This is a genomic window from Moraxella haemolytica (assembly GCF_030177935.1).
In the GTDB taxonomy this organism is placed as follows: domain Bacteria; phylum Pseudomonadota; class Gammaproteobacteria; order Pseudomonadales; family Moraxellaceae; genus Moraxella; species Moraxella haemolytica.
Window position 1 is genome coordinate 1,557,128 of sequence record NZ_CP089974.1, and the last position, 115,343, is coordinate 1,672,470.

Genomic DNA, 115,343 nt, shown 5'->3' on the forward strand with positions numbered 1-115,343 from the left:
CGCCTGCGACTAGCGTTGCTGTGCGATGACATTGTTCAGCGTACGGATCGCCTTTATCAACATAAGGTTTTGGAATGCCATGAAAACTCATTAAAAGACGCTCAGCACGCCCATGCACCGCCCAGAATCTACGAATACTGCCTGCCAAAGCCTGTATATACAGTGGATGATCATGATAATCACCCACAAACTGAATGGCCGGCATATGACGCTGTGCCTTGCAGTAGTCTGCCACTTTATCAAAGACAGCGGCGGTCGTGGTCGCTGAATACTGTGGATATAATGAAAGGACAATAATGTCATCATACCCCTTAGCTTGTAGCTCTTGTAGTACCTGCTTGATGTTTGGATTGCCGTAAGTGGTGGCAGGAAATACAGAAATACATTTGCCCATCTCAAAGAGTTTGTGCTCAAGCTGACTTGCCTGTGCCTTTAAAATCGCAAGCAGTGGCGACCCCTCATCCGTCCATACACTTTCATAGGCATGAGCCACACGCTTAGGGCGAGTGGTCAATACAAATAGATTTAGGATAATCTGCCAAATAAACGATGGCATCTCAATCACTCGGGTATCGGACAAAAACTCACGCAAGTAGCGACGCACTGCCTGCGGTGTTGGCTCATCTGGTGTGCCTAGATTGACAAGGATAATGGCTGTTTTCATGTGCTTATTTTAACTTATTTTAGCAACTGTCTTATTAAAACTTTTTGATTGATGTACATTGTTACAATGCGACTTAGTGTACCATTTTTTTATCAAAAATAGCAGTCTATTTGTATCAATAATTTAATTTGGTTAAATCAAAAAACCGCCAAGTCGCCATCAGCCAAGCAAACCTTGCCAAAATTCTTTATCAAGCTGACCAAGTCATTGATTAAAAGCCAAACAAAATGCTACAATAACCCCTTTTAATTCACTACAAAAACAAACAAAAAATGGATAATTTTCGTGCAATCTCACAACCAAGCACCTTATCTTGACCCAACTTCTGTTGGAATAGTTACACCCCAAACCCTGCATTTTAACCAGCCATTACGCCTAGAATGCGAACAAGTACTGCCAAGTTTTGACCTTGTTATTGAAACTTATGGCACACTAAATCCTGACAAAACCAACGCCATCTTAATCTGCCATGCTCTATCAGGCTCGCACCACGCCGCAGGCTATCATTCGCCTGACGATACCAAAGCAGGCTGGTGGGACAATCTGATTGGCAATGGCAAGACGATAGACACGAGCCGATTTTTTGTGGTGTGTCTCAACAACATCGGATCATGTCATGGTTCAACAGGTCCAACATCGATTAACCCTGCCACAGGTGAGATTTGGGGGGCGGATTTTCCCCTTATCACCATTAAAGATTGGGTGAGAACCCAAGTCATGCTCTCTGACCGCTTAGGCATTGCCAAATGGCACGCCATCATCGGTGGCTCAATGGGTGGCATGCAAGCCCTGCAATGGTCGGTCGATTACCCAAGCCGTTTAGAGCGAGCGGTCATCATCGCAAGTACTCCTAAGCTATCCGCCCAAAATATTGCCTTTAATGAAGTGGCACGCCAGTCTATCTTATCCGACCCTGACTTTCATGATGGTTGGTATCTAAAGCACGGTACTTATCCTAAACGGGGGCTGATATTGGCTCGCATGGTTGGGCATATTACTTACATCACCGAAGAGGCCATGAGAGCTAAGTTTGGGCGTGATTTAAAGTCGGGCAAATTCATGTATGGCTTTGATGTGGAATTTGAGGTGGAGAGTTATTTGCGTTATCAAGGTGAGCGGTTTAGCAAAAATTTTGATGCCAACACTTACCTACTGATGACCAAAGCCCTTGACTACTTTGACCCAACACGGGATTATACGGCCGATCACTTAGATGAAAAAGAAGCACTCAAGCAGACCCTTGCTCGTACCGAATGCAAGTTTCTGATCGTCTCGTTCACGACTGACTGGCGGTTTAGCCCAGAGCGTTCGGTGGAAATTGTTGATGCACTCATGGCAAATGATAAGCCTGTTAGCTTTGTTAATGTAGATGCACCTCATGGGCATGATTCGTTCTTATTTGACATTGACCGCTACACCAGTGCCGTTCGAGGGTTTTTAAATGCTCCTGCCATCAATTTCACTCACAAACAGCATGACAAAAACCATCTTAGCTGACAAGGCTATAAACCAAGCAAAGACTCAAGCCTTATTTATCGACCTACTTTTAACCACCAAGAAAAACCATGAATATAGACCATCAATTAGCCGAAAACTGGATAACACAAGGTGCTAAAGTCCTAGATTTAGGCTGTGGCGATGGCACGCTACTGGCTCACTTGCATGAGCGTCTGGGCGTGTCAGGTTATGGCATTGAAATTGATTCCAATAAAATCAATCAAGCCATCGCCAAAGGGCTAAACATCATAGAGCAAGACCTAAACGATGGCTTGGCTCGCTTCGCTGATAACAGCTTTGATACAGTCGTCATGACTCGTGCCTTGCAAGCAGTCAAAAACCCCCAAGATTTATTAAACGACATGCTTCGTGTTGCTAAGTTTGGCATTGTAACTTTTCCCAACTTTGCCTACTGGCAAAACCGAATATATCTAGGCATTAAAGGCATCATGCCCATCAGTGAGACCCTGCCCCATCAGTGGTATGACACGCCAAACATACACCTATGCACTTTCAAGGATTTTGAGAAACTCTGCCACGATAACGACATTCGTATTCTTGAAACAGTCGCTCTATGGGACAACCCAAACCAAAAAATCCCAGCGTTTATCCGCAATAAAATCGTCAAAGTCGCTCCCAATCTATTGGCAGATGTGGCGGTGTATCGCATTACAAAACTACGCTAACACCCACCTTAGGCTTGATTTATCCATTGAGTTTTTTAGCATAAAATGCTAAGATAGTATATTGATTTATTTTGGAGTTGTTATGAAAATCCTAAAAATCGTTCTATTTTCTGCTACGCTCAGTACTGCGGTGGTAAGCCATGCTCAGTCATCTGGCGTCCAGTTTGAAAACATGGACATCAGCAACTTGACCGACCAAGCAGCCCAAGGCAATCATCACGCTCAATTTTTCCTAGCAAAACGCCTACAAAAAGGCGAAGGAACACCCAAAGATGCCAGTCGTGCCGCCTACTGGTACACTCGTGCTGCTGAACAAAATATCCCACCCGCTCAGCTAAACTTAGGTCTGATGTACCTACGAGGTGAAGGTGTTGGGGCTGACATGGATGAAGCACGCAAATGGCTAGAAAAAGCTGCTCATCTAGGCGACAATCGAGCCAGCTATGCTCTTGCCATACTAGATGAACGAGAAAAACGCCTTGTAGATGCTTACAAATGGTATGACCTATCCACACGAGATGGCATGTTAGATCAAAATATCAAAAATAAAGCCCAGACCAAGATTGGTCAGCTTGCTCTAAATCTATCATCTGAAGATATCGAGAATGCAAAGAACAATGCCAATAGTTGGTTTCAAAACCAATAACCATTAAGCATACCCCATCAAACATCACTAAGAACAACGAAACCAAAACCGCCCTAGCCAAGGCGGTTTTTATCATACCCCGCCCATCAAAAAAGCACACCTTGCCCACTTGGTTTTGGCGTCTTGACCAAAAAACCCAGTGCTGATAATTTCTCTTTTAACGTCATGATATTATAAAAAGAATGGGCATTGGTGGTGTTTTGAAAATAAATAAACAACTCATCAAACTGCTCTCGACTGCCAAAAATTTCATCAGCAATCCTACCAAGTTCATCATCGGTATAGCGATAATCATGGCGTTCTTTGGCGGTTGCTTCGTCCCACCAATGTTGATTATTGCCATGCAAGCGATAATAAGCAGTGCGAGTATTTACCCAAAAAGGCGTGTTAGGCAGTCCAATATTTTTAGGGTAGTCTGCATTAACCCAGATGAGATTTGCCGATTTGCTAAAATACTCAAAAACAGGGGCAAGGTGCCAACTGGGGTGGCGAAACTCTATGGCAAGCAAATACCCATCAAACCACTTGACCAACTCGCCTAGATACTGACGATTGACAGGCGTTCGCTCAAAACTGTAAGAAAACTGCAACAATAACGGGGCAAGAAAGGAGTGAATGGGCGTAAGAATATTTAAAAAACTTTTGGCAGTTTTGATGGTGGCGGTACGAGTATGGCTAAAATCTTGGTGTAGTTTAAATGAAAACTGAAGCTGTTCGCCTGCCTTATCTAGTATGCCAAACACGGTTTTTTGCCCAATCGGTACATGAAAACTACTGTTAATTTCCACGCAATCATAGTGATTGGCATAGTGGTGCAAAAACTCGCTTGGGCGTGCACCATGTGGATACAGCGTACCAATTAAATCGGTGTCGCTATATCCACCTGTACCAATGTAAATGTTTGACTTCATCAATCACAATCAAGCAATCGGCGGTGTATAAGTCCCATTTTTGATATCATCTTTGATTCGTTCTGCCTCTGCCAAGACCTGTGATAACAAGGCTTTGACATTATCAAGAGTGGCAACAGGACTAAGCGTTGTCATTTTTAATGATTGCACATCACGCTTGCCGTCAATGACACGAGTTACGCCAATATTAGCATCACCTTTGGCAAACAGTTCATCTGCCACATTTTGGTTGAGATTATCAATAAATTGGCTCGGATAATCTTTTGGCATAACACGGAACAATACGCTAGCAAATTGTGGCTCTACCAATAGCTCCAAGTCATCGGTCGCTTTGATGTAATCTGCCACTTGACGAGTTAATTGCACACCATGATCAATCATTGAACCATAAAGCCTCTCACCCAAAGCCTCAATGGTCAACCACAACTTCAACGCATCAAAACGGCGAGTGGTTTGTAGTGATTTTGATACCAGATTTGGCACGCCATGCTCTTCATCGTAGGCTGAATTTAAATACTCGGCTTCATAGTGCATAAAGCGATAATTTTTTTCATCTTTTAGTAGGAACGCACCGCACGAGATGCTTTGGAAAAAGTGCTTATGAAAATCCAGCGTTACCGAATCAGACAGCTCAATACCGCTCAACATATCACGATGGTTGTTAGACAACAGCAACGCCCCGCCCCATGCCGCATCAATGTGTAGCCATGCCCCAACTTCATCACACAGTTTGCGGATTGTCCGAATGTCATCAATCGCCCCTGCGTCTGTTGTGCCAGCGGTTGCCACCACACACGCTATGATTTTGCCGTCATTTTTGAGCGTTTGTATTGTTTTGGCAAGAGCATCCGTATCCATTTGAGCATTGTTATTGACAGGCACAGCAACAACTGAAGCAAAACCCATGCCCATCATCGCCATATTTTTTTGGACACTAAAATGGGCGTTTTGTGAACAAATCACTTTTACCTTCGCCAATGCGTCAGGTGGAATACCATCTTGTTGCACCGACCATTCTTTGCCATTATTTTGCCAGTTTTTGGCAATCGCCCAATCACGAGCAAGCAACACCCCCATCAAGTTAGACTGTGTCCCACCTGATGTGAATACCCCTGCTGTGCCTGTGCCATAGCCTGTTTTTTGGCGCAGGTAGTCAATCAGTTGCACCTCCATCAACGAGCCTGCAGGCGACTGGTCCCAAGAGTCCATAGATTGATTGGTGGCATTAATCAGCACTTCAGCAATCTGTGAGCTTACCATCGTTGGGCAATGCAAATGGGCAAGCGAATGCGGATGATGCACTTTTAGGCTCTTATTTAAAAATAAATTGATGGCACGATTTAACGCCTCATCAAGTCCCAAACCCTCTTGGCTTGGCTGAAAGTTAATCGCTTGGCGTAGTTCGTTAATACTACCGCCTGTGTACATTTTATCTTCTTGCAACCAGTCAGCTACGGCTTTTACTGCCGTATTCATTGCATTTTGATAATCATTGACGGACTGTTCGTCATTACAAAACAGAGCTTTACGGTGTTGGGTAAGATTGGTCATTGTCTTCCTAATTCATGTTGATGGAAAATGACTTATTATAACACGGTTTTAAAATCAATCCATTTATTCGCCCTGCAACATCAAAAAAATAATAACAAGGTTATCCATCCTTAGCAACTCAAACACCAAAAGCCAGACTGGTCAAACCCAATGACCATCAAACATCACCACCCACCCCTTTAAATTTTTCCACAAACGCTACAATTTTCTGAAAAATACTTTGTTTGGCAGTTAAATAATTGGGATTAAGCGGACTCATTTTTGGCAATACCGCATTTAAATCTGTACCGTTTTCGCTGGCATATTCTCGTTTTAGTGAAGTTATCAGGTAGCGTTTAGTAGCCTCCGTATTTAAATTATTTTCGCTAATGAGTTCATCGGCTTCGCGTTTTTGTTCGCTTTGGGCAAATTCATAAAACTCACCAATAATACTTGGCTTATCAGGAATGCTATCCAAATCCGCTTGATTAATAAAATCCACCACCAAACCCTCTTTGGCACGATTACTGATACTTGCCCGAATGGTACGGCGAATTTCTTCTACCAATGCCGTCTTATCTTTGATTTTTTTGTGATGGTCAAAAACAAGTTCCAAAATATAATCCAAATTAATCTCTTGTGATTTTAGCAAATCCACTTCAAAAACCACATCATCCCAATCAATTTGGCTTTGATTTTGGTTTTCTGCCCCTTTTTGCTGACGAAGCCAATCACGAATGTCATTATAAGTAGAACGATAATCTTGCACCACTCGCTCAGATGGCATTGGTATGGTTTGCATTGTAGCAAAATCATCATCGCTTAATTGAAATTTGGTTTTAAAATCCATTACCGCAGTTTCATCATTCAAATCAACTGTTTGTATTTCTTTGAGTGCGGTAAATTCATCATAATTTTGCAAAATATTTTCGGCACGCAAATATTCACCAAATAATTTGGCAAATTCTTTTTTGTCTTTTTCGGTTTCTATTTTTTCAGGGTCGGGGAATCGTTCATTTAATTCCTTGACAACTTCCAAATAACCCCGCCGAGCCTCGCCTGTTTGGCTATCGGTATAGCCGTCCATATATTCTTGATAGCTTTTTTCCAATACCACATTTTTGGTATTTTTATCCCCAAATAAAGTAATGGCATCAATGGTGGCTTGTTCCAAATCACGAAAGGTAACGATATTGCCAAAAGATTTGGTGGCATCATAAATACGATTGGTGCGTGAATAGGCTTGCATCAAACCGTGATAACGCAAATTCTTATCCACAAACAAAGTATTTAATGTCGGTGCATCAAATCCTGTTAAAAACATACCAACCACAATCAATAAATCAATGTCTTGATTTTTTACGCGTTTGGCTAAATCACGATAATAGTTTTGAAATTCTCGGCTTTCTACGCTGTAATTGCTTTGAAATAGAGCGTTATAATCATTAATGGCGGACTGCAAAAACTCTTTGGCACTGCTATTCATTGCCGTTAATTCAAAGCCCTCATCTTCAATATCACCAACCGCATCTTGGGCTTCATTGGCAGAAAATGAAAAAATGGTCGCTATTTTTAAAGGTTTTTCTTGGTCTTTTTGCAATTCTTTAAAAGCCTCATAATAGGCTTTGGCGGCATCAACTGAACTTACCGCAAACATTGCATTAAACCCCTTACCACCTGCATTTAAACGATGGGTTTTATGTTTAAAATTATCCAAAATATATTGGCTGATTTTGGTAATTCGCTCGGGGTGTAAAAGTGCTTGCTTGGTTTCAAATGCCGGCAATTTATTTAAATCTTGTTCGCTCTCTAAGGATTTGAATTGTGGGCGAACATCATTATAATCCACTTTAAATTTTAAAACTTTTTCATCACGAATCGCATCAGTAATCACATAAGAATGTAACTGGCGACCAAAAACGCTGGCAGTAGTTTCTGCACCCAAAGCATTTTGTGGAAAAATAGGCGTGCCTGTAAAACCAAATTGACAAAACTTTTTGAATTTTTTATTTAAATTCTTTTGTGCTTCGCCAAATTGTGAGCGGTGACATTCATCAAAAATAAACACCACTTGTTTTTGATAAATCGGTAGATTATCTTCCGATTTCATCAGATTGTTGAGTTTTTGAATGGTGGTTACGATGATTTTGTTATCATCTTTTTGCAAATTGCGTTTTAGCCCTGCGGTACTTTCTGAACCATTGACACTATCAGGACTAAACCTTTGATATTCTTTCATCGTTTGATAATCCAAATCTTTTCTGTCCACCACAAAAAAGACCTTATCAATAAAATTCAGCTCTGTTGCCAAACGGGCTGCCTTAAAACTGGTCAGCGTCTTGCCTGAACCTGTGGTATGCCAAATATAACCGCCACTTTCTAAACTTCCCCAGTTTTTGGTTAAATGCGTATTTTTAATTTTCCACAAAATTCGCTCCACCGCTGCAATTTGGTAAGGTCGCATAATCAATAGCGTATCACTACTATCAAATACCGAATACTGCAATAACACACGCAATAAGGTATCTTTTTGAAAGAATGTGGCAGTAAAATCCTTTAAATCTTTGATTGGGTGATTATCAGACCTTGCCCAATTCATTGTAAAATCAAAGCTGTGTTTGTTTCGCTTGGTGGTATTGGCAAAATAACGCGTATCTGTGCCATTACTAATCACAAAAATTTGTAAAAATTTAAATAAAGAATTATCTGAATTAAAACTCTCTTTGCTATAACGATGGATTTGATTGAAAGCCTCACGAATGGCAACGCCTCGTTTTTTGAGTTCAATTTGAATCAAAGGCAAACCATTGACCAAAATCGTAACATCGTAGCGGTTTTTGTGATTGCCTGTTTGTTCAAATTGATTGATGACTTGCACAAAATTGCGGGCAATGTTCTTTTTGTCCAGCAAATAAATGTTTTGGATACGCCCATCATCAAAGACAAAATCACAAATATAATCATCGTGAATTTTACGGGTTTTTTGGATAATATTTTCGGACGGCACATCCAAATATTCTGCGACAAAACGCTCCCATTCTTTATCCAAAAACACAACATTATTGAGTTTTTGTAATTGCTCACGCACATTTGCCAAGAGTCTAGCTTGGCTAGTTAAATCACGGCGATATTCATAACCTTGATTGATTAAATCTTCAATCAATTCTTTTTCCAAAGCACTTTCACTTTGATAACTGGCACCCGATTGGTCAATTTTTTCGTATTTGTCCAAAACAATAAAATGATTGGTTTCGGCGATGGGGGTGGTTTGGGTGGTCATCTTTATTCCTATTTATGGCGATTACATTATATGGCGACATATAGCGACATTTTTGCTTGACAATCTAAGGATACTTAGATACAATATTGTCCAACAACTCCCCTAGTTTTGCCAACCTAAGTGGTTGGGGTTCAAGGCTAGGGGCTTTCTTTTGCTTATTATTTGGATTTGTGCCAGAGCTTCCAAGCTGTTGGCTCAATATCTACGCCCATTTGGTGCAAGCTCACAGCACCATTTTTTACTTGCGGAAACTCGTTCAATAGAGCCAAAAATCGCTCACCCCAAGTAGAATTTGGGCAAATCACATCAAGCATTCTTTTCATCAAACAAAAATACACAAACATATTTTTACTATTTAATTGCCGAAATTCAGGCTCTAGACCTTTTAAATTTGCACTAAATACCATATTTCTATTCCATAATCTGCCATGATGAGCAGAAATATTGCGAATAAGGTTAAAAGCGTGTAAATGGGTTTGTAAATGTGTGCCACTTTTTAGATGATAAAGCTTGGCAATTTTGTCTTTATCTTCTGATTTCATTCCTTTATACAACTTGGACATTGTACCAAAATCCCAAATTTCACTGACCACCCAAATAGGCATATCGTCATAATATTGATGATGATGCTTAACAAAACTGTTGTGCTTTTCTCTTTCTAATAATTTTTCGTGAGTGTCTAGCCATTCTGCGTGATTAAATTTATCATTAAAATATTGGCTATCTTTATAGGCTGTTGCACCATATTCCCCAAGCACATAACTGATATTGGTTCTTAGGGCAATCTCTATACGCTCCAAAGCGTCTAAGGCAAGATGTCGCAACTTTTTATCAAAAATATAAAGTTTTCTAACATCATCAAACTCACTATCAGCAATAAAATCATCCAAACGAGATTTTGGCTGCCTCAAATCTTTTTGGCGAAATGAATAAAAGTACCCACTAAGCCGATAATAACCGATATTCTTTAAATATTTCTTTGCATTATTCTCATCAATAATAATCAATCCACGAGATTTTAATAAAGCAAGTTGCTCATCAAAGTTTTTCCAAGTTTTTGGTGCTCTTTTTTGGGTCATTTTATGATTCCATATCAAAATTCAAAAGCAACTCCCGATAATATTCATATTGCTTTTGACGCAGTTCAATTTCACGGGGCAGACCTTCGCTAATGGAGTGGGTCAATGTTTCAAATTTATCCAATATCTCTACAATTTGGGTTTGGATTTCTAGGGGTGGGATTGGGATTTTGTAATCTAAAATCATCTCCTTGCTCCCTCGTGGCATTTTTGCCCCTTTGGCGTGTTGCATATTGTAAGCAAAAAATTTATCATCGGATAAAACTTGATATAAATATCTTGAATTAACAGAATTATCCGTCAAATGAATGACCAAAACATCTCCACTTGCTCCACCATCATTATTGGCTTGCCATATCTTTTTTAAATATGGACGAATATTACCAATCAAAATATCATCTTTAAAATAAGCTGCAACATTACCCTTTTCTGGAATATGATTGGATAGTGTTTTGCCTTGTTTATTTTGCAACAAATTATCCACGCCCACATAGTTTTGGTCATTAAGGCTATTTGCTTTAATTCTGGTTTTTGAATAATAAGCAATCTCCCCCAGAGTTTTCCAAACTATTGTTCCCAGAGAGAGAGAGACGACTCTAATTGCGATGAATTATCAAATGACAATAATGTATCACGATAATAAGTATATTGCTTTCGCCTTAATTCCAGTTCTTTTTGCAATTCTCTTTCTAATTCACTTTCCAAAGCGGTAAATGCGTCCAAAATTTGGACGATTTTTTGTTGGACTGGTAGGGGCGGGATTGGGATTTTGATTTTTGCCAATTCTTTCATAGGAACACTCTTAACAGTTCCTCCTGCCGATTTGGATAAAAAATCATTGCGAATATTCTCACTTTCAAATAAATAAAGTAAAAATTTTGATAAAATTTTATCTGGAATTGGCTTGATTGAATAAACCCCCTCTTTGATATTCCAATTCTTTGGCTCTTCTGTAATAATTGCCACAGTTCCTATTGTTCCAGTTCCAGAAAATAAAATATCACCAACTTCTAAATTAGAGCGATTATTGCACAATCTTAATGCTTCATCGTTTAATTTATCAGTTTTTTCTGTAAAAACAATATCGTGATTTTGCAATTCTCTAATTGTTACATAATAATTTGTTGCATCACCTGTATTTAATTGAAAAAATTGTCTTGGGTTTAATCCTGTTTTGATTGAAAAACAAACCTCTCCCAAAGTTTTCCATTCCACTGATTGCCCATTTAAGAGATTTTTAATCAAGGTGTGCATTATTTTTTACTCGCTTTTTTGGCTTGTCGTTCTAGGGATTTTAGTTGATTTAATTCATCATCAGCTAAGCCCACGCTTTCTAGATATGCCATCTCCACAGATGATAAGGTTTTGGCTTGATATGCCCGATATTCTGCCAATGCTTTTTTATTAGCCATCTCACGACTAACCACGCCAGTACCTTGCAATACCCCTTTGCCATAAGTGGTGGCAAACTTATCTAATTCATCAATCCAATCTTGCATATACATTGGCACTCGTTCACTGGCTTTGATTTCTGCCAAATCAAAAAAAGCTGAGACCAAGCGATTAAGGCGAAACAGTTCATCTTCTGTTAAATAATTTTTGGCGATTTTGATTTCATTTAAAGTTGGTATTGCCCCTTTAAAAGTTGTTAATCCCATAAAATCTTTTGAACTATCCGCTCGCTCAAAAATAATCTCTGGTGCTGTATGTTCGTGAACCGCATAATGTAATTTATTTTGGACGGTTTTAAAAAATAATGAACTTTTTTCGCTTTTTGGGTCATAATCTTGACTGGTTGCATACAAATCCAAAACTTGCCGATACAATGCCTTTTCACTAGAACGAATGTCTCGAATGCGGTTTAATAATTCTAGCCAATAATCTCCTCCGCCTGCTCCTTTTAGGCGTTCATCGTCCATTGTAAAGCCTTTAACAAGGTATTCGCTCAATCGTTCAGTTGCCCACTTACGAAACTCTGTACCTCGTGTGGAACGCACACGATAACCAATGGCAATAATCACAGGCAGGGCATAGAACTTCTTTTGCCGACTGACTTGCCGACTGCCTTCGGTTTGAACTTGTAAGTATTGCTTACAAGTTGAAATTTCATCAAGCTCGCTCTCTTGGTAAATTGCCTTAATATGCTGTGTAATTGCTTGTGGTGTGGTTTGGTAAAGCTTAGCAATTTGGGCTTGTGTTAGCCATATTTGTTCATCAAAGCGTTGCAGAGAAAATTGTGATTTGCCATCATCGGTTGTATATAAAACAATGTCCATCTTACATCTCAATCTTTTTGATAATCTCATCAATACTTTGGCGTAAAGTGGTAATTTTGCTCACCGTTTGGCGGATATCTTCGTTTAAGACGGTAATATCAATCACTTCTCTGGTATCTTCGGCCTCTACATAGCTGGATACAGAAAGATTATAATCATTGCTCGCAATTTGATTGTTTTCAATATTGGCACTAAAATGGGCGATTTGGCTTTTGTCGGCAAAGATTTGTAGAATTTGGGCGATATTCTCATCGGTCAAAACATTATTATTGGTTTCTTTTTTAAATAATTTACTGGCATCAATAAATTGAATTTGGTTGCTTGTTTTGTGTTTGGACAACACCAAAATATTGACCGCAATGCTTGTACCAAAAAACAGATTGGGAGCAAGTGCAATCACCGTTTCTACAAAATTATTATCAACTAAGTATTTGCGGATTTTGGCTTCTGCTCCGCCACGATAAAAAATCCCTGGAAAAGTAACAATCGCCGCCCGCCCTTTGGCAGACAGATAATTTAAAGCGTGCATAATAAAAGCAAAATCGGCTTTTGACTTTGGAGCGAGTACGCCAGCAGGGGCAAAACGGTCATCATTGATTAAGGTGGGGTCGTCCGAGCCAATCCAATTAATCGAATAAGGCGGATTGGACACAATGGCATCAAAAGGCTTGCCATCACCAAACTCTGGTGTTAGTAGAGTATCACCCAAAGCAATTTCAAACTTGTCATAATTGATGTTATGCAAAAACATATTCATTCGGGCAAGGTTATAAGTGGTGTGGTTAATCTCTTGCCCAAAAAAGCCATCTTGAATGATGTGTTCATCAAATTGTTTTTTAGCTTGTAATAACAGCGAACCTGACCCACAAGCAGGGTCATAGATTTTATTAATGCTGGTTTGACCGTGTAAAGCCAATTGGGCAATTAATTTAGAAACATTTTGTGGGGTAAAAAATTCACCGCCCGATTTGCCTGCATTGGCAGCATAATTGGAAATCAAAAATTCATAAGCATCGCCAAACAAATCAATCTGATTGTCCTTAAAATCACCAAAATTCAAGCCTTCCACGCCTTTTAGAACAGCCGCCAACTGTCTGTTTTTGTCGGCAACGGTGTTACCTAGTCGGCTAGATGTGGTATCAAAATCAGCAAACAAACCTTTGATATCTCGTTCAGATTCAAAGCCATTGGCGGACGATTCAATGGCATCAAAAATGGCTTTTAAATCGGTGTTAAGGTTAGGGTTGTCGTTGGCATTTTTGGCGACATTTTCAAATAATTGGCTAGGATAAATAAAATAGCCTTTGGTTTTTATGGTATCTTCTTTGATTTGTGCCAAAATCGAGCTATCATCAGGAAAACTGGCATAATCTACGCTATCATCTCCTGCTTCAATATAAGCAGAAAAATTCTCACTGATGAAGCGGTAAAAGAGCGTGCCTAATACATATTGTTTAAAATCCCAACCATCTACCGCCCCACGCACCTCGTTGGCAATTTGCCAGATGCGGCGTTGTAATTCGGCTCGTTGCTGTTGTGCCGTCATGACTCATATCCCTTAACAATAAAAATCAAAGTATTTAATTTACCATACATCTTATGATAGATCTTATAAAAACTATCTGCATTGCCAATAATCATGTTGAGCTTGTTGTTTTGGCTCTCATAAAGCATAGATGGTATCTATCTTTATGTCTTTAGCCAAACCACCCAAAATCACCCATGTTGATTTAGGCACACTTAATCTAAAAATTATACCACAAAAAAACAAGGCACTCCAAAGAATGCCTTGTTGAATCTAAAACCAAATAAAGAGCTTACCCACGCACCGCTTTTAGTGCTTCGCCCACCGACTTCTTAAAGCGTTTTACGACTTCTTCGCACTCTTCACGAGTGATGGTAATTGGGCATAAAATACGCACCACCGTACCGCCACGACCGCCACGCTCCAAGAGCAGTTTATTGTTAAAGCACGCTTTTTGAATGGCTGCTGCAAGCTCGCCATCGGCAGGATATGAGCCAATTTGGTCAGCAGGCTGACGCTCATCTACTATCTCAATACCGTTCATTAGCCCACGACCACGCACATTACCAATACAAGGATATTCTTGGGCAAGCTGATTGATCTCAGCACGCAAAAACTCACCTTGAATGCGTGAATTTTCGGTCAGATTATTGTTGCTAATCTCTTCTAGCACATTATAACCTGCCGCCATTGCCAGCTGATTGCCACGGAAAGTACCTGTATGACCAGCAGGAGACCAAGCATCAAACTTCTTATTGATGGCAAGCACACAAAGTGGCAAGCCACCGCCAACCGCCTTACTCATCACCACCACATCAGGGATAATACCAGCGTGTTCAAAGGCAAACATCTTGCCAGAACGAGCAAAACCAGCTTGCACTTCGTCCAAAATCAGCACAATATCATGTTTGGCAGTTACTTCACGAATTTTTTGTAGCCATTTGGTGGGAGCAACAACCACACCACCTTCACCTTGAATCGCCTCTAGAATAACTGCAGCAGGTTTGACCACCCCACTTTCTACATCTTCAATGAAATTTTCAAAATAATAAGTCAAGGCATCAACACCCGCTTCGCCACCAAGCCCCAAAGGACAACGATACTCATGCGGATAAGGCATAAACTGCACGCCTGCCATCAGATTGCCTACTTTTTCTTTGGCGGATAGGTTGCCTGTCATCGCCAAAGAGCCATGCGTCATGCCATGATAGCCGCCAGAAAAGGCAATCACATTATCACGCCCTGTATAAGTCTTAGCAAGTTTAATGGCAGCTTCTGTACCATCCGCCCCAGTCGGTCCACAAAATTGCAGTATAAAATCTTGCGGAAAGAAAGAGAGTAGCTTTTCGGTAAAAGCGTCCTTAATCGGTGTGGTAATATCCAGCGTATGTAGTGGCAATCCACTATCTAGCACATCTTTGATGGCACTGATGGTGGCAGGGTGATTATGCCCAAGAGCCAAAGTACCAGCACCTGCTAGGCAGTCAAGGTATTCGTTGCCTTCAACATCAGTTACCCAGCAACCTTGTGCTTTGGCAATGGCTAGGGGGAGTTTACGAGGATAACTTCTAACATTTGACTCCATTTGGTCTTGACGAGTCAGGTAGTAGTCGTTAGTTGCACCGTCTTTAGGGGTTACGGGGGCATGATTTACAGAATGAACGCTCATATCGGATTACCATCTCAGATAAGGGTTAAAAGAAAAACCTATGAATACAGCATCAAGCTCATCTAACATGGACAAAACTTCATGACCGCATTCCTAAACCCAAACCCAATTTATTAATAATAAAATTTGGGTTTAACAAGGTTTGGCGATGTTCGGCATGCATCTTCATGGCTTAACAAATCAAAAGTTGCACGCCAATTTTGCAAGAGTAATCGCTCCAGTTTCTCCATGGGGGCAAATCAAAGCGATTCAACCGCTTGCACGGCAATATTTTAAAAATGTGATGAATTTATCAAAATAAACCACTGTAAACTCATTAAATTTTAAAAAGTGGCAAATTATAACATACAGGGCAAATTTAACAAGTAAATTTTGTACGATTCTAATGCCAACTTAGCACCATCTTAAGGTAATTAAAAAACACCGCCAATCTTGACGGTGTTTTTCTTTTAATCAGTCATCAGGTTAGGCAAGTTGTGCCACGCTGATTTTGTCTGATTTTTCGGTATACTCATTCATCTGGTCAAAGTTTAGATAGTTATAAACTTCTGCTTCCATAGATTCTAGCTTACCTGCGTACGCCATGTATTCTTCAACGGTTGGCAATTTGCCTAGTACCGATGCCACAGAAGCAAGTTCAGCAGATGCTAGATATACATTCGCCCCTTGACCCAGACGGTTCGGGAAGTTACGAGTAGAAGTTGAAACAGCGGTGCAATTTGGTGCAATGCGAGCTTGGTTACCCATGCACAAAGAACAACCTGGCATTTCGGTTCTTGCCCCTGCTTGGGCGTAGGTATTATAGTAACCTTCGTCCATCAGTTGTTTCTCGTCCATCTTGGTTGGTGGTGCAATCCACAGACGAGTGGTTAGGCTGCCTGCTGGCACTTCTGACAACAACTTACCTGCAGCACGGAAATGTCCGATGTTAGTCATACACGAACCGATAAACACCTCATCAATCTTATCGCCAGCAACTTCTGATAGTAGCTTAGCATCATCAGGGTCGTTTGGACAGCATAAGATTGGCTCTTTGATGTCAGCTAGGTCAATCTCGTACACTTTGGTGTATTCAGCATCTGGATCAGCTTTTAATAGCGAAGGGTTATCTAGCCATTTTTGCATATTCTCAGCACGGCGAGCCAAAGTACGAGCATCACCATAACCTTCGCTAATCATCCATTTTAGCATGACGATATTAGAACGCAGATATTCAGCGACTTTTTCTTCAGATACCGTGATGGCACAGCCTGCTGCCGAACGCTCAGCAGATGCATCAGACAGTTCAAATGCCTGCTCAACAGTCAAATCATTTTCCATCTCAGTTAGGTCAATCTCTAGGATACGACCAGAGAAAATGTTTTTCTTGCCTTTTTTCTCAACGGTCAAATCACCCTCTTGAATGGCATAGTAAGGAATGGCGTGTACCAAATCACGCAAGGTAATGCCAGGTTGCATTTTGCCTTTGAATTTCACCAGTACAGACTCAGGCATATCAAGTGGCATCACACCTGTGGCAGCAGCGAACGCCACCAAGCCAGAACCTGCTGGGAATGAAATACCAATCGGGAAACGAGTATGACTGTCACCACCAGTACCTACAGTATCAGGTAGTAGCATGCGGTTTAGCCACGAGTGAATCACGCCATCGCCTGGGCGTAAACTTACACCACCACGGTTCATGATAAAGTCAGGTAAGGTATGATGCGTAACAACATCAATCGGCTTCGGATAAGCAGCGGTATGGCAGAATGACTGCATGACTAGGTCGGACGAGAAGCCCAAACACGCCAAATCTTTTAGCTCATCACGAGTCATCGGTCCTGTGGTATCTTGTGAACCAACGGTTGTCATCTTAGGTTCGCAGTAAGTGCCTGGACGGATGCCTTGACCTTCTGGCAGACCGCACGCACGACCGACCATTTTTTGAGCCAAAGTAAAGCCTTTGCCTGTATCAGCAGGTTGCTCTGGAATACGGAACAAGGTTGAAGACTCAAGACCTAACGCTTCACGAGCCTTACTTGTCAAGTTACGACCGATGATTAGGTTAATACGACCACCTGCACGCACTTCATCTAGTAGCACAGGAGTTTTTAGCTTAGATTCAGCAATCTGTGTGCCGTTTTTAAAGGCGGTCACAGTTGCAGTTGCATGATCAATCTTTAAGGTAACTTCATCACCCATGTTCATATCAGCAACATCAATCTCAACAGGCAACGCTCCAGCATCTTCCATGGTATTAAAGAAAATCGGTGCGATTTTACCACCTAAGCATACACCGCCGTCTTTTTTGTTAGGAATATAAGGAATCTCATCACCAAAGAACCATAATACAGAGTTAGTTGCTGATTTACGGCTAGAGCCAGTACCCACAACATCGCCCACATAGGCAATAGGATTACCACGAGCAATCAGCTCTTTGATTTGGCTTAGCGGTCCTACTTCACCATTTTTTTCTGGGTTGATACCATCTCTGGCATTTTTTAGCATGGCGTTAGCGTGTAGTGGAATGTCAGGGCGACTCCACGCATCTTGGGCAGGAGATAGGTCGTCTGTGTTGGTTTCGCCAGTTACTTTAAATACAGTAATGGTCATCTCGCTAGGCACATCAGGACGACTAGTGAACCACTCAGCCTCCGCCCATGATTGTAGTACAGCTTTAGCATTAGCATTACCTGCTTTGGCTTTTTCTTCTACATCGTGGAACGCATCAAATACCAACAGCGTCTTTTTAAGTGCTTCTGCTGCCAGCCCGCCAAGCTCAGCATGATCAAGTAGCTCAACAAGTGGTGCAACATTATAACCACCAAGCATCGTACCTAGCAGATATACCGCACGCTCTTTGCTGACAAGTGGAGAAGTTGCTTCGCCTTTAACAATGGCATTTAAAAAAGCAGCTTTCACATAGGCAGCTTGGTCAACCCCTGCTGGCACACGGTTTTCAAGTAAATTCACCAAGTAGTCTTCTTCACCCGCTGGCGGATTTTTTAGAAGTTCTACCAAATCAGCAGTTTGGGCATCGGTCAATGGCTGTGGTGGTACGCCTAAGGCTTCACGCTCAGCAACGTGGGCTCTGTATTCGGCTAACATATTGGACATAACAAGTTCCTTAGGTTATTGTTGTAAAAACGGTGCGTTGAGTGCTTTGTGTCGCCACAAAAGTGCCTACACCAAAGAAAAAAGAAACTAAGCTATCATACCGCAAATTTATCAAAGTTTCAAAAGGTTATAGTAAGATAGTCAATATTTATTTTAAAAATACCAAAAAATCCGCCCAGTAAATTGAGCGGATTTGTCAATGATTTGGTTAAGATTTCCACACCGTCTCATCTAGTGTTTTTTCTTGTTTGGCAACAACGGCTGTACCTGCGATATCGCCCACCACATTCATTGAAGTACGCCCCATATCCAAGATGGCATCAATACCCAAAATCATGCCGTAAGCAATCGCCACTACAGAGTCAGCTTCAACAGGTAGTCCAATAGACTCAAGCACCATCAACAGCATAATCGCTCCGGCTCCAGGCACGCCTGCCGTACCTATAGCACCCAATACCGTCGTTAAGGTTACAGTAATCATCTGATCGACAGTCAAAGGCATGCCCACTGCGTTGGCGATAAAAATCGCACACACGCCAAGATATACAGTTGTGCCGTCCATATTCATCGTTGAGCCGACTGGCAAAGCAAAGCTATACACTGACTTTGGCACGCCCATGGATTGAGCAGTCTGGATAGAGACAGGCAAAGTCGCTCCAGATGAACGAGTAACAAAAGCGGTAATCAAGGCAGGGCGAACCTTGTTTAAAAAAATCATTGGCGATAATTTAAACATCGCACAAATCACGCAGTACACCAACACGACTTGTAGCAAAAGCCCTAAATAAACCGAAACAGTAACACTTGCTAAAGAACCAAAAGCCACCGCGCCATTTTTGGCAAATACCCCAAAAATCAAAGCGAACACACCAATTGGTGCATATTGCATTACCCAGCCGACAATCTTAAACATCGCTTGGCTAACACCATCTACAAAATAATACACCGTATCCGAACTTTTTTTGATTTGTTCATCATGGCTATCACGCCCAAAGGCAAGAGCAATACCAAACGCCAAGCAAAAAAAGATCATCGGTAGCACTTGACCGCCAGAAATTGCACCAATAGGGTTAGTGGGAATGATGTCAAGTAGGATTTGAATGACAGTTGGGGCTTGAGCCGCTTTACCTTCAGCGGCAGCATCAGCAATTAAATTAAGTCCACTACCTGGTTTGATTAAAGCACCAATGCCAAGTCCGATGATGATGGCAAAAATAGAAGTGATGGTATAATAAATCAAAGTTTTAGCACCAATGCGTCCAAGCTGAGCTGGGGTGATGGAGCTTGCACCAACAATGAGCGTGCTAGCAATGACAGGCACAACAATCATTTTTAGTAGTCGCACAAAAATCTCGCCAAGCGGGGCAAGCACCGCCATCACACTCGGCGAATTACCGATAATCAATCCGCCTACTGCCCCTAGAATAAGTGCCAATAAAATGCGAATCAGCAGATTGGATTTAAAATATAATTTTAAAATAGACATCGCACACCCTTGCTATTTTGTCATGAGAAAAATAAAACAAGCCACCGTGTTTATATCACAAACAATGGCTTAAAATTGATTTACTGACCTATTAAGTAAGGCTGTTCACAAAAACAAACTTCCATTTGATGGCAAAAAGCCCCATCACAACATTTTAAGAAAGCTTATTAATTAAGTCAATAGGCATATCAATATTTTTAATAATTAACCGTTCGCTTGAGCAATCGCCTCACGATACCAAGCAATCGCCCTATCCACCAATACCTGCGTGGCATCAATATAGGCATTAGGATTGGCTTTTGCGTCATTGGCTAAAATAAGTGGCACTTCGGTACAACCCATAATCAACGCACTCGCCCCTTTATCAAACAGTTTGTCCTGCTCAGATTGCATCAAGGTAGTCGCCTCATCAATTCGCCCTGCCTTATAATCATAAATGCTTTGCATGACAAGCGTGTTGTCTTCTGGGGCGATGTAGTTAAGATTAGCTTCTTGTATTTTGTGTTTATATAGATTGGTTGCCAAAGTGGCGTTGGTTGCCAAAATACCAATATTCGTATGTCCACTTTGTTTGGCGTACGCCACCGCTACATCAATCATAGACAGCATGGTGATGTGCGAAAAATCAGCCTGAAGTCGATCAAACCAATAATGAGCAGTGTTGCACGCAATGACCATGCAGTCCGCCCCCGCCTTGACGAGATTATGCGTATATTCATACAAATAAGGATAAGGGTCAGCCCCATCACTAAGGAGATAGGCGGATCGGTCAGGTATATCAGGTATGGATGAGATGATGAGCGGAATGTGCGTTTGGTCGCTTGTGGCGTGAGCAGACTTAATGAATTTTAAAAACATATCGGCACTTGCCATCGGTCCCATGCCACCCAAGATACCGATAGTGGGTTTTTTGTTTGACACTGAATTTTCCTTCTAATTTAAAAAGAATTATTTTAGCAAATTTTAGCAACCAGTTTAAAAGTTTTTCATTTATCTACTGCTTGTTTTTTAGTACAATACGGGCAACTTTTTTGGCATTCATACATCAGCATATGGAACTAACCTTTGAGCTTTTAGGCATTTTATTTTTTGTGGCGATACTTGCAGGTTTTGTGGACGCTGTGGCAGGCGGAGGCGGACTGTTGACCATTCCTGCCCTACTGCTAACAGGCATGAACCCTGTCGCCGCTCTTGCCACCAACAAATTGCAAGGCTCGGCAGGCTCATTGTCAGCAAGCCTAGCAATGATAAAAAAGGGAGTTACCCACCCCAAATACATCAAAACCGCTCTCATTCTTGCTTTTGTTGGCTCAGCGATTGGAGCGGTTTTGGTACAGCTATCGCCACCAGAATTTTTAAAAATCGCCATTCCTGTGGTCGTTGGGATAATGGGACTTTACACACTATTTTCACCCAATTTGGGTGCCATAAAACAAAAAGCCAAAATCTCACACAATGCTTGGCAAAAAGGGATTGTGCCTATCGTTGGGTTTTATGATGGCTATTTTGGACCAGGTACAGGAACATTTTTTTCACTCTCTGGCGTGGTTGGTCGAGGCATGGACTTGGTAACAGCAACAGGCAATGCCAAACTGCTCAACTTTGCCACCAATATTGCAAGTCTCATCTTTTTTATCATTGGCGGTCAGGTGGTCTGGCTGGTTGGTACAGTGATGATTGTCGGACAAGTCATTGGTGCAGTATTGGGAGCTAATATGGTCGTCAAAGGCGGAGCAAAATACATTCGCCCAATGATTGTGCTAATGTGTTTTTGTATGGTCGCAAGATATGTGTTTTGGTAAAGATTTTAATCACAAATTACCTTTAATGGGCAACCCATCAGAACCAAGCTCACTTAACGCTTAGTTTTTATGTTATTATTTTTAAAGTTTCACTGTTATGGCATTTACTTTTGTGTTGATACATTCTAGCAATTACCACCACCATAAAAACTCAAAATAGCTTAAATCATGCTTTTTATCCAATCAACAGTCAATCTGTTATGGTAATCATGGCACATTTACTCATCGGACTATCTAGTCTAGCCACAAGATGTTTTTGATTAAAATTCTAAGCATGGCAGTTTTTTTATCAAGATGATCGCTTTTTATATAAAAATAGCGTAAAATTGGTCTAATTTTTTCTTTCTTTTATTTAATTTTTAAAGTATCACTTATGTCTGTCCAAACCCACACCCCAAGCCCTAAGCCTGCTCCAAAAAAAGCCGTTCAAGGCGAAAAATTGCGTGGCTATGACAAAGTGGCTCGTATCCCCATTAAGGTTATTCCAAACTTAGAAACCCCAAAAAAGCCTGATTGGATTCGTGTCAAATTATCTAGCCCTGCCGAAGTTGAACGCATTAAAAGCACACTCCGCCAGCAAAAACTCTATACAGTCTGTGAAGAAGCTGCCTGCCCCAACCTACCCCAATGTTTTGGCGATGGCACAGCCACCTTTATGATTATGGGCGATATTTGCACCCGCCGTTGTCCGTTTTGCGAAGTGGCACATGGCAGACCCAATCCGCTTGACACAGACGAGCCACGCCATACTGCCGAGACCATTTTGGGGCTTGGGCTAAAATATGCCGTCATCACTAGCGTGGATAGAGACGACCTAAAAGACGGTGGTGCAGGACACTTTGCTGAGGTTATCAACGAAAGCCGTGCTTTATCGCCCAGCTGCTTGATTGAAATTTTGGTACCTGATTTTCGTGGACGAGAGCAACTGGCATTGGATATTTTAAGCCAAACCGCTCCTGATGTTTTCAACCACAACATTGAAACCGTGCCACGCCTATACAAGGCGTTTCGACCAGGTTCAGATTATGAGCATTCGTTAAAGCTATTAAAAGAATACAAAGCACGCCGTCCAGACATTGCTACCAAATGCGGATTTATGGTAGGGCTTGGCGAGAGTGAAGAAGAAGTTTATCGCTTGCTTGACGACCTAAAAGCACACGATGTGGACATCATCACCATTGGGCAATATCTTGCTCCAAGTAAAAATCACGCCCCTGTGGATAGATATGTACACCCTGATGAATTTGCTAGATATACCGAATATGGCAAAAAGTTAGGCTTTTTTAACATTTGGGCGAACCCAATGGTGCGTTCAAGTTATTTTGCTGACCGCCAATATTATGGCGAGCCTTGCCCACCACCTGTGCGTTCAGCCAAAGCACTTGCCGAAGAGAAACTGGCAAAAGCCGAAAAAGGCGAAAAAACTGGGTGTTTTTAACACAACACAAACATTTAGGGCGAGTTTATCGTCCTATTTTGTCAGTTGATTTTCCAAAAACTGTCAGTCTTGTATTGTGCCAAAGCGATGGCTGGTTGATGCACTATTTTAAACCATTGATTCTCAAAACTGGCGAACTGCCATATCTTAGCCAAGTTATACCGACTTACTTTTGGCGGATTGACACAAACCACCTTAAAGATAGTAACAACTTTTTGGCGACAATACTGATCATATCGCACGACAGGCAGTATATAGTTAAATACAGAACAGATATCATGACTCAAACCATTCTCTCATCAAACGGCATTCACCGCCTACACCACACTTTTTTTATGCCAAAAGGCGACATCAAGGCAAGCCTACTTATTGTACACGGCATGAGTGAACATAGCGGACGCTATGCCGATTTTGCTAGGTTTCTTGCCAATCATGGTATCTTGGTTGCCACTTATGATCAGCTTGGGCATGGACGGACGGTCAAAGACAAGTACGAACTTGGCTTTATCGATGAAAAACACCCCGTCCAAGCCCTATGTAAAGATGTTGTTATTATGGCGGATAAATTAAAAGATAAAGCCTGCACCCTAACTGACCGCCCCATTCCTCACTACATCATGGGGCATTCAATGGGGTCGTTCATTGTACGAACGGTACTAACCCATCACGCCACAAGTTTTCATGGAGCGATACTCATGGGGACAGGCAATAGTTTTGGGCTGATGAACCGCCTTGCTCTAACCACGCTTGGGGTAATCCACTACCTAAACCCCAAAAAAACCAATAGGTATTTTGCCATGCTTTTAAATGACTACCTGCTATCACAAATCCGCTATCCGATATCTGTCTCACCCTTTGCATGGCTATCTGAAAATACCGATAACATCAAAGCCTTTGAAGTCGATCCTTTGTGCGGTTTTGCGTTTAGCAACAATGGTTTTATCGCTCTACAAACTCTCATCAAAAAAGCCACATCACCCACATGGTACGCCCACACCCCCAAAAACTTTCGCATTTTGCTCGTCAGTGGCAAAGATGACCCTGTGGGGCGTATGGGGCAAGACATCGATGAAATTTTTGATGAATTGGTGCGTTCAGATAAGAATACGCAAGCTCGACTATATCCTAACATGAGACATGAACCACTGCACGAAACCGCCAAAAATAAAGTGTATCAAGACATTTTGCACTGGTTAATATAACACGATAAACAAAAGCCATGATTGATAAAACTTATTGAAAACTTATGATAATGAGTAAGAAGTTGTGGTAAAATAATCTAACATCATTTGATTAACTCTTTTTTTATAGGAATTTTTATGAGTCTTGAACAAATCATCGAAACAGCCTTTGAAAACCGCAACAGCTTTGGTGCTACCGACTGCCCTGCTGACATTCGCTCTGCTGTTGAAGAAGTACTTAGCCGTCTTGATAATGGCTCACTGCGTGTTGCCGAAAAAATCAATGATGAATGGGTGGTTTATCAGTGGGTCAAAAAAGCCGTGCTACTTTCTTTTAAAATCAATGACAACAAGCCTATGAATACAGGCGAACTTGGTTTTTATGACAAAGTAGATACCAAGTTCAACGGCTGGACAGAAGAAGACTATAAAAACGCAGGCGTGCGTGTCGTTCCCCCTGCGGTTGCTCGCAAAGGCTCGTACATTGCCAAAAATGTCATCTTAATGCCATCTTATACCAATATTGGTGCTTATGTAGATGAAGGGACAATGGTTGATACTTGGGCAACGGTGGGTAGCTGTGCCCAAATTGGTAAAAATGTTCACTTATCAGGCGGTGTGGGCATTGGTGGTGTTTTAGAGCCACTTCAAGCCAATCCAACCATCATTGAAGACAATTGCTTTATCGGTGCAAGAAGTGAAATCGTTGAAGGCGTGATTGTTGAAGAAGGTTCGGTCATTTCAATGGGCGTTTATATCGGTCAATCAACCAAAATTTATGACCGTGAAACAGGCGAGATTCACTACGGACGAGTGCCGGCAGGTTCGGTTGTTGTTCCTGGCAACCTACCAAGCCCTTGTGGTAAATACAGCCTATATGCCGCCATTATCGTCAAAAAAGTAGACGCCCAAACTCGTGCCAAAACGTCCATCAACGATTTGCTAAGAGCGGACTAAAATCATCATTGCCCAAAGGCAATGTCATATCTAGCCTTAGATGACTAGAGATGATGTTTTCAAACACATCAAGAGATATAATGAATAAATCCAACAAATCATTCGCCATTACCGTACTGCTTTGCTTTTTCTTGGGTACATTTGGCATCCATCGCTTTTATGTCGGCAAAATTGGTACAGGACTACTACAGCTCATCACGCTAGGTGGTTTGGGGATTTGGGTGATTTATGACTTAATCATTCTAATCTTTGGTAAATTTACCGATGCTGACGGCAATGTAGTAAAAAACTAGATTGTTGTTTAAGATAAATAAAAGAGACACAGCATTCGCCCAGTCTCTTTTATTGCTTCTAAATCCGCCCAGTATCACATTTTAACAAAACCACCAGATTGACCATAGATTAAGCTGATAGACAGCCCTTTACTACCGATGACGATTGCGATAGTTTAACCATTTTTAATCCAATCATGTCTATGGGTGCTGACACACTTATAATTTTAATGATTTCACTGATAATTTTTCCAAAAAATCGTTCAAATCTGTTAAAATAAACGGTTTTCACTGCTTTATTAACCTATGCCCACCGCCCTAAGAAACACCCAAATCCCCACCACCGACCCATTGGCAGGACTTCGCTTGACCGAAATTTTTTATTCCTTGCAAGGTGAGGCTCTGGCTGCTGGTCTACCGACCATTTTTATTCGCTTGACAGGCTGTCCACTTCGTTGCACTTATTGCGATACGACCTATTCCTTTACAGGCGGTGCACGATGGGGGCTTGATGAGATTTTGACTCACATCGCCAGTTTTCCTTGCAAGCGAGTATGTATCACAGGCGGAGAGCCGCTCGCCCAGCCCAATGTCATTGCCCTGATGAAATTACTCTTAGAACATGGCTATGATATATCACTAGAAACCGCAGGAGCTTTGTCAGTCAAAGATGTCCCGCCTGCCGTATCCAAAGTCATGGATCTAAAAACGCCAAGCTCCGGCGAGAACAAGCGGAATTTATGGGGGAACTTTAGTCATCTGACCAACCACGACCAAATTAAAATCGTGATTGCTGATCGCACCGATTATGAATGGGCGGTGGAAAAATTATGGCAATATGAGCTACATAAAAAATGTGCCGTAGTGTGGTTTTCGCCAATGTTTGAGATTGATGAACGAAGATCCGATGTGCCAAACATTGCTGTACAATTAGCCGAATGGATTTTGGCGGATGGTCTGCCCGTACGCTTGCAATTACAGTTACACAAAATCATCTGGGCGGATGCACGAGGTAAATAAAAAATGCTTTTAAAGATGAATGTAATTTGCTAAAATAAGCGATTATTCATGAATTTAGCAAAGAGAGAGCCATGGCACGAGTTACTATTGAAGACTGTCTTGACAATGTCGATAACCGTTTTGAGCTGATTTTGGTCGCAAGCAAGCGTGCACGCCAACTGGCTAAAGGCAGTGCTGAACCGACTGTAACCGTTGAAAATGATAAGCCTACCGTTTTGGCACTTCGTGAGATTGCCTCTGGCAACATTACTCGCACCATTTTGGATGAGCCAGATGAAGAGATTGTCATCAAAACACCAGAATTTGTTGATTTCTCAAAATTAACACCTGATGATTTTTAAGCACTTGCTTAAAAGCCACTTTTATTAATCAAAGACCGCCCACAAAGTGCGGTCTTTTTATGACATTTAACAATCTGGCAATCACAACCAACCCATCACAAGCAGACCCCTACGCATTTATCCATCAACACCCAATCTATCCGATATCACTGGCAAGCCAAAATGTCAGTTTAAGTCATTTTTATGACATCTTTATAACATTGCCATAAATGAGATAAAACCCAATTTAAAAATTCGCTTCTTATTGGATTAAATCACGGTTTGTTATGCCATTATTCGTATAAAAGTGATAAAATGATAGAACAATCTATTGACAATGTTGCAGATAATTGATATTTATAATCAATGTTGATTGATACAACTTATTTGTACAACCACACGGCTTTCTTAGTGAGCCCATTTATCATTTACCAACCAAGAGTACCTATGCTAGCCAACTACCATCCGCATGACATTCCTACCCATCTTAGCCACCCGCTAGTCGATGAATCTCGTGATAGCTTAATGCGTGCGGTCAGCTACCTAGAGCAACAAGAGCATGAAGACATTCTGCGTGCGTGTCATTTTGGCGATGTGGCACACATTAAGGACAAACGCAAATCGGGCGAGCCGTACATCACCCACCCCATTGCAGTGGCGGAAATTTTGGCAGGGTTTCGTCTGAATAAAGATACTATCATCTCAGCGATTTTACATGATACAGTAGAAGACACCGAAGTAACAAAAGAAATGCTCACAACAGAGTTTGGCGAGACGGTTGCACGGCTTGTTGATGGCGTAACCAAACTTAGGTCGTCAAGCATGAATAAGCAACAAAGCCAAGCGGCCACCTTTCATAAGATACTCACTGCCACCTTGACCGACCCTCGTGTTCTCATCATCAAGCTCTCCGACCGCTTGCATAATATGTCCACTTTAGATGCGGTCAGTCCCGAGAAACAAAAACGCACCGCCAACGAAACGCTAGACTTCTACATTCCTTTTGCTCGCATCATGGGGTTAAATGACATTGCCGATTATATTGAGCTTTTGTGCTATCGCAATCTCAACCCTGAGATGTATAACAAATTTACTGACAAGCTACTTCAACACGGATTGGGTCGTAACTTCCAAAAGATTGAAATCAGCACTTATCTACAAAATTTATTAAGCCATCTAAACCTAAGCGGTCATGTACAAGTTCTTGACAACCGCACCTCCATGTACCGCCAATTTTTTAAAAATCGTGGGCAAATCAACCGACTGATTCGCCAATATGACTTTGACGTTGTGCTTGATGACATTGAGTCTTGTGATAAACTGGCGTGCTATTTGGTGCAAAAATACGAAATCAGTGATGAGATGATTCGTGATAACATTAGAAAGCCCCAAGCAGGTGGCAACCAATCGCTCACGCTCATTTACGAACAAGATTATAACCACATCAAAATCACCTTGCTAACCAAAAGAATGCAAGAAGCGGCTCGCCTAGGTGTGATTAGTAAAGATAAAGGGGATATCAGCCATTCTGTCGTCCAAGCCAGCCTTCGCAATATGCAAGCCCTTGCTAATAGCGAATCTGGACAAGACTTCCAAGAAAACAATGAATACTCTGTTGCCATTATCGATGAACTACTAAACTACCTGCACGAACGAAAAATCGTCTGTTATAGTCCGCAGGGTCGTGCTTATGAACTGCCTCGTGGTTCAACCGCTTTAGACTTTGCTTATGCGGTCGGTCCTGCCATTGGCAATATCGCTGTCGGTGCTGACATCAATGGCGAGCATGGCAAGCTAGGCTTGGTACTGGCAGATGGTGATTCAGTGAGTATTGACACCGACAAAAATGCCACACCAAAGGCTGATTGGTTAGGTTTTGTGGCGACCAATAAAGCACGCAGTGAGATTCTAAAGTTTCTAAAACACCTACCAGATGACCAAAAAGAATATGCAGGTAAAGAAGCTCTCATGCGAGCCCTTAAAGCCTATGACAAGGTCATTGAAGACATTACCGATAGCAAATGGGCTGATATCTTAGCATGGCGTGGTGTGGACAGCCAGCGTGATATATTCCTACAAATCGCCACAGGTTCACTATTGGCACAGTTAGTGGTCTCACGATTATTTAGTGAGGAAGTAGATATCGCCGATGGTAATGAAATCACCCAATCCAAGCATCTCATTGCAGGGGTAAAAGGCGTTGAGGTTACCTTTGCTAAATGTTGCAACCCTATTTATGGCGACCACATTGTCGGTCATCTCTCCGCTCGTCATGGACTGGTCATTCATCGCCACAAATGCTATTCACTAAACACCATTCGTGCCGCCAACCCCTACCAGATTATTCAAGTGCATTGGAAAGATGACATCAAAATCAATCATGACAGTCACCAACTGCATTTCTCAGCGTCACTGCGTATCTTTGCCATGCTAAACGAAGAACAAATCAGCCAAGCCATCTATGAGCTTCGTGCCTTAAATATCGGCGTTGAACACACCTCTGTTAAGGCTGATATCAAAGATAAAAATAGTAAGGTAGGCACAACCACGCTCAATGTGGTCGTTCGCTCTCGAGAACATCTTGAAGAGGGCATTCATGTTTTACGCCAAATTTTAGGCTATCCAAATATCATGCGACTATACCACCATCATAACCACGCTTAACTTAGGATAGATGCATCAATCAAAAAATGCTTGAATTTATAGCAGGCTTTGTTTTATCATAAATATCACCAAACAAAGCTCGCTGATGAAGATGGCATTGTAGAGACGATTGAAGCTCACAGATGCAAGTAGCACATTTTGGTAAACCAATAACCAAAAACTACTGACAATATCTTAAAAACCCATCTAAGCCAATAAGTCAGAGATGAGTTTATGGGGTCATCAAGATTTAATATCATACCCCAAAAGATAGCCGGTGTTATTGTATCAAATTACCCCTCAATCTATGATGGACACCCAACCCATTGTAAGCACAAACACAAAGGAATACCCATGACCAGACAAGTCATTCACACCGACAAAGCCCCTGCCGCTGTTGGCACTTATTCCCAAGCCATCAAAGTTGGCAATATTGTCTATATTTCAGGTCAGCTCGGATTAGACCCTGCGACCATGACTCTAAAAGAAGGTTTTAAAGCCCAAGCCGAACAAGCCTTTGACAACTTATCTGCCATCGCTAAAGCAGCAGGTGGTACGCTCAGCGATACCGTAAAATTCAATGTTTCTTTGACCGATCTAAATGATTTTGCTGTATTAAATAAAATCTTTGATGCACGCCTAAACGCACCTTACCCTGCTCGTGCTGCCGTACAAGTTGCAGCATTACCAAAAGGTGGTGTGGTTGAGATTGAAGCAATCTTACATCTTGATGCTTGATTTTATGATTTCGTTGCTCTAAGGGCTTGCCAGACAAGCCTTTATCATCATGCACACTACCTTATTACGCATCGCCCTGCCCACACCCCTGTATCAGCTGTTTGATTACCTATGCCCTCTATCCTGCTTAGATAATGGCATACTACCGGCCGTTGGTTCTCGGGTGCGTGTGCCATTTGGTCGCCAAGAACTTGTCGGCATCATCATCTCACACATCTCTGTTAAGGATATTAACATTCCTTATGAGAAACTAAAACCAATACGAAGCGTCATTGATACCACACCCATCATTAATGACCATCTGTTAAATTTGGCACAATGGTTAGCCTCCTACTACCATTATCCACTCGGCGAGACGCTACCTGTCATGTTGCCTAGCTTCATCAATCAAGGAAAACCTGCCATACAACAAACAACCTTCTGGCGGCTTTTAGATGGTATTGATGATGAACATATCACCACCCAACTCAAAAAAACTGCCAAAAAACAATGGCAAGCCATCAATGCCATCAAAGACAGTCCAACCAAGCTAGCCGAGCCAGACCTGCTTGATATGGGTATCAGCAAAACCACCTTAAAAACCTTGCAAGAAAAAGGGCTAATCACCTCATTTATCACAACAAGCTCCAAAAACACTCAGCCTGCCAAACTGCAAGACGCCCCCTTATCACTTAATGATGAGCAACAATCCGCCTTTAAGATTATTAAGCAGTCCATGATAAATGGCAATTATCAGGGCATCTTGCTCAATGGCATCACAGGTTCTGGTAAAACCGAAGTCTATCTACACGCCATATGGCAAGCTTTATCAGCCAATAAACAAGTGCTGATTTTGGTGCCAGAAATAGGGCTCACTCCACAAACCAAAACAAGATTTAGCTCAAGATTTACCGCCAATATCTGCGTTCTACATTCAAACATGAGTGATGGCGACCGTTTGCACGGTTGGCAAGCTGCCAAGTCCGGAGAGGCTCAGATTGTCATCGGCACACGCTCAAGCGTGCTGTATCCATTTGCTAATTTAGGATTGATTGTCATTGATGAAGCTCATGATAGCTCCTACAAACAACAAGACCATCTACGCTATCACGCCTGTGATGTGGCAATGTGGCGAGCATACCAACTTAACATTCCCATCGTACTTGGCACAGCCACGCCAAGCCTTGAACATCTCAAACTCGCTCAAGATGGCAAACTTACCGAATGTCAGCTACACATCCGAGCAGGCAACGCCAAGTCCGCTCCTTTGCGTTTGGTGGATATCCGTCTAGGTACAAGAAATATCGTTCAGATGAGTGGGCAAGAGCAACAAACCTTATTGTGCGATGAAAGTGTAAGACGCATCAAACAGCGATTGTCTTTGGGTGAGCAGGTGTTGATTTTTTTAAATCGGCGTGGCTATGCTCCAATATTGCTATGCGATGCGTGCGGTTGGCAGGCAGATTGTCCGCATTGTGATGCCCATCTGACTTTGCACAAGCACCCATCATCACAGTTAAAATGTCATCACTGTGGTTTTTGTACGCACAGCCCCACCACCTGCCCAAAATGCAATAGCCATAACCTGCAGGATTTAGGACTTGGGACAAGCAAGCTGACCGAGCAACTACACGCCATCTTTGCCAACCCCCAAACCACACACCAAACCCACCCCATTTGGCAAATCGACAAGGATACCATGCGTCAAAGAGGTGCTTGGGAGCGTATGTATGAACAGATTCTATCCAATCAGCCTGCGATTTTGGTTGGAACGCAGATGATTGCCAAAGGTCATCATTTTCCTAATGTTACTTTGGTTGTGATTGCTGATGCGGACTTAGGGTTTTTATCGCCTGATTTTCGCTCGCCCGAACACACCGCCCAAAGAATCATACAAGTTGCAGGACGAGCAGGTCGTGCTGATAAAATGGGTGAAGTATTGATTCAAACCAGACAACCCATGAATCCCTTATTGCTGACACTCATCAATCATGGCTATCTGGCACTTGCCAAGACTTTACTTGGCGAGCGAAAGCTGTTAGGGCTACCCCCCTATGCTCATGCCGCCCTAATTCGTGCACAAAGCCAAGACCTTGCTCGTGCTCGACTTGCCATCAGTAGCATTGCCCAACAAATACCCAACACGCCCAATCTTGCTAAAAGTAACGCCACAGACGCACCGATGAGCAAAAAAAATAACCAGTACCACACTCAGCTACTACTTCTTGCCAAAGACCGAAAGACCTTACACACCGTTTTGGTGACACACTGGCAAGACATCTTAGCCAACTCAGACCTAAAAGGCGTGAGAATCTCGCTTGATATTGACCCAATAGGTTGGTAATACTTGGGGCTACACCGCATAATCAAGCACGGCAATAACGCTTAGATGCACAGGATAAAACCAATAAAATACATAGCGACCACCCACCTGCTTACCTTTACTACCATCAAAATAATAAATCAGCGGTACAACAAGCAATACACCAAAGTGCATCAGCCCAAGACCTATGGTGGGATAAAAACCATAAGTAAGCACATAAAACACAGGCGATAGCAGTACATAAGCCAGTAGCATTGTGTGCTTATTAGAATAAAAATAGGCAAAAACAAGCGATATCACCACAAGCGAAAAGCCATAATCTGCCAACTGCACCATAGGATATAATGCCAAAATACCAGTCGCTTTCACCACAGGATGCCAATCGGAATGCCATACCACAAGTGCCACCAAAGTAAACAATAAGGTAAATAGCACATTACCCCTCAGATACTCCTGCCATGCCACGCCCAGCAATATCTGTTCAATAGATAAACTAAACAACCAATAAGGTAGCTGTGCAATCAAAGCAAATACAAGCAGTCGCATGGCATAAGCCTTGATGTCTTTGGTGTGATAAAACCCAACCACCAAAAAATACACCATCAGTGGTGCAACAAGTCGTCCAATAAAGTGTAGCCCCTCAGACAGCCAGCTCTCCACATCAACAAACACCCACGCCAGATGGTCAAGCGTCATCGCAAACATGGCGATACACTTTAGCGACAGGGCATCTAACCCCCATCTGGTCGTCCGCTGTGCATTCATCATATACAGCTTTTTGGGTGGCGTTTTTTGTTAAGTGAAGTTTGGCACCGCCAGATATCTTTTCCTTTTTCATCTTGAGTGTGATAGATGACAAGCGTCTCGCCATTAAGATATCGCACAGGATAGCTAGCACCCGATACCTTTGCCACCACCGCACAGTCAGTCGACACGCCTGCCACGCTTGAGACAACTTCCATTGATACACGCTGATTATCCGTAGATACAGGTAAGGCAACTGGGCAGTACTGTGTATTTTGGTAGATGATTTCTACTCGATTTTGTACCGCCTTTGCTGAACGATAGCTTTCAAAGATAACCGCCTGCTCTTTTTGTGTAGCGATAATGGGCATAAATTGCCCAATCACAATCGCCATCATCGCCCCAAACATGGCAAATGCCACTGACATACCAACCAAGCTCACCCCACCTTCTTGCTTTAGGTGATTTTTTTGTTCATCTTTATTTCTGGGGTAAAATTCTAAAGCATCAGCAATCTCTCGCCGAGCCGTGCGATAATAATAAGCATCCGCCCATCGTGCCACCATACTTGCCCAAAACAGCCAGACAGCCAAACCCACACCAATGCGACTACCCATCTGATATTGCTCAGGCAAAAAACCAATAATACTAAATTCAAGCACCGCCAAAACAATGGCGATATTAACCTTGATGAATGACCAACCTGCCACACAGTACACCACACAGTCCAGATAACGCTTTCGGTACAAAAGCCAGCCAAAAGTACAAAAAAACGCCGCCCAGTGCCAGCGTGCGTGCAGACAACCTATCTCATCAAACTGATGAAACCGCTTAAGATAATAACGCTGAGACCGCAGCCCAATAAACCACCGATCCAATTCGGTTCGTTCTTTTTCACCAAGATTCGCTTGATAAAATGGTGGCGGGGTTGTGTCTTCTAAAAATGGCAGACGAAACATAATGACGCTAAAAATGGAAAAGTATTTGCGGTTGCAGGTGGCTTGACTTATAATGACGGCTTGTACATTTTACGCCTTTTTTTCATACAAATAAAGCCATGACAGAACCAAATCAAGAATTTTTAACCCCTGTCGGTGGGGACAGGCAGACCCCCGACATGAATCCTGAGACCATCAGTGAGCAGATAGCTCGCTTAGCCCAAACTCCCGAACAGTTTCGTCAGATTGACACCTTCATGAAACGGCGTACACACATGAGCCAAGCCAGTGAACTGGCATTGACCGATAGCACCTACGCCCCTTATGTCATCAATCATGGCTTTGAACTTGGTCGGCTTGGCGATGTTAGCAATATCAACGATTTGCGTGCCTATTTTACTGATATGCCAAACGGTGCTGATGCACCCATCACGCTTGAGATTGGCTTTGGTATGGGCGACAGCTTGATTGAGATGGCTCAAAATGACCCACAGCGTAATTTTGTCGGCATTGAAGTGCATGAACCTGGTATCGGTCGTGTGGCTTATTTGGCTCATGAACTAGGTATGACCAACCTAAAAGTATTAAACGGCGATGCCATCGCTTTATTATCAAACCTACCTGATGAACATCTAGACACCGTACAGCTGTATTTTCCAGACCCATGGCAAAAAAAACGTCATTACAAAAGACGCTTTGTAACCACGCATCGCATGCAAATCGTCTCTCGCACGCTAAAAACTGGCGGTCTATTTCATGCCGCAACTGATTGGGAACACTATGCAATGTGGATGCTTGAAGTACTGGACAATATGCCAGACTTTAAAAACACAGCAGGACAAGGTAAATTCACGCCCCGCCCTGATTTTCGCCCGCAGACGAAATTTGAAAAGCGTGGACAAGATTACGGTCGCCCTTCTTGGGATTTGATTTACCAAAAAATCAATCACAACCCATAACTCATTAAGCACCAAAAAACCTAGCACCTTTTGGTCATTTTTGGTTGCTAGGTTTTAACAAATAGTCAAAAACGATTGCTCTTTAGCAAGAACGCCGATAAGACCAACGTGTGGCTTTTTGACGATACAACCTACATTGACATCATGTTAAGGCAGTGGTGTTGGCTTGATTTTGACTATTAACAGAAAACCACTTGTTTAAATGGATGGATGGTGCTAATTTGTACCAACTGTTAAATACTCATTGAACACATCAATTAGCCAACCACCATTTGACAAGAGGATTTTTATGAAATTAACCAACCCTGCCTTATTCCACGAGCAAGCTCTCATTGATAACACATGGCAGTCTGCCAGATCTGCCAACATCATTGAAGTTTTTAATCCTTTTAATGATAAAAAAATCGGCACAATTCCTGACTTGTCTGCCGATGAAGTTACAAAAGCCATCGGTTTTTCCTGCCAAGCTCAGCCATCATGGGCAGCCCTAACCGCCAATGAACGAGCGACCGTATTGCACCGATGGGCGGATTTGATTGATGAAAATCGTGAAGACCTAGCCATCATTATGACAACCGAACAAGGCAAACCCCTAAAAGAATCTCTTGGGGAGATTGGTTATGCCAATAGCTTTATCCGTTTCTTTGCTGAAGAAGCCAAGCGACTTTATGGCGATATCATACCCCCCCACAAACAACAAACTGCGTTATGTCGTCCTAAAGCAACCCATCGGTGTGTGTGCCGCCATCACGCCATGGAACTTTCCATCAGCGATGATTACTCGCAAAGTCGCCCCTGCCCTTGCCTCTGGTTGCACCATTGTAGTCAAACCTGACAGCCAGACACCTTTTTCCGCTCTTGCTTTGGGCGAACTTGCCATTCAAGCAGGCATTCCTAAGGGCGTACTACAAATTGTGACAGGTCAAGCAGAAGTGATTGGTGGCGTTTTGACAAGCGATGAACGAATCAAAAAACTCTCCTTTACAGGCTCCACTCAAGTGGGCAAACTACTCATGGAGCAATGTGCCAAAACAGTCAAAAAACTCTCCTTAGAACTGGGCGGAAACGCACCTTTTATCGTTTTTGATGATGCCGATATTGATAAAGCAGTCCATGGTGCGATGATGTCCAAATACCGCAATGCAGGACAGACTTGCGTATGTGCCAACCGTATTTATGTTCATCAGGCCATCAAAGACGAATTCATTCACAAATTTAAAGCCCAAGTAAAAGCACTGACGGTAGGCGATGGTCTAACAGATGGCACAAATATTGGCTGCTTGATTAATGATACCGCCATCAAAAAAACCCAAAACCTACTCAAGGATGCGACAGATAAAGGAGCCACACTCATCACAGGTGGCACACTCTACCCTACCCACAGCCGTTGTTTTCTACCCACCATCATCACTGACATTAGTGACGACATGAATATCGCTCACGAAGAAATATTTGCCCCGATTGCTCCGATTTTTGTGTTTGATGACGAAAAGACAGTCATTGAACACGCTAACAACACCCCCTATGGATTGGCGGCTTATTTTTACACCCAAGACCATGCCCGAGCATGGCGAGTGTCCGAAGCCCTAGAATACGGTATGGTCGCCCAAAATACAGGGCTTTTATCCACCGAAGTTGCTCCTTTTGGTGGAGTCAAGCAGTCAGGGTTTGGGCGTGAAGGCTCAAAATACGGCATAGAAGAGTACATCAGCACAAAATACTGGTGCACGCAAATCAGCTAAACACCCGCAACACAGACCGCTTGGCATTAGGTCTTTAAAACATATGGGTGAACACCTATTAAGACCAGTACAAATACTGATGTACTGGTCTTAAATACCCATCTTAAACCCTTAATTGGGTAACTTGGATTAGCGATGGGGATTTATCACTGGTCAAAACTGATTTACCACAACCGCCATGATAGCCACCTAGCCCTTTATACAGACAAGTTTTAATACCTAAGCATTGCACAACAGCCATTCTCACCCCACAATTAGCCATTCATTAACATTCATAAGTCATAGGCAAACTAACCTAAAATAACAAAAACCAACTTTTCCATTGATTAAAATTTGCTATACTAAACCTTTATGAGTAGCGAGTAGGTGTCTTGTGTTTTTTACCATGCTAGAATATGGTTGGTTTTGCTTAATGTTGTTTCCCATAGTGGCAACACTCCTACCTTTTGTCAAGCATGACCATTGGGTGTTTCGCATTTTTGATTTTCCTAGATTGCAAATCGCAGTTGCAAATTTAATTTGTCCACCAATAGGCATGGCTTTTGCTCATGCTCACCACCAAGTCTTTTGGTTAATCGCCATTGTTAATGGCTTGTGTTTTTTATATCAAGTCAGTCAAATAATCGTTTATGCCCGCCTTTACCCACCTAAGGTGCACAGTTATTATGGGGCTGGATGACAGTCGCACTTTATCTTTGTTGACTGCCAATGTACTCACCCACAATTATCAAGCACACCTACTACTTAATCAGATTCATCAGTTGCAGCCAGACATTGTACTGACTCTAGAAAGCGATGAATGGTGGCAAAGTCAACTTGATACACTCATGGATTGCGGTTACCATCATACCGTCAAAATCCCCCTTGACAACCTTTATGGTATGCACCTATACAGTCGCTTAGAGCTTGCAAATAGTGAGATTCGTCATTGGGTAACCGATGACATACCCTCCATCAAATCCAGACTAAAACTTCGCTCAAATGATTGGGTTTACATATACTGTTTACACCCCATGCCTCCTAGCCCCACCGAGTCCGCCACCGATAGAGATGCTGAACTGCTACTGGTAGGGCGTGAGATTGAATTCATGAATGAGCCTGTATTGGTATTTGGCGATCTTAATGATGTGGCATGGTCATCAACCTCCAAACTTTTCCAAAAAATCAGTGGACTACTAGACCCACACAAAGGGCGTGGACTCTTTAACACCTTTCACGCCAACCACCCCTTACTTCGCTGGCCACTTGATCACATTTTCATAGCCGAGACTTTATGGTAAAGGACATTCAAGTTCTTCCTAACATCGGCTCTGACCATTTCCCTGTGTATGGCAAATTTCAATATCAACCAAACAACGCCCAACCCACAGAACCCACGCCAAGTAGCGATGATATCCACGAAACATTAGACAAAATCGCCAAAAACAACCCCAATCAAGAAGTGATTAAAACCAAATATTAATGCAATCTAAATAAAGTTTCACAATACAGCGTCTTATTATCTTTTGTGAAACATTGCAACACCCCCATCAATCATTCACAATCAGTAAAATGAGCACCAAGCCTTAGAACCATTGACAAAATTCCGCCAACGCTTACACCAACTAACTTTGCACACCCCTTGTTAATTTATCCACAAAATCTGTGGATAACTTTGTGGAAAAGCAGTAGAAAAAATCATAAAGGCCTTATAAATAAACACTTACAACGCACAAAAACAATTCACACTTCTTTGGGCATAATTTAAAAATATCAAATAAAATCAATAAGTTATAAAATAAGTTTTTCTATAAACTTCGCTTTATTTTTTATGTCGTTTTTAGTAAAAATTAACAAAAATGTTCCACGAAAACCATCAATTTCTCTTTGTGAAACCTGTGGATAATTTCATCTTTTTAGCCAAAGCTGTGAAGATAGCACCACTTACCTAGCCAATAATCACCTAAAGCAAAATACCCCAACCTCATTCATCAGCACTCACACCGAGCAACAAAAATAACACACATAAAAGCGAAGCGACAAGTGAAAACTCAATAATGATTATGTTATAATAAGCTGACTTTAAAACACAGATAATTTTAGTTGGATAACAGACAGGTACAACATGAGTAAAGCGAAAGAACCTACCGGTAGCGTGGACGAAAATAAAGAAAAAGCACTCAAAGCAGCACTGGCTCAGATTGAGAAAAGCTTTGGCAAAAACACCATCATGTATCTAGGCGATGAATCTGCCAAAATAGATGTTGATGTCATCTCAACAGGCTCGCTATCACTTGATATCGCCTTAGGTATCGGTGGCTTGCCTAAAGGTAGAATCATTGAGATTTTTGGACCTGAAAGCTCTGGTAAAACCACGCTCACCCTACAAACCATCGCCGAATGCCAAAAGCAAGGTGGTACTTGTGCATTCATTGATGCCGAACACGCCCTAGATCCCATTTACGCCCGCAAATTAGGCGTAGACATTGACAAACTTATGGTTTCTCAGCCCGACAACGGTGAGCAAGCCCTTGAAATTGCCGATATGCTCGTGCGTTCAGGTGCGGTGGACATGATTGTCGTGGACTCAGTTGCTGCTCTAACGCCAAAAGCTGAGATTGAAGGCGAAATGGGCGATAGCCATATGGGTCTACAAGCACGCCTGATGAGCCAAGCTTTGCGTAAAATCACAGGTAACGCCAAACGCTCCAACTGTATGGTGATTTTCATTAACCAAATCCGTATGAAAATCGGCGTCATGTTCGGTTCGCCTGAGACCACTACAGGCGGTAATGCTCTAAAATTCTACGCCTCTGTACGCCTAGATATTAGACGAGTTGGGCAAATCAAAGAAGGCGAAGAAATTGTCGGCAACGAAACTCGCGTCAAGGTTATAAAAAACAAGATGGCTCCTCCATTCCGCCAAGCCGACTTCCAAATCATGTATGGCGAAGGCATCAACCATCTGGGCGAAGTTGTTGATTTGGGCGTAGATATCGGTGCTATTGGCAAATCTGGTGCTTGGTACAGCTATGGCGATAACAAAATCGGGCAAGGTAAGGCCAATACCGTAAAATATCTTGCTGAAAATTCAGAGCTTGCCCAAGAAATTGAAGCCAAGATTCGTCAAGAAAAAATGAGCAAAGATACCACACCGCCAGATCACGATGCTGACGCTGGCGAACCGCCTGAATTTATTGAAGGCATGGAAGATAAAAACCTATTTTAGGTAGCCATTCTTGACCACCATTAAAACATTAGCGGAAATCCTAGCGGACATAGATGATACCATGCCTGCTAAGACTTCCGCTTTATCGTCAAGCCCCAATATTCAATCGCAGAAAAATACAGACAAATCAGACAGGCTCATTAAATCAGCTTGTACAACCAATCAACCCAAATCTTTATCAAACACAAAAAACAATTCTTCAAACAAACAAACCCACTTCACTAACCCAAAACCAGACCAAACCAAGCAAAAGTACCATATCACAACCATCATTGCCGATGATACACAACAAATCCTAGATGATGCCACACGGCACGCTCTGCAAGGTGTTGACATCGAACCCATTTATCAAAATGACAAAACCACCAATCATTTGCGTTGGCTTGCCTTTTATTACCTCTCCAAGAGAGAACACTCAAGAGCCGAACTGAGACAAAAACTGCTAGATAAAGGGCATGACAGTCAGCAGATTGACGCACTGCTTGATGAATTTAGTGAAAAAGGCTATCAGTCTGATGAACGATTTGCTTTTATGTTAATCCGTGAAAGCGTGCGGCGTGGTCGTGGCAAAAACCATATTTTGCACACCTTAAAAAAAGCCAAACTAACCCTTCCTTACTCTCTTGATGAACTCATACAGATGGCAGATATTCCTAGCATCAATGATGGGACGGTATTAGTAGATGATGACAAGATTGACTGGCTAAGACTTGCTGTGGAAGCCCGCTGTAAAAAATACGGCAACGACCGCCCTATAAGTGCAAAAGACAAAGCCAAACAACTAAGGTTTTTGCAGTATCGTGGTTTTGAGATGGGTGTATGCTTTGATGCATTAAAATATACACTAGACGACCTAGAAGAACTCCGGTTTCGTTAGACACTAATTCAAACAGAAATTTTTTAATTATTGCTAGCTTTTAAAGCAAGTCCATACACCCACTTGTTCAGGAGATGGTTTCGCCACTGCGGCAAGTTTTCTCCAAGGCATATTACTTCCATGAAAATCGCTTCCCACTGATACCATCAACCGATTTTGGGCGATAGCACGGTCAATCATTGCTCGCAAACTAGCAGGTTCATTATTAGGTAACTCACAAGCATCGCCACCAAGCTCTGCAAAATCAGCAATCAAGCGTCTGGTTCGAGTTGCTGATAGTCCATAACGAGTTGGGTGTGCTAGCACCGCCAAGCCGCCACATTCATGAATCAACTTAATGGTTTGAGCCATGCTGATGGTCTCAATCTCCACATAGGCAGATTTTCCGTCTGCCAAATATTTATCAAAAGCCGACTGCACACTGGGCACAAAACCCATTTCATAGAGCACTTGTGCAATGTGAGCTCGACCTACCGCACGTGGATTTTGCCCTGTTTTATCCAACACCGCTTGCCACAATACCTCTTGTAACGACAGAGCATTATCATTACCCGCCAAGATATTAGCAAGTTTTTGAACGATACGCCTACCTCGCTCATGACGACTATCTTGTAATGATTGCAAGGAATCATTCATTCGCCGAACATCATGAAAATCAAGAGCGACCACATGGATAATCTTATCAATCTGCTGATGTGTGCCATAACCACCTAGCAGACAATGCGTACAGCTAATCTCAACACCGTGGATTAGCGTCATACCTAAAGATTGTGCCATCGCCTTTGCTTCCACCACGCCTGCAATGGTATCGTGATCAGTTAGAGCAAAGGTCGTGATACCTGCCAAGTGTGCTTTTTTAACCAGTTCAGTTGGCGAATTTGTACCATCTGAAGCAGTGCTATGGCTATGCAAATCTATCATTTTCTACCCATAAAAACAAACACCCCATACATAGTACAGGGTGCATTGCCATTAGTCAGTTATTGTAGATTTGCGTTCATTTAGGAACGAACCCACACTCAATGGCTTAACCACTGGACGAGTCGGCGACTGACTTTGTGGTGCCGCTGCTTGTGGTGCTCCTTGACTGCTGATGGCTGCTGTATGACCTGCAGGAGCTGCCTGTGGGTTCGCTGGTTGTACTTTTGGCGATTCATCAACAGTCAGACCTGTAGCAATGACCGTAACATAGATATCATCACCCATCGATTCATCATCGACCGCACCATAGAAGATATTGCCTTCGTCAATATTAGCAATACGACCCACCACTTCAGCCACTTCTGCAGGCTCGCTCATGCCGATATTAGCACCCACGATATTGATGATAACACCTTGTGCATTTTTTAGTAGTAGATCATCAAGTAGTGGTGAACGAATCGCTTTTTCTGCTGCTGCCGCTGCACGACCTTCGCCACTAGCACGACCAATACCCATCATCGCATGACCTTTAGCAGTCATTGCAGTATGCACATCGTTAAAATCAATGTTAATCACACCAGGCTCACGAATGGTACGAGTAATACCATCAACCGCTTGCAACAGAACATCGTTCGCCTTGGCAAAGGCATCTTTCATGGTCAGACCACGATAGACTTGTAATAGTTTTTCGTTAGGCACAGTAATGATAGAGTCCACATACTGCGATAACTGCTCAATACCTTCTTGAGCCAATTTGGCACGCTTACCACCTTCAAATTTAAATGGTGTGGTAACAACAGCAACAGTCAAGATGCCTTTTTCTTTAGCGATACGAGCAATCACAGGAGCTGCACCTGTACCTGTACCACCACCCATGCCTGCAGTGATGAATACCATGTCGTAATCAGATAATAGTGCACGAATTTCTTCTTCGTCGCTTTCTGCTGCTTCACGACCCACCTCAGGGTTTGCACCTGCACCCAAGCCACGAGTCAAATCACTGCCTAGTTGTAGCTTATTCGGCGTGGTTAATTTGTTCAATGCTTGACGATCTGTGTTCGCCGCCACAAAATTAATGCCTGTAACCTGTTGATGCACCATATGCTCAACAGCGTTACCACCACCGCCACCGACACCAAAAACGATAAAGCGTGCTTGTCCATCTGAGCCAAACTGGGCGTCATCTGACATACTGTATTTTGACATAAACCTCACTCCAAAAATCTAAAAACCATCGCCCAAAGGCATTATAATTTATCTTTAAGCCAATTAACCACAGCCTGCCAACCATCGGAAACCTTGTTGGCAAGACCATCATCAGCCTTCATTTCTGTATAGCTGTCCTTCATGAATTGCTCGCTATTTTGGTATAAGAGCGAGCCTAACACGCTATGCAGTTTGTTATTTTTTAAGTACTCATTGATGAGTTGAATCTTTTCATCACTCAAGGTTTTTGGGCAGATGCTGATATTACTATTGGTCGTCATCATGCGTACAGGCACGCCCCAATACCGCCCCAAAAAGTGTGCCATACCATCAATCTGGCAACCCCCACCCGCCAACACTACGCCCATGCCAAGCATGTTAGACATTGAGCGAGTCTCAAGTGCTTTGTTGATGTGAGTAAAAATATTCTCATAACGAGCGGTAATAATATTATTTAGGTGGCGTAAGCTAACTGTCGCTTCTCCGCCCGTGCGTCTTTTAACATTAATAAATGATGCTCGTTTTGATGGGTCCAGTATGAGCGTACCTTGTTGACATTTAAGGCTTTCTGACTCTTGAGTGGTCAGCCCAAGCTCCACCGAAATGTCATAAGTTACGGTCTGACCGCCCACATCTAGACACTCAGAAAATATCACCGCCCCATCATAATAGACACACACTTTAGTTGTTTCTTGACCAATATCAATAAAGCAAACCCCTTGCTTTTTCTCATCTTTGGTCAAGGCATATTCTGCACTCACCAAACCATCAAATAAAGTATCGCCAATAGCAATGCCTGATGCATCAATCACGCTCGATACCTGATGATGGTAACTGGCTGGCAATGCCATCACATGATTGACCACATCAATTTTATTGGCATACATATTGACAGGATCTTTAACCTCATGCGTATCATCAAGATAAGTAACAATTTGGCACAATTGAAAAATTTCACAACCCTCAGCACGCAATTTATCACGAACCAACTCTTTGGCACGATGCATGTCGCTTTGTCGTACTGTCGTTTGGGTACTTGATGTATTCATCACAACAGTTTGCGTATCATTCATGGAGATCATCAACGGTGTGGATAAAGACAAACACACCTCATGAATCTGCACGCCTGCCATATCACTAGCTTCTTGTAGTGATTTGTGTATGGCACTGATGAGATATTCTCGGCGTTCAATTTTGCCAGCAGCGAACGCATCAGTGTTTGCCAAACCCACTGCCGAAATTTTAATTTTCGGATTTTCAGGTGTACCGGTTGCATAGCCGACGACTGTATGAACAGCACTTGAACTTAAATGCAATGCTACCTGTAGGTCTGACATACGAATCTTTACTCACCAATAAACAATCAATTCACCAAGCATTCAAAAAATGAATGCACCTCTTATATTTTAACACCTATAGCAATTTTGTAAAAGAGTAAACTTTATAAAAATTAGTAATTTATTCTGTTTTTGATAAAAATTCTTAAAAATAACACAAAATACCCAAAAATTATCCATCATTGCAACGCAACATCTTGATCAAAATCAGACCAACCATCAGATTATCAGACTATCACTTTTTATGATTCATTCGTTACAGGCTCCACTTTAGTTCGCCAAGCGACCGCAAAGCCATTTTTATATCTTAAATCCACCGACTGCATACTTGGTAGTTCCGATGCCAAACTACTTTTTAGTAGCGATGCCAAACCAAATAGCTTCTGCTCGGTATTTTCATGATCAACAATCACTCTAAGTCCATTATTAAAACGAATCAGCCATGTTTGCCTTGAAGTTAGTGTAACATCTTGAGCAATCAATCCCAAAGGAGAGAACCACTCATTGATTCGCCGCATCTGCTTCATCATATGCTGTGCGTCTTTTGCGTGGGTACTGTATAAATTGACAAGCGACTCATTCATCAATTCACGCTCATCAGCCGGCACAAAAACCTCTCCATTTGCATCAAGCAAATGCTGACTACCAAAGTTTGCTACCGCCCGCCTTGGAATAACAGACACCACCACGCCTTTCTGCCAGTCTCTTTTGACACTAGCACTCCCCACCCATGATAACCCAGACACCACTCGATGAATTTTGGTTAAATTTGCCCCAAAAAACTGCATTTCGCCCAGCGAATGGGTTGCCTCTTGTAAAGACGCTATCTGTGCTTGGGTTAGGTTGTTCATCTCTAACACAAGCGGTCTAGTCGGAGCTTGATTTGCCGCTCGAAAAATAAAAAACACACTCAACGCAAAAACAATGCCACTGAGCAGTAAAATCTGCCAGAGCTTAAGCATTGGGCGTGTTTTAAAGGTTTTGATTCGAGCGTTCATGATGCTACTGCCAAATAGAACTAAAGAAATAGGACAAATTGCATATAGTAGCGTATTTTATCATTATCGCCAAGAAAAATATGGATAAAGCGATGAATTTTTACAACCGGTTACAGTTTCACCCCAAGATATGCCAGCGTTTTTTATTTGCTGACACTTTTTTGGACGAATAGCACCCAAAAGCCAACAGATTACCCATTGGCTTTTGGGTGCTAGCTAGCATCAAACAGTTAAGGTCTGCTCTAAAATCACTATACACAAATCAGCAAAATCCATACCAACCTCCCTTGCCGCCATGGGTACAAGGCTGTGGTCGGTCATGCCAGGCACAGTATTGATTTCTAACAGATACAATTTGCCATCATCGCCCTTTAAAAAGTCCACACGAGCCCAACCACGGCCACCTATCGCCTCAAAAGCACGCTTAGCCAACTCGCCCATTTGCTGTTCTTGCTTGGCGGTTAGATCTGACGGACATTGATAGACGGTGTCATCTCTTAAATACTTGGCTTCATAATCATAAAACTTGTTCTTTGGAATGATACGAATACTTGGTAAAGCGGTGTCGCCTAGCACTGCCAAAGCATACTCACCGCCTGTAATGGCTTTTTCTGCCAAAATCTCGCCGTGGTATTGCTTTAAAGTGGGGTACACTTTTGCCAAATCGCCCGCCTGTTCAATCATCACCACCCCCACGCTTGACCCTTCACTGGCAGGCTTGACAAAGAGCGGTAAGCCAAAGTCTGTCTCCACCGCCAAAAAATCACTGTCATCTTTTAGCACCACATATGGCACATTTGGCAAACCTAGCGACTGCCAAACAAGACGACAACGAAATTTATCCATCGCAATGGCAGACGCCAACACTCCACAACCCGTATAAGGAATGCCAAAGCCATCTAGCACACCCTGCAGGCTGCCATCTTCGCCAAAAGTACCATGCAAGACATTAAACACACGGTCATAGTCACGCAGTTTGGAGATATCCATCTCTTTGGGGTCAAAGTGATGAGCATCTACGCCTTTTGATTGCAAGGCATCAAGTACCGCCTTGCCACTTTTTAAGGAGACTTCTCGCTCGCTACTGCTACCACCGCATACAACGGCGACTTTGCCAAATTTTTTAATATTAACATCAGTCATAAATTTTTCCAAAATTTAACAATAATTTAAAAATAACCCAAAGTGTTTTAATATGAATTAAAGGTATAGATTATTATCTCTTAACTCCAAACAAATCTGCCCCACATTGCCCGCCCCTTGCGTGATAAGCAAATCATTGGCATGCAGAGTAACTTTTAGCACTTGAGCGATTTGCTCTTTATCAGCAACGCTTAGGACAATCGGCTCAACCTGTCCACGCTCACGCAAGGAGCGAGCCAAATCATCGCTTGTCGCCCCCTTAATCGGCTCTTCGCCAGCACTGTACACATCAAGCAAAATCAGTTTATCCACCTGCGATAAGACATTGACAAACTCACTAAAACAATCTCGTGTACGACTATAGCGGTGCGGTTGAAACATCATCACCAAACGGCGGTCGGGATAACTTTGGCGAGCCGCTTTAATGGTTGCTTGCACTTCGGCAGGATGATGGCCGTAGTCATCAATAAGCAAAACATCGCCCTCTTCATAACTTACCTTAGCCTGCTGTTCAAAACGCCGTCCCACGCCTGCAAATTTGCCCACCGCACGCACAATCGCTTCATCATCTACACCTTCATCAGTCGCAAGCGTGATTGCTCCCAACGCATTTAGCACATTGTGTTCGCCAGGAATATTTAGGGTTAAACGAAGTGGCTTTCGGTCTTTACGCAGTACCGTAAAATGCGTGCAAGTGCCATCCACCAACAAATCCACCGCTTGCACATCATTATGCTCTTGAAAACCAAAGGTCAATACAGGGCGAGCAATGTCATCAATCATGCCATACAGCTCTTTATCATCGCCACATACCACCGCCAAGCCATAAAAGGGCATATTGTGCAAAAACTGAATATAGGCCTGCTTTAATTTCTCAAAGCTACCATCATAGGTATCCATATGGTCTTCGTCAATATTGGTAACGATACATGCCATCGGTCGCAAACTCAAAAAAGACGCATCAGACTCATCCGCTTCTGCCACAAGGTAACGACTACTACCCAAAGACGCATTCTTACCAGAAGCATTTAATTTGCCACCAATCACATAGGTCGGATCAAGCCCAGCTTCGGTCAGCATCATGGTGAGCAGACTGGTGGTCGTGGTCTTGCCATGTGCTCCAGCGACTGCGATGCTATGGCGATATCTCATCAGTTCGCCAAGCATATCAGCACGGCGAACTACAGGCAAGCGAGCTTGCAAAGCCGTTTGAATCTCAGGATTGGTTTTGTCAATGGCAGATGACACCACAAGCACATCGGCATTTTTGATATTTGATGAATCATGTCCGATAAAAACCGCAATGCCCAAACTCTCCAATCGCTTGGTAACAACACTTTCTTTGATGTCTGAGCCTGTAACCGTATAGCCTTGATTGGCAAGCACTTCAGCAATCCCACACATACCCGCCCCACCAATGCCAACAAAGTGGATAGTGTTAATCCGTCTCATCTCAGGTATTTCAATCAGTTGCTTAGGTAGAGTCTTGACATTAGTTGAATTTGGCATAATTTTTCTCTTTTTGGCTATCAAATAAGGTTGGTCAGTCATTTTATCTTGATAATTTTATTTAGACAAATTTAATTTATTTAAACGAATTTAAACAATCATCTGAGCAGGTTTACAATAGCCACATATATTTAAAATTGTTCAAAAAGCAAGAATGGTCCATTTATTCAAATATGACGATTTAATAAAGGGCAAGTTACACCCCATCAAGCTCATCTAATGGCGTATTTATCTGCAATCTAAGTTTTTAAAATCAAAAACGATAAGTATAAACCGCATGATTGATAATCCGACCATTGACATTTTCATTATTGGCGATAATACCACAAAACTCAAATCCCAATCGCTCAGCGACTTTTCGGCTTGGGGTGTTATGCTCACCTGCTTTGATATCCACCACAACCATACCATAAATATTTTTAGCAATATCCATCATCGCACGCACTGCAAGAGTCATCACGCCACGCCCTTGATAATCTTGGTGTAGCCAATAGCCAATTTCTGCTTTTTTAAGATGATGATAAATATTATTTAAACTCACCGCCCCAATAATCTTATTATCATGGATAATATGGGTATGAATAGCCTTATCATCAGCATACTGATGCAAGGCAAATTTAACAAACTCACCATAACTATTTTCGCTAAAATGATTCGCCCAAGGTAGCCATTTTCCCAAATATTCTTTTTGAGCATTGACAATATCAGCCATCTGACTAGCAAATGATGAATGCACCAAGGTTAGGCTTAATTCGTCATCAATTTCATAATAAAACATTTTATTAGTCCCTTAAAATTAACCAGATTATTCTTTAATCACACGCTCCACAATATCCGCCACTTGTTTGGTGGTGTCCGCCTTAGCAAAAGCTCGGGCGTTATTTGCCATATCTAGGCATTGCTTACGGTCAAGACTACCCAAAATCTTTGCCAATCTTTTGCCTGATAGTTCATTTTGGGGCAATAAAATCCCTGCTCCATTATCAGTCAAGGTTTTGGCATTAAAAGTTTGATGGTCATCAACCGCAGTTGGCAAGGGAATAAAAATGGGTGCAATGCCCACACTGGCAATCTCACTCACTGTCAATGCTCCAGCACGACAAACAATCACATCCGCCCACGCATAAGCCGCTGCCATATCATCAATGAATGGCAGTACCTCAAAGACATGAATACTGGTATCAATCCCTACTTGTGAATAAGCAATTAACATATCGTCATGATGGTCCTTACCACATTGATGTTTGATGGTTAAAGGCTTATCAGATAACTTTAACAATGCCACCACCGCATCATTAATCGCCTTCGCTCCCAGTGAACCACCCACAACCAGCACTTTTAGCGAAGAGACATCACTTACATCATAGCGTAAGTGCGGTGGTGCCACCTGAGTAATATCAGCACGCACAGGATTGCCCACCGTTATCAATCTCTTGCCAAAACCACCATTGAACGCCCCATCAAAAGCCTGCAGCACTTTATCGGCATAGCGAGCCAGGTTCTTATTGCTCATACCAACAATGGCATTTTGTTCATGGATGATGAGTGGTTTTTTGGCGATTTTTGCTGCCAGACCGCCAGGTGCAGTAACATAGCCACCAAAGCCCATCACCACATCGATGTGGTGCGTCTCAATAACTTTTTTGGCATTCATCACTGCCTTAAAGAGCATCAATGGCAGCTTGACCAAACGAGCAATTCCCTTGCCACGCAGACCTTGCATTTGCACATGATGCATCTGATATCCATGCTTTGCCACCAACTCGTTTTCCATGCCTGTAGGCGTACCCAACCAATGTATCGTTGCACCCCGTTTGGCAAGCTCGTCTGCCACCGCCAATGCAGGAAAAATATGTCCGCCTGTGCCTGCTGCCATCATCAAAATATTCATAAGCATTCAATCTTTTTAAGTTCTAATATACAGAAGATAATACCTCTAGGTTAATTTGGTATTTTGAAACAAAATGTCAATAAATACAAGAAAAATTTATACGCCTTACAATTTTTCATCAAATATGCATCATTAAGACAGTTTCCCCACCAAATCACCAAAATGATACCAATATCGACCTCATCTTATCCTAATATCCGTCATTGCAAAAATCAATAAACAAAACTGCACAAATGTCATTAAAAAAGAGCGAATGACCGCCCTTTTAGAAACAAATCAGCCAATTTTATTAGCCAACCAAACTCTCAATAAACGACACAAAATCCACCGCAATCTGCGTCCCACATTGATCATCTATCTCACGCACGCAAGTTGGGCTGGTTACATTAATTTCGGTGATAAACCCACCAATGACATCAAGCCCCACAAAGTACAAACCCTTTTTCAAAAGAATGGGGGCGACTTCATTGGCAAGTGCTCGTTCACGCTCGGTTAGCGGCATCGCTACGCCAGTTCCGCCTGCTGCCAAGTTACCCCGAGTCTCACCTGTCATTGGAATGCGTGCCAAGCAGTAATCCACCACCTTGCCACCAACAATCAAAATGCGTTTATCACCCTCTGTAATGGCAGGAATGAACTTTTGTGCCATGATTGGCAAGTTCTCATTTTGTGTCAATAACTCCAAAGTCGCCCCAATGTTAGGACTATCCGTCATCAAACGAAAAATCCCCATGCCCCCCATGCCATCAAGTGGCTTAACAATCACATCATGGTGTGTTTTAATAAACTCACGAAGATGCGATTGTTTTTGACTGACGACCGTTGGCGTCATCAGGTGAGGAAACTGAGTGGCAAAAAGTTTTTCATTGCACTCTTTAACACTTGTTGGATCGTTAACCACCAACACCCCTGCTCGTTTGGCAAAATCCAACAAATACAACGCATACAAAAATCTCATATCAAAAGGCGGATCTTTACGCATTAAAATCACATCAAAATCAGTCTCTTTGACGGTGTTTTTATCGCCCAGTTCATAAAAATTGTCAGGGTTTTTAAAAACTTGTAATGATTGACAATCAATCATCAATTCGCCATTATTGAGCCATAAATCACCAATTTGACAATAATTTAAAGAATGATTTTTATCGCTAATCGCCCACGCTATTGCAAGGGTAGAGTCTTTTTTGTAGTTAATGGAAGCGATGTCATCCATAATAACCAAAAAATTTAATGTTTTCATCAATTATACCCCATATTCTTGGCGGTAGGCTTGCATTTTCACCAAGCACTCACTTTCGCCCTTATCTTGCAAAAATGCAATAATATCATCAATATCCACTAAAGAAAACACAGGTACACCAAAGTCATCTTTAATCTGCTGTACCGCCGAACGCCTATCCTGACCACATTCTTTACGGTCAAGTGCGATAACAATCCCAGCAAGGCTCGCTCCTGCATTCTTTAAAATCTCAACCACTTCTCGCACCGCTGTTCCTGCAGTCATCACATCATCTATGACCCATACTTTTTTGCCTGCCAAATCTGCCCCAACAAGATTTCCTCCCTCACCATGGGTTTTGGCTTCTTTGCGATTATAACCCCAATCAACATCAATACCATGCGAACGCCACAGCGTTTGTGCTGTCGTTGCCACAAAAGGAATACCCTTATATGCCGCCCCAAAAATTGTGGGGTTCTTATCCTTTAGTTCATTTGCCAAGATACTAGCATAACCATTTGATAGCATGTCCAACGCCTTACCATTTGATAGCAGACCTGCATTAAAAAAATAGGGACTAACCCGTCCTGATTTTAGGATAAACTCACCAAACTTTAAGACACCGCAATCAAGCAAAAGCTGAATAAACTCATTTTTATCAAACATAAAAACTCCAAAAATCTAAATCCAAGAACATTGTACCTTGTTTTGGGTTATTTTACCCTAATTTTGCCAAATTTATACAATAAAAAACGCACCAACATGGGTGCGTTTTTTATTGTATGGCATAAACCAAAGATTAGCCTTGAGCTGCAGCTTGAGCTGCAGCAACTTCAGCAGCAAAGTCTTCTTGCTTTTTCTCAATGCCTTCGCCAACTTCTAGACGCTTAAAGCTAATGACGGTTGCATTCTCAGCTTTTAACACATCACCAACTTTCTTATCATTATCAATAACATAAGGCTGATTAACCAAAGTAACTTCATTTAGGTACTTTTGAACACCACCGGTAATCATTTTTTCAATTACCGTTTCTGGTTTACCTGACTCTTTCGCTTTAGCTTCAATGATATCTTTTTCACGAGCCAAAATGTCAGCAGGCACACCTTCTTCATTAACTGCTAATGGGTTAAAGGCAGCAACTTGCATGGCAACAGCTTTACCAAGCTCTTCTGAACCACCTTCATAAGAAACAACAACACCAATACGCAGACCGTGACGGTAAGCAGCTAGGTTTGCACCTTCAATAACTTCGGCACGACGAATTTGGATATTTTCACCAATTTTTTGTACCAAAGCCACACGGGCTTCTTCTACACTAACACCGGCTTCGTACTCTAAACCAGAAATGGTTTCTACATCTGTAGTGTTGTTTGCCAAGGCCAATTCAGCAACTTTATTAGCAAATGCGGTAAAGCTTTCGTCTTTCGCAACGAAATCAGTTTGGCAGTTTACTTCTAGCAACAATGCTTTGCCAGTAGTTTGTGCAATGATGATAGCTCCATCAGCAGCGATATTACCTGCTTTTTTGGCAGCCTTAGCTTGACCTGATTTGCGTAGGTTGTCAATAGCAAGTTCGATATCGCCACCTGCTTCTTCTAGGGCTTTTTTACATTCCATCATGCCCAAGCCAGTACGCTCACGCAATTCTTTAACCAGTGATGCAGAAATTTGAGTCATGGTAATTACCTTTTTACAATTCAATTAAAATAGCAACAATCACAGTGATTGTGGGCAAATTTATCAAAAAAGGCGTGAACGATACTACAGACATTCACGCCTTTACAATAATCTTTAGTGATTATTCAGCTTGCTCGGCGTTGGCTTCTTGAGCTTGCTCACCGCCCTTGCCTTGGGTTTTGGCATACTCTTTGCCAGCAATGATAGAGTCCGCCATTGCAGTTGCGTATAGGCTTACTGCACGAATAGCATCATCATTTGCTGCGATGACATAGTCAACATTGTCAGGATTAGAGTTAGTATCAACGATACCGATGACTGGAATACCAAGATTTTTTGCTTCTTTGATGGCGATGGCTTCATGGTCCACATCAATAACAAACAATGCGTCAGGTAGCCCACCCATCTCTTTGATACCGCCTAATGCACGCTCCAGCTTCTCCATATCACGAGTACGCTCAAGTGCTTCACGCTTAGTCAGTTTAGCGAAAGTGCCATCTTCAGCCTGTTTTTCAAGCTCTTTTAGGCGAGTGATAGACTGACGAATGGTTTTCCAGTTAGTTAGAGTACCACCTAACCAACGATGATCAATGTATGGCATACCAGCACGCTGTGCTTGCTCACGAATAACACCACTTGCCGCACGCTTAGTACCAACAAATAGAATCTTATTGCGATTAGCAGCTTGTTGGTTAGCAAAGTTCAATGCTTCATTGAACTGCTTAACAGTATGTTCAAGATTGATGATGTGAATGCCGTTGCGAGCACCAAAAATGTATTGATTCATTTTTGGGTTCCAGTAACGAGTTTGGTGACCAAAGTGAGCACCAGCTTCTAGCAAATCACGCATTGAAACTTGAGTAGAATTTGACATATTAAATCCTTAAAAAAGATTGGGTTACGCCTCCACGAAAGTAAAATACCGAATCTATGTGCACGCATTCACTAATACTAGCAAATTAATCAAGCCCATAAACACCCCGATATTCCATGCTTAAAAGCAACCTTCGTGTGTGTATTGTTGAAATAAATTATCTATCTAAAAATAGACGAATAATTATAACAAATAATATATATTAAATCAATGCTTTAATTTTAAGGCATTACAGATAAAGACTTGCACCCTGCTGGACTATATTCTGCATCAACATCAGTAGCACAACTCCAAACACCCTTATTATCACGCGTCCAAATGATTTTTTTGTTATGTAGCATGCTTGCAGCATCCTGACCTAGAACAGCTTCAATTTTTGATGTATCGCTCAAACTTACCGTCAATCCCGACTGCCCTGTTTGAGCATGAGTATCGCCACCAGCAGAGGTCATGCCACTATCCGCAATCAAGTTGCTTTTTGTCCAACCCAATTGACATTCACTACCTTTACTACCCTGCAATAGGCAGATATCCACCGAACTTCGCAGCTGGCTAATTTCCATTGTAACACGACTTACTTGTGCAACAGCAATGCGACTTTGAAACTGAGGAATTGCGAACATTGCCAGCACACCAATAATCACAATAACAATCAATAATTCAATTAAGGTAAATCCTTTTTGATTAATCATACTTCACTCTCATGAATATAAAATAATGACATTATCTTAACTTCGAACCCATAAGTCAACCCCCTCACATTCCTGCAAGGGGGGTTTGAAATAAGGTGCTGACGATGACCTACTCTCACATGGGCGAACCACACTACCATCGGCGCTAAGACATTTCACTTCTGAGTTCGGGAAGGGATCAGGTGGTTCCATCTTGCTATTGTCGTCAGCGTAAAAGGATTAACAACGCTGTATGAGTCTGTTTTTTTATTTTTATTCAAGATTGATTCAAGCTTGTTAGGTAAAATCTTTACACTTACTTATACAACACATGAAATGGTTTTAAACCACTTGGGTGTTGTATGGTCAAGCCAAACGAGCAATTAGTATTGGTTAGCTACACATGTCACCATGCTTCCACACCCAACCTATCAACGTCGTAGTCTACAACGGCTCTTTAGGGAAATCTTATCTTGAGGTGGGCTTCCCGCTTAGATGCTTTCAGCGGTTATCCCATCCGAACGTAGCTACCCGGCAATGCTTCTGGCGAAACAACCGGAACACCAGAGGTTCGTCCACTCTGGTCCTCTCGTACTAGGAGCAGATCCTCTCAAATTTCCAACGCCCACGGTAGATAGGGACCGAACTGTCTCACGACGTTCTAAACCCAGCTCGCGTACCTCTTTAAATGGCGAACAGCCATACCCTTGGGACCTGCTTCAGCCCCAGGATGAGATGAGCCGACATCGAGGTGCCAAACACCGCCGTCGATATGAACTCTTGGGCGGTATCAGCCTGTTATCCCCAGAGTACCTTTTATCCGTTGAGCGATGGCCCTTCCATACAGAACCACCGGATCACTAAGACCTACTTTCGTACCTGCTCGACTTGTGGGTCTCGCAGTTAAGCGCGCTTTTGCCTTTATACTCTTTGAACGATTTCCGACCGTTCTGAGCGCACCTTCGTACTCCTCCGTTACTCTTTAGGAGGAGACCGCCCCAGTCAAACTACCCACCATACATTGTCCTCGATACTGTTATATCTAAGTTAGAACCCCAACATAACCAGGGTGGTATTTCAAGGTTGGCTCCATGGCAACTGGCGTCACCACTTCAAAGCCTCCCACCTATCCTACACAAGTTAGGTCAAAGTTCAATGTAAAGCTGTAGTAAAGGTTCACGGGGTCTTTCCGTCTAGCCGCGGGTACACAGCATCTTCACTGCGATTTCGATTTCACTGAGTCTCTGCTGGAGACAGCGCTGCCATCATTATGCCATTCGTGCAGGTCGGAACTTACCCGACAAGGAATTTCGCTACCTTAGGACCGTTATAGTTACGGCCGCCGTTTACTGGGGCTTCGATCAAGAGCTTCGCTTACGCTAACCCCATCAATTAACCTTCCAGCACCGGGCAGGCATCACACCCTATACGTCCACTTTCGTGTTTGCAGAGTGCTGTGTTTTTAATAAACAGTTGCAGCAGCCTGGTATCTGCGACTGCCAACAGCTCAAAGAGCAAGTCTTATCACCATCGGCAGCGTACCTTCTCCCGAAGTTACGGTACCATTTTGCCTAGTTCCTTCAGCAGAGTTCTCTCAAGCGCCTTGGTATTCTCTACCTGACCACCTGTGTCGGTTTCGGGTACGATTTGTTTATGACTATCGCTTAGAAGCTTTTCCTGGAAGCATGGTATTTGCCACTTTGCCAGTAAACTGGCTTGCTATCAGATCTCAGTAATAGTCTAGCGGATTTGCCTACTAAACCTACCTACATCCTTCCACCTGGACAACCAACGCCAGGCTGACATAACCTTCTCCGTCCCTCCATCGCATCATAAACAAGTATTGGAATATTAACCAATTTCCCATCGACTACGCCTTTCGGCCTCGCCTTAGGGGTCGACTCACCCAGCCCCGATTAACGTTGGACTGGAACCCTTGGTCTTCCGGCGTGCGAGCTTTTCACTCGCATTGTCGTTACTCACGTCAGCATTCGCTCTTGTGATACCTCCAGCATACCTTACGATACACCTTCACAGGCTTACACAACGCTCCCCTACCACTTAATTGAAACAATTAAATCCGCAGCTTCGGCTCCTAGTTTGAGCCCCGTTACATCTTCCGCGCAGGCCGACTCGACTAGTGAGCTATTACGCTTTCTTTAAATGATGGCTGCTTCTAAGCCAACATCCTAGCTGTCTGTGCCTTCCCACATCGTTTCCCACTTAACTAGGAATTTGGGGCCTTAGCTGGCGGTCTGGGTTGTTTCCCTCTTGACGACGGACGTTAGCACCCGCCGTCTGTCTCCCGGATAGTACTCATCGGTATTCGGAGTTTGCATCGGTTTGGTAAGTCGGTGTGACCCCCTAGCCGAAACAGTGCTCTACCCCCAATGGTATTCGTCCGAGGCGCTACCTAAATAGCTTTCGGGGAGAACCAGCTATCACCGAGTTTGATTAGCCTTTCACCCCTATCCACAAGTCATCCCCTGGCTTTTCAACGACAGTGGGTTCGGTCCTCCGGTGCCTGTTACGGCACTTTCAACCTGCTCATGGATAGATCACTCGGTTTCGGGTCTATACCCTGCAACTAAGACGCCCTATTAAGACTCGGTTTCCCTACGGCTCCCCTAAACGGTTAACCTTGCTACAGAATATAAGTCGCTGACCCATTATACAAAAGGTACGCCGTCACGGAACAAGTCCGCTCCGACTGCTTGTATGCACACGGTTTCAGGTTCTATTTCACTCCCCTAACAGGGGTTCTTTTCGCCTTTCCCTCACGGTACTGGTTCACTATCGGTCAGTCAGGAGTATTTAGCCTTGGAGGATGGTCCCCCCATCTTCAGACAAGATTTCACGTGTCTCGCCCTACTTAATATGTCTCATAAACAGTTTCGCATACAGGACTATCACCTACTATGGTTGGCTTTCCCACGCCATTTTGCTACTGTAAATTTGATCGGCTCCTCCCCGTTCGCTCGCCGCTACTTGGGGAATCTCAATTGATGTCTTTTCCTCGGGGTACTGAGATGTTTCACTTCTCCCGGTTTGCCTTCTATCCAAAGAATAGAATACCTATCTTATGATAAGTGGGTTTCCCCATTCAGAAATCGCCGGGTCACAGGATATTGCCACCTCACCGACGCTTATCGCAGGCTATCACGTCTTTCATCGCCTCTGACTGCCAAGGCATCCACCATGTGCACTTCATTACTTGACCATACAACCCCAAGGGGTCTTATGGGTAATGTGTAACGATTTACCTATGTTTACGCTTGATTCAGTTCTCTTTACTTTATCCAATCACCTTCTATAAAAGAAGTGGAGTGTGATTGGAATGGTTAATTATTTGTTGGAATTAAATAATTAACCCAGACTCATATTTTCGTTGTTAAATAATGATATGAACTTCGTCAGTTCATAAAGTTAAAGCATAAATAAGAAATCTCTTATCAAATTGCTTATGTATGCTTTTGATGTTTAAATATGGTGGAGTTAAGGAGAGTCGAACTCCTGACCTCCTGCGTGCAAGGCAGGCGCTCTACCAACTGAGCTATAACCCCAATATGGTGGGTCTAATAAGACTTGAACTTATGACCCCCGCGTTATCAACACGGTGCTCTAACCAACTGAGCTATAGACCCGTTTTAAACATCTTACTAAAGAACAACTTGTTGTGAATTCTTGCTAATCAGATAATATCGTTAAGGAGGTGATCCAGCCGCAGGTTCCCCTACGGCTACCTTGTTACGACTTCACCCCAGTCATCGACCCCACCGTGGTGATCGCCCTCTTGCGTTAGGCTAACCACTTCTGGTGAGATCAACTCCCATGGTGTGACGGGCGGTGTGTACAAGGCCCGGGAACGTATTCACCGCAGCATTCTGATCTGCGATTACTAGCGATTCCGACTTCATGGAGTCGAGTTGCAGACTCCAATCCGGACTACGATTGGCTTTTTGAGATTAGCATCACATCGCTGTGTAGCAACCCTTTGTACCAACCATTGTAGCACGTGTGTAGCCCTGGTCGTAAGGGCCATGATGACTTGACGTCGTCCCCGCCTTCCTCCAGTTTGTCACTGGCAGTATCCTTAGAGTTCCCGACTTAAATCGCTGGTAACTAAGGAAAAGGGTTGCGCTCGTTGCGGGACTTAACCCAACATCTCACGACACGAGCTGACGACAGCCATGCAGCACCTGTATCAGAGTTCCCGAAGGCACTAAGCTATCTCTAGCGAATTCTCTGTATGTCAAGACCAGGTAAGGTTCTTCGCGTTGCATCGAATTAAACCACATGCTCCACCGCTTGTGCGGGCCCCCGTCAATTCATTTGAGTTTTAACCTTGCGGCCGTACTCCCCAGGCGGTCTACTTATTGCGTTAACTGCGTCACTAAGTCTTCAAGAGACCCAACGACTGGTAGACATCGTTTACGGCGTGGACTACCAGGGTATCTAATCCTGTTTGCTACCCACGCTTTCGAACCTCAGTGTCAGTATGATGCCAGGAAGCTGCCTTCGCCATCGGTATTCCTCCAGATCTCTACGCATTTCACCGCTACACCTGGAATTCTACTTCCCTCTCACCTACTCTAGCCACCCAGTATCAGATGCAGTTCCCAAGTTAAGCCCGGGGATTTCACATCTGACTTAAGCAGCCACCTACGCTCGCTTTACGCCCAGTAATTCCGATTAACGCTTGCACCCTCTGTATTACCGCGGCTGCTGGCACAGAGTTAGCCGGTGCTTATTCTGTGGGTAACGTCAGGGCTAGCTGGTATTAGCAACTAGCTTTTCCTCCCCACTTAAAGTGCTTTACAACCAAAAGGCCTTCTTCACACACGCGGCATGGCTGGATCAGGCTTTCGCCCATTGTCCAATATTCCCCACTGCTGCCTCCCGTAGGAGTCTGGGCCGTGTCTCAGTCCCAGTGTGGCTGATCATCCTCTCAGACCAGCTACAGATCGTCGCCTTGGTAGGCCTTTACCCCACCAACTAGCTAATCCGACTTAGGCTCATCTAATAGCGAGAGCTAAAAGCCCCCTTTCTCTCGTAAGACGTATGCGGTATTAGCGTAAGTTTCCCTACGTTATCCCCCACTACTAGGCAGATTCCTAAGCATTACTCACCCGTTCGCCACTAATCTTCTCTAGCAAGCTAGAGCGTCATCGTTCGACTTGCATGTGTTAAGCCTGCCGCCAGCGTTCAATCTGAGCCATGATCAAACTCTTCAGTTTAATCTTTCTAAGTAACCCATTAAGTGGGTCAATCTTGGCTCATTTATTACTAGCAAATTTGCTCATCGTGTAAATGAATTAACTTTGAGTATTTTTGCTTGATAAATGATAATTTTTGTATTATCTTGTATTAGCAAAAATCCACACAAGTTGTTCTTTAGTTTGGATTTTAAATAGTGTCATTCGTTGTCGTCCAGCGAATGAGTGCGTATTATACGCTGTTTTTATTTGGTGTCAAGCTTTTTTTAAAAATTTTAAAGTTTTTTTTGAGATTTGTTAATTCTCGTCTCAAATTTTTTAACTTATTGAATTTAAATAAGTTTTTTATGACTTGCTGTGCTTGAGTGGTGGGTATTATACAGGGTTTTAACAGGGTGTCAACGACTTTTTTTGAAATTTGATAAAAAAATCATAAATATTTTGTATATTATTGATTTTTAATAATAAAATATTCAATACCATCTTGCTGTCATCGCCTTCTTTATCAGATTTAATTATTGACAAGAGTTTTTCATCTGTACAACTTAAATCAGTGCTCTAGCTTAAGCAGTAATGAACTCAATTTTATCATCACCAAACTTCATATTAAGTATAGCTATTCAATTTTTAGGTATACCGACTCATACGACCGATGGGCACTGCTAAACTAAAACTGCTACTTTAAATTTTAGGATTGTGGCATGATTAAATGATTAGGTTTGGCTACTGGTTTAAATATCAATAATTATTCCCTGCCGCTACCTTAAGAGAACAATAAATGAAAAAGCCCATACAGAGATAGGGATTTTTTTATTGTATCAAAATAAAAACAATGACAGTTCTAGGTAAAATCAACCCAAACTACTGGCATGATAATTGATATGGCAATCTTTAAAATATTAACTCAAAAAACAGCTTTCACCCTTATAATTTAGAATGAGCATTTCTCTTAAAAGTCGTCCAAAATCCTGACAAAGCATAAATCATACCAATGGCAAGTATGCCAACAGGAATGTCATACAACACCACACCCATGACAAGCACACCCACAATCAGGGCGACAAAAGGAACTTTTTGGCGGTCAAATTCTTTGAAGCTGTAATATTTGACATTACTAACCATTAAAAGCCCACAAATAACCGTCCACACTGCACAGATGGCGGTCAATAATGAAGTGAAAGCCTCACCATGATCTTTAAAGACCAACACACTAGCAGCAACCAAAATCGCCGCCAAAGGACTTGCCAATCCGATGAAGTACTTCTTATCCACCGATCCGATTTGCACATTGAATCTGGCAAGACGAAATGCTGCACAAGCCGAGAACACAAACGCAGACGCAATTCCAATCCGTCCTAACTCATGCAAGGCGAAATGGTACATAAGAATGGCAGGGGCAAGCCCAAAAGCAATACAATCAGCCAGACTATCTAGTTGCTCACCAAAGGGGCTTTGGGCATTTAACATTCGAGCAGCTCGCCCATCCATACCATCCAAGATGGCAGATAGGAAAATGGCAAAACATGCTTTCTCAAAGCGTCCTTCGCTACTGGCAATGATGGAAAAAAACGCCGAAAGCATGGACGCAGTGGTAAATAAATTTGGTACAAGGTACACACCACGACTGACCTTTTTTTGGTTACTGGATTGTTCAGCATCTACCGCCTCTAGTTCCACCACCTCAAAAGTAATGCCATCATAATCATCATGGGTGTTCTTTTTGGATTGAGTGTTTGTCATGATTTTTTTTGTTTAAAGAGTTGTTTTATTCACCCACTAGCCATTTAACCACCGCCATCTCATCAAGGCTCATGGCAGGTGCATCTGCAGGTTTTAGGATTGGAGCAAGCGTTTCTAAAATAGCTTTGGCGTGTTCGTCGAATTGCCAAGGCGGATTGATGATATGAAGCCCTGTGCCATTCATGCCTACTGCCACATCATTAGGGTATAGGTTTAGCTCACAAACAAGCTGACGGCGGATTTCGGTGCGTTTCATTTTTTTATAGAACAACTCTACCGCTTCTTTGTTCTTGATGGGATACCACAGCACAAATGTTCCTGTGGAAAATTTTTTGTGGCTTGCCACCAGTAAATCTACCAAACGGCTAAAATCTTTATGTTCCTGCTCAAAAGGTGGGTCTAGTAAGATAACGCCCCGTTTTTCTTTTGGCGGTAATACGGCAGGCACACCCTCAAAGGCATTGCGACGATGAATACCGATAGGGAGTTGGTAGAGTTGGTAATTTAAGGCATCGTACTCATCTGCCACCGCCTCAAAAGCTTCGACACGCAAGGGTGCATTACTTGAATGGTTCAAGGCATGATTAGCAATCCACCAAGGCGACCCTGGATAGACATGCTTATCGTAAGTTTTGCGAGCAATGTCAAGGTCTAATAGATACTGAGCGATGGCTTTTGGTGGCGTAGTAAGATTGGTATTTTCTAAGGTACGAATACCTCTATCAGCTTCACCTGTTTTGGTTGCCTCTACACCCTCCAAAGAGTACAGCCCACGCCCACCATAGGCGTCAAGCACATAAAAAGGTTTGGCCTTGGCACTAAACTGGGCGAGAATCTGTAATAATAAAATATGCTTGGCAACATCAGCAAAGTTGCCAGCGTGATAGGCGTGTTTATAATTCATGATAAAATTGCGTGTTATTTCAAATAACTTATGGTAGCATAACTCACGATTTTTGGCTATTTTTATTTATTATGACCGCTTTCTATGCCGATTGGCACACCCTAATTGACCCCAAATTAGACGACTTTATTACCACAGGCACGATGGTGCTTGACAATGTCTTTGACAAAGATGGCTTAACCCTCTTACAAAATGAAAGTGGCTTTATAGAATATAAAGAAGCAAAGCTTACCCATGGCGAACGAGCAAGTGCCATTCGTGGCGACAGCATTCGCTGGATTGATGAGTCTTGCCCTGTGGGGTCGGCGTATCTTGGGGCGATTGACGAGCTTGGGTGGTATTTTAACGCCACGCTATACACAGGTATTCGCTCATCAGAAGCTCATTATGCGTGCTATCCGTCAGGCTTTGGCTACAAATGGCACTCAGATAATCCTAAAGGACGAGATGAGCGAGTGATTTCTGCGGTATTTTATTTAAATGACAACTGGGCAGCTGACGACGGTGGTCACATCACGGTTGTAGATAAAATCGGTCAGACAAGACAGCTTCTGCCACAACTTAATCGTCTTGTGGTGTTTGACAGCAATCTATTACATCAAGTGGAAATCACCAACCGCACACGGTTTTCTATCGCTACTTGGCTTCGGCGTGATGATAGGCTCTGATGAGTACGATAAGTAAATAGCAGTGCATCATGTTTTATATTATAATCACCCTATTATTTGGGCAGGTTCATTTGTTGCGGGACAACACACCACGCCCTACCCGTCTTTGACTGGCTTGTCAAACCAAGGGGTAGTTCCACCCCTTAGCTAAAATCTCATCGCACCGCCTAAGAAAAAACCTCTAAAAATTCATACTTAGCGATATGCTGACATTTCTCCCCTGCTGTGGCACAAAGGGCAAAAATGAGTTGTGCACATAGATTTTCTCGTTCAACAAATTATTGGCACGAACCGACCATGTGTAGTCGAGACGCCCTGTGTTTTTACGATAATCTAGACCGAGATTGAGCAGATTGTAGCCATCGGTGGCGTCCTCATTGATATAAATGGGGCAAAGTTTGTTGCGTCCTGCGTTATGATAGGGGCATTCGCTGTCGTATTTGGCGGCGACAGACTCTGATGTGCGTTTTTGGACAAAGACCTTGCTAAACTCCAAAGACGACGACCAATTACCGTGTTCGCCATTGATACGAAATCCAAGACGGTCAGGCGACATTCTAGGAGCGTGGCGGTCAGGGCGTGTGATGGTCTCTTGACCGATGATGGGGCGTTTGTAGATGGCACACTCTTCTTCATAATCTGGGTGCGTTCTGCTCCACCCACACTCCTCTGGGTCTTCGTAGCCAACCAGCTGTCTGTCGCCATAGATATTACCCACAAAAATCGGCTCAAAGTCATACAATCTGCCACGCACTTTATCGCCAAAGACTGCTACTTTATAATTGGGGTTCACTTGATAGCCGACTTCAAGCTCCGCCCCACGAATCTTAGCTTTGGACTGGGTGTAGCGTCTCATCGCAAGGTTGCCGACCTTGTAGAGATTTTCTGGGTGAATAAAGTTATCAAAATTATTGCCATAGACACTGCCTTTGACGCTCCATTTATCACCCTTAAAGGTCGCCCCAAATTCTAGGTTATCCGACTTTTCTTTATCAAGATTTTTGTTGCCAAACATAAATGAGTTGGTCGCCAAATGCTTGCCGTGATAATAAAGCTCCATCGGGCTTGGTATGCGTTCGTTATGCAAATAAGTGGTATCAAGGCGAAGCTTTGGTGTGATGTCGTACAAGGCGGTAATGGCGTAGGATTTGGCGTTTTGCTTGTAGGTCGTCAAATCAGGATACTCTTGGCGAACCGCTCGCCCATAGCGTTTTAGGGTGTGGTCAATCTCATCTAGGTCATAATGCACAGGGATTTTGGTGTTTTCAAAACGATAGCCAGTCTCTAAAGTGAGCTTGCCAAACTTGGCATTGGTCAAGGCAAACAGCCCCAATGATTTTTGGGTGTTCTCTACCAAAGGTCGGCGGTTTTCTGACTTTTCTTTAATGCTAGGGATGAGGGCGTGCGTGCGGTTTTGGGCGTAGTCAGCTCCCCATACCAGACCGTATTTGTCTTTAATGCTGTGATGAAAGCTTAATTTGCCCAGATAAGCATCATTGCCATAATAAACAGGATTGCCCTGCACAAACCGCTCTTTGCTCCCTGTCATAATGGGCTTGCCTTCGTCAAACTCAGTGTGCTTGTAATTGGTGTAGCCTAAATTTAGCTTGACTTTGTCTAGCCAGTTAAATGGCTGATTCAGCTCGCCTTGAATACTTGTGGAGCTTGACCGCATTTCAAGCCAAGGGGCTTTGTGATGATGGTCGTGCTTATGTCCATAGACATGGTCGTGGCTGTGGGCGGGGTCAGCTTCATGGTCGTTGCCGCAGTGGAAATGGAGCGAATCAAGCATGTCGGTGTCGTCCATCAGGTGCGGATAAATCGTCAAATAGTGGCGACCTCGCCCAAGTTTGTTATGAGGGTCGATGACATGGGCAGCACATTCGTCATATTTATGATTGTGTCCCACAAGCCCATAGTTCTCACGGCGTAGGGTATGGGCAATCCCCAGATGACCTTTGTCGCCGATGTAGGATAAGCCTATGGTGCTGGCTTTGGTGTTGTTGTACGAATCAGGCAGATACTTTAAGGTCTCGCCGTCAAACTTGATGGCAGGGACATTGTAAGGATTGGCATCTCTTGCCAGACCCTCCACACGCATCGCCAAACGGCTACCTAGCGGAAAGGCAAGCGAGCCTGTAATGAGCTTTTCGTCCGAGCCTGTGGTATAGCGAAACAAAGACTCGCCCTCCACGCCAGACGGCAGACGGCTTGGTACTTTGCCGTCTATCACATTGATGACCCCAGCAGGCGAAGCGTTGGCGTGCATAAGCGTACTTGCCCCACGCACAAGCTCCACACGACTGGCAAGTAGCGTATCCACCGACACGGCGTGGTCAGGACTGATGTTTGACATATCCGCCACACCCAAGCCGTTGTTTAAGACCTTGACACGCACACCCTCTTGCCCACGCACAACAGGAGCGGATGCACCACCCCCAAAAGGATTAGAATGAACACCTAGCTCGCCTGCTAGGGCATTGCCTAGCGTGGCTGAACGCTGCTGCAACTTAGACTTAGATATAGTGGTGTCAGAAGCCTTTTGGTTGCCAGAAAAAGCACTCCCTGATAGCAAAGTCTTATTTAATGCGACCACTATGGGATCTAATGCCACACTTGGTTCATCATGCAAAATCTCATCGGCATAAACCACCTGTGTTAACAGTGTCAGTATCGCCAGTGGTAAAGTCTTTCGTTTCATCATGTTGTTGCTCCTGTACGCCTGTATTATAATCATATTATAACATAACAATTCTTAATAAGAATACACCTTTAGCAATATTTTATTAAACTTCCATGCAAAAACCGCACCAATATTATGGTGCGGTTTGGCTAAGCAATCAAACCTAACTAAAAATTAGTTATAACCTGCTTTTTTCATCAGCATGATGGCCTTTTGTTGGTTTTGACCAGCAACAGCGACATTGATGAAGTCCTGCTTAAAACTTCCCCAACGAGATACAAGTGGTGTGGCACTTACACGAGCATTGGCAGGATACTCAAAATTACGGTCGGCATATAGTTTTTGAGCTTCTGCACTTGATAGCCATTCGATGAATTTTTGAGCCTCGGCTGGGTTTTTGCTGTGTTTTAGTACACCCGCACCAGAAACATTGACATGCGTACCTTTACCGCCTTGATCAGCGAAGAATACTTTAACATTATTTGCAACGGCAGGCGTTTTATTGATCAAACGACCATAGTAATAAGTGTTGGCAATACCCACATCACAGCGACCTGCATTGATTGCTTCTAATAATGCCGTATCATTAGAAAATGGCGTGGTTGCTAGGTTATTCACCCAACCTTTAACGACACGCTCAGTTGTTGCTTGACCGTGATTGGCAATCATGGTTGCTACCAATGATTGATTGTACACATTATTAGAAGTGCGTAGACATAACCTACCTTTCCATTTTTCATTAGCTAGATCAGCATAAGTTGAAAGTTGGCTTGGGTTGACAGTCTTGGCATTATAAAAAATGGTACGAGCTCGCACTGACAGACCAAACCATTGGTTATTAGCAGCTCTTAGGTGTGATGGAATGTTATTTTTTAGTGTAGTGGAATTGATTGAACGAAGTAGCCCCATTTGTGAAGCTTTCCACAAATTTCCTCCATCAACAGTAATCAGCACATCACCTTTGGTATTTTTACCCTCAGCTTTAATCTTTGCCATCAATGGGCCATCTTTATCATTAACCAGTGTAACTTTTGTGCCTGTTTTGGTTTGGTATGCCTGCACAATCGGTTTTAAAAGCTCGTCAGCACGAGATGAATAAACCACCAATTCGCTAGCAAATGCTGGTAGTGCCATCAATACAGCCACCTGAGCGGTCAAAATTTTTTTTAACATAAACTCGTCCTTCTTTAAAAAAGCCAATCTAATGGCATACATTAAAATAAAACACCAGATGGCAATCTTTTGATAAAAAATTTCACAAAATACTGCCGTTTTCTGCTATATTATAATACAATATTGGTATATTAACAATAATTATTATCATCATTAATAAGCAATCATTATCACCCTATATAGATTAGCACAATTATGACAAATTCAACGCTGATTGCACGCTTATGGCTCGGACTTTGTTCTTTATTAGTCATCATTCCTTTAGGTGTCATTTTATCTTCCCTAGGTGAGTTTGATACCGAGATTTGGCAGTTTTTACTTGATTATGAACTGGGTCATTTATTAAAAAATACACTATGGCTCGCATTATCCGTAGGCATCGGCGTAACCGTACTTGGCACAAGTACCGCTTGGCTAACCGCCATGTATCACTTTCCACTCAAATGGCTCTTTTCTTGGGCAATGATGCTACCTTTGGCGGTGCCTGCTTATGTACTGGCTTTTGTACAGCTTGGGATTTTTGATTATACGGGTGTCATCAGTACTTATCTAAGAGAAGCATGGGGACTTAACAATGGTCTGCCTAACATTAGGCATGGCGGTGGCTTGGCACTCGTCATGAGCCTAACTTTATATCCTTATGTCTATTTACTCTCCAAAAACGCCTTTAGTAGCATGGGTAATCGTGCTTTAGAAGTTGGTGCATCCTTAGGGTTGTCAAATCGACAGTCCTTTTTTAAAATCGCCTTACCCATGGCACGCCCTTGGATTGCCAGTGGCATCATATTGGCATTGATGGAAGTGTTGGCGGACTTTGGGGCGGTATCTATTTTTGGTTATGATACTTTTACCACCGCCATCTATCAAGCGTGGTATGGTTTTTTTAGCATTGAAACCGCCAAGCAACTAGCAAGTCTTTTGGTTGGCTTGGTGTTTATCTTTTTGGTATTAGAGCAGCTTAGCCGTGGCCGCAAAAGTTTTGAAAGCACGGGTCGCAGTAGTTATCATCGTATCATTGACTTACATGGTATCAAAAAATGGCTGGCATTTAGTTACTGTGCTAGCATATTGTTTTTGGCATTCTTATTACCCATCATACAGCTTAGTCTATGGGTTATTGAAACTTGGCAGGGCATTGATTTTATCGCTGTTGTTGAACAAACCAAAAACTCCATCATCGCTAGCCTATCTGCCGCTGCACTCGTTTCTATCTTTGCCTTTTTTATTAGTCTAAGCATTCGCCATGATACTAGCAAATTTACCCTAATCAGTGCTAGAATCGCAACGCTTGGTTATGCCATTCCCGGCTCAGTGCTGGCGGTAGGTGTGTTCATTCCTGTGGCGTTTTTGGATAATTATTTGATTGAATACATACCAGCATTTGCCGAGCATGATGCCATCTTTAAAGGAACAGTCATTGTTCTACTCATTGCTTATTTGATTCGTTTTTTGGCATTAGGTGTACAAACAATGGATTCTGGCATGAAACGCATTAAAAGTACCCACATTGAAGCCGCCAAAAGCCTAGGGGCAACACCTCTTTCATCACTTTTTAAGGTACATTTACCCCTCATTAAAAGTTCGTTGGGCGTTACCCTACTCATGGTATTTGTAGATACCATGAAAGAAATGCCAATCACTTTAATGATGCGTCCGTTTGACTGGGACACACTGGCAATACGCATCTATTCTTTTACAAGCGAAGGTATGTACGAACAAGCCGCCTTGCCTGCATTGACCATCGTGCTAACAGGACTAATTCCTGTCATTTTATTCGTCAAAATAGACCAAAAGAGCTAAGTTATGCTAACCGTAGAAAATTTATCCATCAAGTTTGACAACAAGACGATTTTAAGCGATGTCAATTTTACTTTAAAAACTGGTGAAATCGCTTGCCTGCTTGGTGCTTCTGGTTGCGGTAAAACAACCATACTACGCTGTCTGTCTGGTTTTGAAAAGCCAAGCACTGGGGTGATTTCTTTAAATGACCATACACTATTTAATAACAACACCAACATTGCTGCTCACCAACGCCAAATCGGCATGGTATTTCAAGATTACTCCCTTTTTCCACATTTGACTGTGGCTCAAAATGTCGGATTTGGCTTAAGTCATTTGGATAAATCCAAAAAAAATGCTCGCATTGATGAGTTATTGACACTGGTCAATCTAAATGCATACAAGCATCGTTATCCACATGAGCTATCAGGCGGACAACAGCAACGAGTTGCCTTGGTGCGCGCTCTCGCCCCAAAACCTAAGCTAATCTTGCTTGATGAACCTTTTTCCAACCTTGATGTTGAGCTACGCACCAACCTATCCAAAGAAGTACGCAAGCTACTCAAATCACAAAATGTCAGTGCCATCTTGGTAACCCATGAACAGTCTGAAGCTTTTGCCATGGCAGATGTGATTGGCGTAATGGCAGATGGCATCATTCAGCAGTGGGCAGACCCAGAAGTACTGTATCACCGCCCCACCAATGCACAGGTTGCCAGTTTTGTCGGAGAAGGTGTCTTATACGATATTCTCAAAGTTCACCCCAATGGTATGGAATGCTCTTTTGGTTTTATTCCTTTATTGCCAAACAACAGCCTAGACACACAGATGCTCATCAGACCGCATGATGTCATTCAAACAAACAATCAAGGCATCGCTGTTAGCATCATAGACAGGGATTTTCGTGGAGGAGACTGGCTTTACACCCTACAAAACAATCAGGGCGATACACTATTTATGCAAACTTCCATGACCAAAGACCGCCCTGCCCATAGAATTGGCGACACCATTGAGGTTGCGATTCATCAAGCGGCAACCTTTTAGCTTAAAAAAGCACATTCTAAGATGTTGATGACTTCATTCAATCATCTTGGATAAAAGCAACTTACTTGTAGTATTGTATTGATTATCATCGTGTATAATGCCTAGATTTAACTCAAGCCGGTTATAACAATTAGGAACTCCCATGACCCCTGTTCTATCTTTATCCACCATTTTATTAAAAGAACCATCTGTTACCCCCAATGACTTTGAGTGCCAAAACATCTTGGCAGATTTTTTGGGTGCGTTAGGCTTTGAATGCGAATTCATGTTCTTTGGCGACCCTAATGATCAAGGCAGTAACGCCCAAATCAAAAATCTCTATGCTAAGAAAAAAGGCACAGACCCTACCGCTCCACACTTATGTTTTGCAGGACATACCGATGTTGTGCCTGTAGGCGATGAGAAACTTTGGACCTACCCACCCTTTTCGGCGACTGTTGCAGATGGTTATCTATGGGGGCGTGGTGCGTCTGACATGAAGACTGCGATTGCTTGTTTTTGTGTGGCGTGTGATGAATTCATCAAACAAAACCCTAGCCATAAGGGTGATGTCTCATTACTCATCACATCAGATGAAGAAGGTGTGGCAATCAACGGTACTCAAAAAGTTGTGCAAGCGTTGGCGGAGCGTGGTGAGCGTATGGACTTTTGTCTTGTGGGCGAACCATCTAGCACCCGTACACTTGGTGATATCATCAAAAACGGCAGGCGTGGCTCATTAAATGGCAGACTTACCGTAACTGGCAAACAAGGGCACATCGCCTATCCACATCTGGCGGTCAATCCCATGCACGAACTTGCCTCTGCTCTTGCCGAACTTGTGGCGACCAAATGGGATGATGGCAACGCCTATTTTCCAGCAACCAGTATGCAAATATCCAACCTAAATGGTGGCACAGGTGCAAGCAATGTCATCGCTGGAAATGTACAAATGCTGTTTAATTTTCGCTATTGCACCGAAAACACAGCAGAGAGCCTAAAAGCCAAAACTCACGCCATTTTGGATAAACATTTTAAGGACAGCAAGGCGACTTATGAGATAGAATGGAATCTATCAGGCGAGCCATTTTTAACTAAGCGAGGTAGCTTTGTTGATGCGGTCGTCTCTGCCATCAAAGAAACTACAGGGACAGACAGCAAACTTTCTACGAGTGGCGGTACATCAGATGGCAGATTTATCGCTCCCATTATGAATGCCCAAGTAGTAGAGCTTGGCGTATTAAATGACACCATTCATCAGATTGATGAAAAGGTGGCGGTAGATGATTTGGAGAAATTATCGTTGATTTATGGCAAAATCTTAAAAAAATTAATCGCCTAGTTCTAACCACCAATCAAAACCCCCTAATATTTAGGGGGTTTTGATGATTGCCATCAAGGCGTATAGTAAGTTGCCGAACCTGGTCCAACAGGCAAGCCAAGTACGAACACCCAAATGCAAAACAGGGTTGTCCAGCCCACTAGGAAAATAAGCGAATAAGGAATCATCAGCGACATCAATGTGCCAACACCTGTATCCTTCTTATAACGAATTGCCACCGCCATGATAAGACCAAAGTAACTCATCATCGGCGTGATGATATTGGTGGTGCTATCACCAATACGATACGCCGCCTGAATCATCTCTGGTGCATAGCCTGTGAGCATAAGCATTGGCACAAAAATCGGTGCGGTAATCGCCCACTGAGCAGATGCCGACCCAAGCATCAGATTGACAAATGCACAAATCAAAATAAAACCAACCAATAGCAAATGTCCTGTCAAACCAATCTCGTTCAAAAAGTTCGCCCCTGACACCGCCATGACCGAACCAATATTTGACCAGTTAAAAAATGCAGTAAACTGAGCGGCAAAGAATACCAGTACGATATACATACTAAGAGAACTCATGGCAGCACTCATGGCATCTACCACATCGTTATTGGTTTTGATGGTGCCTGTAATCTTACCGTACACAATGCCTGGAATGGCAAAAAACACAAAAATAAACACCACAATACCATGCAAAAATGGCGAACCTGCCACAAGACCTGTCTCAGGATGTCTTAACACGCCATTGGCAGGCACAATCGTCCATGCCAATAACAAACAAAAAACAACCATCGACACACCAGCCCAGAAAAGCCCTTTTTTCTCAATGGCGGTCAGTCGATCCACTTTGCTGTCTAGCACACTTGGGTCGTTGGCGTCATTAGGATTGTATTTACCCAAAGATGGCTCAACGATTTTTTCAGTGATAAAATATCCCAAACCACTGATTAAAAATGTACTTACTGCCATAAAATACCAGTTGGCTTCTGCACCCACCATATATTCAGGGTCAATGATGCGTGCCGCCTCTTGGCTAATGCCAGACAATAAAGGATCAACAGTACCTAGTAGCAAGTTGGCACTATACCCACCTGAAACACCTGCAAAGGCGGCGGCCAATCCTGCCAATGGGTGTCTGCCAAGTGAATGAAAAATCATCGCCGCCAGTGGAATTAGCACCACATAACCCAACTCTGATGCGGTATTTGACATGATGCCTGCAAAGACAATCACAAGCGTTACTATCTTAGGTGGTGCGTTCATAACAAGCCCACGAAGTGCAGCCGATATCATGCCAGAACGCTCAGCAATACCTACGCCAAGCAAAGCAACCAACACCGTGCCAAGCGGTATGAACCCTGTGAAGTTCGACACCAGATTTTCAACAATTCTAGCAAGCCCTTCGCCATTAAGTAGGTTATTGACATAAATCATGCCATCTTCGGCACGACCTTTTGCACCCTCTGGGCGAGGGTCAATGACCGAAACACCCATATAAGACATCACAGCAGATAATGCAAGCAGTATCCCTGACATCCATACAAATAAAATCGCAGGGTGTGGCAAAAGATTGCCAAGCCATTCTACACCCTTTAAAAATCGTCCCATACGAGTAGAATTTTGCTGTTGCATATTTACTCCCTCACAACAAAAAAGCAGACATGATCCAATATCACCATAAAGTTGATCATAAGCATAGAGTCAATCATAAGACAACAAACCCTAATGCTCAAACCCCATCATTAAAACACACTTGCGTAAGAAAAACAAACTTTTCATCATATGATTTATAAGTAATGGTTATTATTTGTTACACAGCGATAAAACTTATCTAAAATAGAACAAAAACCATCTCACAAGCCAACACTTCAATACCAGATAACCATGATTCAATTGCCACAAAAAACCACTTAAAGCCACACGACCTTAAATGGTTCAAGAAATGGGGCAAATCAAATATCTACAAGCCTGCTTGTTCGGTCTAAACAATCAATCTAATTCATCAAGCCATGCCATCTGAATAGCTTCCAAGATGGCTTCGTTTGATTTATTAGGATCATCATCAAACCCTGCAAGTTCACACACATAACGATGCAAATCAGTAAAGCGAATATATTGCACATCTTCATCTGGGTATTTTTCAGACAACTCAATGGCGATATCTAGCGTATCATGCCAAGTTAATTTCATAACACTTCTCTTTATTGGTTCAAAATTTGGTAAATTTTATCAAAATTAGTCAAAAAATGATATAATAAGTGCATTTTTAACGACCAAAAAACATCATGACCGTACAAACACACAACCCAAAACATCAGCCAAACCCAAAAACCAAGCCACAAATTGCCAAGGCTGACCCCACCAATCCACACCTAACACCGATTGACCGTGAGATTTTAACCCCACCAAATGGACATAAAAAAGTACTATTGCACTCATGCTGCGCCCCTTGTTCAGGCGAGGTCATGGAAGCCATGCTTGCTAGTGGCATTGAATTTACCATTTATTTTTATAATCCTAATATCCACCCAAAAAAAGAATACGAAATCCGCAAAAACGAAAACATCGCCTTTGCCAAAAAGCACGGTATTCCCTTTATTGATGCAGATTATGACATGGATAACTGGTTTGCTCGTGCCAAAGGCATGGAGCAGGACCCCGAGCGAGGTCGCCGTTGTACCATGTGTTTTGATATGCGATTTGAACGCACCGCCTTATACGCCCATGAAAATGGCTTTCCTGTAATGACAAGCTCATTAGGTATTAGCCGTTGGAAAAATATGGCTCAAATCAATGATTGCGGTCATCGTGCGGTCGCCCCCTATGAAGGTTTGGACTACTGGGATTTTAACTGGCGTAAAGGCGGTGGCAGTAGTCGCATGATTGAGATTAGCAAACGAGAACATTTTTATCAGCAAGAATACTGTGGTTGTGCTTATTCTTTGCGTGATACCAATAATTTTCGCCGCAGTCAAGGACGAGAGCCGATTAAAATTGGCGTCAAATACTATGGCGACGATGAATAGATAAGATAGAAGTACTCAAAAAGACTGCCAGTTAGCGGTCTTTTTTATGTCTCTTGATAGCAAAGTCATCGCCGTCAATGATGATATATTTTTCTAATCAATTTTTAATATTTCAATCATTATTTTTAATTAAAAAAACCAAACCAAGCTATCAAATTATTATATTTTACCAAAGTACTTTAACCACTTATAATCATTGAAAAATCATGGGAAGTCTCCCATTATTTCTCTGTTGGCCAACTTAAAATATTTTTTAAGCAAGCAAATGCCAGCTTTTAATCCAAACGAGGAGTGGTTATGAGTAACGAAGTTTTAAATGAACTAAATGACAGCCAAAAAACAGCAGGTGCACCGCAAGGCTGTCCATTTCATGGCAGTAACAGCCTAGATGGTCAAAGCCCAATGGCATGGTGGCCAAAAGCCCTAAACCTTGACATCTTGCACCAACATGACAAAAAAGTTAATCCGCTTGGCGAGGATTTCAACTACGCCGAAGAACTCAAAAAATTGGATGTTGATGCCCTAAAAAAAGATCTAGAAGAAGTACTTCGCACTAGCCAAGACTGGTGGCCTGCTGACCATGGTTACTATGGCGGTTTGATGGGTCGTTTGGCATGGCACTCAGCAGGTTCTTATCGTGCAGCGGACGGTCGTGGCGGTGCTAACACTGGTAATATTCGCTTTGCTCCGCTAAATTCTTGGCCTGACAACGCAAACCTTGACAAAGCTCGCCGTTTGTTGCAACCCATCAAACAAAAATATGGCAACAAAATCTCTTGGGCTGACCTAATCATCTTAGCAGGCACGATGGGCTATGAAGCCGCCGGTCTAAAAATTTTTGGCTTTGCCTTTGGTCGAGAAGACATCTGGCATCCAGAAAAAGACACCTATTGGGGTAGCGAGACCGAATGGCTTGCCAAAACAGGCTCAAAAGGCAACCGCTGGTCTGGCGACCGTGATTTGCAAAACCCACTAGCATCTGTAATGATGGGTCTTATCTACATCAACCCAGAAGGCGTGGACGGCAACCCTGACCCACTAAAAACCGCTCGTGATATGAAAATCACCTTTAAGCGTATGGGTGTAACCGTTGAAGAAACTGTCGCTTTGGTGGCTGGTGGTCATACCATCGGTAAACATCATGGTAATGGCGACGCTTCCAAAATGGGTGCAGAACCTGAAGCGGCCGACATCGCAGAGCAAGGCTTGGGCTGGAGTCAACCAAATCCAGGCAAAGTTACTTCTGGTATCGAAGGTGCATGGACAACCAACCCTGACCGCTGGGATAACGAGTTCTTCAAATTATTGTTCAAATATGAAGACAAGTTCCAAATCGTTCACTCACCTGCTGGAGCAAAACAGTGGGAACCATCCGAAATGGATGAAGAGGACATGCCAGTTGACCAAAACGATCCGTCCATCAAACGCAAAATCACGATGAACGATGGCGATATGGCACTTATCAAAGACCCAGAATACCGTGCGATTTCTGAAAAATTCTTAAACGACCAAGCAGCGTTTGACGATGCGTTTGCTCGTGCATGGTTTAAGCTGACTCACCGTGACATGGGACCAAAATCTCGTTATAAAGGTCCACTTGTACCACAAGAAGACTTGATTTGGCAAGATCCAATTCCTGCACCTAAATATGTACCAACCGATGCAGAAGTTGCTTCTTTGAAAGAACAAATCTTGGCATCTGGTCTAAGCATCTCTGAACTTGTGGCAACCGCTTGGGATAGTGCTCGTACTTTCCGCCAGTCGGATTATCGTGGTGGTGCAAACGGTGCAAGGATTCGCCTAGCTCCACAAAAAGACTGGATTGGCAACGAACCTGAACGCCTAGCTAAAGTTTTGGCTGTTTACGAAAAACTATCAGCTCAGACCAATGTATCTATCGCTGACCTTATCGTGCTAGGTGGTACAGCTGCTGTTGAAAAAGCCATCAAAGACGCAGGCTTTAATGTGGAAGTACCATTTAATGCAGGTCGTGGCGATGCCGTTCAAGAGATGACTGATGTTGAGAGCTTTGAGTATCTAAAACCTATCCACGATGGCTTTAGAAACTTCCAAGAAGCTCACTATGAACCACAGCCAGAAGAGTTATTGCTTGATCGTGCACAGCTAATGGGCTTAACCGCTGTTGAAATGACTGTGCTTGTCGGCGGTCTGCGTGTGTTAGGTGCTAACCATGGCGACAGCAAGCACGGTGTCTTTACCGACCGTGTCGGTGTATTGACCACTGACTTCTTCCGTAACCTTGTGGATATGGGCAACAAGTGGGAGCCAACAGGTCGCAACAGCTACAACATTGTAGACCGTAAGTCTGGCGAAACTAAGTTTACCGCCACTCGTGTGGATTTGGTATTCGGTTCAAACTCTATCCTTCGTGCCTATGCAGAGCTTTACGCACAAGACGACTCTGGCGAGAAATTCGCTCGTGACTTTGTTAAAGCATGGACCAAGGTAATGAACGCTGACCGTTATGACTTAGGTTGCAACTGCTAAGAACAGCCAAACGGTTAATTGTTACATAAAAAACACTCCCAATTGGGGGTGTTTTTTTATCGGCAAGTCGTTAATTTTTATGCTAAAATAACCATCAAATAACTTTACTTAACATTGCTTTTATAAAATACATAAATAAAATGATTGCAAATCAATTTGCCAACCTTATAATGTTCAGCCGTTCAGCCGTTCAGCCGTTCAGCCGTTCAGCCGTTCAGCCGTTCAGCCGTTCAGCCGTTCAGCCGTTCAGCCGTTATTTTGCGGACTTTTAACTAAAAGTCAAGCCAAAACTTATCTATTTTTTAGCCTATCGCTGTTTGGTGACAGGCTCTTTTCATACTTGCAAAAAGGCGGTATCAAATGACCGCCAAACAAGCTAAATCCAAAAAACGCACGCCTAATTTACGCATCGTAAATATCAATGAAAACACCTTATACCAACACTGCCCTGAGATTTTAGAAATTTTGTTAAAAGACAGGTCCACTTCTTTTTATAACAAACGCAAATGCAATATTATTTGGGCAAATAATAACTATGAATATTTGAGTGAGCATTATCAAGCCACCTGTCAAATCACGCCCAATCTCATCACAGGCGATAAAAAAGGCTTGATTGTGCCACGAGCATTAAAGCCAAAATCAGAACAAAAACAGCGTACCAAAAATAAAGCCGAAGTGTTTACCCCAAGTTGGGTGGTCAAATTACAAAATGATGCATTGGATGCAAATTTTATCAATGACGATTTAACAACTTATATTTCACGCATTTGGCTTGAGATTACTTGCGGGGAAGCTCCGTATATCGCCAATCGCTATGAAATGTCCACCGCCAAAAAAATTGCCATAAATAAAAGAGTGGGGTTTTTGGATAGAAAATTACAAAGAATTAACACAGAAATTCATCATAAACAAAAATGGCAAAAATTCGTCAAAAAAGCCTATCAATCTTGCTATGGTTTTGAGTGGAATGGCGATTCTTTATTGTTAGCAAGGCAGAATTTATTGGCAACTTATTATGACTATTATTGCGACAAATGGGGCGACAAACCACCTTATGATGCTTTAAAACAAATTGCCAAAATCATCAGCTATAACATTTTTCAAATGGACGGCTTGACAAAGTGCATTCCTTTATCAAAAAGAATTGAAACGATTATAAGTTATCAGACAGATTTATTTGATGACCCAAAACCAAAAACCATCATACATCAAGGTCGGCCTACCAAAATCAAAAATTGGCAGACAGGCAAACTGATTGATTTTATGGAGAGTAGCCAATGAGTAAAGTAAACCTGCAAACAACCAAAAGAATTTATCCACAAATTTATGCGTATATATTGCCAACTGTCAGCGATAAAGAAGGATGGGTAAAAATCGGCTATACCGAACGCGAAGATGTGCATACTCGCATCAAAGAACAGGTTGGCACGGTGGATTTGACATATGATTTATTATGGCACAAACTTGCTAAATTTCATAAAGACGAAGATAGTTATTTTAATGACCATTTATTGCACGATTATTTGACACGCCATAAAAATATCAAAAAACAAAAAGAATGGTTTTTTTATAATGGCACACCCAAAAAAAGTTTGGATGATTTTAATGATTTTGTTACTCAATATTATAATCAAGCCAAAGAGCATTGTGAATATCAATTACGCCAAGAGCAACAAGATGCGGTCAATCAAACTTTGGCGTATTTTAAAGACAATCTGCATAGTGAATTTTTGTGGAATGCCAAGCCAAGATTTGGTAAAACTTTAACCACTTATGATTTGGCAATAAAATTAAAAGCCAAAAAAGTATTGATTGTTACCAACCGCCCTGCAATCGCCAATTCGTGGTTTGATGATTTTGAGCAATTTATTGCGTGGCAGACCGATTTTGCCTTTGTTTCAAGTACTGATGCGTTAAGGGATAGGGCGACTTTAAGCCGTGAACAATATTTGGAGCAAATGACAAAGCCTAACGGCAAAAAGCATATGATTGCTTTTATTTCTTTGCAAGATTTAAAAGGGTCGATGCATTTTAGCCCAGACGGCACGCTGGATAAATTAAAATGGGTAAAAGAGTTAGAATGGGATTTGTTGGTCATTGATGAAGCTCATGAAGGCGTGGATACCTTAAAAACCAATGTCGCATTTGAGCAAATTAGCCGAGATTTCACCCTGCATTTATCAGGTACGCCATTTAAAGCGTTGGCGGACGGTAAATTTACCCAAGATGAAATTTATAATTGGAGCTATATAGATGAACAATCGGCTAAATTAAATTGGTCTAACGAAGATAGCAATCCTTACAAAACCCTACCTACTTTAAATTTATTTAGCTATCAGATGAGTGCGATGATTAGCGATAAAGTGAATAAGGGGGCGGATATTAAAGGTCAAAATCTGGATTTTACTTTTGATTTAAATGAATTTTTTGCCACAAACGACAAAGGCAAATTTGAACACGAAAAAGAAGTCAAAAAATGGTTAGATACTTTAAGTAAAAATGAAAAATACCCTTTTTCTACCAAAGAATTGCGAGATGAAATCAAGCACTCATTTTGGTATTTAGACCGTGTAGCCAGTGCCAAAGCATTAAAAAAATTGCTAGAAAATCACCCTGTTTTTGAAAATTACCATATTATTTTGGCAGCGGGCGATGGGCGTTTTGATAATGAAACGGTCAATCAAAATGCCCTACAACGAGTCAAAGAAGCCATTAAAAACCACGACAAAACCATTACACTATCGGTAGGACAACTCACCACAGGCATCACCATTCCAGAGTGGACGGCGGTCTTGATGTTATCCAATGTCAAATCGCCAGCACAATATTGGCAAACAGCATTTAGAGCCCAAAATCCGTGGGTATATGAAAAAGACGGACAAGTTTTGCAAAAACACAATGCTTATGTTTTTGATTTTGCTCCAGAACGCACTTTGATTATTTATGATGAATTTGCCAATAATTTATTGTCAAACACTTCAAATGGTGGTGGCACAGAAAATCAACGAAAAGAGAATATCAAACAACTCTTAAATTTCTTTCCTGTCATCGCCGAAGATAGCGAAGGCAAGATGATTGAGCTTGATGTTGATCAAGTATTAACCATTCCAAAAACCTTTAAAGCCACCGAAGTCGTTAGACGGGGTTTTATGAGCAATTTATTATTCCAAAATATTTCAGGGATTTTTGGTGCAAATAGCGAAGTGCTTGAAATTTTGGAACAAATTGACCCTTATGATAATGGCAAAATCAATAAAGAAAAAGCCAATAAAGCGATTGATACCCAAGGCGTACAAGTAGATGATAATGGCAATGCGGTGGCGGATAATGAAATTGTTATCAATACCAACAATGCTCGTTTTGGCGAAAAAGTCTATGGCGGTATTCAGACAACAACCGAACAAATCATTCAAAATGAAAATTTGAACAATGATGATTTGGCAAAAAAAGTTGCCGATGTACTTACCCAAACTACCCAAACCGCCTTTAATGAACTAGCAAAAGACAATGGCTTAACCGAAAAATTTGCCGAAAAAGTCGTAAAAGCACAAAGTCAAGCGATAATAGACGAAATCCAAAAAATCCAAAGCCATAGCCAAATCAATCAAAACCAAATCAACGCCGAATATGCAAATGACTTAAAAAACGCCCAAAGCGATGATGAAAAACAGCAGATCCAAAAGGATTATGAAACCAAAACGCAAATCATCACGCAGGATTTACAAAATCAAATTAGCCAAAAGGTTGGCGAAAAAGTCGCCGAGTTTACCCAAAACAGCATCGAAACCATTTTGCAAAAAGCCGAACAAAACAAACAAAACACGGTTGAAGACGATGTGCGTGGGCGATTGCGTGGATTTAGTCGCACCATTCCGTCGTTTTTAATGGCGTATGGCGATAAAAACACCACATTGGCGAATTTTGACAGCCATATTTCAGACAGCGTTTTTAAAGAAGTTACAGGCATTACCCTTGACCAATTTCGTGTGTTGCGAGATAAACATCAATTTTTTGATGAACAGGTGTTTGATACATCAATCCAAGAGTTTTTACATAAACGCTTTGCTCTTGCCAATTATTTTGACGAAAGTCAAACCGAAGACATTTTTGATTATATTCCACTCCAAAAAACCAATCAGATTTTTACCCCAAAATGGGTAGTAAAAATGATGATGGACAAATTTGAAAGCGAAAATCCTGATATTTTTAAAAATCCTGATATCACATTTGCCGATTTGTATATGAAATCTGGGCTATATATGACCGAGATTGTCAAACGGCTATATATTGGATTGGCAAGTCAATTCCCAAATCCGACCGAGCGATTAAAACATATTTTTGCCAATCAAATCTATGGTTTTGCCCCAAGCGAGATTATTTATCAAATTGCCAAAAACTTTATTTTAGGGTTTGATGATAATCAGCATATCAAGCACAATATTGTGATGCTGGATACCACCCCATACGCCGAAAGCCTGTATAAAGGGGGCGATTTGGATTTTAATGAAAAATTAACCAAGATTTTTGGAAAAGCGATGAAATTTGATGCAATTGTAGGTAATCCGCCTTATCAAGAAAACCGTAAAGATACCAGAGATGATGCAATTTATCATTATTTTTATGAGTTGGCAGAACAATGTTCGGATAAATATTGCTTAATTTCGCCTGCAAGGTTTTTGTTTAATGCGGGTAGCACAGATAAAAAATGGAATGAAAAAATGCTAAATGATGAGCATTTAAGGGTTTTATTCTATGAACAAAATTCATCTAAAATTTTTCCAAATACCGATATTAAAGGTGGTATTGCAATTATTCAAAAAGATAGGAATAAAAATTTTAGTAAAATTGGCACTTTTTCAAACTTCCAAGAACTAAATTCTATTTCTGAAAAAGTTACTAAATTAAAAGAAAATACATTAGATACAATAATGTCAGGTCAAGGTATCTACAAATTCACACCAAAAATGCACCAAGAAAACCCAAATGTCAAAAATATTTTATCAAAAAGTCATCCAAATGATGTTGGAACTGGCGTTTTGGAAAGTTTACATAACATATTATTTTTTGAAAAAATAGAAAAAGATGGTTTTGAGTATGTAGAAGTTTTGGGTCGCTATCAAAATCAAAGAGTGCGTCATTTCATCAGAAAAGACTACATTAATGAGCCTTTTGCTTTTGATAAGTTTAAAGTCATTTTACCCAAAGCAAATGGTTCTGGGGCGATTGGTGAAGTGCTAAGCACACCCCTAATCGGGGAACCCCTAATCGGGTTTACTCAAACTTTTATATCTATTGGTGCTTTTGATAGTTTATTAGAAGCCGAAAACTGTTTAAAATATGTTAAAAGTAAATTTGCTCGCACAATGCTCGGTATTTTAAAAATTACCCAAGACAACCCAAAAGATAAATGGAAAAAAGTCCCCCTACAAGATTTTACCAAAAATTCTGACATTGATTGGACACAGTCCATTAGCGAGATTGATCGCCAGCTGTATGCCAAATACGGATTAAGCGATGATGAAATCGCTTTTATTGAAAGCAAAGTAAAAGCGATGGAATAATTACAAAACCCAACAAACCCATCACCTAAACAATGTTACAATAGCACCGCTAGGTACACTGCCAAGCCGATGATAAATCAAAAGGATAAATTTATGAAAGACAACAAAACCCACACAACCAACCCCCAAGATACCCAAAAAATAGACTGTCCTGTTAGCCACCTAACACGCCAAAACGGTGCTCCCGTTGCTGACAACCAAAACTCCCTAACCGCAGGAGCAAGAGGTCCACTCCTTACCCAAGATTTATGGCTTAATGAAAAGCTTGCTGATTTTGCTCGTGAAGTGATTCCAGAACGCCGTATGCACGCCAAAGGATCTGGGGCGTTTGGTACTTTTACCGTGACCAACGACATCACTCAATATACTCGTGCAGCGATTTTTAGTGAAGTGGGTAAAAAGACCGAAATGTTCGCTCGCTTTACGACCGTAGCTGGTGAACGAGGTGCAGCCGATGCCGAGCGAGATATTCGTGGCTTTGCTCTAAAATTTTATACCGAAGAGGGCAACTGGGATATGGTAGGCAACAACACACCTGTATTCTTTTTAAGAGACCCAAGAAAATTCCCAGATCTAAACAAAGCAGTCAAAAGAGATCCTAAGACCAATATGCGTAGCCCCACCAACAACTGGGACTTTTGGACACTGCTACCAGAGGCTTTCCACCAAGTTACCATTGTGATGAGTGACCGTGGCATTCCAAAATCATTCCGCCATATGCACGGCTTTGGTTCACATACTTATAGTTTTATCAATGCCAAAAATGAGCGTTTTTGGGTCAAATTCCATTTCCGTACCCAACAAGGCATTGAAAATTTAACAGACAGCGAAGCTGAAGCAGTTATTGCTAAAGACCGTGAGAGCAACCAGCGTGATTTGTTTAACGCCATTGAGCGTGGCGACTTTCCTAAGTGGAAAATGTATGTACAGATTATGCCAGAGGTGGATGCTGAAAAAGTACCTTATCACCCCTTTGACCTAACTAAAGTATGGCCAAAAGGTGATTATCCTTTGATTGAGGTGGGCGAATTTGAATTAAACAAAAATCCAGAGAACTTCTTTTTAGATGTGGAACAAGCTGCCTTTGCCCCAAGCAACCTTGTACCAGGCATTAGCGTATCGCCTGATAAGATGCTACAAGCTCGTCTGTTTAACTATGCTGATGCCCAGCGTTATCGCTTAGGGGTAAACCACCATCAAATTCCAGTCAATCGTGCACGCTGCCCTGTGTACAGCAATCAGCGAGATGGTCAAGGGCGTGTGGATGACAATTATGGCAGTCGTGTGCATTACGAGCCAAATAGCTTTGGGCAATGGCAAGAACAACCTCAATATGCCGAGCCGCCACTACGCATTGATGGCAGTGCTCAACATTTTGATTTTCGTGAAGATGATAATGACTATTTTAGCCAGCCACGAGCGTTATTTAATCTGATGAACGACACCCAAAAACAGGCGTTGTTTGACAATACAGCGGCTGCTATGGGCGATGCCCCTGATTTCATCAAATACCGTCATATTCGTAACTGCCACTTTTGCGACAAAGCCTATGGTGAGGGCGTGGCGAAGGCATTGGGATTGACGGTTGACGAAGCGATAAAAGCATATGACACCGACCCTGCCAAACACTTGCCAAGTTGTTTGGCACCATAATTGACCGATTTTAATCAAAAAAACATTTTATAAACCACACCCCAAAAGTTGAACTTCTGGGGTGTGGTTTATTTAAATATAGAATAATAAAAAGCCTTAAAACTGTGCCACATACTCATCAAGCAACTCAAACAGTCGAGCAATCTCTTTATGAGTGGTGTAATGTAAAAAGCCTACACGCAAAAATCCGCACGCCACCAAGTCCAGATGACGCACGACATCCAACGCATAAAAATTACCAGATGGTAGGGCAACATTCCTATCGCCAAGCCATTTTGAGACATTGGCAGGCGGTATGATTTGTCCATCCTTGATTAGATTGAAGGCAAAGGTTGGTGTGCGATGATTACTACTGTTTTTGCCATATAACTGAATATATGATCGCTCGTTCACAAAAGCCAAAAACGCCTGACTTAATGAATATTCATAAGACTGCACCACCTGATAGGCACGCATCAAGCGTTTGTCCATATCGCCATCTTGCCCACCAAGATTTGCCCAATACTGCATTAAGGCAATAAATCCTGCTTGAGCTTCAAAAGACTGCGTACCCTGCTCAAAAGCGAAAGGTCGTATATGAGTAGCAGGCTCAACCTTATAAGGTGGCAAATCAAGCACTCGCTTAGAGGCATACGCCATACCAAGTCTAGCACCGCCTAGCTTATAGCTAGATGCAAAGAGTAAGTCACAATCAAGCTGAGTGGCGTTGATTTTTTCATGCACAATGGCATGTACAGCATCAATGGCAACATAAGCATTGACTGCCTTAGCACGGCTGATAATAGGGCCAATCTCGGTGCGTGTGCCAATAACATTAGATGCTAAAGACACCGCCACCAAGCGTGTTTGTTCATCAATAAGGGACTGTATGTTAGTCAAATCAAGCGAGCTACCATCGGCATTCAAAGGAATGCGTCTGACTTGCAAGCCTTTTTCTTCAGCAACACTCTGCCATGATGAGACATTGGAGAAATGGTCAATCTGACTAACAACAATATTATCCCCCGCCTGCCAAGTGCGTGCCAATACTCGTGAAAACTGAAACATCAGACTGGTAGCGTTTAATCCAAAAACAACCTGCTGTGGCTCACAGCCTAGCCATAGTCCAGCCATTTGACGAGCTTTGTCGTTAATGGCGGTCGTGCGTCTGCCTGCATCTGCCAAGCCACCCATATTACTGTGATATTTGCCCAGATATTCACTCATGGCACCAGTAACCATCTTTGGTACTTGACTGCCGCCTGGACCATCAAAAAATATTGGCGACTGTCCGTGTTCATTCAAGCAATTAAAAGCCAAGAACTCTTGGCGGATACTTTCTGGATTGTACATTTGCACTCCTACATTATCCATCGGCATAACTTCCACAAGACATCTTTTATGATAGATGTGCGGTAAGCACAAATAAATCCCAATGACCCGACTGTTTCGTCGTGGTCAGCTCGGTGGCGTAGTGCCACAGCTTATCATCATCCATCACACAATATACACCCACATCACTTGGGAGCGTGGTGATGATATCTTTGGCATCGTTTGTTCTATAAATACATAAGTCTGCACCTTGAACATCATCAAAGCTGACAGTAAACATACCAATGCGGTCAAAGCCATCTTGGTGTAAGCCTTCTGGCGTCGTGATGGTCGGTGCCGATGGGTCATTGGCAACGACTCGTATCTGATGCACTTCAATGGTGGCAGCATTTGGCAGACCGCCCTGCTTGGCGAAAGCGTCCACAATGGTTAAAAACCCATCATCTTGTATCAATTCATCACTCAAATCGTCATACTGACGAACAACACCGCCCTGAAACTTGTTTAACTCTTCACTTTGCACAAACTGACTGCCTCGTATCAATTCAATATTACGAGCCTGTTGGTCATAGATCAATTTAGAATAACGACGCAAACGATAACTGCCGTCTTTATATGAGCTTGGCGTTAGAGTGTCAAAATCCTTGCTTAAAGGTCCGATAAGATCTTTAGGTAGATTACCTGTATGTAGTAGAGCTGTCATCATAATATCCTTATAATTTACTGACAAAATAAGATGGGTAAATTTAGCAGATACATAATATACCAAAAAATTTTTTTTCTTACAAATAAAAAAAATTTATATATCAAGCTAAAAAGAAAGCCAAGCTAGTGAATCGCCTGACTTTCTTAAGTGTTTTTACATATTTGGATAATTAGGGCCACCGCCACCTTCTGGCGTTACCCAAGTGATGTTTTGACTTGGGTCTTTGATATCGCAAGTTTTACAATGGACGCAGTTTTGGCTATTAATGACAAATCGTGCCCCATGCGGTGCATTGTCGTCCTCCACCACTTCATACACCCCTGCTGGGCAATATAGGCGTGCAGGCTCTGCATACAATGGGAGATTTTTGGTGATTGGTACAGTAGGGTCGGTCAGTTTTAGATGGCACGGCTGATCTTCTGCATGGTTGGTATTTGAGATAAATACACTTGACAACTTATCAAAGGTTAGTTTGCCATCTGGTTTTGGATAATCAGGCTTGTAAGCATGATCTGCTTTATCTAGTTGAGCAAAGTCATGACCGTTATCATTGATGGTAAATGGCACTTTTCCGCCCAATAGGTTTTGCTCTACAAAGCTAAACGCACCACCCATCCACGAACCCATACGGTGCATGGCAGGGGTAAAGTTGCGAGCTGCATGAGCTTCTTGGAATAACCACGAATTTTCAAAGGCAGTTTGATATTCCACCACTTCATCATGCTGTCTGCCCGCTTGTAATGCCGCAAAAATACTCTCAGCAGCCAACATACCTGATTTCATGGCAGTATGCGAACCTTTTAACTTTGCAGGGTTTAGAAAACCTGCATCATCACCCACAAGCACGCCACCTGCAAAACTAAGCTTAGGCAGGCTATTTAAACCACCTTTAACCAACGCTCTTGCCCCATAAGACAAGCGTTTCCCCCCTTCTAAGATAGGACGGATGACTGGGTGAAGCTTTAAGCGTTGTAGCTCATCAAAGGGCGACAAGTGCGGGTTGTGATAAGACAAGTCTATCGCCAAGCCGAAGCTGACTTGATTGTTCTCTGCAAAATACAAGAACCAACCTCCTGTTGAGCCTGTCTCACTCAAAGGCCAACCAGAACCATGCAAAATCACACCTTCTTCATGCTTATCAGGATCAATCTCCCACAGCTCTTTTAGACCGATGCCGTAGTGCTGAGAGTCTTTGTCTTTATCTAGATGGAAGCGGCTGATGAGTCGCTTCCCCAAATGCCCACGACAGCCTTCAGCAAATACGGTATATTTAGCAAGTAATTCATAACCTGCCTCAAAACTTGGCTTAGGTTCACCTTGAGCATTAACACCCATATCGCCAGTAAGCACGCCACGCACCGAACCATCAGCATTGTAAAGAATTTCACTGGCACTAAATCCAGAAAATAGCATGATTTCCATTGCTTCTGCCTGCTCAGCTAGCCAACGCACGACATTGCCCAATGACACGATATAATTGCCATCATTATGCAAGGCAGTAGGTACAATGCTATGCGGTAATTGGATGGATTTTTGGGCATTTTTGAGCATATAAATACGGTCTTCTTTTGCCTTGACCGTGATGGGTGCACCAATCTCACGCCAGTTGGGCAACAGCTCATCTAGAGCACGAGTTTCCAAGATTGCCCCTGATAGCGTATGAGCACCAAACTCCGAACCTTTTTCAAGAACGCACACCATAAACTCATCAAGCCCTGCTTTATTGGCAAGTTGCTTTAGGCGAATGGCGGTTGCTAGCCCTGCAGGTCCACCACCGACAATGATGACATCAAACTCCATAGATTCTCGTTGAATTTGCATAAGTTTTCCTTAATTTGGCTGGTTGGTCACCCAACTCGCTAGGCAAAAAATAATCAATCAAAACCATTAACAATGACATTGGGTATATTTTACCCATCTAGAATTTTTAGGCAAGCAAATTATGATACCGCCAACACTTTTATGCAAGCATTCTCAATCATTTAACGATTATTCCCATCTAATTGGTTGCTTTTTTTGTGTTATTTAAGCTACAATCTTGGTCAAAAACTTAATATTTTTTACCGCCTCGTGTCATCAAATAATGTACAAAATGATAAAATTAAGGATTGATACTCATGATGTGCCAAAATCGCCAAAACCCAAAAAATAATAAAAATAATCATAATAAAAACAATATCTTAGAAGATATTACGAAACTTACCCAATCAACAAGTACGCATAAAATCCCACCACTTGATTCATGGTCGCCCACACACATTCATGAGTTTGACATTCTCATCAAAGACAACGGCGACTGGTATCATGAAGGCACAAAAATGACCCGCCAGTCATTAGTGAACTTATTTGCCAGTGTGTTATGGGGTCAGACAGATACATTGGGCAACAAGGCGTATTTTTTAAAGACGCCCAATGATATGTATCACATTCAAGTTGAAGACGCCCCACTTATCATTTATCGTGTCGATGAAGTCGTCAAAGACGGCATAACTTGGCTAATCTTTACTACAACTAATGGCGATGAGATTATCCTAAATGATGACAACCCACTGTATTTTAAGGATTTTATAAAAGACGGTCGGATTGAACAAAGGCTTTATGTAGATACTCGCTTTGGTCTTGTTGCTCGAGTAGCTGCCAATGTCCTATATCATCTAGTAGAGATGGGCAAGCTGTGTGAAAGTGATGGCACAACGACACTGACCTTGGTGAGTGGTGGCAACGCTTATCATCTGGTGGCGGATAGATAAAATGATTAACCAACACCCCGATTATATCAGTGATTCTGATAACGCACCGATTGGCGTGTTCGACTCTGGTGTGGGTGGTCTTTCTGTCTATCGCCACCTAAGACAACTACTGCCCAATGAACGCTTCATTTATTATGCGGACACCGCCCATGTTCCTTATGGCAATAAGACGGGCGATGAGATACTGCTTTTAACCTTACAAGCAGTGGCACGACTGTGCAAACAAGGTTGTAAGCTCATCGTCATCGCCTGTAACAGTGCTTCTGCTCACGCCTTAACCACCCTTAGGCAGCGTTGTAGCGTACCGATTGTTGGGCTAGTGCCTGCGGTTAAGCCTGCTTGTGCCATCACTAAGACCAAAAAGATTGCTGTGCTTGCCACCAGAGCCACGCTTGATGGGCATCTGCTGAATGAAGTGATTGGCACCATTGCCAACCCCTTGGGTATTCAAGTGCACAAACACTTTGAATCCATGCTTGTGCCATGGGTAGAAAGCGGTATGCCGATTGACAGTCAGGTTGCCAATTTGTTGATTGAGCAGGTCAAACTGTGGGCTGATGATGGCGTTGATGTGATTGTGCTTGGCTGTACGCATTATCCATTTTTTAAGCAGTTTTTACAAACCCATATTGATGACAATCATCTAAACATCACTTTGGTTGATTCTGGGGTTGCTATCGCCGAGCGAGTGCGTTCGTTACTTGATATGTATCAGATTACCGCCATGACACCAAAAGACAACCCCTTAACATTCTATGCCAGTGCCTTTGATGAACAGCTGGTGCAAACGGTTGCAGGACTGATTGATGATACGCCGGTATTTGTAGGGCATGATTTTTTACCACAATCAACAAAACCATCAATGTTGTGCAATAGAATGTAGCAAAATATAATTTGGTTTTTGTATTGTAAATACCTTAAAAATTTGATGTAATGCCAAGGCGTGCCATCACGCAAATCTAATAAATCAGTAATAAGGAGTACATCATGTCAGACATCTCAAAATTTAGCGAGCAAATCAAAAAATTCGGTGAATTACAAGACAGTATGCACAATGCACAAAAAACTCGCACTTTAGAAGAGCAAGTCGCCTACCTAAAGTCGCAAGGCATCAACCCATCAAAAACCTACGCCAAATGGGACGATGACCAAGAAGAAGAGTAATACTCATCAATGAGATTGGCTTATGGGTAATCATTAACTCCACAAGCCAATCATCAGTTATCACCCATCAAGCCTAAACAAACAACCCTTTTTTTAGCAATGAAGGGCTGTTTGACTAAATCAATTGGCTGGCACAAGAGCAATCGTACCATCTGCTTGAACTACTCGGCGGTAAGTTTGTGGTGCTATACTGACAGGCTGAATGCTAGGCGTATCAGACCAAACTGGTTGCTCCGGCATGGTTTGTACAGGGATTGCAGGCGTTGGCACTGTCTGGCTTGGTATTTGATTTGGTGCGATTGATACTTGACTGGTAATTAAGCGATGAAATTTTTGTCCTGCACGACCATCAGGCACAGCCCCCACTCTACTTTGATAATCCATAATGGCACGGCGAGTGTTATCGCCAATAATGCCATCAACCTTGCCAATTTCATAACCTGCGTTTAACAATGCCTGCTGAATTTCTTTGGCTTGACGGCGACTGATACCTGGATCATCGGTCGGCCATGGGGTAGCGAAGTTAATGTTGGTGTCGTGATTTTCAATCAAAGTAGCCAGATGAGCAATGGCAAGAGCGTAACTTTGTGATGCGTTATAACTATAAAAGGTGTCAAAGTTTTTGCCCACCAAAAAAGCCGGTCCTTGACGACCTGCAGGCAACAGCAAGCCTGCCGTTGCCATGTTGTATGGCAATGGGCGACCATCTGGCAAGGTAATGCCTTGTGCCTGCCAATAATCAATGGATTTTTTATTGGTGCGACCACTAGGACCTGCATAGCCGTTTAAGCGAACCTCATACCCCCACGGCTCGCCTGCACGATAACCCCTTTTTGATAAAAAATTGGCAGTACTGGCAAGTGCATCAGCCTTACTATTGACCAAGTCTTTTTTGCCATCGCCATCAAAATCAACCGCCAACTCCAAAAAAGTACTCGGCATGAACTGCGTCTGACCAAACGCTCCTGCCCACGAACCTGTCATGTCCTCTGGGCGGATATCGCCATTTTGGACGATGCGTAAAGCATTGGCAAACTCACCACGAAAATAACCCTGACGGCGATCAAAGCACGATAAAGTTGCAAGACTACTAAACAGATTTTTACCGCCCAAAGTCTGCCCAAAATTACTCTCAACACCCCAAACGCCAAGGACATGCTCAGGTTGCACGCCATAGCGTGATTGAATGCGATGCAATACATCGGCTTGTTCTTGTCTGGCTCTTAGCCCATCCATCACCCTCTCAGCATCAACGAGCGATGCATGATAATCCCAAGCATCTTTTTTAAATTCTGGCTGATAATTCAGCGAGCGAATCACAGTGGGGTCAGGCTCACTTGGGCGATAAGTCTCAAAAGTACTGTTTGAGATACCACGAAAAGCCGATGAAGATTTTAGATTATCCAAGCATTGCTGAAAGTGAGCATTTGACAAGCTAGGTAAATCATTGGCGGTAGCGACAGTACAGACGCCAACAGCCGATAATGCCAAAAGCAATTTGATAGAGTGTGATTTCATAGGTATCCTATTGTTATATAAGTGAATGCTGATGGATAACGGCAAGGCTTAGCCTACCACAAGATTTAGTAGAAAATACAAAACGCTCACCAACTAAAAATAAATCAGCCAACAATCAAAATTTATCTAAAAAAGCTTAGCCTAATGGCTAGAACATCATTTTTTGGATTCAAATATTTCTCAATGAATAATCTCATCGTCAAAGCAATATCAACATCGGCAACAGTCCCCTATCGCCATTGACCGCCATGCTCATTATTAAAGGCTAAGCACCTCTTAGCTGATACTTCTTGATAATACCAAGACTGTATCGTTCAAGATACCACAGCAAAAGAATCGCCGCCACCGTCAAAGAAATCACCAAAGACAACCAAAATCCATAAATACCCATACCATAATAAGTTGCCAAAAAATAACCAGGAATCAAGCCACAGCCCCAAAACGCAATCAAATGAATCGCCATGGGGATATGGGTTACTTGGTAACCTCGCAAGGCATAGCTTGCCACAGTCTGAATGGCATCAACCACCTGAAACGCCGCCGCAAACAAGATAACCGTCGCAGCAATACCAATTACCACCGTCTCATCTGTATACATCTTAGCAAGTGGTTCTCTTAAAAATACCAATAATACTGCCGTCAAACAAGATATCAGTATGGCCGTAAAAACAGCAATGCCTGCCACATATCGGGCTCGGTGCGGTTTTTGTTTTCCCAGATAAAATCCTGTTCGTACCGTGCTGGCAGTACCAATACTTTGGGGTAGCATATAAATAAGGGTGGTTAAACTAATAACAATCTGCTGAGCGGCAACATAGTCTTGAGTACTGCCGTTTGCATCGCCTTTTAATCTCGCCACCAAAAACATGATGCAAGTAAATAAACTCACCTCAATAAAAAATGATAAGCCGATAGGCAACCCCAAATGATTAATCCGTCTTAAAGTAGCAAGATTGGGCGAACTAAATTTATCAGTTAGCCCAAAAGGTTTAAAATAAACATCCTTAGCAATATAGATACCAAGTACGATGGCATTAACCCAAAAAACAATGGCGGTCGCTAGACCGCAACCGGCCCCACCCAAGGCAGGCATGCCAAATTTTCCATAGACAAATATCCAATTTAAGGGGATATTGATAAAAAAACATAGCCAGCTGACTATCATGATTGCTCGTGGTCGGTTCAGACTAGACGCATAAGCATGCAAGGCTCGATGTATCATGGCAGCAGGCATGGCAAGCCCAACAAACCACAGATAATCACCTGTGATGGATAAGGCACGCTCACTTAAATCAAAAAAATTCTGAAACGGTGTGATGGCAGCCCACATCAGTAGCATACCGATAACACCTGTCATCAATCCATACCACAGCCCCTGACGCCCCATCTCGCCAATCTCTGCCAATCCGTTTGCACCATGCTTCTCGGCAATCATGGGATTTAACGCACTCATCACGCCCATCAAGGTAACATACACGGTTGCAAATAAACTATTGCCTAATGCCACCGCCGCCAAATCATCAATGCCTGCACCCCCTGCCATTACCGTATCCACAAATCCTGTACCAACTTGAGCCACTTGGGCTAATAGCATGGGCAAGGCAAGTGTGGTCAGAGCAGACAGCTCTTTTTTATAAGTGGTGATGGGGTATTTGGTGATGTCTAGCATGGCAATGGATCATTTCATTAAAAAGGCTGAAAGGTTGTCTATATTGCTATACAAGCATAACAAATACAAACATTCTATTATAGCATACTTAATCCATCCAATCATCTTAGTCGCCAGACCATCAATTACTCAAAATCACTCAAATACCCTTGATTTAAAAAACCAACAAAAAAGCAAATGATGCTATCTTTTGTTGGTCTTGATTAGCTTTTAATTAGATTTAATGGTCTTAAAAATCCACTACTCAAGCATATCACTTCGTCTGCTCAAGTATATAATCAACTGCTGCATATACTTCAGCTTCAGTAACCGCACCGGTCGCCTGTGCTGGCATTTTATTAAATCCTTTAGCAGAATGTTGATATAAAGTATCCACGCCTTTTTCTAGGCGTTTCGTCCATTCTGCCTTGTTGCTAAGTTTTGGAGCATCTAACAAGCCTTGGTCATGGCAGACCTTGCAAGTTTGTTCATAGCGTTTTTTACCCTCCTTAATAGACAAAGGCTTGATGGGATTGGCTATATTCTCTGTTGCATTGACCACATCTTTTGCTACAGTCTCGTGCCCAGAAGAGTCTTCTACAGACCCACCATCAGATTCTTGCATGACCTCAGCCGTATCTTGAGCGGGTGTCTGCGTCTTAGCTTGGGTGGTTGCTGTGTTAGATGCAGATTCTGCCTTATCACTGCCACACGCACCGAGTATCAAGGTCAGCATCGCCATACCGAATATCAAAGGAAGTTTAACTGGGTAGTTCATATCGCCTCGCCATATGTTTGGTCATTTAAATCATGATTGCCCTGCCAGTTATGCCTGACAGGCATCTAATAATATACCTAAATTTATTAAGGATTTATAGTTAATATTTTTTATTGCTTTATTGTTTTACGATTTATTCTACCAACAATACCCAGTGTCAGCTCTATTAAAGCAGGCTTATTCTTAAACCCAAAGAACCACCAAAGAAAAAACCTTGATAAAAATCAAGGTTTTTTTATTATTAAATAAGCTATAGTAATTCAGATTAGTACTTGCGTACTGTACGAACTTGCTCACGCCATACTTTTTTCTTGTAACGCTTAACAGCAGCAGCTTTTTTACGCTTACGCTCCTGCGTTGGTTTTTCAAAAAATTCTTTTTTACGAACATCAGCCAAAACACCTGCTTTTTCGCAAGCACGCTTAAAACGACGAATTGCGATATCAACTGGTTCGTTCTCTTTTACCTTAACTGAAGGCATAGTAACTCCTAATGCAAGACAAGTGGCATCGATTAGGCTGTATTATATTATTAGCGTCACGGTCTTGGGCGTGGGCATCAGCTCAAATCGGAACAATCAATACAATGATAAACCCGCTTAGCGGTATTGCCCGAACCCAAAGATTTAGGCAATCTTAATATTATAACTGATAAGCCAGATAAACACAACCAAAATCTAGCAAACAAGTCATCATTTTATCATTGGCTATTCAGTCTTAGTATCAGCTTCGTCTGTCTTGGCAGCTTCTTGCTCAATAGAAGCTTCTGGGGCGGTGTCAGTTTCTGCAGATTGTTCGCTTTGAGCTGCTACATTGTTGGCAGTCTCATCGGTCGCAACAGATGGCTTGGCATGGTCATCAAACTTGACTTCTTCAGCCTTTGGCGCTTTTTCTAACGCTACAGCTTGTGCTTCTGCTAACTTATCTACTGCATATACTTTTTCATGCTTATCGCCACAAGCACTCAAGGCCAATGTTGTCAAAGCGACAATGGCTACAAATTTGGCTTTCATAGTCTCTCCAATAAAAATCTAAAAACTAATAAAACTAGACTTCAGTGATGCCATCATCACTAGAAAAGTAAAAGTATATGTCTATTATGCCATAAAATTCCACACTTTTCATAGGATTTAGATGATTGACAACGATTATTTTTACAACATTGGTCTAATTTATTATGATTTTGGATAATATCTAGAAAATTTACAAACATTCTATCATTTTTCAACAAAAAGCTCGCTATAATAGATGACTGATTATTTTAATGATTCAAATCGGAGTTCTTATGGCTGGTGGTAGCTTGCTGATGTTGCTTGATGACATGAGTACCATCTTAGATGATGTGGCGACAATGACAAAACTTGCCACCAAAAAAACAGTAGGTGTGCTAGGTGATGACCTTGCCTTAAATGCACAGCAGGTAACAGGGGTGCGTGCTGATCGTGAACTTCCTGTGGTGCTAGCGGTCGCAAAAGGCTCATTCATCAACAAACTCATCTTGGTGCCTGCCGCACTCATTATTAGTGCGGTGGCAGCGTGGCTCATCACGCCACTTTTGATGATTGGCGGTCTGTTTTTGTGTTTTGAAGGGGCGGAAAAAGTGATGCACAAATTCGCACCAAGTCTGTTGCCACATGAACTAGATGACAATCAAGCTCATGCCAAACGACTGGCGGCTAATGCTGATAAATCGGTCGATTTGGTTGCTTTTGAAAAAGAAAAAATCAAAGGAGCGATTCGCACCGACTTCATTTTATCTGCTGAAATTGTGGTGATTTCGCTTGGGGTGATGACCACAAGCACCCTACAGACTAAAGCCTTATCGCTTAGTGCTATTGCTATCTTGATGACGGTTGGCGTCTATGGATTGGTCGCCCTTATCGTCAAAATTGACGATGCGGGTTTTAGTCTAATCAACCGGTCTGATTCGGTCAGGAAAAAACTTGGCAATTTTCTGCTTACATTTGCCCCAAAGCTCATGAAGTTCTTATCCATCGCAGGTACGCTTGCCATGTTCTTGGTTGGTGGTGGCATCTTAGTACACGGCATTGATATCTTGCACCATCAGGCAGAAGATTTGGTGGCGTTATCAGGCATACTAAGCGGACTGACCGAATCAATTTATAATGGCGTGGTTGGCTTTGTGGCAGGTTTAGTTGTACTGGCGTTTTATTTATTATTTAAAAAACTCAAGCATCAAGACACATGATATTTTTAAACCATAAAACCTGCCAAGCAAGATAGCAGGTTTTATGGTTTTAGAACACGAACTAAAAATAACCAATTACCGACGACGCTGTTCCACCATGAGTGCATCAATACCATTATTACGCAGTTTGAACAGTGCATCGCTTGCTTCTTGACGACTCACCATCGGCATGGATACCACTTGATAGACCTGAGCATTCGTCTGCCTATCCAAGCGACGCACCACGACTGCATCAACGCCTGCTAGCATCACTTGAGCCCGCTTTTCATCAGCATCTTTGGCATTTGTGTAGCTTTTGATTTGCAGAATGTAGGTGATGTGGGTTTGATTGGCGGTCTTTTCACCACTCTCATCTTGACCATCATAGGTTGTGGCATCTTCGATGATTTGGATTTGAGCTTCTTTAGTCTCTTCTTTTTCAAGTTCGACCACCGCATCAGCTCCCAAAACTTTATCCTCATTTGCCATTTCCTGTACACTCACCCCTTCAGGGATACTGCGAAAATTCTGCTTGGGCAAGATGTCATAAAATTCATAATCAGATGTCAATGCCATCTCTCGGCTAGGGTCGTATTGACCTAGATTTAGATCTTGACTATTTGGCAACACCTCTTGTTCTTTAGCCATGGGTGTTACTTGTGCGTCATCTTCAACGGTGATTTTATCACTGCGGTAGCCATCAAATAGCGGTGAATAATACACCGCCGCCGCTAATGCTACTGCAATCACCAATCCTAGAATCATCCAAAGCAAACTCATGATGCCTGAGTTTTGTCGCTTTTCGGTTTCTTTATATACCGCTGAAGATTTGTTCTTTTTTGTCATGTTCATATTTCACAAATAATTGATTAATTATTGTAACAAGTTTTTTTAACGCTGTGGAAAATTTTCGCCAATTCTTTAAGATTTATTGGTATCAGCATCAATCATCACGCCAATCCACAGCACATCTGTGCTATAATAAAGCCAGTAAATCCCACCATAAAACATAAAAGGGTACTCTATGATTCTTGCCGTCTCTGAAGCCACCATCACCGCCATGGGCTTATATATCTTATTGCCGATTTTTATTGGCTTTTTGTTCTTTATTATGTGGGACATCTCCAAAAAATCCAACGCAGGTAAGCAAGGCACTTTTTGGATTTTTGTGGCATTAGGCATGGGATTTTTTGGTTTTCTTGCCAAACTTGTCATTGAATGGGTATTGACAAAATGGTTTATCTAACCACAACCAACAACTCAAATCAAGCCATCAACCGTTTAGCCCATATCAGCCAAACCACAAACAAAGGTTTTTAAACTAAGGTCTTTTGGCAATCATGGTTGCACGCTTAGGTGCAGGATAGCCTTCGATGGTTTTTGAATTATCTGCATCGTCCAAAAAGTCTACCAACGAATGATAATCCATCCATTCTGTTGCTCTTTGCTCATCTGTGCTAGTAATACTCACATCAACGCAGCTTACCTCGCTAAATCCCGCCTTGAGTAGCCACTTGGTTAAAGCAGCAACACTTGGCAAAAAGTACACATTATTCATCTGGGCGTAGCGTTCGTGTGGCACTAGCACTGTATGCTCATCACCATCGACCACTAAGGTCTCAAGCACGAGCGTACCGCCTTTATTCAGCTGAGCCTTTAGCTGTTCTAAATGCTCAAAAGGCGAGATACGATGGTATAGCACTCCCATACTAAACACCACATCAAACAACTCGCTGTCTTTTGGCAGGCTCTCAAGTGGCACAGGGATATAATGCACGGGCAAATCCACGCCCAAAAAGTGCTTCATCGCCATAAACTGATGATAAAACAAACACGATGGATCAATCACAATCACCGATTTTGCCCCATCACCCAACATACGAAAACCGTGATAGCCAGAACCACCGCCAACATCCAAGACTCTTTTGCCCTGCAACTGCAAATGTGGACACACTCGCTCCCATTTAAAATCAGACCGCCACTCTGTATCAATATGAATGCTTTTTTCCGCACCACCGCTCAGATAAAACGGTCCTTTCCGCCAAGGCTTTAGATTTTTTAATAGGCTGTGAGTTTTTTTAAAATCCGACACCTGCCAATCAAGCACCGCTTCAACTCTATCGGTTAGCCGAATTGCTAGGGCGGTCGTCTCAGGCAGGCGGTCGATGGCAGAAGCATAAAATGGAGCGTGTGCGTAACGGCTCTTATCTTTAATTTTAGCCAACCAAATCGGCAAACAAGACAGCCACTCACCTGCTTTTGGGTGATACCTGCTCACTTGGAGTAGATGCAGATACAATGCCTGCTCTGCCTTAAAAATGGTATTATTCATGATGTCTTAATCGTCAAGTAAATTAGTGATTTTGATACAACAGCTTATCCGCCAATGCCGACAACAGAACTTCGCTCCAGATTTGCCAACTGACTGTTCTTTATGATTGGCATGGATATTTTTTCAGCTCTTTTAGCTCAATTTAGGTATCTAAAACCTTTTAGGTCATTTAAACGCCACAATAGATAAAAAATTTAAAAACTTAAACCAAGTCAGCACCCTATCAAAACCTGCCGCCATCAGCCTGTCATGATGTACGCTCTCGGTGTCGGTGATGAGTACATTTTCTAGGGCGTTGCGTTTTGTGCTAATTTCTAATTCACTATATCCATTGGCACGCTTAAAATCATAATAGCGTTCCACCAACCAAGCATCGTCCTGCTCGTCCATGGCGTGTGTTTTTTCGGTTAAGATTAAAATACCCCCATCTGTCAATGCGTCATGGCATTTTTTGAGCAGTGCCAATCTATGTTCTGGTGGCAAAAATTGCAAGGTTAAATTCAGCACAATCATATCGCACGGCTCCAAATCAAGCGTGCAAACATCCGACAAGATAAACTCAATATCATGCTTTGGATAATACTCATCAAACACGCTCTTGGCACGCTCTATCATTGGGCGAGAAATATCCACCGCATGAATCTTGATTTCATTTGGGACGAACTTATCAGCCAAAGCAAATGACACCGCCCCAAGCGATGTGCCCAAATCATAGATTCTGCTAATGCGATTGCCTTGCTCATTCACCTGCCCATAGGACAGATGCCGTCTGGCAAAAACTGGCAACATGGAGAGTACCTGCCCATAGCCCGGTACGCTACGGCGAATCATGTCAGGAAAACACGCCACCACTTCTTCATCAAAGCTAAAACGAGCAAACTTATCAAGCGGAGTAACAAATAGGCTGTCATGCCCATCGTGATGAACAGATGGATTGACTGGGTCATTCATGTTTGGATTTGTCATGAAAATTATGCTATGCTTAAGGTTGTGCGTATTTTATCATTTTTAGAACAATAAGGAAAACTTATGCAACACATCATTTTAGGCGGTGGCTGTTTTTGGTGTACCGAAAGTGTATTTTTATCCCTAGCAGGGGTTATTTCAGTAACCTCTGGCTATGCTGGTGGTCAAGCTGACAACGCCAATTATGAAGCAGTCTGCACGGGCAATACAGGTCATGTGGAAGTGATTGATGTGGTGTTTGATGAAAATATCATTGGGTTAGACACACTGCTGGATGTATTTTTCGCCACGCACGACCCAACAACACTCAACCGTCAAGGCAATGATGTCGGCACACAGTACGCTTCGGTGATTTTTTATACCGATGATAACCAAGTTACTACCATTAACAACAAAATCGACACCCTAAAAGCAGATGGAGTGGCTGTCGTTACCCAAGTCAAAGTCGCACCAACCTTTTATCCAGCCGAAAGTTATCATCAAAATTTCTATGCCAATAATCCAACGCAAGGTTACTGCAACTTCGCCATTCCGCCAAAACTTGCCAAGCTAAAAACAAGGTTTGCTAAATATTTAAAGTAATAAACTCACTTTAATATTTGGTCTCATGCAAAATACTTATGCCGTTTAAAGTTTTTATGCTTCTTACAACATTAGATATACGCCCAAGACTTCATGAAAGGCATCATCAATTCTCAATATACTGCTGTGCTTCTTCTAAGTTGACCGTAACCAGACTTGAGATGCCAGCTGTCGGCATGGTGATGCCTTTTAACTCATCGGCAATTTGCATGGCAAGTTTATTATGACTAATAAAAATAAACTGTACGCTATCAGCCAACTCGCCAATCAAGCTAGTAAAGCGTGCCACATTAGCGTCATCAAGCGGTGCATCTACTTCATCAAGCACGCAAAATGGTGCTGGGTGTTGTTTAAAAATCGCAAAAATAAGACTTAAGGCGGTCAATGTCTTCTCCCCACCTGATAACACAGCCAAGCGTGAGTTCTTTTTGCCTTTTGGCTGTGCCATCAGAACAAGTCCCGCTCGCCATTTATCAGACTTGGATAAAGACTCATCATCAATGAGTGTTAAGCTCGCCTGCCCACCACCAAAAACCTTACTAAATAAAGCATTTAGACCATCATTAACAGCATCTAAGGCGGTTAAAAATAGCGATTTGGTCTTCTCATCAATAGCAGCGATGGCATCTTTGAGCTTTTCCATGCTCTTGGTGATGTCATTGATTTGACTGTCCATCGGCGAGACACGCCCTTCTAGCTCTTTTAATTCTTCAGCTGCTGCCAAGTTCACCGCACCTAGCTTGGCGATGTCCGCCCTAATCCCATCAATGCGTGCGGAGTTGTCTTTAAATTTAGGCGATTTAACACGAAAATCCGCCACTGTTGCAGGCAGGTTAAACTTCTCATCAAGACGCACCATCTCATCACCCAAATCAGCAAGGCGACTCTCGCCCACTGCCGTATCCGCTGTGATTTGAGCTGCTTGTGCCTGAGCTTTTGCAAAATCAGCATGAGCTTGGGTTAAATTCTCTTGTAATTTAACCTGCATGAGCTGTAAGGCTTTGGCGGCTGCTTCATGTTCTTCACTGGTGATTTTTAGCATGGCGGTGTGAGTCTTTGCATCCTTAAAGGCAGTCTCTAGCATCGGCAGTTTGGCAGTTAGTTTCTCTTGAGTATCTTTGGCAGCTTGTATGTCAATTTGTGCCTGCTCGGCATTTTTTTTGGCCATATCAAGCAACCTTTGGGTGTGTGCTTTGGTTTGGTTAAGCGTAGTATTTTTTAGCTGTATCGCTTGATGCTCCTCTGTCATCGCTTTGACCTCAAGAGTGAGCAAATCCATGCTTTGGGTCATCGCTACCATCTTGCTCTTAACAGTCTCATGGCGTGGTAGATGTTTGGCAAGTTTGTCATCAATATGCACAAGCTCCTGCTCTAATACCTTTAGCTCACTACCAATCTCGTCTTTTTCTTCATCAAGTACAGATTTATTTTTAACAAAATTTTCTCGCTTGATGGCATCAGTCTGAATTTTGGTCTGCAAGGCAGCCTGTCTTTGCTGTTTTTGTTGGATACTTGCCAATAAAGCATTCATCTGAGCTAGCCTTTCATCATAAGACACTTTAGCACTCTCAAACTGTGTGCTGTATAGCTTTAGCTGTTTTTGGCTTTCGCTCATCTTGCTTTCAAGCTCATCAAGTGTTATCTCAAGCTCGCTCAAGCGTCTGCTATGCTCTGCCTTTTGGGTCAGTATCGATGACTGCACCCCAAAACTACTGGTATGCACCACCCCAAAAGAACTGATCAGCCAGCCCGATTTGGTCAAAATCAACTTGCCATCAGCAACTTCACCTGACAGCTTTTGTAAATCAAAAGACTCATCATCTAGTAAGTAGCAATTATCAAACAATTTTAAACGGGGGGCATCAAACAACTGTCCAAATGCCAATAACTTACCAATACTCACCCCATAAGTACCACCTGTCTTAAAAATGGCACGACTGGCGTTTTTGTCTTTTTCATCAGGTGCTGATAAGATTGCCTTGATTGCCAGCTCATCAGATACTTTGGCGGTCAACCAAAAGCCCAAAAAGACATCCAACACACCGGCAAACCGCTCACCTTGACTACTCAGACGCACCAACTCTTTTAGCTGTGGCAGATGCACAAAATCGCTTTGGGTGCTATCTTCTGTATGATTTTGGGATAAAGAAGCAGGCTTGGCGTGTAGTAGCTTATGCAAGATGTCATATTCACTTGATAAGGCAGTATGCTGTTTTTCAAGTGCGGTATATGCCTGCTGATGGGTCTGCACACTCTTGGCAAGCTCATCAAGTTTATCTTTGTCGTCTTGCTCTGCTAAGGATTCTTGGCGTAGTGCCAACTGGGATAGCTCTTCAGTTAAGCGTGCCAACTCTTGAGTATCGTTGATGTCTTGCTCGGCAATGCCTTGCGAGCTTAGGATAAGCTCATTATGTTTTTTGATCCATTTTTCACGGTTGGCAAGTACTCGGTTTTTTTGAGATTCGGCGAGTTTCTTGGCATTTTCTAGCGTGTTTTTTTGAGTTTGTAGAGCATCTAGTTCATCACGAACGCTCTGCCAGCCGACTTGGTTGGTTTGTAGTTCGTGTTGCTTGGCGTTTAACTTTTGGCTCAGCGTATTTAAACTTGGCTCAATCTGGCTTAACTCTTGGTTAATTTTATCAAGCTCAGCAGTTGCGTGCGCGATGTTGTCATGAGCTTCTGCCTTTATGGCATTTAGGCGAAGTATCTTTTCTTCAGACTGGGATAGCTCCTGATTGACCGTATAGAAGTTGTGCTGTGCGGTCTGCTCTGCCATCTGGGCATTATGATATTTATCACGGGCATCGTCTTTTAGCCATTGCCCTTCTGCAACCTTATCGGATAAGCGTTCTAGCTCCACTTTGGCTTTATTGGTGGCACTTTCAAGTCTAGCCAGCTCTTCTTGACTGCTTTGTTTCTGTTGTTTTGTTTGTTCATGATATTGCCACGCCTCAAAAATACGCTTTAATAGATCTTCTTTGTTCATCTTATTAAGCTCATCTGTCAGCTCTTGGTATTTCTTGGCAGACTCGGCTTGGCGTAATAAAGTGCGTTGTTGTTTTTTTAGTTCACCTTGCAAGTCAGAGAGTCGCTCTAGATTGTCCTGTGCTTCGTCAAGTTTTTTTTGGGTTTCATCACGGCGTGCTTGATAACGAGACACACCTGCCGCTTCTTCGATGAACTCACGCAGCTGCATGGGGCTAGACTCCACGATCCGCCCTATCATGCCCTGCTCAATGACAGCATAGCTTCTTGCCCCAAGTCCTGTCCCCAAAAATACATCAACCACATCACGGCGACGAACTCTTTGCCCATTGATGAAATAATCCGATTTGCCATCTTTAGTAACTTGACGGCGAAGCGTCAGCTCATGGTAGAGATTTAGGGCATGGCGAATGCCGGTGCTTTCATCTTGGGTATGCTCAAAGGTCAGCTCCACACTCGCCAAGCTCTTGCCCATTCGCCCCTCCACGCCTGCAAAGATGACATCGCTCATCGCCCCACCACGCAGCTGCTTGGCGGAAGTTTCGCCTAGCACCCAACGAATGGCATCAATCACATTTGACTTACCACAGCCGTTTGGACCGACGATGGCGGTGATGTCGTGTTTAAAGGTAAAAGTCGTGGGATTGGCAAAAGATTTAAAGCCAGCAAGTTTTAGGGATTTTAGACGCATGATTGATGATAAAATCTTAGAATAAAAAGTGAGTATTATAGCAAAGTTTACCAAGGTTTTAACCAAGTTTCTATTGAGTAATTTGGCAAATGACCCAAGCATCTAATAAACAGACAAGGCTAATGAATATATTTATCTATAATCTTGCGACTAGGTTACATTGAAAATTAGCATCAATGCAAGATCATTTAGATTACATTGATACTTTAATAGCATTGGTTTTTATAACATGATTATAGTATTTGTTTTGACATTATCAAGGATTTTGTAAGAAAACACAAAACACTAAATCAAACTAAAATTTTGTAGTTTTTTTACATCATTTAACTTTAATGAATCAATCAAAATTTCCACCAAATATAATTGATGCCTAGCATAGTCACTGTCTTTTTTGCGAATATCTTCATCGCTTACCAAATGAAATAGCTGGTAATAAATGCCTGAAATCTCAGACGGACAACCCTTCCAGATATCTAATAATAGCCGTACTTCAAGACGACCATCTAAATAAGCATGCAAACTATCGATTAAATAAGTGTATAACATGTGTATTATCTAAAAGCGTCTCCAAGGTCTATGAAATATTGGGGCGATGAACCATCTGGCTTCCAAACATCGGCAAAACCCATTGTTTGCATTAAAGATCGTCCATCTAACAAGTGGTGTTAAAATAATGGTAAGCATCAAAGAATGTTTGATAATAAAATTACCAACAAAATTCGTCATCTGAATTTGTAAAAACATAGGTTTTTTAAAATATTCTTTAACCAAAAAAGAATTGATTAAAAGCACTAATCATGCTGAGAATAAAAAACTAGCAACTGAAGCATCATCACAAGGGCGGTAACAAAATAAAATTAAAATAATTAAAAAAACATGAAATTTAGTTAAATGCTTAACCAAATTTCTAAATTTTTCTAGAACTTTATTTCCCAACGAAATCATCACCAACCTTTACGATTGCTAATACCATTGATTGTACCGCCAGTGAATGCAAGTTTAGATGCACCATATATGGCTTTTGCACCACGCACAGGTACAAAAGCAACCAATAAAGAACTTACCAAAACCTTCCATAGTACACTTTGTATACACACAAAGACCCTGCCATCTTGCAGGGTCTTTTAATTTTAAAGATTAGACCACACTACCATACAACAGCTGACAACCCACCACAATCAATAGGCACGCAAAGGCTTTTTTTAGTGTAGCAGCTGGCATCTTGTGGGCGATTTTTGCCCCAAGTTTGGCAGTGATAAAGCTTGCCACACTAATGGCGACAAAGGCAGGCAAATGCACAAAACCCAGCAAGCCTACCACCGGCTCACTCATACTTGCCACATGACTGCTACCAAACCACATAAAGCCCAAAGCCCCAGCGATGGCAATCGGCAGACCGCACGCCGCACTGGTGCCAACCGCCTGTTTCATGGGTAGGCCAGCATGGGTAAGATATGGCACATTTAAGCTACCACCACCGATACCAAAAATCGCTGACGCCATGCCAATCACACCACCTGCGATACTTTGGCTAAATGGCTTGGGTAGTGGTTTGATGTTCTCGCCTGCTTTTTTCATGAACATCTGTATGGACATGATGATGGCAAATACACCAATCAGCCCTTGTAAATACTGCCCGTGAATGAGCGTCGCCACCCACGCCCCAAACAAAGAACCTACCACCAAGCCATAAGTTAAATTTTTAAAGACTTCCCAACGCACACCGCCTTTTTTGTTGTGAGCGGTTAATGAACTGACGGATGTAATGATGATGGTCGCCAATGCCGTCCCTACAGACACATGAGGAATAATCTCGACAGGAAAACCATACGCTCCCAAAATCCACACAAGAGCAGGTACAATAATCAGACCCCCACCCACACCGAACAGTCCTGCACACACCCCTGCAAATGCCCCTGCAATCACAAACCATAGATACATCATTTTTACAAATCCTAAACAAAATTTATGGTATTATACCCCATTTTTATCATTTTAAAAAAATTAAAAACCATGCCATTTCTAGCACCCACTTGCCACCGCCATTTTGATGAGATTGGCAGTACCAACACCGCCTTAATCCATGCCATTGAAAGCGGTCATCTTGCCCACACCATCTCCCATTTATACACAGCAGATTATCAAACGGCGGGGCGTGGACAACATGGGCGAACTTGGGTGAGCGGTGAGAACAATGTGTTCTTAAGCCTATATATCCCCATGGGGAAAGGGGTGTTTGAACTAAATACACTCTCTGGGCTGTTGTCTGTGGCAGTCGGTTTTGAGCTTGCTAAGTTACCCATCATTCAAACCGTGAACGAACACCGCCGAACAAAGCAGTTGCCCACTCTTGGCGTAAAGTGGGCAAATGATGTGGGTTTTTATGATGATGAATTAGGCTTATTTAAAAAACTGGCAGGCATTTTAATTGAGCCTGTTTTTAAAAAAATAGAAAAAAACACCTTAACTGGCGTGGTCATTGGCATCGGACTTAATGTTAATAACTCCCCTAAAATAAAAGACGGTCTTTATCAAGCGACCTGCCTACAAGAATTATTTGCTGATTTAGACATTTTTGCCCAAGAGTTATACATTCCCATAGCCAATGCCATATTTGAAGCGATAAAGACTTGCAACCACTGCAAAGAACCAAGTCATCTACAGCACTTTATTGATCAATTTAACCAAAACCATCTTTTGAGCGATAAACTGATTCATGTTTTTATACAAAACAACATGGGCGATATCCACGCCAAAGGCAAGTGTATCGGCATTGGCAATCAAGGCGAATTATTATTAAATGACAATGGTAAGATAAAACAGATCTTTGCAGGCATGGCAAAGATTGTAAATTAAGCTATTGCTTTTGGGTGCAGACCGCTCAACCTGATATGTTAATTTCAACCCTATTGGTATTTAAGGACAAGCATGAAAAAACTCTGGCTGGATTTGGGTAATACTCGCCTAAAATATTGGATGGTAGATCACGGCACGATTATCGCCCATGACGCAAAAGAGCATTTAAAAGCCCCTAATGAATTATTGCTTGGACTGCTTGGTACGCTAGCACGGTTTGAGCCACAATTTATTGGCATATCCAGCGTGCTTGGGGACAAGATTAATTCTGCCATCAAAAAGACAGTACAAGGTTTTGGCGTGCCTTTTGAATTTGCTAAGGTTAATGCCAATCATACGCTTTTAACAAGCCATTACAGCCCCAATGAGCTTGGTGTGGACAGATGGCTACAAATGCTCGGCGTGGTGGATAGCACCAAAAAACAATGCGTGGTCGGTTGTGGCACGGCATTGACGATTGACTTGATAGAGCATGGTGTGCATTTGGGAGGCTATATCCTGCCCAATGTCTATATGCAACGCCACGCCCTATATGCTGGTACTCAGCAGATAGGGGTTAAGGCTGGACGATTTGATAGTATAGAGCTTGGCAGGACAACCTTTGATGCGGTCAATCATGGTGTGCTGTTTGGCATTATTGGATCAGTGCGTGCAGTACAGGCAGATTATCCTGATTTTGACATTACCTTAACAGGCGGTGGTGCTGACATGATAAATGCCCAGTTTAACCACAAACTTGGCATAAAAAAAGAGTTATTGTTAGAGGGTTTGAAACGATATTTTAATTAACCCCCACTACGACAAAATCATGGCAAAATAAAACAAAGCCAAACAGCAGATGATACTCAAAAACCATAAGGCGGAACGCACCATCGGTGCATCAAAGGCATATGCCATGCCATAGCCAATGCGTAAAAATACATACAGCCACGCCAAAACATTAATGACATTTTGTGGTACAAAGCAGTACATCGCCACAATAACCGCTGCCAAGAAAATAGGCAGGCTCTCAAAACTGTTGGTTTGGGCGGCACATAAAAATTAAAGCTTAATCAAACAAACCACCAAAAACAATGCAGTTCCAATAGGAGTAAATATCGTTTTAATTAAACCTTAGGCATTCTCTCCTGCTATCCTTCCAAACACCGCACCAAGCATCAATCCAGTACCACCAGCATAATTTCCATAATGAACACCACCCATGATTTCACCGCAAGCAAACATATTATCAATACATTCACCATTTGTTCTGTATACTCTTGCATCAGGCCTCACTTTCAAACCCCCATAAGTAAATGTCACACCTGCTTTCACTGGTGCAATGTAGTAAGGCGGAGTATCAATTTTTTGGGCCCAGTTAGATTTAGGGACGCCAAAACAATCCACAGATTTATTACCATCCAAGTAACTAAAATCACAAATGACATTGTCGACACAATTGCGATTATAGCTTTCTATCGTATCATGCAGATTGCGATGATTTATACCAAACTTTTCACACATAACTCGCAATGAATTTGAACTAAATAAATTCTCATCAGAAAAATACGATTGGGATAAAAACCCAACGGTTTTTCTATCAAATATCTGAAAAGCCATATTATTAATCTGCTTATTAATCATACGCCCAACTTTTGCATATAAAAAATTTGGCATATTCTCACCCTCATCAAAAAAACGCTTACCATCATGATTAATTGTTATTCCTAGATTAAACTGATACCTCGATTGGTTTTGACTTTTAATATTTTCTCCTGGCAATAAATAATCAGGAAGATATGAGCTTTGAGGTGTCGCATGGCAGCCAACTTCCGAATAATCCCCATAAAGTTGAATATTGTTTTTGATTGCAGGGAAAAACCAATCTCCAGTATTAAAAGGAACACCCCTGATGCCAACATTTTCCCAGGATTCTCCTAAAAATTTTTGCCTAAAATATGGATTAGCTTCATAACCTCCCAGTGCCAATATCAATGAATTGGCAGGCAAGTGGAATAATTCTCCATTATCCTTAGTTAGGATCAGCTCTTTGACACAATTATCAACCATTACAAAGTCATAAAGAGAGGTGCAATACATTATATCCACACCCAAACTCTCAGCAATATTAAAATTTCTTTCTTGTAAAGATTTGCCCGAACCTTTAATCTTAAGAGGTATGTTTCTTTTAAATATATTACCAAAATCTTTATATGTCCATTTATGCCCTAAGTTTGCCATCCATAAAATAGTTTCAAAAGATTTATCAACAAGTGTTTCTTGAAGATCCAAATCTCCTTGATTATCGGAAGTGGATCTTAGGTCATGAAGAAAATCATCCTTCGTGTACGGCATGTAGCTTTCTCTTAAAACCTCCTCTATTTTTAAATTTCTATCACCATCATCAATCAAGCTCAATAGCTCTTCGAAATTATTGTGGGGAAATCTAAAATTCATTGTTAATGAACTATTACCCCCTCTATAAATTCTTGGAGCTTTTTCAATGACCAAAACACGCTTTCCTTTCTGGGCAGCTGATATGGCTGAACAAAGACCAGCATTGCCAGCACCCACAACAACAACATCATACACTTCTTTTAATTTCATGAGACCGTCTAATAAAAACCATTAATAAAACACCAGATACAAAAGACAGCAATGCCGCAACAGTATAGGTAAGCATAATATTATATTTTCCAATCAAATATCCACCTAACATGCTTCCAATGATGCCAGAAATGGCCACCAATGTTTTTCTACTTGTTCCGATTACCCGCCATTCTGATGAAGGGGAATATTTTTGAAAACAATCCTGCCAAAACGGAATTGAAAACGCATGAATAAAGTTAAGAACAAATACAGATATTAAAAAATACCAATATCCTGAAGAGAATGCGGTCACCAAGAAAAATAAAGCATAAAAGATACGCAGATGCGGGGCAATACGGACAGGCAACTCTTTATGTCTGGATACTTTCACCATAAGCAACGAACCAAAAACCGTTGCCAACATCAGACTAAAAAAATAAAAAGAAACATAAATATCATCGACCTTATAAATATCCTTTAATACATATATAAAAGTCCCGTTATAAATAAATAAGCTGACTGCGGATATGGCATGAGCTGTACTCAAATAGAAGATATTTTTTGAGAATAAAATTTTATAAACCGCTTTTTTGATAGAATTACTTCTTTGTTTGATATCATCGATAGGAGTCAAATACATAAAAATAGCAGATAGGACAAATAAAACACCGCCAATAAAAAATACAACACGATGATTTAAAACACTTAAAATAGCACCGCCTATAAAAAACCCTAACGCTGAACCCATGCCTGCAAAAACCTTTGTTTTTCCTATGATGGTTTGTCTATTTAGACTGTGTGTTGATTCTGCTAAAAATGAAATCAAACTCTCAATATAGCCACTTGAACAAGTTGATAAAAATGTTCCAACAAAACTTATGGTATACAACGCATAAATCATGGCTGAATCATTAAAAAAATATGGTAAGCATAACAAAATACTTAAAGTAACATTAATGGCCACAATGTGCAATTTATCACTTTTAAATATATTAAAATTATTAACAAAGAAACAAGCAAGCAGACTACCTACCGCAGAGATGGTTACCTGAAGTGCTGTAGAAATGGCACTATTGGTAAGATGATAAACATATAGTGGCAATACAACCAGATAGAGGGAAGATGCCAAACTCGATAGCAGCATGCTGCCACAGATATTATTCACTGATTTATTAAATTTGCTGTCCATAGTTCTAAAGCTTTATTATTGATTAACAAAAAGGATCTGGGGTCATCTTATTATAAAAAGGATTTACTCTCACAAAGTTTTTGCTTAATGCTTGATTGATGATTGCTCTATAACAGTGATATCCACTCATCTCATTAATATGCACCACCTGAACATCATGAAAATTAAGCAAATCAAGAAGATCATATAGCGAGAACTCTTTGTCAAAAAAATCAATTAAATGATTGTGCAAATATTTCGATTGTAAGTGATTGATTCTGTTTATTGCACCAGAACCAACCAAGGTATGAATTCTATCAATAGTGCTTTTAACATTACCCTTTGGGTGTAAATTATTTTTTACAATAATATTGGCCACCAATGATAACGCCTCTATTTCCGATGCTTCAATTGCATTTTTTAAATTTGTTTTCATGGATGTTCCACAAAAGAATATGTCATTTCTCTCATGAAATACGACAGACATGCAGAATGGAATATTTAGAACACTGGTGTAATGATGAATAAAATATCCACCCCCTAAATTCCTACTACCAATTTTCAAAATACTGTCATGGTGATACCATAATAATAAAGCAACATGACGCTCTAAAACCTCTAAAATAGCATGTTTTATAGCCATATCCTTATCACTATGAAGCCCCAAACCACTAGCACTTACATCATACTTGGTTCTAATCAGCACATCCTTATAAGGGTAATTTTTTAAAAATTTCTTAGTAAAAAAACAGTGAGAAGCAAATTGTCTTTGAAGATGACTTCCGCCAAAAAATATTTCGGAAGCTAAAATTCTTTCAATAATTTCATAATATGATTTATTTTTGGCAATCTCCAAACTATAAGAGCCAGAGTGGCCATAAAAATCATCAAATCTTTCTCCATATCGAACTCTCGCAACAGAATCAACAAAATACATGTTGCTCAAAGTTGTCATCCTATATATGTTAGAAAGCATCGGTATGCCAATAAAATTGTTTCTTTGCTGACGCATTATATATATGCACATTCTTTAAGGGACTTCTTAATCAATAGTCCATTGTTAGAGAGTCTTGCCTTTGGGTGCTCTAGAGTATTTAAGCCAATTTCGAATTGTAATTTGCATAATTGTAATCTATCCCTAAATCTCTTATCATACCCATTAATAGATAAAATTGTAAATATTCGTACCATCCTAGACAAAACAAATGAGGCATGAAAAATACCTCTCATAGGTCTTAAATCATCGCGAATAGGAGCTCTAAAAATTTTTTCATCTCTAGAATTTAAAACCAACTTTTCTAAAAAGAAATGAGCCTCCAATCTAATGTGAGATGTCTCATGAACGATATGCTCAATCCAATATCCGACTTGATCATCCTCGGGCTCTGGCACTCTAAGCCAAATTGAGCCAAAAGAGATATTTGAAGTATCTCCTCTTAACACTTTACCTTCAAATATTTTAATATGAGTAACAAATTCTTTAATTTCGTCGTAAATCTCTTTATCAGCACTTTCTATCATATTCAATGCTGATTGGATATTTTCTATATGAAAGGGCATCATATTCTCTGAAACTGGGTATATTTCCGTAGTTTCGCCTCTGATGTTTTTTTGATCATAAGACTTCAACTTTTCTATATAAGAATACTCCCAACTTTCAGAACCAACTGAGCTTATATTAGGAAAAAATATTTTATCATTAAGTGCATTTTGAAGCACATCCATAATATTACTGATTGATTTTTTTATATCATAAACCACACCAGTTTTCATACTATCTATCAGTTGAAAAAAAGACATAAAGATACTTGGATGAATTTTTAAATTTGTATCAAGACTTAATAATTTATTTTTTAAGCCAGTTGTGTCATATTTTAATTTAAAAGAAATAACATCTAAATAGCTCACAAACTTTTCAACAAAATATTCATTACAAGCAATATGAATTTTTCTTGAAAAATATATATTAGGCGTAGCTGTTGATAATAAAGATAGCTCTTGTTCGGTCATTATAAAAATCTCCTCCTTGATTTAGTACTATTTTTTAAAAGAACCAACTATTTGAATTAAAATACAATGCACTATCAGATAATGCATTGTATTCAAAGGAACGCTTGCAAATTTTTATTTAATTTACAATATAGAATCAGTCTTCCTGCATTGACCAGGCTTCTTGCACCTCAAAACCTAAAGGTAAATCATCAAAAGAAACAACCATTACTTCGTCATCTAGAAGTGCAAAATCTACATTACTATCACACTCTAAATACTCTTTCATAAAAAACTCCTTGATATTAAAATCACTGTGAATATCAATTTTCTACAACCAAACCACCTGTGGTATTCAAGATCTATCAAAATTACCAAGGGTTCATAATTGATTGATAGAAAACCTTTAACAACTTGACAAAAAATACCTGTCAAGACCGAAAATCAAATATCACCTATTTGACTTCCTAGAATGAATGTTTACATAAATCATAAAAAAAAACAAGTAGAATATTAAAAAAAATGCAATTTTTTTAATAATACTTAGGATCAAAGCGGTTTTCAAGTACACTCACCGACCCCAGAAAAAAATGACATTTCAAAGCTTCTTTCATCGTCTTGAACTTAAGCAGATAACCTTTAAGCCATCTCTTAATCGTTATCTAGGTGTGTTCTGTGGGATTTGGTTCAGGCGAGTAGGGTGGCAGCGGTAAGATGATGTGTTTTTTTGGCTTGTGTGTTATCGGTTGTGCTTTGATTGATGATGTTTTGTAGATGTTTTATTCTATGAAATCTTGCGTTATCCAAGATGATGATTGATGGCTCGTGCTGATTATCAAGACAAGGCAATAGCATTTGTTCAAACCAAGTTTCAAACAAATTGCTTGTCATTGTGTTGCCATAAATGAGTGGAGCAATCAATTTTTAGCCTTGTTGTCAATTTGTCCTACAACCAAAGATATTCGTTGATAGCACTTGCCACTTATCTTATTATAAACCTTTTGATCCTTTAAACTTCTTGCGTGTGTGCGGTATAGACAAGTGTCAGTACCAGCTTCATCTATATAGACAAGCTCGCAGTCTTGGTTATTTTGCAATAACTTTGGTCTTTCTTGGCAGTCTTTGACCTTAGCAGGGTCTTACTCAAAGTAGGTGCTGGTCTTTTTCTAAGGGTGGCATTCATTCTTTTTAGTGCCTTATGGGTTGCCATATCACTACAGCCAAATACCTCACCAATTTCACGCAGGTACTTGTCAGGATTTTTTTATGCAGGCAAGAAGCCCTTTTCTATCAAACTTTCTAAGTCTATTGGGGGGGTGGGCGAGAAGCCAAACTTCCTGTTTTTTTCAGGCTGTCGCTTTCAACGAAACAATGTGCATCTTATATACCAAAAGCCTCTATAACAAGGGCATTTTTTTGGATTTGTCATAACAAGCTAAGACTTTTTGTCTGATTTCTAATGAATAAGCCGTTTTGGGAAGTAATTAGTAGATGACGGTAGAAATGTGGGATTGGTTAGTGTTTTAAGGTTTGATGGTTATAAATCAAATACCATTTTCAAGATGCAATCATACTGGCAACATGAGCCTCTGCCAAGACCATTTCATGTTGACCAGTTTTAAGTGATGTCATCAGACCACAATGATGGCAAAGGCAAACAACGCCAAGCAGCACATCAGCCCAAGCATCCACAACAACGAACGCAGCAACGACCAATCAAGGGCATACGCCGCACCATAGCCAATGCGTAAAAATACATACAGCCACGCCAAAACATTAATGACATTTTGTGGTACAAAGCAGTACATCGCCACAATAACCGCTGCCAAGAAAATAGGCAGGCTCTCAAAACTGTTGGTTTGGGCGGCATTAAAACGAGCCGCCATGCCTGTAGTCTTCGCCAAAAATTCTCGTGGATTGGCATTGTCCACAAGCCGAAATCCGCCTGTTATCTTAGCAAATACAGCAAACAAAAAAGGCAGTAAGCACGCCACTAGCATCGCTTGAATGGCGATGCTAATATTTGGCGAAAAATTAGCCACAAACATCATGATACTATTCATCGTTCACCAAGCCCACTTATGCCATCTCAATGATTTTGTAATCATGTGTGATATTCACACCGCCTTCTGACAGCATCTTTGATGCCGAGCAGTATTTATCGGCTGATAGTTCGATGGCTTTAGAAACTTGGCTTTCTTTGATATTAGTACCCACAACCACAAAGTGCAGATGAATATCGGTAAACACCGCAGGCACGGCATCAGCACGCTTGGCAGAGATTTCACAACGAATGTCGGCAACATCTTGGCGAGATTTTTGTAGAATGCTCACCACATCATAGCTGGCACAGCTACCAAGCCCCATCAAAATAAGCTCCATCGGCTTAGCACCTAGCTTCTGAGCAGAATCAATCACCACTTCATGACCTGAGCCACTGGTAGCACTAAAGTTAATCGCTTCATTTTTTAGCCAAGAGACGCTGGCAGTCATGTTTGTCATGTCACTTTTCCTACTTAAAGAGTCCAAAAGAATTCTTGATAATTAAAATGGTTTTTTGTCTAGATGGTGGTTTTTGATGGTTTTTCAAGAATCTGATGTAAAGTTTTTATCCACTTTTTTACCCGTCTTTGTGTCAATTTTCATCGCTTTATTTTTTGGTATCTCAACATCATCGCTTTTAACCTTAAAAATCTGACCAAAATGCCCCATGAAACATTTTAATGCAAAAAAATATTACACTTTTTGTGAAAAATTTGTTTTAATAATAGATAAGTATCTGCGATTGCCAAATAATTATTAGCCGTCAGCAGAATTTTAATAATCTTACACAATAGAGTTTAGTCATGATTGATTCAGACGGCTTTCGAGCCAATGTCGGTATCATCTTGGCAAATACACAAGGCCAAGTGCTTTGGGCAAAACGCATCGGACACGACAGC

At 41.9% G+C, this 115,343-nt stretch carries 93 protein-coding genes, 2 tRNA genes, 3 rRNA genes and 2 pseudogenes (2 of these 100 running past the window's edge); 37 read left to right on the forward strand and 63 right to left on the reverse strand.

Annotation, left to right across the window (positions count from 1 at the left end; all coding sequences use genetic code 11):
- A protein-coding gene (gene hemH / locus LU276_RS07420) for a ferrochelatase (RefSeq protein ID WP_284673225.1) crosses the window boundary here: on the reverse strand, positions 1–664 show its 5' portion. The gene continues 302 nt to the left of window position 1, outside the view; 664 of the gene's 966 nt are visible here — the first part of the coding sequence; the start codon lies at positions 662–664; the stop codon falls past the left edge of the window.
- 285 nt (positions 665–949) lie between these two features.
- Between hemH and metX the strand changes: the two genes are divergently transcribed.
- The 3 genes from metX to LU276_RS07435 all read left to right on the forward strand — a co-directional run bounded on the left by metX (position 950) and on the right by LU276_RS07435 (position 3,493).
- On the forward strand, positions 950–2,161 hold the full coding sequence (gene metX / locus LU276_RS07425; protein ID WP_284673226.1) for a homoserine O-succinyltransferase MetX: 1,212 nt from the start codon (positions 950–952) through the stop codon (positions 2,159–2,161).
- 68 nt (positions 2,162–2,229) lie between these two features.
- A complete protein-coding gene (gene metW, locus LU276_RS07430; RefSeq protein WP_284673227.1) occupies positions 2,230–2,847 on the forward strand; it encodes a methionine biosynthesis protein MetW in 618 nt (205 codons plus the stop codon).
- An 82-nt stretch (positions 2,848–2,929) separates the two neighbouring features.
- Positions 2,930–3,493, forward strand: a complete 564-nt coding sequence (locus LU276_RS07435; protein ID WP_284673228.1) for a tetratricopeptide repeat protein — start codon at positions 2,930–2,932, stop codon at positions 3,491–3,493.
- An 86-nt stretch (positions 3,494–3,579) separates the two neighbouring features.
- On the opposite strand, the gene LU276_RS07440 is transcribed toward LU276_RS07435, so the two are convergent.
- From LU276_RS07440 to cuyB, 12 genes are all read right to left on the reverse strand, one after another.
- Positions 3,580–4,404, reverse strand: a complete 825-nt coding sequence (locus tag LU276_RS07440; protein WP_284673229.1) for a DUF72 domain-containing protein — start codon at positions 4,402–4,404, stop codon at positions 3,580–3,582.
- A gap of 9 nt (positions 4,405–4,413) precedes the next feature.
- Entirely contained in the window at positions 4,414–5,955 is a 1,542-nt protein-coding gene (locus LU276_RS07445; protein ID WP_284673230.1) for a pyridoxal phosphate-dependent decarboxylase family protein, read from the reverse strand.
- A 157-nt stretch (positions 5,956–6,112) separates the two neighbouring features.
- Positions 6,113–9,214, reverse strand: a complete 3,102-nt coding sequence (locus LU276_RS07450) for a type I restriction endonuclease subunit R (protein WP_284673231.1) — start codon at positions 9,212–9,214, stop codon at positions 6,113–6,115.
- 158 nt (positions 9,215–9,372) lie between these two features.
- Positions 9,373–10,293 carry an Abi family protein gene (locus tag LU276_RS07455; RefSeq protein WP_284673232.1) on the reverse strand — a complete coding sequence of 307 codons (921 nt, stop codon included), beginning with the start codon at positions 10,291–10,293 and terminating at the stop codon, positions 9,373–9,375.
- A 1-nt stretch (position 10,294) separates the two neighbouring features.
- Positions 10,295–10,900 (reverse strand): restriction endonuclease subunit S, encoded by a 606-nt coding sequence (locus LU276_RS07460; protein WP_335342692.1) that lies wholly within the window; start codon positions 10,898–10,900, stop codon positions 10,295–10,297.
- Positions 10,861–11,547: a restriction endonuclease subunit S gene (locus LU276_RS07465; RefSeq protein WP_284673233.1), complete on the reverse strand. Its 687-nt coding sequence runs from the start codon at positions 11,545–11,547 to the stop codon at positions 10,861–10,863. Before LU276_RS07465 ends, LU276_RS07460 begins: the two co-directional genes overlap by 40 nt.
- Positions 11,547–12,569: a virulence RhuM family protein gene (locus tag LU276_RS07470; RefSeq protein WP_284673234.1), complete on the reverse strand. Its 1,023-nt coding sequence runs from the start codon at positions 12,567–12,569 to the stop codon at positions 11,547–11,549. The genes LU276_RS07465 and LU276_RS07470 overlap by 1 nt, the downstream gene beginning before the upstream one ends.
- Position 12,570: 1 nt before the next feature.
- Entirely contained in the window at positions 12,571–14,115 is a 1,545-nt protein-coding gene (locus LU276_RS07475) for a type I restriction-modification system subunit M (RefSeq protein ID WP_284673235.1), read from the reverse strand.
- Positions 14,116–14,386: 271 nt separating this feature from the next.
- Positions 14,387–15,763, reverse strand: a complete 1,377-nt coding sequence (locus LU276_RS07480; protein ID WP_284673236.1) for a diaminobutyrate--2-oxoglutarate transaminase — start codon at positions 15,761–15,763, stop codon at positions 14,387–14,389.
- Positions 15,764–16,228: 465 nt separating this feature from the next.
- Positions 16,229–18,853 carry a bifunctional aconitate hydratase 2/2-methylisocitrate dehydratase gene (locus LU276_RS07485; protein ID WP_284674615.1) on the reverse strand — a complete coding sequence of 875 codons (2,625 nt, stop codon included), beginning with the start codon at positions 18,851–18,853 and terminating at the stop codon, positions 16,229–16,231.
- Positions 18,854–19,070: 217 nt separating this feature from the next.
- Positions 19,071–20,348, reverse strand: coding sequence for a dicarboxylate/amino acid:cation symporter (locus LU276_RS07490; RefSeq protein WP_284673237.1), 1,278 nt, complete (start codon positions 20,346–20,348; stop codon positions 19,071–19,073).
- Between the two features lie 204 nt (positions 20,349–20,552).
- Positions 20,553–21,269 carry a cysteate racemase gene (gene cuyB, locus LU276_RS07495; RefSeq protein WP_284673238.1) on the reverse strand — a complete coding sequence of 239 codons (717 nt, stop codon included), beginning with the start codon at positions 21,267–21,269 and terminating at the stop codon, positions 20,553–20,555.
- Positions 21,270–21,400: 131 nt separating this feature from the next.
- Between cuyB and LU276_RS07500 the strand changes: the two genes are divergently transcribed.
- The 10 genes from LU276_RS07500 to LU276_RS07545 all read left to right on the forward strand — a co-directional run bounded on the left by LU276_RS07500 (position 21,401) and on the right by LU276_RS07545 (position 33,042).
- A complete protein-coding gene (locus tag LU276_RS07500) occupies positions 21,401–22,150 on the forward strand; it encodes a TSUP family transporter (protein WP_284673239.1) in 750 nt (249 codons plus the stop codon).
- Between the two features lie 373 nt (positions 22,151–22,523).
- Positions 22,524–23,588, forward strand: a complete 1,065-nt coding sequence (gene lipA / locus LU276_RS07505; protein WP_284673240.1) for a lipoyl synthase — start codon at positions 22,524–22,526, stop codon at positions 23,586–23,588.
- Positions 23,589–23,866: 278 nt separating this feature from the next.
- Positions 23,867–24,790 (forward strand): alpha/beta fold hydrolase, encoded by a 924-nt coding sequence (locus tag LU276_RS07510; protein ID WP_284673241.1) that lies wholly within the window; start codon positions 23,867–23,869, stop codon positions 24,788–24,790.
- A gap of 117 nt (positions 24,791–24,907) precedes the next feature.
- On the forward strand, positions 24,908–25,726 hold the full coding sequence (gene dapD / locus LU276_RS07515; RefSeq protein ID WP_284673242.1) for a 2,3,4,5-tetrahydropyridine-2,6-dicarboxylate N-succinyltransferase: 819 nt from the start codon (positions 24,908–24,910) through the stop codon (positions 25,724–25,726).
- A gap of 80 nt (positions 25,727–25,806) precedes the next feature.
- Positions 25,807–26,019, forward strand: coding sequence for a TM2 domain-containing protein (locus tag LU276_RS07520; protein WP_284673243.1), 213 nt, complete (start codon positions 25,807–25,809; stop codon positions 26,017–26,019).
- 285 nt (positions 26,020–26,304) lie between these two features.
- Entirely contained in the window at positions 26,305–27,018 is a 714-nt protein-coding gene (queE, locus tag LU276_RS07525; protein WP_284673244.1) for a 7-carboxy-7-deazaguanine synthase QueE, read from the forward strand.
- A 71-nt stretch (positions 27,019–27,089) separates the two neighbouring features.
- Positions 27,090–27,359 (forward strand): DNA-directed RNA polymerase subunit omega, encoded by a 270-nt coding sequence (gene rpoZ, locus LU276_RS07530; protein ID WP_284673245.1) that lies wholly within the window; start codon positions 27,090–27,092, stop codon positions 27,357–27,359.
- Between the two features lie 426 nt (positions 27,360–27,785).
- A complete protein-coding gene (locus LU276_RS07535) occupies positions 27,786–30,002 on the forward strand; it encodes a RelA/SpoT family protein (protein WP_284673246.1) in 2,217 nt (738 codons plus the stop codon).
- Positions 30,003–30,335: 333 nt separating this feature from the next.
- On the forward strand, positions 30,336–30,719 hold the full coding sequence (locus LU276_RS07540; protein ID WP_284673247.1) for a Rid family detoxifying hydrolase: 384 nt from the start codon (positions 30,336–30,338) through the stop codon (positions 30,717–30,719).
- Between the two features lie 49 nt (positions 30,720–30,768).
- Positions 30,769–33,042: a primosomal protein N' gene (locus LU276_RS07545; protein WP_284673248.1), complete on the forward strand. Its 2,274-nt coding sequence runs from the start codon at positions 30,769–30,771 to the stop codon at positions 33,040–33,042.
- 9 nt (positions 33,043–33,051) lie between these two features.
- Here the strand turns inward: LU276_RS07545 and LU276_RS07550 are convergent, their stop codons facing one another.
- Both LU276_RS07550 and LU276_RS07555 read right to left on the reverse strand, forming a co-directional pair.
- Positions 33,052–33,789: a TraX family protein gene (locus LU276_RS07550; RefSeq protein ID WP_284673249.1), complete on the reverse strand. Its 738-nt coding sequence runs from the start codon at positions 33,787–33,789 to the stop codon at positions 33,052–33,054.
- On the reverse strand, positions 33,786–34,724 hold the full coding sequence (locus LU276_RS07555) for a DUF2628 domain-containing protein (protein ID WP_284673250.1): 939 nt from the start codon (positions 34,722–34,724) through the stop codon (positions 33,786–33,788). Before LU276_RS07555 ends, LU276_RS07550 begins: the two co-directional genes overlap by 4 nt.
- A 158-nt stretch (positions 34,725–34,882) precedes the next feature.
- Between LU276_RS07555 and trmB the strand changes: the two genes are divergently transcribed.
- The 6 genes and pseudogenes from trmB to LU276_RS07585 all read left to right on the forward strand — a co-directional run bounded on the left by trmB (position 34,883) and on the right by LU276_RS07585 (position 41,489).
- Complete coding sequence (gene trmB, locus LU276_RS07560; protein ID WP_284674616.1) at positions 34,883–35,662, forward strand: tRNA (guanosine(46)-N7)-methyltransferase TrmB; 780 nt, start codon at positions 34,883–34,885, stop codon at positions 35,660–35,662.
- Between the two features lie 289 nt (positions 35,663–35,951).
- Positions 35,952–37,404: pseudogene (locus LU276_RS07565) on the forward strand (NAD-dependent succinate-semialdehyde dehydrogenase).
- Between the two features lie 665 nt (positions 37,405–38,069).
- Entirely contained in the window at positions 38,070–38,684 is a 615-nt protein-coding gene (locus LU276_RS07570) for an endonuclease/exonuclease/phosphatase family protein (protein ID WP_284673251.1), read from the forward strand.
- Entirely contained in the window at positions 38,678–38,866 is a 189-nt protein-coding gene (locus tag LU276_RS07575) for a hypothetical protein (RefSeq protein WP_284673252.1), read from the forward strand. The genes LU276_RS07570 and LU276_RS07575 overlap by 7 nt, the downstream gene beginning before the upstream one ends.
- Before the next feature lie 672 nt (positions 38,867–39,538).
- Positions 39,539–40,612: a recombinase RecA gene (gene recA, locus LU276_RS07580; protein WP_284674617.1), complete on the forward strand. Its 1,074-nt coding sequence runs from the start codon at positions 39,539–39,541 to the stop codon at positions 40,610–40,612.
- A 10-nt stretch (positions 40,613–40,622) separates the two neighbouring features.
- Entirely contained in the window at positions 40,623–41,489 is an 867-nt protein-coding gene (locus LU276_RS07585; protein WP_284673253.1) for a regulatory protein RecX, read from the forward strand.
- Between the two features lie 33 nt (positions 41,490–41,522).
- Here the strand turns inward: LU276_RS07585 and LU276_RS07590 are convergent, their stop codons facing one another.
- From LU276_RS07590 to LU276_RS07685, 20 genes are all read right to left on the reverse strand, one after another.
- Positions 41,523–42,410, reverse strand: coding sequence for a PHP domain-containing protein (locus tag LU276_RS07590; protein WP_284673254.1), 888 nt, complete (start codon positions 42,408–42,410; stop codon positions 41,523–41,525).
- Between the two features lie 51 nt (positions 42,411–42,461).
- Positions 42,462–43,616, reverse strand: coding sequence for a cell division protein FtsZ (ftsZ, locus tag LU276_RS07595; RefSeq protein WP_284673255.1), 1,155 nt, complete (start codon positions 43,614–43,616; stop codon positions 42,462–42,464).
- A 41-nt stretch (positions 43,617–43,657) separates the two neighbouring features.
- Positions 43,658–44,953, reverse strand: coding sequence for a cell division protein FtsA (gene ftsA, locus LU276_RS07600; protein ID WP_284673256.1), 1,296 nt, complete (start codon positions 44,951–44,953; stop codon positions 43,658–43,660).
- Positions 44,954–45,195: 242 nt separating this feature from the next.
- Positions 45,196–45,951, reverse strand: coding sequence for a cell division protein FtsQ/DivIB (locus LU276_RS07605; protein ID WP_284673257.1), 756 nt, complete (start codon positions 45,949–45,951; stop codon positions 45,196–45,198).
- 222 nt (positions 45,952–46,173) lie between these two features.
- Entirely contained in the window at positions 46,174–47,094 is a 921-nt protein-coding gene (locus LU276_RS07610) for a D-alanine--D-alanine ligase (RefSeq protein WP_284673258.1), read from the reverse strand.
- 57 nt (positions 47,095–47,151) lie between these two features.
- The gene (gene murC, locus LU276_RS07615) at positions 47,152–48,603 is read right to left on the reverse strand and encodes a UDP-N-acetylmuramate--L-alanine ligase (RefSeq protein ID WP_284673259.1); all 1,452 of its coding nucleotides are present in this window, start codon (positions 48,601–48,603) and stop codon (positions 47,152–47,154) included.
- A gap of 253 nt (positions 48,604–48,856) precedes the next feature.
- The gene (locus LU276_RS07620; RefSeq protein WP_284673260.1) at positions 48,857–49,381 is read right to left on the reverse strand and encodes a GNAT family N-acetyltransferase; all 525 of its coding nucleotides are present in this window, start codon (positions 49,379–49,381) and stop codon (positions 48,857–48,859) included.
- A gap of 27 nt (positions 49,382–49,408) precedes the next feature.
- Positions 49,409–50,494, reverse strand: a complete 1,086-nt coding sequence (murG, locus tag LU276_RS07625; RefSeq protein ID WP_284673261.1) for an undecaprenyldiphospho-muramoylpentapeptide beta-N-acetylglucosaminyltransferase — start codon at positions 50,492–50,494, stop codon at positions 49,409–49,411.
- Between the two features lie 289 nt (positions 50,495–50,783).
- Positions 50,784–51,734 (reverse strand): glutathione synthase, encoded by a 951-nt coding sequence (gene gshB, locus LU276_RS07630; protein WP_284673262.1) that lies wholly within the window; start codon positions 51,732–51,734, stop codon positions 50,784–50,786.
- 3 nt (positions 51,735–51,737) lie between these two features.
- Positions 51,738–52,379, reverse strand: coding sequence for an orotate phosphoribosyltransferase (gene pyrE / locus LU276_RS07635; RefSeq protein ID WP_284673263.1), 642 nt, complete (start codon positions 52,377–52,379; stop codon positions 51,738–51,740).
- A 133-nt stretch (positions 52,380–52,512) separates the two neighbouring features.
- Positions 52,513–53,391, reverse strand: a complete 879-nt coding sequence (tsf, locus tag LU276_RS07640; protein ID WP_284673264.1) for a translation elongation factor Ts — start codon at positions 53,389–53,391, stop codon at positions 52,513–52,515.
- A gap of 121 nt (positions 53,392–53,512) precedes the next feature.
- Positions 53,513–54,265 (reverse strand): 30S ribosomal protein S2, encoded by a 753-nt coding sequence (gene rpsB / locus LU276_RS07645; protein ID WP_284673265.1) that lies wholly within the window; start codon positions 54,263–54,265, stop codon positions 53,513–53,515.
- 221 nt (positions 54,266–54,486) lie between these two features.
- Complete coding sequence (locus LU276_RS07650; protein WP_284673266.1) at positions 54,487–54,957, reverse strand: pilin; 471 nt, start codon at positions 54,955–54,957, stop codon at positions 54,487–54,489.
- Between the two features lie 96 nt (positions 54,958–55,053).
- Positions 55,054–55,167, reverse strand: a 5S ribosomal RNA gene (gene rrf, locus LU276_RS07655).
- A gap of 131 nt (positions 55,168–55,298) precedes the next feature.
- A 23S ribosomal RNA gene (locus LU276_RS07660) occupies positions 55,299–58,156 on the reverse strand.
- A 267-nt stretch (positions 58,157–58,423) separates the two neighbouring features.
- Positions 58,424–58,499: transfer RNA gene (locus LU276_RS07665), tRNA-Ala, on the reverse strand.
- A gap of 4 nt (positions 58,500–58,503) precedes the next feature.
- A tRNA-Ile gene (locus LU276_RS07670) sits at positions 58,504–58,580 on the reverse strand.
- Positions 58,581–58,641: 61 nt separating this feature from the next.
- Positions 58,642–60,173: ribosomal RNA gene (locus LU276_RS07675) — 16S ribosomal RNA — on the reverse strand.
- Together the 16S, 23S and 5S rRNA genes with 2 tRNA genes alongside form the textbook arrangement of a ribosomal RNA operon.
- A gap of 903 nt (positions 60,174–61,076) precedes the next feature.
- On the reverse strand, positions 61,077–61,892 hold the full coding sequence (gene pssA, locus LU276_RS07680; protein ID WP_284673267.1) for a CDP-diacylglycerol--serine O-phosphatidyltransferase: 816 nt from the start codon (positions 61,890–61,892) through the stop codon (positions 61,077–61,079).
- 25 nt (positions 61,893–61,917) lie between these two features.
- Positions 61,918–62,796, reverse strand: coding sequence for a 23S rRNA (adenine(2030)-N(6))-methyltransferase RlmJ (locus tag LU276_RS07685; protein ID WP_284673268.1), 879 nt, complete (start codon positions 62,794–62,796; stop codon positions 61,918–61,920).
- Positions 62,797–62,867: 71 nt separating this feature from the next.
- On the opposite strand from LU276_RS07685, the gene LU276_RS07690 reads away from it, so the two are divergent.
- The gene (locus LU276_RS07690) at positions 62,868–63,464 is read left to right on the forward strand and encodes a 2OG-Fe(II) oxygenase (protein WP_284673269.1); all 597 of its coding nucleotides are present in this window, start codon (positions 62,868–62,870) and stop codon (positions 63,462–63,464) included.
- Positions 63,465–63,645: 181 nt separating this feature from the next.
- Here LU276_RS07690 and LU276_RS07695 read toward each other — a convergent pair whose 3' ends face one another.
- Positions 63,646–66,168, reverse strand: coding sequence for a TonB-dependent receptor (locus LU276_RS07695; protein ID WP_284673270.1), 2,523 nt, complete (start codon positions 66,166–66,168; stop codon positions 63,646–63,648).
- A 153-nt stretch (positions 66,169–66,321) separates the two neighbouring features.
- On the reverse strand, positions 66,322–67,320 hold the full coding sequence (locus tag LU276_RS07700) for an extracellular solute-binding protein (protein ID WP_284673271.1): 999 nt from the start codon (positions 67,318–67,320) through the stop codon (positions 66,322–66,324).
- 195 nt (positions 67,321–67,515) lie between these two features.
- Between LU276_RS07700 and LU276_RS07705 the strand changes: the two genes are divergently transcribed.
- From LU276_RS07705 to dapE, 3 genes are all read left to right on the forward strand, one after another.
- A complete protein-coding gene (locus LU276_RS07705; RefSeq protein ID WP_284673272.1) occupies positions 67,516–69,120 on the forward strand; it encodes an ABC transporter permease in 1,605 nt (534 codons plus the stop codon).
- Positions 69,121–69,123: 3 nt separating this feature from the next.
- A complete protein-coding gene (locus LU276_RS07710; protein ID WP_284673273.1) occupies positions 69,124–70,143 on the forward strand; it encodes an ABC transporter ATP-binding protein in 1,020 nt (339 codons plus the stop codon).
- A 142-nt stretch (positions 70,144–70,285) separates the two neighbouring features.
- Positions 70,286–71,464 (forward strand): succinyl-diaminopimelate desuccinylase, encoded by a 1,179-nt coding sequence (gene dapE, locus LU276_RS07715; protein ID WP_284673274.1) that lies wholly within the window; start codon positions 70,286–70,288, stop codon positions 71,462–71,464.
- Between the two features lie 53 nt (positions 71,465–71,517).
- Here dapE and LU276_RS07720 read toward each other — a convergent pair whose 3' ends face one another.
- Together LU276_RS07720 and iscX are read right to left on the reverse strand one after the other, a co-directional pair.
- On the reverse strand, positions 71,518–73,086 hold the full coding sequence (locus LU276_RS07720) for an AbgT family transporter (RefSeq protein ID WP_284673275.1): 1,569 nt from the start codon (positions 73,084–73,086) through the stop codon (positions 71,518–71,520).
- A gap of 357 nt (positions 73,087–73,443) precedes the next feature.
- Positions 73,444–73,644: a Fe-S cluster assembly protein IscX gene (gene iscX, locus LU276_RS07725; RefSeq protein ID WP_284673276.1), complete on the reverse strand. Its 201-nt coding sequence runs from the start codon at positions 73,642–73,644 to the stop codon at positions 73,444–73,446.
- A gap of 95 nt (positions 73,645–73,739) precedes the next feature.
- On the opposite strand from iscX, the gene LU276_RS07730 reads away from it, so the two are divergent.
- From LU276_RS07730 to LU276_RS07750, 5 genes are all read left to right on the forward strand, one after another.
- Positions 73,740–74,480, forward strand: a complete 741-nt coding sequence (locus LU276_RS07730; RefSeq protein WP_284673277.1) for an epoxyqueuosine reductase QueH — start codon at positions 73,740–73,742, stop codon at positions 74,478–74,480.
- A 297-nt stretch (positions 74,481–74,777) separates the two neighbouring features.
- On the forward strand, positions 74,778–76,988 hold the full coding sequence (gene katG / locus LU276_RS07735) for a catalase/peroxidase HPI (protein WP_284673278.1): 2,211 nt from the start codon (positions 74,778–74,780) through the stop codon (positions 76,986–76,988).
- Positions 76,989–77,348: 360 nt separating this feature from the next.
- The gene (locus tag LU276_RS07740; RefSeq protein ID WP_284673279.1) at positions 77,349–78,269 is read left to right on the forward strand and encodes a restriction endonuclease; all 921 of its coding nucleotides are present in this window, start codon (positions 77,349–77,351) and stop codon (positions 78,267–78,269) included.
- The gene (locus LU276_RS07745; protein ID WP_284673280.1) at positions 78,266–82,549 is read left to right on the forward strand and encodes an Eco57I restriction-modification methylase domain-containing protein; all 4,284 of its coding nucleotides are present in this window, start codon (positions 78,266–78,268) and stop codon (positions 82,547–82,549) included. Before LU276_RS07740 ends, LU276_RS07745 begins: the two co-directional genes overlap by 4 nt.
- A 93-nt stretch (positions 82,550–82,642) precedes the next feature.
- A complete protein-coding gene (locus LU276_RS07750; RefSeq protein WP_284673281.1) occupies positions 82,643–84,202 on the forward strand; it encodes a catalase in 1,560 nt (519 codons plus the stop codon).
- A 96-nt stretch (positions 84,203–84,298) separates the two neighbouring features.
- Here the strand turns inward: LU276_RS07750 and LU276_RS07755 are convergent, their stop codons facing one another.
- From LU276_RS07755 to LU276_RS07765, 3 genes are all read right to left on the reverse strand, one after another.
- Positions 84,299–85,534, reverse strand: coding sequence for an aminotransferase class V-fold PLP-dependent enzyme (locus LU276_RS07755; protein WP_284673282.1), 1,236 nt, complete (start codon positions 85,532–85,534; stop codon positions 84,299–84,301).
- A 46-nt stretch (positions 85,535–85,580) separates the two neighbouring features.
- Entirely contained in the window at positions 85,581–86,219 is a 639-nt protein-coding gene (locus LU276_RS07760) for a 2OG-Fe dioxygenase family protein (protein WP_284673283.1), read from the reverse strand.
- A 153-nt stretch (positions 86,220–86,372) separates the two neighbouring features.
- Complete coding sequence (locus tag LU276_RS07765; RefSeq protein ID WP_284673284.1) at positions 86,373–88,040, reverse strand: electron transfer flavoprotein-ubiquinone oxidoreductase; 1,668 nt, start codon at positions 88,038–88,040, stop codon at positions 86,373–86,375.
- A gap of 296 nt (positions 88,041–88,336) precedes the next feature.
- On the opposite strand from LU276_RS07765, the gene LU276_RS07770 reads away from it, so the two are divergent.
- The 3 genes from LU276_RS07770 to LU276_RS07780 all read left to right on the forward strand — a co-directional run bounded on the left by LU276_RS07770 (position 88,337) and on the right by LU276_RS07780 (position 90,133).
- Complete coding sequence (locus tag LU276_RS07770) at positions 88,337–88,969, forward strand: DUF1285 domain-containing protein (protein ID WP_284673285.1); 633 nt, start codon at positions 88,337–88,339, stop codon at positions 88,967–88,969.
- Position 88,970: 1 nt separating this feature from the next.
- A complete protein-coding gene (murI, locus tag LU276_RS07775; RefSeq protein ID WP_284673286.1) occupies positions 88,971–89,852 on the forward strand; it encodes a glutamate racemase in 882 nt (293 codons plus the stop codon).
- Between the two features lie 104 nt (positions 89,853–89,956).
- The gene (locus LU276_RS07780; RefSeq protein ID WP_284673287.1) at positions 89,957–90,133 is read left to right on the forward strand and encodes a hypothetical protein; all 177 of its coding nucleotides are present in this window, start codon (positions 89,957–89,959) and stop codon (positions 90,131–90,133) included.
- Between the two features lie 120 nt (positions 90,134–90,253).
- Here LU276_RS07780 and LU276_RS07785 read toward each other — a convergent pair whose 3' ends face one another.
- The 5 genes from LU276_RS07785 to LU276_RS07805 all read right to left on the reverse strand — a co-directional run bounded on the left by LU276_RS07785 (position 90,254) and on the right by LU276_RS07805 (position 95,089).
- On the reverse strand, positions 90,254–91,651 hold the full coding sequence (locus LU276_RS07785) for a lytic murein transglycosylase (RefSeq protein WP_284673288.1): 1,398 nt from the start codon (positions 91,649–91,651) through the stop codon (positions 90,254–90,256).
- Between the two features lie 265 nt (positions 91,652–91,916).
- The gene (locus tag LU276_RS07790; protein WP_284673289.1) at positions 91,917–93,320 is read right to left on the reverse strand and encodes an MATE family efflux transporter; all 1,404 of its coding nucleotides are present in this window, start codon (positions 93,318–93,320) and stop codon (positions 91,917–91,919) included.
- A gap of 253 nt (positions 93,321–93,573) precedes the next feature.
- The gene (locus LU276_RS07795; protein WP_284673290.1) at positions 93,574–94,077 is read right to left on the reverse strand and encodes a c-type cytochrome; all 504 of its coding nucleotides are present in this window, start codon (positions 94,075–94,077) and stop codon (positions 93,574–93,576) included.
- A 265-nt stretch (positions 94,078–94,342) separates the two neighbouring features.
- Positions 94,343–94,558 (reverse strand): 30S ribosomal protein S21, encoded by a 216-nt coding sequence (gene rpsU / locus LU276_RS07800; RefSeq protein WP_242748412.1) that lies wholly within the window; start codon positions 94,556–94,558, stop codon positions 94,343–94,345.
- 225 nt (positions 94,559–94,783) lie between these two features.
- Entirely contained in the window at positions 94,784–95,089 is a 306-nt protein-coding gene (locus LU276_RS07805) for a hypothetical protein (RefSeq protein WP_284673291.1), read from the reverse strand.
- Positions 95,090–95,361: 272 nt separating this feature from the next.
- Here LU276_RS07805 and LU276_RS07810 point away from each other — a divergent pair, with 272 nt between their 5' ends.
- Complete coding sequence (locus LU276_RS07810) at positions 95,362–96,285, forward strand: DUF808 domain-containing protein (protein WP_284673292.1); 924 nt, start codon at positions 95,362–95,364, stop codon at positions 96,283–96,285.
- Positions 96,286–96,360: 75 nt separating this feature from the next.
- On the opposite strand, the gene LU276_RS07815 is transcribed toward LU276_RS07810, so the two are convergent.
- Positions 96,361–97,110 carry an SPOR domain-containing protein gene (locus tag LU276_RS07815; protein WP_284673293.1) on the reverse strand — a complete coding sequence of 250 codons (750 nt, stop codon included), beginning with the start codon at positions 97,108–97,110 and terminating at the stop codon, positions 96,361–96,363.
- Positions 97,111–97,288: 178 nt separating this feature from the next.
- On the opposite strand from LU276_RS07815, the gene LU276_RS07820 reads away from it, so the two are divergent.
- Positions 97,289–97,510, forward strand: a complete 222-nt coding sequence (locus tag LU276_RS07820) for a DUF2788 domain-containing protein (RefSeq protein WP_284673294.1) — start codon at positions 97,289–97,291, stop codon at positions 97,508–97,510.
- Between the two features lie 75 nt (positions 97,511–97,585).
- On the opposite strand, the gene cmoB is transcribed toward LU276_RS07820, so the two are convergent.
- Together cmoB and cmoA are read right to left on the reverse strand one after the other, a co-directional pair.
- Positions 97,586–98,599 carry a tRNA 5-methoxyuridine(34)/uridine 5-oxyacetic acid(34) synthase CmoB gene (gene cmoB, locus LU276_RS07825; RefSeq protein WP_284674618.1) on the reverse strand — a complete coding sequence of 338 codons (1,014 nt, stop codon included), beginning with the start codon at positions 98,597–98,599 and terminating at the stop codon, positions 97,586–97,588.
- 162 nt (positions 98,600–98,761) lie between these two features.
- The gene (gene cmoA, locus LU276_RS07830) at positions 98,762–99,547 is read right to left on the reverse strand and encodes a carboxy-S-adenosyl-L-methionine synthase CmoA (protein WP_284674619.1); all 786 of its coding nucleotides are present in this window, start codon (positions 99,545–99,547) and stop codon (positions 98,762–98,764) included.
- Positions 99,548–99,625: 78 nt separating this feature from the next.
- Here cmoA and msrA point away from each other — a divergent pair, with 78 nt between their 5' ends.
- The gene (gene msrA / locus LU276_RS07835) at positions 99,626–100,144 is read left to right on the forward strand and encodes a peptide-methionine (S)-S-oxide reductase MsrA (protein WP_284673295.1); all 519 of its coding nucleotides are present in this window, start codon (positions 99,626–99,628) and stop codon (positions 100,142–100,144) included.
- A 106-nt stretch (positions 100,145–100,250) separates the two neighbouring features.
- On the opposite strand, the gene smc is transcribed toward msrA, so the two are convergent.
- From smc to LU276_RS07855, 4 genes are all read right to left on the reverse strand, one after another.
- Entirely contained in the window at positions 100,251–103,820 is a 3,570-nt protein-coding gene (gene smc, locus LU276_RS07840) for a chromosome segregation protein SMC (protein ID WP_284673296.1), read from the reverse strand.
- Positions 103,821–104,105: 285 nt separating this feature from the next.
- Entirely contained in the window at positions 104,106–104,366 is a 261-nt protein-coding gene (locus LU276_RS07845) for a hypothetical protein (protein ID WP_284673297.1), read from the reverse strand.
- A gap of 398 nt (positions 104,367–104,764) precedes the next feature.
- The gene (locus tag LU276_RS07850; RefSeq protein WP_284673298.1) at positions 104,765–104,887 is read right to left on the reverse strand and encodes a hypothetical protein; all 123 of its coding nucleotides are present in this window, start codon (positions 104,885–104,887) and stop codon (positions 104,765–104,767) included.
- A gap of 70 nt (positions 104,888–104,957) precedes the next feature.
- Positions 104,958–105,764, reverse strand: a complete 807-nt coding sequence (locus tag LU276_RS07855; protein WP_284673299.1) for a sulfite exporter TauE/SafE family protein — start codon at positions 105,762–105,764, stop codon at positions 104,958–104,960.
- Between the two features lie 69 nt (positions 105,765–105,833).
- Here LU276_RS07855 and LU276_RS07860 point away from each other — a divergent pair, with 69 nt between their 5' ends.
- Both LU276_RS07860 and LU276_RS07865 read left to right on the forward strand, forming a co-directional pair.
- Entirely contained in the window at positions 105,834–106,676 is an 843-nt protein-coding gene (locus LU276_RS07860) for a biotin--[acetyl-CoA-carboxylase] ligase (RefSeq protein WP_284673300.1), read from the forward strand.
- 72 nt (positions 106,677–106,748) lie between these two features.
- A complete protein-coding gene (locus LU276_RS07865; protein WP_284673301.1) occupies positions 106,749–107,465 on the forward strand; it encodes a type III pantothenate kinase in 717 nt (238 codons plus the stop codon).
- Positions 107,466–107,471: 6 nt separating this feature from the next.
- Here LU276_RS07865 and LU276_RS07870 read toward each other — a convergent pair.
- From LU276_RS07870 to LU276_RS07910, 9 genes and pseudogenes are all read right to left on the reverse strand, one after another.
- Positions 107,472–107,696 (reverse strand): annotated as a pseudogene (locus LU276_RS07870) (MAPEG family protein); the annotation flags it as partial.
- Positions 107,697–107,789: 93 nt separating this feature from the next.
- Complete coding sequence (gene tcuA, locus LU276_RS07875; protein ID WP_284673302.1) at positions 107,790–109,262, reverse strand: FAD-dependent tricarballylate dehydrogenase TcuA; 1,473 nt, start codon at positions 109,260–109,262, stop codon at positions 107,790–107,792.
- The gene (locus LU276_RS07880; protein WP_284673303.1) at positions 109,240–110,433 is read right to left on the reverse strand and encodes an MFS transporter; all 1,194 of its coding nucleotides are present in this window, start codon (positions 110,431–110,433) and stop codon (positions 109,240–109,242) included. Before LU276_RS07880 ends, tcuA begins: the two co-directional genes overlap by 23 nt.
- Positions 110,434–110,455: 22 nt before the next feature.
- Positions 110,456–111,367 (reverse strand): YcaO-like family protein, encoded by a 912-nt coding sequence (locus tag LU276_RS07885; RefSeq protein ID WP_284673304.1) that lies wholly within the window; start codon positions 111,365–111,367, stop codon positions 110,456–110,458.
- 56 nt (positions 111,368–111,423) lie between these two features.
- Positions 111,424–112,422, reverse strand: coding sequence for an aKG-HExxH-type peptide beta-hydroxylase (locus tag LU276_RS07890; RefSeq protein WP_284673305.1), 999 nt, complete (start codon positions 112,420–112,422; stop codon positions 111,424–111,426).
- A 136-nt stretch (positions 112,423–112,558) separates the two neighbouring features.
- The gene (locus tag LU276_RS07895; RefSeq protein WP_284673306.1) at positions 112,559–112,690 is read right to left on the reverse strand and encodes a hypothetical protein; all 132 of its coding nucleotides are present in this window, start codon (positions 112,688–112,690) and stop codon (positions 112,559–112,561) included.
- A gap of 398 nt (positions 112,691–113,088) precedes the next feature.
- Complete coding sequence (locus LU276_RS07900; protein ID WP_335342679.1) at positions 113,089–113,322, reverse strand: transposase; 234 nt, start codon at positions 113,320–113,322, stop codon at positions 113,089–113,091.
- Positions 113,323–114,032: 710 nt separating this feature from the next.
- Positions 114,033–114,464: an MAPEG family protein gene (locus LU276_RS07905; RefSeq protein ID WP_373628290.1), complete on the reverse strand. Its 432-nt coding sequence runs from the start codon at positions 114,462–114,464 to the stop codon at positions 114,033–114,035.
- A gap of 16 nt (positions 114,465–114,480) precedes the next feature.
- Positions 114,481–114,894, reverse strand: coding sequence for an OsmC family protein (locus LU276_RS07910; protein ID WP_284674621.1), 414 nt, complete (start codon positions 114,892–114,894; stop codon positions 114,481–114,483).
- Between the two features lie 353 nt (positions 114,895–115,247).
- Here LU276_RS07910 and LU276_RS07915 point away from each other — a divergent pair, with 353 nt between their 5' ends.
- Positions 115,248–115,343 carry the start of an RNA pyrophosphohydrolase gene (locus tag LU276_RS07915; RefSeq protein ID WP_284673308.1) on the forward strand. Its footprint extends 417 nt past the window's final position, so the window shows 96 of its 513 coding nt (coding positions 1–96); its start codon is at positions 115,248–115,250; its stop codon lies beyond the right edge, outside the window.

Excerpts from the sequence above, each read along its gene's own strand:
- metW (WP_284673227.1), top strand. The coding sequence starts at position 2,230 with ATGAATATAGACCATCAATTAGCCGAAAACTGGATAACACAAGGTGCT.
- LU276_RS07435 (WP_284673228.1), top strand. The coding sequence starts at position 2,930 with ATGAAAATCCTAAAAATCGTTCTATTTTCTGCTACGCTCAGTACTGCG.
- LU276_RS07440 (WP_284673229.1), bottom strand. The coding sequence starts at position 4,404 with ATGAAGTCAAACATTTACATTGGTACAGGTGGATATAGCGACACCGAT.
- LU276_RS07445 (WP_284673230.1), bottom strand. The coding sequence starts at position 5,955 with ATGACCAATCTTACCCAACACCGTAAAGCTCTGTTTTGTAATGACGAA.
- LU276_RS07450 (WP_284673231.1), bottom strand. The coding sequence starts at position 9,214 with ATGACCACCCAAACCACCCCCATCGCCGAAACCAATCATTTTATTGTT.
- LU276_RS07455 (WP_284673232.1), bottom strand. The coding sequence starts at position 10,293 with ATGACCCAAAAAAGAGCACCAAAAACTTGGAAAAACTTTGATGAGCAA.
- LU276_RS07465 (WP_284673233.1), bottom strand. The coding sequence starts at position 11,547 with ATGCACACCTTGATTAAAAATCTCTTAAATGGGCAATCAGTGGAATGG.
- LU276_RS07470 (WP_284673234.1), bottom strand. The coding sequence starts at position 12,569 with ATGGACATTGTTTTATATACAACCGATGATGGCAAATCACAATTTTCT.
- LU276_RS07475 (WP_284673235.1), bottom strand. The coding sequence starts at position 14,115 with ATGACGGCACAACAGCAACGAGCCGAATTACAACGCCGCATCTGGCAA.
- LU276_RS07480 (WP_284673236.1), bottom strand. The coding sequence starts at position 15,763 with ATGAGCGTTCATTCTGTAAATCATGCCCCCGTAACCCCTAAAGACGGT.
- LU276_RS07485 (WP_284674615.1), bottom strand. The coding sequence starts at position 18,853 with ATGTTAGCCGAATACAGAGCCCACGTTGCTGAGCGTGAAGCCTTAGGC.
- LU276_RS07490 (WP_284673237.1), bottom strand. The coding sequence starts at position 20,348 with ATGTCTATTTTAAAATTATATTTTAAATCCAATCTGCTGATTCGCATT.
- LU276_RS07500 (WP_284673239.1), top strand. The coding sequence starts at position 21,401 with ATGGAACTAACCTTTGAGCTTTTAGGCATTTTATTTTTTGTGGCGATA.
- lipA (WP_284673240.1), top strand. The coding sequence starts at position 22,524 with ATGTCTGTCCAAACCCACACCCCAAGCCCTAAGCCTGCTCCAAAAAAA.
- LU276_RS07510 (WP_284673241.1), top strand. The coding sequence starts at position 23,867 with ATGACTCAAACCATTCTCTCATCAAACGGCATTCACCGCCTACACCAC.
- dapD (WP_284673242.1), top strand. The coding sequence starts at position 24,908 with ATGAGTCTTGAACAAATCATCGAAACAGCCTTTGAAAACCGCAACAGC.
- LU276_RS07520 (WP_284673243.1), top strand. The coding sequence starts at position 25,807 with ATGAATAAATCCAACAAATCATTCGCCATTACCGTACTGCTTTGCTTT.
- queE (WP_284673244.1), top strand. The coding sequence starts at position 26,305 with ATGCCCACCGCCCTAAGAAACACCCAAATCCCCACCACCGACCCATTG.
- rpoZ (WP_284673245.1), top strand. The coding sequence starts at position 27,090 with ATGGCACGAGTTACTATTGAAGACTGTCTTGACAATGTCGATAACCGT.
- LU276_RS07535 (WP_284673246.1), top strand. The coding sequence starts at position 27,786 with ATGCTAGCCAACTACCATCCGCATGACATTCCTACCCATCTTAGCCAC.
- LU276_RS07540 (WP_284673247.1), top strand. The coding sequence starts at position 30,336 with ATGACCAGACAAGTCATTCACACCGACAAAGCCCCTGCCGCTGTTGGC.
- LU276_RS07545 (WP_284673248.1), top strand. The coding sequence starts at position 30,769 with ATGCACACTACCTTATTACGCATCGCCCTGCCCACACCCCTGTATCAG.
- LU276_RS07550 (WP_284673249.1), bottom strand. The coding sequence starts at position 33,789 with ATGATGAATGCACAGCGGACGACCAGATGGGGGTTAGATGCCCTGTCG.
- LU276_RS07555 (WP_284673250.1), bottom strand. The coding sequence starts at position 34,724 with ATGTTTCGTCTGCCATTTTTAGAAGACACAACCCCGCCACCATTTTAT.
- trmB (WP_284674616.1), top strand. The coding sequence starts at position 34,883 with ATGAATCCTGAGACCATCAGTGAGCAGATAGCTCGCTTAGCCCAAACT.
- LU276_RS07570 (WP_284673251.1), top strand. The coding sequence starts at position 38,070 with ATGGGGCTGGATGACAGTCGCACTTTATCTTTGTTGACTGCCAATGTA.
- LU276_RS07575 (WP_284673252.1), top strand. The coding sequence starts at position 38,678 with ATGGTAAAGGACATTCAAGTTCTTCCTAACATCGGCTCTGACCATTTC.
- LU276_RS07590 (WP_284673254.1), bottom strand. The coding sequence starts at position 42,410 with ATGATAGATTTGCATAGCCATAGCACTGCTTCAGATGGTACAAATTCG.
- ftsZ (WP_284673255.1), bottom strand. The coding sequence starts at position 43,616 with ATGTCAAAATACAGTATGTCAGATGACGCCCAGTTTGGCTCAGATGGA.
- ftsA (WP_284673256.1), bottom strand. The coding sequence starts at position 44,953 with ATGTCAGACCTACAGGTAGCATTGCATTTAAGTTCAAGTGCTGTTCAT.
- LU276_RS07605 (WP_284673257.1), bottom strand. The coding sequence starts at position 45,951 with ATGAACGCTCGAATCAAAACCTTTAAAACACGCCCAATGCTTAAGCTC.
- LU276_RS07610 (WP_284673258.1), bottom strand. The coding sequence starts at position 47,094 with ATGACTGATGTTAATATTAAAAAATTTGGCAAAGTCGCCGTTGTATGC.
- murC (WP_284673259.1), bottom strand. The coding sequence starts at position 48,603 with ATGCCAAATTCAACTAATGTCAAGACTCTACCTAAGCAACTGATTGAA.
- LU276_RS07620 (WP_284673260.1), bottom strand. The coding sequence starts at position 49,381 with ATGTTTTATTATGAAATTGATGACGAATTAAGCCTAACCTTGGTGCAT.
- murG (WP_284673261.1), bottom strand. The coding sequence starts at position 50,494 with ATGAATATTTTGATGATGGCAGCAGGCACAGGCGGACATATTTTTCCT.
- gshB (WP_284673262.1), bottom strand. The coding sequence starts at position 51,734 with ATGAAAACATTAAATTTTTTGGTTATTATGGATGACATCGCTTCCATT.
- pyrE (WP_284673263.1), bottom strand. The coding sequence starts at position 52,379 with ATGTTTGATAAAAATGAGTTTATTCAGCTTTTGCTTGATTGCGGTGTC.
- tsf (WP_284673264.1), bottom strand. The coding sequence starts at position 53,391 with ATGACTCAAATTTCTGCATCACTGGTTAAAGAATTGCGTGAGCGTACT.
- rpsB (WP_284673265.1), bottom strand. The coding sequence starts at position 54,265 with ATGTCAAATTCTACTCAAGTTTCAATGCGTGATTTGCTAGAAGCTGGT.
- LU276_RS07650 (WP_284673266.1), bottom strand. The coding sequence starts at position 54,957 with ATGATTAATCAAAAAGGATTTACCTTAATTGAATTATTGATTGTTATT.
- pssA (WP_284673267.1), bottom strand. The coding sequence starts at position 61,892 with ATGACAAACACTCAATCCAAAAAGAACACCCATGATGATTATGATGGC.
- LU276_RS07685 (WP_284673268.1), bottom strand. The coding sequence starts at position 62,796 with ATGAATTATAAACACGCCTATCACGCTGGCAACTTTGCTGATGTTGCC.
- LU276_RS07690 (WP_284673269.1), top strand. The coding sequence starts at position 62,868 with ATGACCGCTTTCTATGCCGATTGGCACACCCTAATTGACCCCAAATTA.
- LU276_RS07695 (WP_284673270.1), bottom strand. The coding sequence starts at position 66,168 with ATGATGAAACGAAAGACTTTACCACTGGCGATACTGACACTGTTAACA.
- LU276_RS07700 (WP_284673271.1), bottom strand. The coding sequence starts at position 67,320 with ATGTTAAAAAAAATTTTGACCGCTCAGGTGGCTGTATTGATGGCACTA.
- LU276_RS07705 (WP_284673272.1), top strand. The coding sequence starts at position 67,516 with ATGACAAATTCAACGCTGATTGCACGCTTATGGCTCGGACTTTGTTCT.
- LU276_RS07710 (WP_284673273.1), top strand. The coding sequence starts at position 69,124 with ATGCTAACCGTAGAAAATTTATCCATCAAGTTTGACAACAAGACGATT.
- dapE (WP_284673274.1), top strand. The coding sequence starts at position 70,286 with ATGACCCCTGTTCTATCTTTATCCACCATTTTATTAAAAGAACCATCT.
- LU276_RS07720 (WP_284673275.1), bottom strand. The coding sequence starts at position 73,086 with ATGCAACAGCAAAATTCTACTCGTATGGGACGATTTTTAAAGGGTGTA.
- iscX (WP_284673276.1), bottom strand. The coding sequence starts at position 73,644 with ATGAAATTAACTTGGCATGATACGCTAGATATCGCCATTGAGTTGTCT.
- LU276_RS07730 (WP_284673277.1), top strand. The coding sequence starts at position 73,740 with ATGACCGTACAAACACACAACCCAAAACATCAGCCAAACCCAAAAACC.
- katG (WP_284673278.1), top strand. The coding sequence starts at position 74,778 with ATGAGTAACGAAGTTTTAAATGAACTAAATGACAGCCAAAAAACAGCA.
- LU276_RS07740 (WP_284673279.1), top strand. The coding sequence starts at position 77,349 with ATGACCGCCAAACAAGCTAAATCCAAAAAACGCACGCCTAATTTACGC.
- LU276_RS07745 (WP_284673280.1), top strand. The coding sequence starts at position 78,266 with ATGAGTAAAGTAAACCTGCAAACAACCAAAAGAATTTATCCACAAATT.
- LU276_RS07750 (WP_284673281.1), top strand. The coding sequence starts at position 82,643 with ATGAAAGACAACAAAACCCACACAACCAACCCCCAAGATACCCAAAAA.
- LU276_RS07755 (WP_284673282.1), bottom strand. The coding sequence starts at position 85,534 with ATGTACAATCCAGAAAGTATCCGCCAAGAGTTCTTGGCTTTTAATTGC.
- LU276_RS07760 (WP_284673283.1), bottom strand. The coding sequence starts at position 86,219 with ATGATGACAGCTCTACTACATACAGGTAATCTACCTAAAGATCTTATC.
- LU276_RS07765 (WP_284673284.1), bottom strand. The coding sequence starts at position 88,040 with ATGCAAATTCAACGAGAATCTATGGAGTTTGATGTCATCATTGTCGGT.
- LU276_RS07770 (WP_284673285.1), top strand. The coding sequence starts at position 88,337 with ATGATGTGCCAAAATCGCCAAAACCCAAAAAATAATAAAAATAATCAT.
- murI (WP_284673286.1), top strand. The coding sequence starts at position 88,971 with ATGATTAACCAACACCCCGATTATATCAGTGATTCTGATAACGCACCG.
- LU276_RS07780 (WP_284673287.1), top strand. The coding sequence starts at position 89,957 with ATGTCAGACATCTCAAAATTTAGCGAGCAAATCAAAAAATTCGGTGAA.
- LU276_RS07785 (WP_284673288.1), bottom strand. The coding sequence starts at position 91,651 with ATGAAATCACACTCTATCAAATTGCTTTTGGCATTATCGGCTGTTGGC.
- LU276_RS07790 (WP_284673289.1), bottom strand. The coding sequence starts at position 93,320 with ATGCTAGACATCACCAAATACCCCATCACCACTTATAAAAAAGAGCTG.
- LU276_RS07795 (WP_284673290.1), bottom strand. The coding sequence starts at position 94,077 with ATGAACTACCCAGTTAAACTTCCTTTGATATTCGGTATGGCGATGCTG.
- rpsU (WP_242748412.1), bottom strand. The coding sequence starts at position 94,558 with ATGCCTTCAGTTAAGGTAAAAGAGAACGAACCAGTTGATATCGCAATT.
- LU276_RS07805 (WP_284673291.1), bottom strand. The coding sequence starts at position 95,089 with ATGAAAGCCAAATTTGTAGCCATTGTCGCTTTGACAACATTGGCCTTG.
- LU276_RS07810 (WP_284673292.1), top strand. The coding sequence starts at position 95,362 with ATGGCTGGTGGTAGCTTGCTGATGTTGCTTGATGACATGAGTACCATC.
- LU276_RS07815 (WP_284673293.1), bottom strand. The coding sequence starts at position 97,110 with ATGACAAAAAAGAACAAATCTTCAGCGGTATATAAAGAAACCGAAAAG.
- LU276_RS07820 (WP_284673294.1), top strand. The coding sequence starts at position 97,289 with ATGATTCTTGCCGTCTCTGAAGCCACCATCACCGCCATGGGCTTATAT.
- cmoA (WP_284674619.1), bottom strand. The coding sequence starts at position 99,547 with ATGAATGACCCAGTCAATCCATCTGTTCATCACGATGGGCATGACAGC.
- msrA (WP_284673295.1), top strand. The coding sequence starts at position 99,626 with ATGCAACACATCATTTTAGGCGGTGGCTGTTTTTGGTGTACCGAAAGT.
- smc (WP_284673296.1), bottom strand. The coding sequence starts at position 103,820 with ATGCGTCTAAAATCCCTAAAACTTGCTGGCTTTAAATCTTTTGCCAAT.
- LU276_RS07845 (WP_284673297.1), bottom strand. The coding sequence starts at position 104,366 with ATGTTATACACTTATTTAATCGATAGTTTGCATGCTTATTTAGATGGT.
- LU276_RS07855 (WP_284673299.1), bottom strand. The coding sequence starts at position 105,764 with ATGATGTATCTATGGTTTGTGATTGCAGGGGCATTTGCAGGGGTGTGT.
- LU276_RS07860 (WP_284673300.1), top strand. The coding sequence starts at position 105,834 with ATGCCATTTCTAGCACCCACTTGCCACCGCCATTTTGATGAGATTGGC.
- LU276_RS07865 (WP_284673301.1), top strand. The coding sequence starts at position 106,749 with ATGAAAAAACTCTGGCTGGATTTGGGTAATACTCGCCTAAAATATTGG.
- tcuA (WP_284673302.1), bottom strand. The coding sequence starts at position 109,262 with ATGAAATTAAAAGAAGTGTATGATGTTGTTGTTGTGGGTGCTGGCAAT.
- LU276_RS07880 (WP_284673303.1), bottom strand. The coding sequence starts at position 110,433 with ATGGACAGCAAATTTAATAAATCAGTGAATAATATCTGTGGCAGCATG.
- LU276_RS07885 (WP_284673304.1), bottom strand. The coding sequence starts at position 111,367 with ATGACAACTTTGAGCAACATGTATTTTGTTGATTCTGTTGCGAGAGTT.
- LU276_RS07890 (WP_284673305.1), bottom strand. The coding sequence starts at position 112,422 with ATGACCGAACAAGAGCTATCTTTATTATCAACAGCTACGCCTAATATA.
- LU276_RS07895 (WP_284673306.1), bottom strand. The coding sequence starts at position 112,690 with ATGAAAGAGTATTTAGAGTGTGATAGTAATGTAGATTTTGCACTTCTA.
- LU276_RS07905 (WP_373628290.1), bottom strand. The coding sequence starts at position 114,464 with ATGAATAGTATCATGATGTTTGTGGCTAATTTTTCGCCAAATATTAGC.
- LU276_RS07910 (WP_284674621.1), bottom strand. The coding sequence starts at position 114,894 with ATGACTGCCAGCGTCTCTTGGCTAAAAAATGAAGCGATTAACTTTAGT.